This window comes from Nocardia sp. NBC_01499 (assembly GCF_045040275.1).
Lineage (GTDB): Bacteria > Actinomycetota > Actinomycetes > Mycobacteriales > Mycobacteriaceae > Nocardia.
Genome location: NZ_CP109426.1, coordinates 4,711,493 through 4,826,835, shown reverse-complemented (window position 1 = coordinate 4,826,835; position 115,343 = coordinate 4,711,493). Strand labels below are relative to the sequence as shown.

The following is a 115,343-nucleotide window of genomic DNA, read 5'->3' as shown; positions in this document are numbered from 1 at the left end:
GCGGGTACGGCGAGCGGCGCGAGCTCGAATTCGATCTGGAACTCTTCGCGGTCGGCGCGGGCGCGAACCCGGAGTGGGCGCAGCCGACCCTGCGCATCGGCCTGACCTCGTTCATCACGCCGGTGCAGGTGTTCGATTACGTGCCAGCCACCGGCGACCTGCTGTTGCGCAAGGAGCAGCCGGTGCTCGGCGGGTACGACGCCAACGAGTATGAGCAGCACCGGGATTGGGCGATCGCCGAGGACGGCACCCGCATTCCGATCTCGCTGGTGTGGAAGAAGGGTCTCACGGTGGACTCGCCGAAGCCCTTGCTGCTCTACGGTTACGGCTCCTACGAGGCGAGCATGGATCCCTCCTTCTCCGTCTCGCGGCTGTCGCTGCTTGATCGCGGCATGGTGTTCGCGGTCGCGCACGTGCGCGGCGGCGGCGAGATGGGTCGCCTCTGGTACGAGCACGGCAAGACGCTCACCAAGAAGAACACCTTCACCGATTTCGTCTCGTGCGCACGGCATTTGATCGATACCGGCAAGACCGTGGCGGATCGGCTGATCGCCGACGGTGGTAGCGCGGGTGGCCTGCTGATGGGCGCGGTGGCGAACCTGGCCCCGGAGCTGTTCACGGGCATTCTGGCGAATGTTCCGTTCGTCGATCCGCTCACCTCGATCCTTGATCCGTCGCTGCCGCTGACCGTCATCGAATGGGACGAGTGGGGTAACCCGTTGGCGGACAAGGACGTCTACGACTACATGAAGTCCTACGCCCCCTACGAGAACGTCGAGGCCAAGGACTACCCGGCCATTCTGGCCATCACCAGCCTCAACGACACCCGTGTGCTGTATGTCGAACCCGCCAAGTGGGTCGCGAAACTCCGCGCCACCAAGACCGGCGACGCGCAGCTGCTGCTGAAGACCGAGATGAGCGCGGGCCATGGCGGCGTCAGCGGTCGGTATGAGAAGTGGAAGGAAGTCGCCTTCGAGTACGCCTGGGTGCTGGATCGGGTGGGTCTGGCCGACGCATAGTCCGGTGACGGGAGGCCGGTTCCGTGCACCGGCCCCTTCCTCCTGCGTCGCCTACCGCATCGGGATTTCGGGCGAGAACGTGTGTCACGGTGTTCGTCGCCCGGTCATCCCACCTGCACGCCAAGTACATCTGCCCCTGGCACCGTATATTCATGAACGCTGAGCTGGTCGTATCCGTTTCTGGGATCAGGGACACCACTCGGGACGCGGCGATCGAGTTCGCCGCCGAGATGGATCAGCGCGGGGTGCCGCTGTCACTGCTCGTGGCGCCCCGATTGAAGGGCAAATACAAGCTGGTCGAGGATCCCGCGACGCAGGCGTGGTTGCGCGGCCGCCGGGCCCGCGGCGACGCGATCGTGCTGCACGGCTACGACCAGGCGGCGACCAAGCGCCGCAGGGCCGAATTCGCCACGCTGCCAAGGCATGAGGCGCGACTGCGGCTCACCGCGGCGGACCGGGTGATGGAGCGGGTCGAGTTGCGCACCCGGCTGTTCGCCGCGCCGCGCTGGGACGTCTCCGCCGGTGCCATCGAGGCGCTGCCCGACGTCGGCTTCCGGGTCGCACTCGGCCTCACCTCGATCCTCGACCTGGAACGCAATGTGGCACAGAAGGTTCGGGTGTACGGCATCGGCGAGGGCTTCCGCGCCGAACCGTGGTGGTGCCGGGCCCTGGTGATGGGTGCGGCACGGACCGCGCGCCGCGGCGGCATGCTGCGCCTCGCGGTATCGGCCGCACAGCTGGAACGTTCCGGCCCGCGCCAGGCCATGCTCGACGCCGTCGACCTTGCCCTGTTCCACGGCGCTACCGGCGCCGTCTACCGCTGGGAGCCGCCCGCCATCGCGCGGGCCGCCTGAAAAAGACGCCGCGGCGTGGTGTGGTCGGGCATCGCGGCTCCGTGGTTATCGGTAACGCCGAGCGTGCCGATCGGCGCCGCCGCTCGTAAATGGCGTAAATCGGGCGGCGGCGCTCCAGGTCGCACAGGCGCGATCAAGCAGGATCGATCTTCTTGTTCGGTACCGCCGCCGTCGCGGTGTGCGTGAAGCCGCCGGCCTCCTGCCGGGTGAGCGGGGTCGAAAACGGATGCTGCGCCAGCTGTTTCACGCACCGCTCGAAGTCGGCCAGCAGTAGCTCGGCCATATCGACGGTGAAGCCGTGCCGGATCACCGCGCGCATGATCGTCTCGTCCTCCCGGTCCGCGGGCAGCGGATAAGCCGCGATCAGCCAGCCCCTGCTGCGCAAGCGATCCGACAGGTCGTACAGGTTGAATCCGGGATCACCGGTCAGCCGCCACGCCACCGCGGTGATGCCACGGTGCGGATCGCCGTCGTGCAGCATCTCGAATATCCCGAACTCGCGCAGGCCCGTCGCCAGCCGCCCGGCCGCGCGGTAGATGGCCGACTGCACGCGGGTGTATCCGATGTGACCGAGCCGAATGAACTCGTAGTACTGCGTGATCGCCTGCCCGCCCGGCCGCGAGAAGTTGAGGTTGAAGGTGCCGACGCTGCCGCCGAGGTAGTCGACGTCGAAGATCAGCTCGGCGGGCAGGTCGGCCGCCTCGCGCCAGATCGCCCAGCCGACGCCGAGCGGCGCGAGCCCCGTCTTGTGGCCGGAGGCGTTGATCGACTTCACCCGAGGCAGCCGGAAATCCCATACCAGCTCGGGCGCGGTGAACGGGGCGAGGAAGCCGCCGCTTGCCGCGTCGACGTGGATCGGGATATCCAAGCCGCTTGTTTCCTGCAGCTGGTCGAGGGTGCTGCTGATTCCGGCGACGTCCTCGAAGAGTCCGGTGAAGGTCTGCCCGAATGTCGCGACCACCATGATGGTTCGCTCGTCGCAGTAGGCGGCCACGTCGTCCGGGTGCATGGTCAGTCGGTCGCCGCGCAGCGGAATCTGACGGATCTCGACGTCGAAGTAGCGCGCGAACTTCTCCCAGCACACCTGGACCGGCCCGCACACGAAATTGGGTGTGCCGGTGCCGCCGCGCTGCCGCCAGCGGAACTTGGCCGCCAGCCCACCGAGCATCGCGGCCTCGCTCGATCCGGTGGTCGAGGTGCCCTGCGTCGCGGCCGGATCGGGGCAGTGCCACAGGTCGGCGATCATCCGGACGCAGCGGCGCTCCAACTCGGCGGTCTGCGGGTATTCGTCCTTGTCGACGACGTTCTTGTCCAGCGACTCGATCATCACCTTGCGGGCCTGCTCGTCCACCCAGGTGCTGCAGAAGGTGGCCAGATTCATCCGGGAGACGCCGTCGAGCATGAGTTCGTCGTGCACGATCTCATAGGCGACCTCGGCGAACAGGCCGTGCTGCGGGAAACCGGCTTTGGGGGCGGCCCGGCTCATGCCAGGCATGGCGAACAGGTCGTCGGAGTCTGCGCTGTGTGACATCGGATGGCCTCCGGAGAGTCGGCTCGCGTGCTGGTACCGAACTGCGGTCACCCAACACAATCACACGTGGCCGGTCGAGTAGTCGATGCCGTCGCCGGAAGTCGGGCGACACGGACTGCTCGGTCGACTACATTTCAACCTTTGTACCGGTCGGTTCGTGTCAGAGTGGGGGCAGCGGCGCTGTCGGCCGCCGCGGCCCGGACCGTCTCGGCATCCGGGGCGCGACACGGAGCGCGACGACACGAAGAAGTGAGGCGCTGGCAATGACCGACGATTCCCGCACCGCCGAGCTGCGCGCGAAGGTAGCCGCGCTCATGCCGCAGGCGAAAACCGATCTGACGCAGCTTGTTTCGTTCAAGTCGGTGGCCGATCCGCGCCAGTTCCCGCCGGAGGAATGCGACCGCGCCGCGCACTGGGTCGCCGACGCCTTTGTCGCGGCGGGGCTGACCAGGGTCGGGCTGCACGAAACGCCGGACGGCAGCAAGGCCGTCATCGCCGCCCGGCCCGCGCCGCCCGGTGCGCCGACGGTGCTGCTGTACTGCCACTACGACGTGCAGCCGCCGCTGGACAGCGCGGCATGGCGCACTCCGGTCTGGGAACTGACCGAGAAGAACGGCCGCTGGTACGGCCGAGGCAGCGCTGACTGCAAGGGCAATATCGTGATGCACCTGACCGCGTTGCGCGCGCTTGGTCCCGACCTGCCGCTCGGCGTCATGCTGGTCGCCGAGGGTTCCGAGGAGCAGGGCACCGGCGGGCTGGAGCGTTTCGTCGAGGCCAACCCCGACCTGTTGCGGGCCGACGCGATCCTGATCGGCGACTGCGGAAACTTCGCCGCGGGCGTTCCGACGCTGACGGAAACGTTGCGCGGCAGCGTGAATGTTGTCATTACCGTCCGAACTCTCACCGGCCCTTTGCATTCCGGCATGTTCGGCGGACCGGCACCGGACGCGCTCGCCGCGCTGATCCACGTGCTCGCCACGCTGCGCGACGAGCACGGCAACACCACGGTGGCCGGTCTGCCGAATGATCAGCGCTGGTCCGGCGTGCAGTACCCGGAGGATCAGTTCCGCATCGACGCCGGCGTGCTGCGCGGGGTCGAGCTGGTCGGTGACGGCACCATCGCCGACATGCTCTGGGCGCGACCGGCTTTGACGGTGCTCGGGATCGACGCCCCGCCGGTCGTCGGCTCGGCCGGTGCCATCCAGCCGTCGGCGCGCGCCAGGCTCAATCTGCGCATCCCGCCCGGCACCGACCCGGATCAGGCGCACAAGGCGCTCGTCGCGCACCTCGAGGCGAACACCCCGTGGAACGCCGAACTCACCATCGAACTCGAGGGCAGCGGCGCGCCGTTCCGCTCCGGCAACGGCGGCCCGGCCCGCGAGGCGATGGAGGCGGCGCTGGCGGCCTCCTACGGCCGCGCCGCAACCACGCAGGGGCAGGGCGGATCGATCCCGCTGTGCAACGTCTTCGCCGACACCTACCCGGAGGCCGAGATCATGCTGATCGGGGTCGAGGAGCCGACGTGTCTGATCCACGCGCCCAACGAGAGCGTCGACCCGTCCGAAATCGAGCACATGGCACTGGCCGAGGCGCTGTTCCTGCTGAACTACGCCGACCAGCCCGGGTAGCCGCGAGCTAGAACTCGCGCTGGTCCTCCGGCTCCACCACGGTGAATTCGGTGTCGGCAGGACCCATTTCGGCCAACCTGCCGAAGTAGATGCCCTGTGCCGCCTGCTCGATGATGCCGTAGTGGATGGGCAGCGCGGTGCGCGGCGCGACCGCGCGCAGGTAGTCGACGGCCTCGCTGAGCTTCATCCACGGCGCGGCCGCCGGGAGTGCGAGCACGCCGACCGGCACCGGCGGCACCCACAGCGAGTCACCGGGATGCACGAGCTGGGCCGGATCGTCCGGGGTGCCAAGCTGGAACACGGTGTTGTCGACGACCGGAATCTCCGGGTGGATCACCGCGTGCCTGCCGCCGCCCCCGGTGATCCGCAGGTCGCCGAGCTCGAGCACGTTGCCTGCGTGCACCGCCTCCCACCGTTCGCCGCGCTGGTGCGCGGTCTGCGGATCGGAAAGCAGCCGGGCGCCGGGATTGGCGTCGACCAGTGCCTCGATCCGGTTCGGATCGATGTGGTCCGGATGCTGATGGGTGATCGCGATGACGTCCAGATCGGTGAGCCCCTCGAAGCCGTGCGAGAAGGTGCCCGGATCGAACAGCACCTTCTTTCCGTGTAGCTCGACGAGCAGACAGGAGTGGCCGAAGTGAGCTATGCGCATCCCGCCATGCTATTGCCCGATCGGGAGCAGGGCACCCGCGGCGATTTTGGCCGACCCCGAGGATGCCGCGGGCAGCAACCACAACTACGCTGCTCAGGTAACCCCCCACCACCACATGAGGAGCAACGCGTGGCACGAGTCGTGGTCGAGGTGATGCCGAAGGCAGAGATCCTGGACCCCCAGGGACAAGCCATCGTCGGTGCGCTCCCGCGCCTGGGATTCGAGGGCATCTCGGATGTACGGCAGGGCAAGCGATTCGAACTCGACGTCGATGACAACGTCGGGGACGCCGAGCTCGAACAGATCGCGGAATCGCTGCTGTGCAACACCGTGATCGAGGAGTGGAAAGTAACCCGGCTGTCATGAGCGCACGCATCGGAGTCATCACGTTTCCGGGCACGCTCGACGATGTCGACGCGGCCAGGGCGGTACGCCTGGCCGGTGCCGAGGCGGTCAGCCTCTGGCATGCCGACGCCGATCTGAAGCAGGTCGACGCGGTCATCGTGCCCGGCGGCTTCTCCTACGGTGACTACCTGCGCGCCGGTGCCATCGCCCGGTTCGCGCCGGTGATGGGCGAGGTCGTGCGCGCCGCGAAGACCGGCCTGCCGGTGCTCGGCATCTGCAACGGCTTCCAGGTGCTGTGCGAGGCCGGACTGCTGCCAGGCGCGCTGACCCGCAACGACGGGCTGCACTTCATCTGCCGCGACGAGTGGCTCCGGGTGGAATCGGCGTCGACCGTGTGGACCTCGCGCTACGAGGCCGGTGCCCAGATCCTGATCCCGCTGAAGTCCGGCGAGGGCCGCTTCCAGGCCTCGACCGCCGTGCTCGATGAGCTGGAGGGTGAGGGCCGGGTGGTCTTCCGCTACGCGGGCGATAACCCGAACGGCTCGCAGCGCGGCATCGCAGGCATCGCCTCGGCCGACGGCCGCATTGTCGGCCTGATGCCGCACCCCGAACATGCGACCGAGGCACTGACCGGCCCGAGCGACGACGGCCTAGGCCTGTTCTTGTCGGTGCTCGACACCCTGGTCTCCGCCTGATCGATCGATCGGGCGATTCGCAACCACGACAGCGCGAGTTTTGCGAACACGCGGCGCCGCAGGCGCCGCAAATTAGACAGAGCTCAGGTGATTCTGGCGACGATGTCGAAGACGACGCCGTTCGCGCGGGCGATATAGCCGTGCTGGATGGCCTGGTTGCCTTGAAAGGCGCGTTGCCCGCCCGGCGTCTCCAGCAGTACGCCGTGGTCGATCGCGCCCAGCACGTCGGGTACCCGCAGAGAACCCACCGCGTGCGCGAGCCCGGCGAGGGTGTGAATGGCCTCGTAGGTCATATTGCTGAAACTGGTCAGCGCGGGCGCGAACTCGCCGTGCAGCTTGCGATAGCGGTCGACCCGGTCCCGCCCGTCCGGTGTGCGCTGGTCGATGAAGAAGCTGGACGCGACATAGAAGTTGTGGTTGGCCCCCGCACCGCCTGCCAGTAACACGTTCTCGTCGGCGGCGGGGCTGATCCGCAGCTGCTCGGCGGCGCGTCCGGTCGCGGCGAACTGCCGATTGAACCGGGACACATCCGCGCCGACCATCAGGATCACCACGCCGTCGGCCTGGTCCAGTGCCGGGTCGGCGAGGAAGTCGCCGAAATCGGGTGCGCCGAGCGGCACGAACTGTTCGAGCACGACGTCACCGGGGTCGGCCAGGCTGTTGCGGATCGCCTTGGCCGACTCACGCGGCCAGATGTAGTCGTTGCCGATGATGGCCCATCGGCGCACGCCGTGCTCGCGCGCGAGCCAGCGCAGGGCGGGCAGCGTCTGCCCCGCCGGGTGCTCGCCGAGCATCAGCACACCGGGTAGCTCGTCCGGCAGCCCCTCGTGCCCGGTGGCGAATAAATAGGGCACCCGGCTGGCGGTTGCCTTGGCCACCACCCGCCGCACCGCTGAGGTGTGCCAGCCGGTGATCGCGTCCACCATGCCGGTGGCGAGTAGCGCGGAAACCTCGCTCGCCACCTCGTGCGGCGGCCGCCCTCCATCGATATTCGTAGTACGAATTTCGCGCCCGAGAATTCCTGTGCCCCGGTTGATTTCGTCCACCGCAAGGGAAATCGCCGCGTCGCAGGAGGGGGCCACGATACCGCCAGGTCCCTGCATCGGGACTATGTTCAGGATCTCGATTGTGCCCTCTGGGCTCTCGCCGAACGCTGGCATTCGGTACTCTTCTTCTCGTTAGAGCGAAATTCATGGCAGGCAGGAATAACAATGACGACCATTGTAAGCGGATATTCGACGCTGCATGGTGCGCTGCGTGCCGCGGAACGCGGTTGGCTGCGTCACTTGGACGCCGCACTGTGTGCCAGGCAGCTAACACCCGACCAGTGGTCGATGTTGTCGAATCTCTCCAGTGAGACCGGCATCACCATGAGCGAGCTCGCGGCCAGGTCGCAGCTTGCGCCGTCCTCGGCGACCAGGCACGCGGACTACCTGGCCGAGCGTGGTCTGATCTTCCGGCTTGCGGCGCAGGACGACCGTCGGCGGATCCTGATCGGGCTGAGCCGACTCGGTGCGGAACTGGTCGCGTCGGTGCGAGCCGAGGAGTCGCGGGCGGAACAGGAACTGCGGTCCCGGATCGGCGCGCGCCGCTATGCCGAACTGATGCGATTACTGGAACTGGTTTCCGCGAACCCCGAGTAGCGCTGTCGCCGGACGAATGTCCCGAAAGTCCGATCCGGCCGTGCCGGCCCCGATCGGCGGCACAGTCGTTAATTCTGCGTGGAATTGATTGACCGCGAACGATTCGCTGAATCAGAAGCGCAAATCTTTCTGATTGTGCGTTCTCGGCGCTCGGAGTCCATGTGATTGCGGTGTTCGGTTGGCGCAACGAGGTGTCGTTCGCGTCTCTCGCTGCGCGCTGCGGAGACCTTTTGCCGACTATTGGACTATCTGTTCTCCTGTGCTTTTGCGCGTGACGCGTAGAAGGTGGTATGGGGGATTGTGCGGTGGGGTCGTGTTCGATGGATTTGCTTGCGCCGGTTGGGCATTCGGCTGGCCGGACGATCGTCCAATTCGATTATTGAGCATTGGCGTCCAATTAAATTCGCCGCCCACAAGGGGGGTGTGTCGGCGAATTTCCCGACACGCCGGGTCGGTTCGAGGTTTGTTCCTTGACAGTTGGCATGATCACGATCGCTAAGTCATCCATGGATCGACCTACTATCAGGAGGAACAATGCTGCTGCCCGTGGTTGGAAGTATGGCCGGTGCCGCTGTTGCCGCGCTGACCGTCATTCTCGGCATCATCATCGCGGTCGTCTAACTTTCCAACCGACCGAGTTCGTCAAACGCCTCCGATGTGAGGCAATGTCGGCTACTTTCTGATATGTCGAGGAAGTCGACAGTCTGAAATCGGCGGTGACATACCGTCACCGATCGACCAAATGGGTTCGACCTACTATCAGGAGGAACAATGCTGCTCCCCGTCGTTGGAAGTATGGCCGGTGCCGCTGTTGCCGCTCTGACCGTGATTCTCGGCATCATCATCGCGGTCGTCTAGCTTTCCGAGCTGACCGAGATCACGAAGCCGTCTCCTGAGCGAGGCGGTCTCGGCTGATTTTCTTATCGGCCGTGGATGTTCTACAGTCTCCAATCGGCAGTTGGCGTCATCGCTACTGCACGATCACATCGATCCACCGACAAACAGGAGAAAAAATGCTGCTCCCCGGTGTTGGTAGTTTCCTCGGTGCTGCTGTCGCGGCCCTCGGCGTGATTCTGGCGATCATCATCGCCGCCGTCTAGTCAGCTGCTCTTCAGCTAACTGAGTTCGTGAAATGCCGCCTCTAGAGGCAAACCTCGGCTTCTTTCTCGCGGCCGAGGCAGCTCGACACTCTGATCAGTGAGCTCGACCGACAAACAGGAGGAACTGTGCTTCTGCCCGGTGTTGGTAGTTTTCTTGGTGCCGCCGTTGCGGCCCTCGGCGTGATTCTCGCAATCATCCTCGCCGTCGTTTAGCTAGAAACTGTCCGGCCAGCTGAGATCGAGATCGTGTCGGACGCCCTGCACAGTAGGCGTCCAACGTGCAGTCTCCGAGCAGGCCGAGATCGTGAACGCCTCCGCAGTGAGGCAGTTCGACATTCACATGCCAAATCGGCAATGACCGCTGCGCATCGCAGCGCAGCGGATCAATCCCTAAACAGGAGGAACAAAGAATGCTGCTCCCCGGTGTTGGTAGTTTTCTCGGTGCTGCCGTTGCGGCCCTCGGCGTGATTCTGGCGATCATCGTCGCGGTCGTCTAGTTTTTCCCCCGCCCGGCTGGGCCCCTGCCTAGCCGGACAGATCGAGATCGTGCCGGACGCACTGCAGGCGTCCGGCACGATCTCGTTTTCGGGTATAGGTCGTGCGTTGAATAGGTAACCGCGCCCGCGTGACTCTCGATGTCGTAGCTCAGAGCACCCGGCGGCGCCTGCCCGCACGAAACGGTCGCGGATCTATCGCGCCACTCGACTACTCCGAATGCGTGCCACCACCGCCGGAGTTCCTTACCCACGCTTTCGGACGCCTGCTGTCCCAGTGCACAGCCTTGTCGCACAGTCTGGTTGTCCCGCACGGCAACTCGCACCCGTAAACGCAAGGAGGACCGGGCGGCCCGTATACAGGCCGTACCCGGTCCTCCTGGACCGTCTTGAAACCGTCTAGACGTGTTAGGCGGGCAGGCCCATGCCGTGCGCGAGCACCGGCCAGGACGACTTGAGCTCGTCCTGCCAGTAGCCCCACGAATGCGTACCCGAATCACGCAGCGCGTAGGTGGCGGGGATGCCCAGCTCGGTCAGCTTGGCCTGCAGATTCTGCGCGCAGTGGTAGGTGGCTGCCTCGATCATGCCGCCGATGAGGATCTGGTTGGCCAGCCCGCTCACGCCGGGCTGGGCGTGCGGGCCGTCCAAGGTGTCGTAACGACCCGGCAGGCCGTTGCCAGAGGAGATGTACAGCTCCGTGCCGCGCAGCCCCTCGGCGTGCAGATACGGATCGTTGGCGAGCCAATCGGGCGATCCCGTCGGCCCCCACATGTTTTCGTGGTTGGCATTGCCGTATCCGTCGACCACGAATTTCACGAAGCGCGAACCGAGCGGGTCGCTGGTCTGGGCGCAGCCGCTATAGGCCGCGGCGGCTTTGTAGAGACCCGGCTTGGCGATGGGCAGCGCGAGCACGGTGGTTGCCGAGGTGGAGATGCCCGCGATGGAATTCAGGCCATTGGTGCCGAGCGCCGCGTCGATGATGGGCGGCAGTTCCTCGGTCAGGTAGGTCTTCCACTTGTTGCGCCCGAGTACCGGGTCATCCTTGATCCAGTCGGTGTAATAACTGAACATGCCACCGATCGGCAGCACCAGGTTGACGTTCTTGTCCGCCATGAACTGGCGGGCGTCGCTTTGCGCCTGCCACGAGGCGATGTCGATCCCGCCGCCCGCACCGCTCAGCAGATACAGGGCCGGCCTCGGCACCGAAGTATCGGCGGGCCGCTGGATCTCGACCGGAAAAGTCTTATCCATTGCGGCGGAATAAACCTGAAGTCGGATATTGCGATCGTCGATGGACTCCGTGTCGGTTATCCGGGAGCCGTCCGGCGAACTTGCCGTGGAAGTCACGAGTTTCGCATCGGCGGCCGGATCGGCCGAAGCCGGCGGCACACCCAGTGTTGTCAAAGCGCAGGCGATCAGTCCGGACGCCGCGAGGGTGGCTACGGAACGTGATCTGCGGGAGTTGTGCGCTTCTGCGTTTACGCTCCAATTCATAGGACAAGCTTTTAGCACGTCGCTACACCTGTTCGTGCGGCGACACGATGTAGTGTCCGAATTACGTAGAATGGCTTACGAACTGGTCAGTTGTTATGCGTCGGGTTAGGGTTCCCGCCATGGGGCGCAACGATGTTCGACGCGCCAACCATCTTCGACCGGTCCGCGTCGAGATATTCCGTGCGATTCGCCCATGTCCGGCAGGTAAATGACGCTCGGCCAATCCGGCGTAAACGTGCGCTGACCGGACTGGGTAGCTGACCCACCGAATTCCTTGGGTACCATCACCGCCGGGGTATTCAGCCCCGAACATCCGATCGAGCTCTCCGAAGGGTGAATTCATGAAGATGCTCAACCCGCGATACGCCTTGGCCACTCTCGCCATCAGCGGGATCGCCGCAGGTGCTTCGTTGTTCGGCACGGGAATTGCCAGCGCGGATATGATCGACGATCTGAGCCCGCTGCTCGGATCCACCTGCTCGTTCAAGCAAATCGACGCCGCAATGCACGTCTCGGCGCCCGATATGGCCGCGCGCCTCGACTCTTCGCCGGTCCAGAAGGGCGTGCTGGAAATGGCATACAACGTGCCGATGGAGACGCGAACCAAGGCGTTCCAGGAATTCTCCGCGCAGAAGCAGAAGAACGGCATGGAGACCGCGCTCGCCGCCAGCCCCGAGCTTGGCCAGCGGATGGGCGACGTAGCCAAGACCTGCGCGAACTTCAACGTCTAGTCCGTCCCCGCGAGGGGACTATCGGGTAGCAGCGCGACTTAGCAACTAGCGCGACTTAGCGGATAGTAGGTGGGCAGGTCGGCGTTCACGCCTGGCGAGAACGCCACCGGCCCTGCCTTGATCAGCATTTCCGGTACCCAAGATCACCGGACCCTAGGATCGCAGGCATGCCCGTTTCCACCACCGCCGCCACCGCCCCCGGGTTGTGCGCGTTCATCGATGAGTCACCCTCGCCCTTCCACGTCGTTCGGACGGCGGCCCGCGAACTGGACGCGAACGGCTTCACCCGCCTCGACGAAGCCGCGCCGTGGCCGTCGGACGGCCCGAGCAAGCACTACGTGGTGCGCGGCGGCTCGCTGATCGCGTGGGCGAGCGCGGATGCCGCGGGGGTGACACCGTTCCGGGTGGTCGGCGCGCACACCGACAGCCCGAACCTGCGCGTCAAACAGCATCCCGATCTGGCCTCGGCCGGATGGCAGCTGGTCGGCCTCGAGCCCTACGGCGGTGCGTTGCTCAATTCCTGGCTCGATCGCGAGCTCGGCATCTCAGGTCGGCTCAGCGTGCGCGACGGAGACGCGGTGCGCGAGCGGCTTGTTCGCATCGACGAGCCGATCCTGCGCGTTCCCCAGCTGGCCATTCACCTGTCCGAGGACCGCAAGGGCGTCACGCTGGATCCGCAGCGGCACGTCAACGCGGTGTGGGGCGTCGGCCGCGAGCCGAGGTCGTTCCTGGCGTTCGTCGCCGAGCACGCGGGGGTCGACCCGGCCACGCTGCTCGGCTGGGAGCTGATGACGCACGATCTGGCGCCGAGCCGGATCATCGGCCGCGACCAGGATCTGGTCAGTGCGCCGAGGCTGGACAACCAGGGCACCTGCTACGCGGGCCTGCGGGCCTTTCTCGCCGCGTCCGAGGAGCCGGGCGCGGCCATTCCGGTGTTCGCCACCTTCGACCACGAGGAGGTCGGCAGCCAGTCCGATCGCGGTGCCCAGTCCGATCTGCTGCCGACGGTGCTGGAGCGGATCGTGCTGTCGCGCGGCGGCGACCGGTCCGAATTCTTTGCCGCCGTTGCCGGTTCGGTCTGTGCCTCCGGTGATATGGCGCACGCGACGCACCCGAACTACGCCGAGCGGCACGAGCCCGCGCACCGGATCCAGGTGAACGGCGGACCGGTGCTCAAGGTCAACCAGAATCTGCGTTACGCCACCGACGCCGTCGGCGCCGGCGCGTTCGCGCTGGCCTGCGCGCAGGCGGGAGTTCCGTTGCAGCGCTATGTCCATCGCGCGGATCTGCCGTGCGGATCGACCATCGGTCCGATGACGGCCGCTGGCACCGGCATGACGACGGTCGACGTCGGCGCGGCCCAGCTCGCCATGCATTCGGCGCGCGAAATGATGGGCGCCGCCGATGTCGCGGCCTACGCCGCGGCGCTGGCCGCTTTCCTCACACCGGCCGTCACCGGGCGATAGGTCGCCACCGCGATGACGAACACGGCGAGGGTGGCGAGGACGTAACTGCTGCCGATGAGCTGCTGCCACCAGGCCCAGCCGAGTTCCTTGTCCTCGGAGTGCGGCAGCAGCCACTGCGGCCCGATGATGAACATGACGGTGAGCACGCCGACGGAGCCGAGGAACAGCGGGCCGCGCCGGCCGCGCACGATCGCGTCCGCCGTCACCACCAGCGCGGGCGCGATCCAGACCCAGTGGTGTGACCAGGAGATCGGCGAAACCAGCAGCACCACCGCGGCATTCACCATCAGCGCGGCAACGGTCGCGCCCGCCTCGATCAGCCTGCGCATCCAGACTGCGGCCAGCGCGACCGCCACCAGCGACAGCGCGATCCACAGCGCGGTGGCCACCGAGTCGGCGAGGCCGAGCCGGAACACCATGCCCTTGATCGACTGGTTGCCCGCGAAGTACGGCGGCCCGATCCGGCCGGTATCGGCGAGCGTATGGAACCAGTACTCGGCCGAATCACTCGGGAACAGCAGGAAACCGAGGCCGACCGCCGCGATCGCCGAGACGACCAGCGTGCCCGCCGCCTTCCAGTCCTTGCGCAGCAGGAAGTACAGCAGGTACCCGCCGGGAATCAGCTTCACCGACACCGCGATGCCGATCAGCATGCCGCGCGGCCAGAATGGCTTGCGCACCAGGCAGTCCAGCGTGATCGCGGCCATCAGGACCAGGTTGATCTGGCCGAAGCCGAAGGTCTGGCGCAGCGGTTCGAAGGTCTGCAGCAGCGCCACCGCGCCGATGACGATCGTCAGCGCGGTGGTCTTGGACAGCTCGGGCCGGATGCGCGCGAGCACCACCCACAGCGTGGCGCCCAGGCTCGCCAGCGAGGTGACCAGCACCAGCACCTCGGCCACCGGCAACGGAATCAGTGCGAGCGGCGCGAAGAACAGCGCGGCGAGCGGGGGATAGGTGAACGGCAGCCCGATTCCGGCGACCGGCGGCATCGGCCCATATAGCTCGCCGTTGTCGAGCCAGACCCTGGCGCCGTTGCGATAGACCTGCAGATCGATGTATCCGGACCACCAGTGCACCAGCAGCGACAGGACCGCCGACGCGGCGAACAGCCCGACCGCGATCAGCAGCCAGCGCCGCTGTTCCCGCGACAGTGGGACGCGCGCGGCGCTGGTCGGTTCGGCGGACGCGGCGCCGCTGCAGTTTTTCGAGGCAACCGGCTCAGCGGAATCCGCAACCCCCGATCGTTCGTTCACGGGCCAAGAGTATCTGTGACCGGTGGTGTGACCCGCGTCGGCGCGCACGGTGCCGGTCGCGTCCTGTGACCTGGCGCACAGGAATCCGGCGAACCGGGCGGGATGCCTATGCGGCCCGGTGCCCAGCGATGGTCACGGCTAAACTTCCAGGCAATTCCCCAGCTTCGCGCACCCGGCCCGAGTTAAGGACCCCTGACATGTTCGGGTCGAGCGCGGAGCAGGTAGCGCAGCGTAACCACGCAGCGCGCCCGATCATGTCGAAAGGACGCTGTACCCCGTGACTTCGCAGGTCGACACCGTCAGCGCAGCCGCAGCAACTCCCGACGTGCCGCAACCCTATAAAGAGCTGGGTCTGAAGGACGACGAGTACGCCCGCATCAAGGAGATCCTCGGCCGTCGGCCGACCGACGCCGAACTGGCGATGTACTCGGTGATGTGGAGCGAGCACTGCTCCTACAAGTCGTCGAAGGTGCACCTGCGCTACTTCGGCCAGACCACCACCGAGGAGATGCGCTCCTCGATGCTCGCTGGCATCGGGGAGAACGCGGGCGTCGTCGACGTCGGCGACGGCTGGGCCGTCACCTTCAAGGTGGAGAGCCACAACCACCCGTCCTACGTCGAGCCGTATCAGGGCGCGGCGACCGGCGTCGGCGGCATCGTGCGCGACATCATGGCGATGGGCGCCAGGCCGATCGCGGTGATGGATCAGCTGCGCTTCGGCGCAGCGGACGCGGCCGACACCAGGCGCGTGGTCGACGGTGTGGTGCGCGGCGTCGGCGGTTACGGCAACTCGCTCGGCCTGCCGAACATCGGCGGCGAGACCGTGTTCGACCCGTCCTATCAGGGCAATCCGCTGGTGAACGCGCTGTGTGCCGGTGTCATGCGGGTCGAGGACCTGCACCTGGCCTTCGCCTCCGGCACCGGTAACAAGATCATTCTGTTCGGCGCGCGCACCGGCCTGGACGGCATCGGCGGCGTCTCCGTGCTCGCCTCGGACACCTTCTCCGGCGACGAGTCGGGCACCGGCCGCAAGAAGCTGCCGAGCGTGCAGGTCGGCGACCCGTTCACCGAGAAGGTGCTCATCGAGTGCTGCCTCGAGCTGTACGCGGCCAAGCTGGTTGTCGGCATCCAGGACCTCGGCGGCGCCGGGTTGTCCTGCGCCACTTCCGAACTCGCGGCCGCTGGTGACGGTGGCATGCACATCGACCTTGACCAGGTGCCGATGCGCGCGACCGGCATGTCCCCGGCCGAGGTGCTCTCCAGCGAATCGCAGGAGCGCATGTGCGCGGTGGTCACCCCGGAGAACGTGGACGCGTTCATGGCGGTGTGCCGCAAGTGGGACACCCTGGCCACGGTGATCGGCGAGGTCACCGACGGTGACCGCCTCGTCATCACCTGGCACGGCGAGACCGTTGTCGACGTGCCGCCGCGCACCGTCGCGCACGAAGGCCCGGTCTACGAGCGCCCGGTGCGGCGTCCCGACGAGCAGGACGCACTGATCGCTGACAGCACCGACAAGCTGACCCGCCCGAAGACCGGCGACGAACTGCGCGCGACGCTGCTGCGGATGCTGGCCAGCCCGCAGCTGTGCAGCCGCAAGTGGATCACCGAGCAGTACGACCGCTACGTGCGCGGCAACACGGTGCTCGCCGAGCACGCCGACGCGGGCGTCATCCGGATCGACGAGGAGACCGGGCTCGGCATCGCGCTGGCCACCGACGCGTCCGGCCGCTACACCAAGCTTGACCCGTACACCGGCGCGCAGCTCGCGCTGGCCGAGGCCTACCGCAATGTGGCAACCACCGGCGCCACCCCGAAGGCCGTCACCAACTGCCTCAACTTCGGTTCGCCCGAGGATCCCGGCGTGATGTGGCAGTTCCAGCAGGCCGTCCGCGGTCTCGCGGACGGCTGTGTGGCGCTTGGCATTCCGGTCACCGGCGGCAACGTCAGCTTCTACAACCAGACCGGTCAGACGGCCATTCTGCCGACCCCCGTTGTCGGCGTGCTCGGCGTCATCGACGACGTGCACCGGCGCATCCCGACCGGGCTCGGCCTCGAGCCGGGGGAGACGCTGATCCTGCTCGGCGACACCCGCGACGAATTCGGCGGCTCGATCTGGTCCCAGGTCGTGCACGACCACCTCGGCGGCGTGCCGCCGGTGGTCGACTTCGCGCGCGAGCAGCTGCTCGCCGAGGTGCTCACCGCGGGTTCGCGCGACGGCATGATCAGTGCCGCGCACGACCTTTCGGAGGGCGGGCTGATCCAGACCGTCGTCGAGGCCGCGCTGGCGGGCGAAACCGGTTGCCGCGTCCTGCTTCCCGAGGGCGCCGACCCGTTCGTGACGCTGTTCTCCGAATCGGCGGGCCGCGTGCTCGTCGCGGTGCCGCGCTCGGAGGAGACCAGGTTCACCAAGATGTGCACCGCCCGCGAATTGCCGTGGGTGCGCATCGGTGTGGTCGACCAGGGCACGGATTCGGTTGAGGTACAAGGGCAGTTCACCGTCCCCATGGACGAGCTGCGTGCCGCGCACGAAGGCACGCTGCCGAAGTTGTTCGGGGCAAGCGCGATCTGATGGCGACTGAGGCTGAAGCGGTCTCAGTGCGTCTGGCCGGTGGTGCCGGCGACATCGTCGGCACCGTCGAGCGTTTCTTCCGCCCGAACTACGTCGGGGTTGTCGTTGCCACGCTGTTCTTCTCGTTGTCGCTGACTCCCTCGCTGCTGCCGAGGGATTGGCTGTTCGAGGGGCTCATCGGCGGGGTCAACGCGGCCATCGGCTACGGCGTCGGCTGTCTGCTGGAGTGGGCGTTCCGCGGCTGGGTCCGGCCGCGGCTACCCGCTTCCGTGACAAGGGTTTTCGTCGGCCTGCCCCCGTGGGTACCCGGGGTGATCAAGGCGGTCACGGTGGTCGCCTGCGTGGTGGTCGCGATCGTGATGCTGGTGCAATCGGCGCGGTGGCAGCGCGAGATCACCGAGCTGATGGGCATGACCGACACCACGACCACCGGCTTCCTGCGCACCGGTGCGTTGAGTGTCGTCGTGATCGCGCTGGTGATCGGGGTGTTCCGCGCCGTCCGATGGCTGGTCAGGTGGGTTGCGGGTGAGCTGACCGAGTGGGTGCACATCCCTGGCAAGTTCGCGCTGCCCATCGGCTTCCTGATCGTCACCATCGTCGCCGTGACGCTGTTCAACGGCGTGCTGGCCAAAGGCTTTTTCGCGGTGGCGAATTCGGCGTTCAGCGTGCGCAACAGCCACACCTCGGCCAATGCCACGCAGCCGCAACTGCCGGAACGGTCAGGCAGCCCGAACTCGCTGGCGAAGTGGGAGACGCTCGGCTCGGAGGGCCGCTGGTTCGTCTCCTACGTGCCGACCGCCGCCGACATCACCAGGGTCACCGGCAAACCCGCGCGCGAGCCGATCCGGGTGTACACCGGTCTGCAATCGGCGAACGGCCCGGAGGCACAGGCCGAGCTGGCCGCCGCCGAACTCGAGCGCACCGGCGCCTTCGACCGCAAAGCCCTGGTCGTGGTGACCACGACGGGCACCGGCTGGGTCGACTCGACCAGCGCCGAATCCGTCGAGATGATGTACGGCGGCGACACCGCGATCGTCGCCACCCAGTATTCGTATCTGCCAAGCGTGCTGTCGTTCCTTTCGGACAAGGCGAAGGCGACGCGGATGGGAAAGCTGGTGTTCGACAAGGTGTATGAGCACTGGTCGGCGCGTCCGGCGCAGGCGCGGCCGAAGCTGCTCGTCTACGGCGAGAGCCTCGGCTCGCAAGGCTCGGAGGGCGCGTTCAACGGCCTGTCCGACCTGCGCACCAAGGCCGACGGGGTGCTGTGGGTCGGGCCGCCCAACTCGAACCGGCTGTGGGGCGAATTCGTCGCCCGCCGCGATCCCGGCTCACCCGAGGTGCTGCCGACCTACGCGGACGGACTGGTGGTGCGCTTCGCCGACGGACGGGGCGATCTCTGGCAGCCGTCGAGCACCTGGCTCACGCCGCGCATCGCCTATCTGCAGCACGCGTCCGATCCGGTGGTCTGGTGGTCGCCGGATCTGCTGTTCACCGAACCGGATTGGCTACGCGAGCCGCGCGGATCCGATGTGTCGCCGACCATGGCGTGGTATCCGATCGTCACGTTCTGGCAGGTCGCCGCCGACCTGCCGAACGCGCAGGGCGTCACCGACGGGCACGGCCATCGCTACGGCACGCTGGTGCTCGATGCCTGGGCCGCGCTCGCCGAACCGCCGGACTGGTCGGCGGATCTGTCGGATCGGATCCGAAACTACTTGGAACAGTCCGCGGTTCGGGAGCGCTCGCTCAAGTAGGTAACGCGAGCGGCTTTTCCAACCGTGCCCGATCGATGCGACCGGGTACGGTCGTGGCCTCGTGCCGGTCGACTATGTGATCTGTGTCGGCGCCACCGCGTGGCGGCGCGGGCAAGCGCCCGCCGACGGTACCTGCCCGCCATACTGTTCGAGTGATGATCGCTAAGGACCCGCCGCCAGCGCCTGACCTGCGCACGCGCTGAGTTCTCGTGCTCGAGACCGCCTCAACCCTGACGAAGCTGCGTGTGCGCGGCATCGTCGTCGTGCGGCGCGCGGAAGACATCATCGATCTGAACTATGTCGGGCTCGTCGTTGCGACGGTGTTCTTCGCGCTGTCCGTGACGCCCTCGCTGCTGCCGCGTGACTGGCTGTTCCAGGGACTGATCAGCGGGATCAACGCCGCACTCGGTTACGGCGTCGGCTGTGTGCTCGAGTGGTTGTTCCGGCTCTGGGTGCGGCCGCGGCTGACGAAGATTCCGCCGCCGCCAACCTGGGTGCGCTACGCGGTGAAGTCCGCGATCCTGATCACCGCCGCGCTCAGTGCGGCACTGATGCTCGTCCAGTCGGCGCGCTGGCAACGCGAGATCACCGCGTTGATGGGGATGGCGGGCACCACGACGCCCGCCTACCTGCGCACCGGGTTACTGAGTCTGGCAGTCGGCATGGCGGTCGTCGCGGTGTATCGGACGGTGCGTGAGACGATCCGATTCCTGGCGCGCGTGCTCAACACGTGGGTGCGGGTGCCGCGCGAATTGGCGCCTGCCGCAGGGTTTTTGGTGCTCGTCATCCTGGCGGTGACCATCTTCAACGGTGTCGCCTCGCGTGCCTTCTTCGCCGTCGCGAACTCGGCGTTCAGCGTGCGCAACGACCACACCTCGGAGAACGCGATCCAGCCGGTGCAGGCCGAACGCTCCGGCAGCCCGGCCTCGCTGGCGAAATGGGAAACCCTCGGCTACGAGGGACGCTGGTTCGTCTCGCACGGGCCGACCGCCAGCAAGATCAGCGAGGTGACCGGTAAGCCGGCCCGCGAGCCGATCCGCGCCTACGTCGGCCTGGAATCGGCCGCGCCCGAACAGGATCCGGCGGAATTGGCCGCCGCTGAGCTGGAGCGCACCGGCGCGTTCGACCGGAAGGTGCTCGTCGTGGTGACCACCACCGGCACCGGCTGGGTGAATGCCGAGGCGGCCGGCGCGATCGAGTACATGTACGGCGGCGACAGCGCGATCGTCGCCTCGCAGTATTCGTATCTGCCCAGTGTGCTGTCGTTCCTCGCCGACCGCGGCAAGGCGATGACCGCGGGGCGGGCGATGTTCGACGCGATCTACCGGCACTGGAGCGCGCGGCCACGGGATCAGCGGCCGAAGCTGCTCGTCTACGGGGAGAGCCTCGGCTCGCAGGGCTCCGAGGCCGCCTTCGACGGGCTTGCCGACCTGCGCACGAAGGTGGACGGCGCGCTGTGGGTCGGTCCGCCGAACTCGAATCGACTGTGGGAGCAGTTCGTTTCGCGGCGTGACCCAGGCTCGCGGGAGATCGAGCCGGTGTACGCCGACGGGCTGGTCGTGCGATTCGCCTCGGACAGTGCCGATCTCGCGCGGCCGTCCACCGAGTGGCGGCCGCCGCGGATCGCCTACCTGCAGCACGCGTCGGACCCGATCGTCTGGTGGTCGACGGATCTCATCTTCTCCCAACCGGATTGGCTGTCCGAGCCGCGCGGCGCGGACGTGTCCTCGCAGATGCGCTGGTGGCCGTTCGTCACCTTCTGGCAGGTGGCCGCCGATCTCACCAACGCGCAGGGTGTCACCGATGGACATGGGCACCGCTACGGCAGTCTCGTGCTCGACGGCTGGGCGGCCATTGCGGCACCGCCGGATTGGACTGCGGCGTTGTCCGACCGGATCAGGACCGAGATCGAGGCGGCCGAGGATTTCGAGCGGAAGATCAAGTGAGTAGAGTTGCGGAAACCGTTGCTGCCATTGGTATTCCGTTGGCATGGAGTAACTGGGCGCTACCGGCACTCGGGCTCGGTATCCGCGGCAGGACCGTCGCCAATGCGGGCTTCGCTACCGGCTTCGCCACCGTCTGCCATGCGACGCCGAATTGGTTCTCCGCGAAGGGGTTTCGGTACGGCATCGTCGCCGCCTCGCTCGTTGCCACCGGTTACGGTGTGGCCCTGACGATTCCGTCGGTGCGGAGAGGGTTGTCCGAGTTCGAGGGTCGCGCGCCGGAGGTATCGCCCGCCGAGTGGATCGCGGTGCACATCCCGATCAGCACGGTCTACAGCGAAGAGATGATCTTCCGTGCTGCGCTGGACCCGTTGCTGGACAACGCATTCGGGTCCCGTGCCGGATCAGTGCTCGGTGCGCTGACATTCGGCCTCTGGCATGTTCACCCGGCTCGTGCCGCGGGTGACAGCGTTCCGGCCTCGATCGCTGCCACGGCCGCGGGCGGGGTCGCGCTCGGCTGGCTGCGGCGGCGGACCGGTAGCGTCACCGCCCCGGCCCTGCTCCATCTCGCCATCAATGCGGGTGGCGCTCTCGCGCCTCGTATCGCCCGGCTGATCGGGACTCCCCGTACATAGACCGCGCTTGGTCCGCAGATATGTCCGCGGTAGCTCCATTTTCTAGTAGTGCCGCGCCCGGCTTCGTCGATCTGACGTTCTGAGACCCCCTCCTATCAGGCAAAACAGCGAAGTACGCCATGCGCACTTGCGCACAACGTTCCACTATGCGTACATTGTTCGCAGCAGGAGAACGGCGTACGCGCCGAGGATTCGGATCAGGAGAAGAACATGTCGAACAACGTGAGCTGGAGCGCCAAGGGTGACTGGAAGGTCCAGGGCGACTGGGGTACCACCGATTCCACCGGCCGGAAGTTCTCGCCCGCGCACTGGCAGCAGCGGCTCGACGAGCTCCGCGTCGCCAACCACGTGCCAGGCGCCTCGCTGGCCATCCTGGTCGACGGCAAGGTGTACGAAATCGCCAGCGGCGTCCTGCATCGCGGCACCGGCGTCGAGGTCACCACCGACTCGGTGTTCCTGTGCGGCTCGATCGCCAAGACCTACACCGCCACGATGATCATGCGGCTGGTCGACCAGGGCAAGCTCGATCTCGACGCGCCCGTCGTCGACGTGCTGCCCGAGTTCGCGACGCCGGACGAGCAGGCGACCAAGGAGATCACCGTCCGGCAGCTGCTCAGCCACACCGGCGGCGTGACCAACGACTTCAACTTCGACGGCGGCCGCGGCGATAACTGCCTGGCCGAATACGTCAGGGCCGCACGGGAAGTCGCGCTGGACTGCAAGCCGGGCACGGCGATGTCCTACGGCGGCCTCGGCTACATGGTGCTCGGCCGCGTCATCGAGGTGCTGACCGGCCAGACCTGGGACCAGGCCGTGCAGGACCTGCTCGCCACGCCGCTCGGCCTCGACCACCTGGTGACGCTGCCGGAGCAGGCGCTGAAGTTCCGCACCGCGATGAGCCACCTCGGTGCGCCGGGGCAGTACCCGGATCCGGCGCCGGAGTGGGATCTCATGCCGCGCTCCGTCGCACCCGCTGGCCGGGTCATCACCTCGGCCGGCGACATGGTCCGGTTCGCCCGCATGCACCTCGACGGTGGTCGCGCCGCCGACGGAACCACCGTGCTCTCGACCGAAGCCGTTGCGGCGATGCAGAATTGGGAGGTCGACGTGCCCGACCGCTGGAGCGTCAGCGCGGACGGCTGGGGCCTCGGCTGGACCCTCTACGACTGGAACGGCATCAGGGGCTTCGGCCACGACGGCGCCGCGATCGGCCAGTACGCCTACCTGCGGGCCATCCCCGAGGCCGGGGTCGCCGTCGCCCTGCTCACCAATGGCGGTGGCGCGCGCCAGCTGTACGCCGCGCTGTTCCGCGAACTGCTCGCCGAGCTCGCCGGGGTACAGATGCCCGATCCCTTCGGGCCAACCGATCCGCCGGTCCAGGTGGCCATCGATCCGTTCGTCGGCACCTACCGCCGCGCGGGCGTCGTGATCACGGTCAGCAAGCGCGACGACGGCTCCGCGCACATGCTGTACGAATTCGTCGACGAGATGAAGGACATGTCGCCGCCGCTGAGCATGGACCTCACCCCGGTCTCGGCAACGGTTTTCGCCGCCTCCGGCGCGGGGCCGTCGTTCAGCGAGGACTACATGCCCGTCGTGTTCGCCACCCTCACCGACGGCACCGAAGCCTGCTACGTCGGCATGCGCGCCACGCCGAAGGATGCCGCGACCGCCAACTGAACAACGAAAGCCACAGGGCCGGGCCACAACCCGGCCTTTCGGCATGCGCGCAGGCACCGTCCGCGCGATCGAGGCTACGGCCGAACTGATCGCCCGACGACCCGTCGCGGGTCCGATCGGAGTTGTCGGCCGAACGCGCGGCGGCGTGCGTCAAGGCCTGCCCGAAGCCGGTAACCTCGGCCAGGTGGCGCGACAATCGGTGAGTCCGGCCGAGCTGCGGTCGGCGGTGGATGCGGTGAGTGAGTGGCTGCGCGACGGGTCGGTGGACGCGCCGGCGCGCACCGAACTCGCGGCGGCGGTGCGCACGACCGCGCGCACCCTCGCGGCCTCGGCCCCCGGGCATTCGGTGGAGGTACGGGTGCCCCCGTTCGTCGCGGTGCAGTGCATCGAGGGTCCGCGGCACACCAGAGGCACCCCGCCCAACGTCGTCGAAACCGATCCGCGCACCTGGCTGCTGCTGGCCACCGGCCTGCTCGACTTCGCGAGCGCACTCGACTCCGGCGCCCTCACCGCCTCCGGCAGCCGCGCCGCCGAAGTCGCGCACTGGCTCCCGATCGCGCGCCCGGCCGAAGACTGAGCCGGCGCCCGCCCGATCGCGTGGCGGTTGCCGAAATCGAAACCGGAACCGGACCGTCCGTTATGAAGCGGAGGTCAGCTGTTCAGACGGCGGACAACCGGGGGGACGAGGATGGGTCTCGAGCGGATTTTCGGCTACCGCTCGAGCCTTGGGGGCCGACATGGACGATATCGACGGACAGCACAAGTACACGATGCGGATCAGTCGACTCACCATCGACAAACTCGGTATCCGCCTCTACGACCGCGTATCCGCGGTCCTCGCCGAACTGATCGCCAACTCCTACGACGCCGACGCCACCACGGTGGAGGTGACGCTGCCCTGGGGCGTGATGCTGGCGGGCACCTTGCACGCGGCCGAACACGAACCGTATCGAATTGTGGTGCGGGACAACGGCCATGGCATGACAGCAGCCGAGATCAACGAACACTACCTTCGGGTCGGTTCGGATCGCCGGATGCGGGTCGGCTCCGACCTGTCCCGGCGGCTGGAGCGACCGGTCATGGGGCGCAAGGGCATCGGCAAACTCGCGCCGTTCGGGATCTGCCGCACCATCGAGGTGATCTCGGTGGGCGGCGCGGACAGCGAGCGCACACCGGCGGGCTGGCCGGTGGCGAACATCGTGATGAGCCTCGACGACATGGTGTCCGACACCGAACGCGACTACCACCCACGGCCCGGTCCGCGCGACGGCACCTTCGGCACCGTGCGCGGTACCACCGTGATCCTGCGCGACTTCCTGCGCAAGCGAGTCGGCACCGGCCCCGAACTCAGCCGCCAGCTCGCCGCCCGGTTCGGGCTCGAGCGCAGCGACTGGCAGGTGCAGGTGCACAACAGCATCGCCGAACGCGGTGTGCCGCAACGGTTCGTGCTGCGCGATCTGCCCATCGAACTGCTTGCCGAGACCAGGATCGAGGTGGCCAAGCGCCCGGTCCGGTTCGGCGACAGCTTCCTGCCGGTCACCGGCTGGGCCGCCTACTCCAAGCAGCCCTATCGGGACGACGCGATGGCGGGCGTGCGGATCTACGCGCGCGGCAAACTGGTCGCGCAGACCCGCGACTTCGGCATCACCGAAGGCTTCACCGGGGAATACAAGCTGCGCTCCTACCTGGTCGGCGCGGTGCATGTGGACTGGCTCGACGACGAGGAGGATCTGGTCCGCTCCGACCGTCAGGACATCATGTGGAATTCCGAACGCGGCGAGGCGCTTTCGGTATGGGGACGCAACCTGGTTCGCGAACTCGGCAGGCTCGGTGAGCATTCGGTGAAGCGCAGGGTGTGGGAGGAATTCGTGGCGAAGTCCGGTATCCATGCGACCCTGCAGGCGATCGCGCCGCAGGACCGGATGTTCCGCAAGTCGGTGATGGACGCGGCACGAATCCTGGTGAACAACAAGGACCGTGCCGCGCTGGAGGACAAGGCCCACATCGACAGCATTGTGCGGCTTGCCCTTTCGCTCGGCCCGCAGCGCAGCCTGCTCGAGACGCTGAAAGAGGTCGCCGAGGACACCGACAATCAGCTCGATGTGGTTGTCGCGCTGTTCGAAACGGCCAGGGTCGCCGAGGTCTACTCGCTCGGCCAGATCGCCTCCGAACGCGTCGCGGTGGTGCACCGGCTGCAGACCCTGATCGATGACCGGCACTCGCTGGAGCGACCGTTCCAGGAGCTGATCGAGCGGGCACCGTGGCTGCTCGCGCCGGAGTGGACCCCGCTCGGCATGAACGAATCGCTGAAGCGGGTTCGGGCCAGCTTCGAGCGGTGGTACCGGCAGAAGTTCGGCGCCACCCTGCTCACCACCGCGATCGGCAGCGAGAAGCGCGAACCGGATTTCGTGCTGCTGCACGACGCGGGAGAGTTGTGGATCGTCGAGATCAAGCGGATGGACTATCACCTCACCGACGAGGAGTACAACCGCGCGATCAACTATCTGTACTCGCTCGACACCTTCCTGAACGAAAACCCGCGCATCGGTGAGCAATTCCCGCGGCGCAGGCTCACCTTCATCGTTGATCACGTCGACCGGCTGCGCCCGACCTCGCTGTCCTCGTTGGCCAGCGACCGCCGCGTCGACCGGCGCACCTGGCGCGAGCTGCTCGACGCCACCCTGCGCGCGCACCGCGACTTCCTCGATCGCGTCTACGCCATGCGCGTCGGCGAACAGTCGGAGGCCGAAGTCAGCACCGGGTGAGCATCAGGCCGCGACGCGGTTGCCGCGGTGCAGGCCCTTGCGGTCGTAGAAGCGGGTGATGATCGCGCCGAAGGCCAGGCCGATCGCGAGGCCGAGCACGGCCATCCAGACGCCGCGGCTGAGACCGGCCTCGAAGCTGGCGTCGAAGTAGAGGATGGCGCGGATGCCGAGGAACACCTGGTGCATCGGTTCGAAGGAGGCCAGCCAGCCGAAGTACTGCGGGGTTGCCTCGATCGGGACGGTGCCGCCGGAGGAGGGCAGGCCGAGAATGATGAACAGGATCAGGTTCACCAGCAGGCCCGCGGAGCCGATGGCGGCGAGGCTGGACAGGCCGGTGACGCCGACGGCGATGATGGCGAGCGCGCTGTAGAGGAACAGGGCAAGCGGATGATCGATCGGCATATCCAGGATCTTGCCGACGATCAGGAAGACCGCCGAGACGATATTCGCGGTCACCACCAGCACACCCCACTTGATCAGCAGGGTGCGGAAGCGGGAGATCGGCGTCGGCGGGTAATGCACGAACCACGGCCCGTATTCGGTCGGGATGAAGCCGAGTTGGGCGTCGATCATCGTGTGGATCACCATCGCGCCGACCACACCGGCGAGCAGCAACAGCAGCGCGTAGAAGAACGCGCTCAGTCCTTGCCCGGTGCCATCGGGCAGCGGGTGATACTGCTGGACAACGACTTTCACCGGATCGGCGAGCGCGACCCGGGCCGCGCCGGACAGCTCGGGTGCGGGCGGCGCGCCGGGTTGCGGTTTCAGCTGCTCGGTCACCTGATCGGTGAGCTGCTTGCCGACCTGCTTGTTCACCTCGGTCAGCGCCTGATTACCGACCCTGAGCACGATCTGGGTGCCGAACGCGCCGGTGCGCGGATTGGTCTGCATGGTGATGATCGGGCGTTCCATGTCGCCGGGAATCACGCTGCCGACGCCGAGGATGCCGAGGCGCTTACTGAAATCGCCGGGTATGACGATCGTGCCGTAGACCTCGCCGGACTTCATCTGCTGCTCGGCCTCGCTGATGCTGATCACCCGCAGGTCGACCTTGTCCGACGGCACGCCCTTCGCCAGCGCGTCGGTGATCTGGTTACCGAAATTCACCTGCTGCTGACGATCCGCCGTTTTGATGACATCGCCCACATCTTGGTTCACCAGCGCGATGGGGAAATCGTGCAGATTCTTCTCCGGATCGACGACGTAATCCAGATACATGATGCCGAGCAGCGCCGTCAGCAGCGTGAGCACCGCGATCGGGAAAAGCACCATTCGAGCCCATGGCCTGCGCTGCGGCGACGTCGCGCCGGTGGTCGATCCCGCTCCGCTGCCTGAATCCGCGCTGTCGGTAGTCGTCACGGCTGGCACCGTAACAGCTGCCGACGCCGGAATACCGGCTCGTGCGCCGCGCCGATTGCTGCTCGTATGCGGTGGCGGTGATCGCGATCGAGGATTCACCCGTAGACTGAACCTTGCCCCCAGCCCGCCCGAACAGGGAGCAAACGGTGACCAAGGCCGAACTGCCGGTTGACGCTATTTCCGCCACCCCCGATCAGGTCGAGAACGAGCCGCGCGAAGAGTGCGGCGTGTTCGGAGTCTGGGCGCCGAGCGAGGACGTGGCGAAGCTCACGTACTACGGCTTGTACGCGCTGCAACACCGCGGGCAGGAGGCGGCGGGCATCGCGGTATCCGACGGTTCGCAGATCTTGGTCTTCAAGGATCTCGGTCTGGTCAGTCAGGTATTCGACGAACAGACCCTCGCGGCCATGCCGGGCCACATCGCGATCGGACACTGCCGCTACTCCACCACCGGCGGCGTGACCTGGGAAAATGCCCAGCCGATCTTCCGAACCACCTCGGTCGGTTCCGGACTTGCGTTGGGCCACAACGGCAATCTGGTCAATACTGCTGAATTGGCAAGCCGCGCAAGGGAACTCGGACTCATCGGCGCGACGGTGGCCAACGGCCGCCCGCAGCCGATCGCCGCGACCTCCGACTCCGATGTGATGACCGCGCTGCTTGCGCACGCCTCCGCCGACTCCAGCATCGAGCAGGCGGCGATGAAGCTGCTTCCGACGCTGCAGGGCGCGTTCTGCCTGACCTTCATGGACGAGCACACGCTCTACGCCGCCCGTGATCCGCACGGTGTCCGCCCGCTGTGCCTCGGCAGGCTGGACCGTGGCTGGGTTGTTGCCAGCGAAACCGCCGCACTCGACATCGTCGGCGCCGCGTTCGTCCGCGAGATCGAGCCGGGCGAACTGCTGGCGATCGACGCCGACGGTGTGCGTTCGATGCGCTTCGCCAATCCCGAGCCCAAGGGCTGTGTCTTCGAGTTCGTCTACCTGGCCAGGCCGGACAGCACCATCTCCGGCCGCTCGGTGCACGCGACCAGGGTCGAGATCGGGCGGCTGCTCGCCAAGGAGCATCCGGTCGACGCGGACCTGGTGATCCCGGTGCCCGAATCCGGCACCCCGGCCGCCGTCGGCTACGCGCAGGGATCCGGCGTGCCCTATGGCCAGGGCCTGATGAAGAACGCCTACGTCGGGCGCACCTTCATCCAGCCGAGCCAGACCATTCGCCAGCTCGGCATCCGACTCAAGCTCAACCCGCTGCGCGAGGTCATCCGAGGCAAGCGGCTCATCGTGGTCGACGATTCGATCGTGCGCGGCAACACCCAGCGCGCGCTGATCCGCATGCTGCGCGAGGCCGGTGCGCTGGAGATCCACGTCCGGATCGCGTCGCCGCCGGTGAAGTGGCCGTGCTTCTACGGCATCGACTTCGCCTCGCCCGCCGAGCTGATCGCCAACGGTTCCGGGGCCGAAGGCAGCTTCGACGAGATGGTGGAGGGCGTGCGCCGCTCGATCGGCGCCGACACCCTCGGCTACATCTCCACCGAGGGCATGATCGCCGCCACCGAGCAGCCGCGCTCGCGGCTGTGCTGCGCCTGCTTCGACGGCACCTATCCGATCGCGCTGCCGACCGAGGCTGCCATCGGCAAGAACGTGCTCGAGGGCATGCTCACCGGGCAGTCGGAGGCGCTGCTGTTGGGCGAGAACGCGAATGCGAGTGCGCTGAGCCGTCCTTGAGCCGCGCTTGTCCGACCCGCGCACCGCGCTGTCGACCCTTGGCGTTGGCGCCGTTCTTGATTGGGCCGTGATTCGTCGGCCGTGCGTCGAGTGCCGGTAACCGCGACACATCGCCGTCTCGATTTCGAGCGGATTCTTTTCATTGATGAACACCATCCATCGCGCTGAGTCGCGTCCGAAACACGCCCATGCGCACGGCGGGTCGGGTACGCGCGTCGCGGCTATCAATCGGTTTTTGTCCATTGGCGTGCCATGGCGTCCTCGCGACACGCCAGACGACGATCCGGTGCGTTCCTGGACATTCGTCCGGTGATCTGGCCCCTTCGGTGCACTATATGCAACGCGGGCTAACACCCCGGCAATTTTTTCTGTGAAAACGCAATGTGCCGGAAATGGTTCGTGGGTACGGTGCCCGTCAGATCGGAAGTTCATTGTGTCCGCACCTGTCCTGTGACCCAGGACAGCTCGGTGCGGCGCTCGAGAAGTGGGGCCCTGATGTTGGTTTCTAGAACACCTGGGGGCCGGACCCGGACGCGAACCATCGCGGCCGTCGGCCTGGCGACGCTGGTTGCGTCTGCCTTGGCCGGCTGCGGTTCCGGCCGGACCGGTGATGCTGGTGGCGGTGGTGGCTTGGTGGCCGGCACTACAGACAAAATCTTCTCGCTCGACCCGGCAGCCGCCTATGACAACGGCTCCCTGGTCGCGGAAACGCAGTTCTACCAGTACGTGCTGAATTCCGCACCCGGCGACACGGCGCCGAAGCCGGATGCCGCGGAGAAGTGCGATTTCACCTCCCCCACGGTGTACAGCTGCACCATGAAGGCTGGCCTGAAGTTCGCCAATGGCAATCCGTTGACGGCGAAGAGCGTCAAGTTCTCGTTCGACCGGATGCTCAAGATCAATGACCCGAACGGTCCCGCTTCGCTGCTCGGCAACCTCGAGAAGACCGATGCGCCGGATGACCGCACCGTCAACTTCACCCTGAAGGTCGCCAACGACCAGACCTTCCCCTCGATCCTGCCGACCCAGGCGGGTCCGATCGTCGACGAGAAGGTCTACGCGCCCGACAAGGTGATGGCCGACGAGGACGTGGTGAAGAACAAGGGCTACTCCGGCCCGTACACCATCGCGAGCTACGACAAGAACAAGCTGGTCGAGTACCAGGCGAACCCGGACTACAACGGCGTCCTCGGCACCCCGAAGACCAAGACGGTGTCGACGAAGTACTACGCGACCACCGACAACATGAAGCTCGACCTGCAGAACGGGTCGCTCGACGTCGGCTACCGGTCCTTCACGCCGACCGATATCGACTCGCTGCGTGGTGACAGCAAGGTCGCCGTGCACGAGGGCCCCGGTGGCGAACTGCGCTACATCGTGTTCAACCTGAACACCATGCCGGGCGGCACGCCGGAGCAGAAGCTGGCCGTGCGCAAGGCCGTCGCGTCCACCGTGGACCGCGCCGCACTGGCCGAGGGCGTCTACAAGGGCACCTACACGCCCGCGTATTCGTCTGTGCCGCAAGGTGTGCTGAGCGCGGTGGAGCCCTACAAGGACATCTACGGCGCGGGCCCGAGCAAGGACAAGGCGGCGAAGTTCCTCACCGACGCCGGTGTCGCGACGCCGGTCGAGCTGAACCTGCAGTACAACCCGGACCACTACGGTTCGAGCAGCTCCGAGGAATACGCGGCGATCAAGTCGCAGCTCGAGGCAAGCGGCCTGTTCCGGGTCAATCTGCAGTCCACCGAATGGGTGAGCTACCAGCGTGAACGCGCTCGCGACTCCTACCCGCTCTACCAACTGGGTTGGTTCCCGGACTTTCCGGATCCGGACAACTACCTGACCCCGTTCTTCGCGCCGAACAACTTCCTGCAGTCGCACTTCGAGAACCCGGGCATCACGGCACAGCTGCTCGCCGAGACCACGACCACCGACAAGGACAAGCGACTGCAGATCCTGCAGGGCGTGCAGCGTGACCTGGCGCAGAACTTCGTGCCGATGCTTCCGCTGTTGTCCGGCAAGCAGATCGCCGTCTCCGGCAAGAACGTGCAGGGCGTTGAACAGACACTTGACGCGTCCTTCAAGTTCCGTTACACGGTGCTGAGCAAGTGACATCTGGCGAAGCCGGGCCCGGGACGATAGCTGCTCCAGAAACGAAGCCAGCGCCGGCCCGGGCCCGGCGCTTCGGCGTGCCACAACGAAGGAAGGGCGGGAGCGACTCTCGCCAGCTCGCGTTGCTGCGCTACTTGGGCGTGCGACTGCTGCTGATCCCGGTGACCGCGTGGATTCTGGCCACCGTCGTGTTCTTCCTGATGCGGGTGGCCGGCGATCCGATCAGCGCGGCCATGGGTGGGCGAATGACCCAGGAGCAGATCGAGATTCGCAAAGCGGCGGCCGGGCTCAATCGCCCGATCCTGTCGCAGTACTGGGACTACATCTCCGGCCTGCTGCGCGGGGATTTCGGCACCTCGCAGGACAACCGGCAGATCAGCGATGTGATCACCACCTATGGTGCGGCATCGGCGGAGCTGATGTTCTGGGCGCTGCTCGTGGCGTTCATCGTCGGCATTCCGCTGGGCAGATACGCTGCGACGCACCGCGATTCGCTGTCCGACACCGGCCTGCGGTTGTTCGCGATCCTGGCCTACGCGGCACCGGTGTTCTTCGTCGGTCTGCTGCTCAAGCTGGTCTTCGCGGTGAAGCTCGGCTGGCTGCCGGTGGCGGGCCGGGCGAGCACCAATGTCGAACTGGCGCTGCAGCATGTGTCCCCGAAGACCAACGTCATGTTGATCGACGGGTTCCTCTACGGCGACACGGATTACATCATCGACGTGCTGAAACACGCTGTGCTGCCGGCGATCGCGCTTGGTCTGCTCACCGCGGGAATCTTCCTGCGGCTGGTGCGGATCAACCTGATCCAGACGCTGCGTTCGGACTACGTCGATGCCGCGCGGGCGCGTGGCCTCTCGCAACGGGTGGTCACCGGACGACACGCGTTCCGCAACGCGATGATTCCGATCGTCACCGTGATGGGCATGCAGATCGCCATGATGCTCGGCGGCGCGGTGCTCACCGAGACCACCTTCGAGTGGAAGGGCCTCGGTTATCAGCTCGCGCAGTACCTTTCGGCGCGTGACTTCGTCGCGGTGCAGGGCATTGTCGCGTTCATCGCGATCTTCGTCGCGGTGATGAGCTTCCTGGTGGATGCCCTTGTGGCACTGATTGATCCGAGGGTGAGGTTCTGATGACCGCACCGGAATTGTTGAACGAGCCCGTGATCGTGCCGCCGGTGCCGCCGTCGGTCCGGCGCGGCATACCCGGCCTTCGGTTGTTCTCGATGACCGCCGGATTGCAGCGCGCGACACTGATATTCGGTTTGGCACTGGTCGCGGTCTTCGCGCTCGCCGCGATCTTCGCACCGCTGATCGCGCCCTACGGTTTCGCGCAAAGCGCTGCCGACGGCGTCGATTTCGTGCGCCAGCAGGCACCGTCGGCGCAGCACTGGTTCGGTACCTCGGTGCGCGGCGAGGACGTGTTCTCCCGGGTGATCTGGGGTGCGCGCACCGCGCTGTTCGTCATCGTGATCTCGCTGGTGCTCTCGCTGTTCGTCGGTGTGCCGCTCGGACTGCTGTCCGGCTATCTCGGCCGCTGGTTCGACCGGGTGCTCGTGTTGTTCATGGACGCGATGTACGCCTTCCCGACGCTGTTGCTCGCGATCGTGGTGTCCATCGTGGTCGCGGGCGGGCGGTCGACCAGTCTCGGCGGCGTGCTGTCCGCGGCGGTGGCGATCACGGCGGTCTTTGTGCCGCAGTACTTCCGGGTGGTGCGCAACGCGACCGTCTCGGTGAAGAACGAGCCATACGTGGACGCCGCCAGGGTCACCGGTGCGTCCACCGGACGAATTCTGTTCCGGCACATCTTCGCCAACGTCACGCAGTCGCTGCCGGTGATTGTCACGCTCAACGGGTCCGAGGCCATCCTCACCCTCGCGGGGCTCGGCTTCCTCGGGTTCGGCATCGAGCCGACCCAGGCCGCCGAGTGGGGCTATGACCTGAACAAGGCGTTGTCCGATGTCTCCAACGGCATCTGGTGGACCGGTATCTTCCCCGGTTTCGCCATCGTGCTCGTTGTGCTCGGCATGACGCTGGTCGGGGAGAGCCTCAACGAGGTGCTCAACCCGGTGCTGCGTACCCGCCGCGCGGTCTCGGCCGCGCCGGGCGACGGGATCACCGTCGAGGGCGCCGACTCGAACGAAATCGACAGTGCCGACGTCGATCTGGTCAAGGACGGGAAGGAGACATCATGAGTAAGACATCAGCGGTTGCCGACGGTCGCCAACCGGCGCTGTCCATCGAATCCCTGTCGGTCACCTTCGCCACCGACGCCGGGCCGGTCTACGCGGTCACCGACGTCTCCTACGAGGTGTTCCCCGGCGAGGTGCTCGCCATCGTCGGGGAGTCCGGGTCGGGCAAGTCGGTCAGTTCGCGCACCGCGATGGGCCTGCTTCCGTTGACCGCGCGGGTGCGCGGTCTGGTCACCCTCGGCACCGAGGCCATCACCTCGATGAACGAGCGGCAGCTCACGGCGCTGCGCGGTGGCGCGATCTCGATGGTGTTCCAGGAGCCAGGCCTCGCGCTCGACCCGCTGTTCACCGTCGGCTTCCAGATCGGCGAGGCGCTGCGCGCGCATTCGCAGATGAGCAAGAAGGACGCGAAGGCGCGCGCGATCGAACTGCTGCGCATGGTCGGCCTGCCCGAGCCGGAGCATCGGGTGAACTACTACCCGCACCAGCTCTCCGGTGGGCAGAAGCAGCGCGTGGTGATCGCCATCGCCATCGCCTGCGAGCCGAAGGTGATCATCGCCGACGAGCCGACCACCGCACTCGATGTGACGGTGCAGGCGGAGATCCTCGAGCTGCTGCGTGATCTGCGCGACCGGATCGGCAGCGCCATCGTGTTGATCACACACAACATGGGCGTTGTCGCCGACCTGGCCGACCGCGTCGTGGTGATGCGCAACGGCAAGGTGGTCGAGCAGGCTCCGGTGGACGAGCTGTTCGCCAGTCCCAAGGAGGATTACACCAGGGCGTTGCTCGCGGCCGTGCCACACCTCGGCACCGAGCAACTGGCGCACGGTCCGGCCGAAGAGGTGGCCTCGACCGCCGAGCCGGTGCTCGAGGTGTGCGATCTGGTGGTGGAATTCCCCGGCTCGCTGGGCCGGCCGCCGTTCCGCGCGGTCGACGATGTGAATCTGCGCATCGGGCCCGGCGAAACCCTCGGCCTGGTCGGCGAGTCCGGCTCGGGCAAGTCGACTATCGGCCGCTGTGTCGCCGCGTTGCAACGCCCGACCTCGGGCCTGGTGAAGATCCGCGGGCAGGACATCGCCGGCATGTCCGGGCGCAAGCTGCGCCCGATCCGGCGGCGCTTCGGATTCGTGTTCCAGGACCCGGCCAGCTCGCTGAATCCGCGGCTCACCGTCGGCGAGTGCGTCGCCGAGCCGCTGCTCGTGCACAAGATGGGCAGCTCCGCGGAGATCAAGGCGCGGGTGCGCAAACTGCTCGACGATGTGCAACTGCCCGCTGGCACCGAGCGCCGGTATCCGCACGAGCTGTCGGGTGGTCAGCGCCAGCGCGCGAGCCTGGCCAGGGCCCTGGTCCTGGATCCGGATCTGCTCGTCGCCGACGAGCCGACCAGCGCGCTCGATGTCTCGGTGCAGGCGGCCGTGCTGGAGCTGTTCGGGCAGCTGCAGCGCGAATGCGGCTGGGCCTGCCTGTTCATCAGCCACGATCTCGCGGTGGTCGACCAGCTGGCCGACCGGATCGTGGTGCTGCGCAATGGCGCGGTCGTCGAGCAGGGCGATCGAGATCGCATCCTGCGCGCGCCGACCGAGCAGTACACGCAGCGTCTGGTGGCCGCGGTGCCGGTGCCAGACCCGGTGGAGCAGCGCCGACGCCGGGCGGAGACCGCGGCGTTGTTCGCGACTCAGGTCGGATGACGCGACAAGTGATTTCGTAAGTACGTGGGTAACTCGTCGGGTACGCCCAGAACTCGACGAGTTACCCAACTGGTAGCCCGGTTGTCAAGTCCCGCGGCACTTCACGACCGGCAAAAGGCGCGGAGAGGCGGGAAGGCGCCAATACCGGTGCAAGCTCGTTATCGGGTTCCGGTAGCGTGAGCAGGCATCTATCCGCCGATTCGGTTTGGAGCTCTCCCCGAAAATGACTGAACAGACCCCCAGTGGTGCTGCCTCTTACGCCGCGGCAGGCGTGGATATCGAGGCAGGTGACCGCGCAGTCGAGTTGTTCGGGCCATTGGCGAAGAAGGCGAGCCGCCCAGAGGTCCAGGGCGGCCTCGGTGGGTTCGCCGGGCTGTTCGCGCTGAAGGGCGGCTACCGCGAACCGCTACTGGCCGCGTCCACCGACGGGGTCGGCACCAAGATCGCGGTCGCGCAGGCGATGGACAAGCACGACACCGTCGGCCTCGACCTGGTCGCGATGGTCGTCGACGACCTCGTCGTGTGTGGTGCCGAGCCGCTGTTCCTGCAGGATTACATCGCCATCGGCAAGGTTGTCCCGGAGAAGGTCGCCGAGCTGGTCTCCGGCATCGCCGAGGGCTGTGTGCGGGCGGGCTGCGCGCTGCTCGGCGGCGAGACCGCCGAGCATCCCGGCCTGATGGACCCGGACGACTACGACCTGTCCGCGACCGGCGTCGGCGTGGTCGAGGCCGACGCGGTGCTCGGACCGGACCGGGTGCGTCCCGGTGACGTGGTGATCGCGATGGGCTCCTCCGGCCTGCACTCCAACGGCTACAGCCTGGCGCGCAAGGTGCTGCTCGATATCGACCGCATGTCGCTTACCGGGCACATCGAGGAGTTCGGCCGCACGCTCGGCGAGGAGCTGCTCGAGCCGACCCGGATCTACGCCAAGGACTGCCTCGCGCTGATCGCCGAGACCGATGTGCGCACCTTCGCGCACGTCACCGGCGGTGGACTGGCCGCCAACCTGGGTCGGGTGCTGCCCGCGGGCATGGTGGCCGAGCTGGATCGCGGCACGTGGAACCCGGCGCCGGTGTTCAAGATGATCGCGCAGCGCGGCCGGGTCGAGCGGGTCGAGATGGAGAAGACGTTCAACATGGGCGTCGGCATGGTCGCCATCGTCGCGCCCGAGGACGTGGACCGCGCGCTGGCGGTGCTCACCGCCAGGCACATCGAGTGCTGGACCCTCGGCACCGTGAAGAAGTCCAAGGATGCCGACGCCCTGCGTGCGGTCCTGGTCGGCGAGCACCCGCGGTTCTGAGCTAGTACAAACCTGACCCCAACGGCCCGAGTTTCGCTCAGGCCGTTCGTGGTCTGTCTCGCGTCCGGGTGGCCGCAGCGCATGCGACGAGGTCGCTGGTTGTGGCCGCTCGGAGAGCGAGGCCTACCCGTCGCCCGACCGCCACCTCGCATCGAATCGCGCACACCCGTCGGCCGCGAACACGCGCGGCAGGTCAGACGCGGTATCCGAACACAAACCAGCGTCCCGCATCGCTCAGATGCGGGACGCTGGTGTGTTGTAAGCCTTTTCGGCGTTATCCGTCAACGCGCGGCAACGCGAGAAAGAGGAGGCACGCTGACCTCCCCTTTCGAACGTTGCTCCGAGTCAGCGGCGCCAGTCGTCGTAGTCGTCCTCTTCAAATTGTGTTGAGGACTTGTCCGCGTCGTGCTCATCGGACAGCACACCACTCCGTTGGGAGTGGGGGCTTCCCGAAAGCTCGCGCTGAAGGCTCGCGAAATCGCTCGGCGGGCTGCTGTACTTCAGCTCGCGTGCGACTTTGGTCTGCTTTGCCTTAGCCCGGCCACGGCCCATGGCTGACCCCCTCGCGTCACTGCGGGGCGGCCTGGGGTTTGGTTGGCGGCCCCGTTCGAATTAATACTCTTCCTGACAGACACTTTAGCGTGTGTCCGGCCGTCCCGCTTCCAGGAGTGGGTGAACAGGCTCCGAAGTGGTTCCGTTTGCCCGGTTGTCGCCCTCGGTCCGGTCGGTCAGAGCACCCCGGGGATCGCCCGAATCACGCCGACGCGGGCGCCGCCGCCGAGCACCGCCGGGGCGGCGAGCGCGGTGTGCGCGTCGGTCCAGTCGACGCCGATTCGGCGCAAAATAGCCAGCGTCAGGGGGATTCGAGCCCGGTCGCTACCGTCCTCGATCTTGTACGCGAACGCCGTTCCGTCCGGCAGCGCACCCGCGTGCACACCGTCCGCGCCGATCTTGCAGACCAGTCCAGGGGTGGCCTGCATGGTCAGCAGATCGGGTGCGTTGGTGCCGGAAATCACTCGCGGATGGGCGCGGATGGCGTCGGCGACGCGTCGCTCCGGCGCGTCGGAATCGGCGGTCGCCATCGTCGCGAACACCCGGGCGAGGTTGACCAGCGACACCGGAATGATCGGCAGGCCACAGCCATCGATGCCGAGATCGGTCTCGGGCTCACCGGTCAGGTCGGCGACGGTCGCGATGATCGCCTGCTGCAGCGGATGCGCCTCGTCGAGATAGCCCTCGGTCGGCCAGCCGTTGATCGCGCAGGTGGCCAACATCGCGGCATGCTTGCCCGAACAGTTCATGTAGATGCGGCGAGGTTCGTGCGAACCCGAAAGCACGGCCGCGCGCGCCTTGTCGTCGACCGGCAGATCCGGCGGGCATTCGAGGGACTTCTCGTCGAAGCCGAAGCGGTCGAGCAGTCGGCGCACCAGGGCGACATGGTCGGGTTCGCCGTAGTGCGAGGCGGTCGTGATGGCCAGCTCGGCGTCGTCGAGCGGCTCGAACCCGTGGCGCAGCAAGGTGATCGCCTGCATGGGCTTGTTGGTCGAGCGGGGGAAGATCGGCAGATGCACCTCGCCGAGGGTGAGCGTCGGCTCGCCCGCCGGATCGAGGATGACGGCCGAGCCGCGGTGCACGCACTCGCGGAAGCCGGAGCGGACTACTTCGACCAGTTCCACACTCACAGTTGCGCTCCCATATCGAGTTCGGCGCCACGTCGGGTGGCCGGATGTGTTGGTTCGTCGGCTCGCTGCTGTGCCGCCCGGTTCGCGTTGGCATGCCTGCGGGCGTGGCGGTCGATCTGCCTGCGCGCGTCGTCGGAGAGGGTCGGCTCGGCGGCGAGCAGCCTGGACAGCAGGTCGGGGTCGTCGCCGGTGAACAGGTCGCGGACGGTGATGCCGTGATCAGGGACGTGCACCACCGACACCGGGTCGCCAACGCCGATCGTGCCCTCGGTCAGCACGCGCAGATATGCGCCGGTGTCGCCTTGCCTGGTGAATCGCTTGACCCACTGCGCCTCCCCGGCCCAGTGCTGAAAGGTGGCGCACGGCACCCGCGGCGCGCTCACCTCGAGCAGGGTGTCGCCGATGGCCCAGCGGGCGCCGAGCACCGAGTCGCTGACGTCGAGGCCGCTGATGCGCAGGTTCTCGCCGAACCAGCCGGCGGGCAACTCCCGATCCAGTTCGCGGCCCCAGCGTTGGGCGTCCTCGTCGGCGTAGGCGTAGACGGCCTGGTGCACGCCGCCGTGGTTCGTGGTGTCGCACACGTGATCCCCGTCGAGACCGAGCGCGCGCACCGGTACCCGGCCCGGCATCGGGCGCTTGTCGATCGCGGTGGTGCCGACCCGGCCCGGCACGTCGCGCTCGGCGTGCACTACACACACGGCCAATACCTGGCCGGAATCATCGGTTCGCATCGGAGTCACTCCTCTCCTGGGGTAGTCGGGCAGCGGCGAGAGCCGGAAATCGGGTGCCTGTCTCGATCGGCTGTTGCCCAGCGCTCGGCCCGGGGCTTGTGCCCCTTGGGTATTCGATGGTCATGGGCGCGCGTCAGCGTCCGCGGAGCCGATCGACGGCGAGCCTGCCCGCCTGCGGTGCGTCGTCCGACGGCACCGAATCCGGGTCGATGGCGGCGGCGGCCGGTCCGGCCGTCAGCGCGGTATCGGCCGGGACGGTGCGTTTGATCAGCGCGAGCGCGATCGGGCCGAGTTCGTAGTGGTCGATGACGGTGCCGAGGCGGCCGATCGCGCGTCCGCCCGCGGTGATGTCGTCGCCGATCGAGGGGCGCTCGTCGGCCGAACCGTCCAGGTGCAACAGCACCAGGTGCCGCGGCGGCTTGCCGAGGTTGTGCACCCGCGCCACGGTTTCCTGGCCGCGGTAGCAGCCCTTGTCCAGATGCACGGCCCCGTATTCGGCGATCCCGCCGATCCAGCGGGCCTCGTGCGGGATGGTGCGCTCGTCGGTGTCGAGGCCGATCCGCGGGCGCACGGCGGCGACCCGCAGTGCCTCGAACGTCCACATGCCAGCGGGTTCGGCACCGGCGTCGGTCAGGCGGGTCCACCAGTCGGCGAGTTGGTCGCGGGGGACGAGCAGATCGAAGGAGTCGGCGGTCGGCCACGGCATCCGGCGCAGGAAACCGCCGCCGGGCAGAGCCACGGCCGCGTAGGTGCCAGGCAGGTCCGCGACGCCGATGGCCGCGATCACCTCGGCCGCCTTCGGTCCGAGCAGGCTCAGCACCGCGTGATCGGACTCGGTGGGCTGCGCGTCGGCCCAGAAGACCATCTTTCGCAGGAAGTCGAGCAGTGCCGGTCCGCGATCGCCCTCGGTGTCGATCCAGACCGTGCTGTCCAGCTCGGTGAGCACGAAGTGGTTCAGCACCCGGCCGTTGAGATCGAGGTCGAGGTTCTCCGCCGACTGCCCGTCGCTCAGGGCGGCGATGTGCTGGCTGCTGATGGTGTGCAGCCAGGTCAGCCGCTCGGCGCCGGTGATCCGCAGAACGAAACGGTGCGAGCGATCGATGATCGCCGCGCGCTGCACGGCGGCCCGCTGTTCACCGAGCGGATCACCGTAGTGCCACGCGACGGCGGCATCGGGGGAACCCGGCGCTCCCGCGACGGCTCCCGAAACAGCGAGGATAGGGCTGGGCGCAACGACCACGGACACATTTCCACTGTAGGCGGGGTTGGCGTCTGCTGTCCGAACCGGGGCTACAAGGAGCGCTTGCGGGCCGCGAATGCGCGAGGCCGCTGGGAGCGCTTGCGGGCCGCGAATGCGCGAGGCCGCAGGAGACGTTTGTAACGTCGTGTGTGAGGCGTACGAGTGAACCTGAAGCGGCAGGTTGTAAAAGATGCCGCGAAGTCTGCCGTGACCTAGGCGAGACATTGCAACACCGCCTAGTCTCGACGCATGGTAGATCGGGTTCTTGTCTCACTCGACGGCGCGGTCCGGGACGCGGACGCGCCGTTGTTGTATGCGGACGATATCGGCGTATTGCGTGGCGACGGTATTTTCGAAACGGTGCTGGTGCGCGCGGGTAACGCGTGCGCGATCGAATTTCATCTAGGCAGGCTGCGCCGCTCAGCGCAGGCGCTCGAGCTGCCCGAGCCCGAGATCGGGCGCTGGCGGGAGACGGTCGAGCGGGCCGCCAAGGAGTGGGGAACCGACCGCGAGGGCGTGATGCGGCTGGTGCTCACCCGTGGGCGCGACAGCGAGCTATCGGGGGTGGCCGAGAAGGTGACCAGCGGCGACCTCGCGGCGGCCGTTCCGGTGCCCACCGCGTATGTGCTCGTGCTTCCGGTGCCGGATCGGGTGCAGAAGGCGCGCACCGAGGGTGTCTCGGTGATGACCCTGTCCCGTGGCATCTCGATCGACCTCGCGCAGGCCGCGCCGTGGCAGTTGCTCGGCGCGAAGACGCTGTCCTATGCGTCCAACATGGCGGCGCTGCGGTTCGCCGCCCGGATGGGCGCCGACGACGTGATCTTCACCAGCACCGAGAACCGGGTGCTGGAAGGTCCGCGCTCGTCGGTGGTGATCGCGCGGGACAAGCAGCTGATCACCCCGCCCGCGAAGAACGGTGTGCTGCCGGGTGTCACCCAGCGCGCGCTGTTCGTCGAGGCGGAGAAGGCGGGGTGGGAGTGTATTTACAAGTCGCTGTTCACCGCCGATCTGCTCACCTGTGACAGCGTGTGGATGATGTCGAGCGTCTCGCTCGCGGCGCGGGTGAATTCGTTGGATGGGCTGCGGATGTCGGCACCGGACAACGCGCAGGAGATCATCGACCTGGTTGATCGCGGTGTCGAGCGAGCGGGTGCCATCGGCGATTGGTGAAGGCTCCCAGGGCGACCGGTGACTGCCCGCACCGGGCGCTGAGGGGAGTCCGTACGGCGTGATGTGCGTCCTACTCGCGTTGCCGCACGGCGACCCGAGCTTGGAAAACCGCTGCTGAAGGCCGAAAGTCCCGGTGTGTCGTGGCCTACGACTCACTTTTTCTTGGGTGCCTCCGACGTACTATTACTACGTTATGTCGTAGACGACGAGGAGGCCGCGTTGAATGCCCTGGACATCTCCCGATGGCAATTCGGCATCACGACGGTCTACCACTTTCTGTTGGTGCCGCTGACTATTGGACTCGCGCCGCTGGTCGCCGCCATGCAGACCGCGTGGGTGATCACCGGCAAGGATCATTGGCTTCGGCTGACCAAGTTCTTCGGCAAGCTGTTCCTGATCAACTTCGCGCTCGGCGTCGCCACCGGCATCGTGCAGGAGTTCCAGTTCGGGATGAACTGGAGCGAGTACTCCCGCTTCGTCGGTGACGTGTTCGGTGCGCCGCTCGCGCTGGAGGGCCTTGTCGCCTTCTTTATGGAGTCGACCTTCCTCGGGCTGTGGATCTTCGGCTGGTCCCGATTGCCGAAACTCGCGCACCTCGCGGCGATCTGGATGGTGGCGATCGGCGTGAACGCGTCGGCGTACTTCATCGTGGCCGCGAACTCGTTCATGCAGCATCCGGTCGGGGCGCGGTTCAATCCGGAGACCGGACGGGCCGAACTCGACAGCATCGTCGCGGTGCTCACGAACAACACACTGCTGGCGGCCTTTCCACACGTCGTCGCCGGATCCTTCGTTACCGCAGGCACTTTCGTCGCTGGCATCGCCGGCTGGTGGATGGTGCGCAAGGCGCGCAGCGGCGACGCCTCCCAGCTGGCCGAGGCGCGCACCATGTGGCGCCCCGCCGCGCTGGTCGGCATCTGGGTGATGCTGCTGTCGCTGGCCGGGTTGTTCTTCACCGGCGATACCCAGGGCAAGCTGATGTTCGAGCAGCAGCCGATGAAGATGGCCTCGGCGGAATCGTTGTGCCACACCGAAACCGACCCCGATTTCTCCATTCTGACGGTCGGCACGCACAACAACTGCGACAGCGTCACGCACGTGCTCGAGGTGCCAGGCGTGCTGCCCTACCTGGCCAAGGGCAAGTTCAGCGATGTCACCCTGCCCGGCGTGATCGACCTGCAGAAGGAATACAACGCGAAGTACGGCGTCGGCGACTACCGGCCGAATCTGTTCGTCACCTACTGGTCGTTCCGCGCGATGATCGGCCTCGCGGCGGGCTCGGGCCTGCTCGCGCTCGCCGGGCTGTGGCTCACCCGCCGCGGCCGGGTGCCGAACCAGCGCTGGTTCTCCTGGCTCAGCCTGATCATGATCCCGACGCCGTTCCTGGCCAACAGCGCGGGCTGGGTGTTCACCGAAATGGGCCGCCAGCCTTGGGTTGTCGCGCCGAACCCGACCGGCGATCTGAACCTGCGGCTGATGGTGCAGCAGGGTGTCTCGAACCATTCGGCCGGTGTCGTGCTGTTCTCGCTGATCGTCTTCACGCTGCTGTACGGCTCGTTGGCGGTGGTGTGGTTCTACCTGATGCGGCGCTATGTGATGCACGGACCGGATCCGGCGGCGGTCGCCGATGCGCAGGACGGCAGTGCCGGTCCCGGTAGCCATCGCGCCGAAGAGCCTGCCGTCGAACAACTTTCGTTCGCCTACTAGGAGCCGACGATGAGTCTGCAAGAGTTCTGGTTCGTGCTGATCGGAGTGCTGTTCACCGGTTACTTCGTGCTGGAGGGCTTCGACTTCGGGGTCGGCATGCTGATGCCGATTCTCGGCCGTGGCTCCGACACGCGAAGGCGGGTGGTGCTCAACACGATCGGGCCCGTGTGGGACGGCAACGAGGTCTGGGTGATCACCGCGGGCGGCGCCATGTTCGCGGCCTTCCCGGAGTGGTACGCCAGCATGTTCTCCGGTTTCTATCTGGCGCTGCTGTTGTTGCTCGTCGCGCTGATCCTGCGCATCTGCGCCATCGAATATCGCGGCAAGATCAACGATCCGCGCTGGCGGGCCCGCTGTGATCTCGGCATCGGAATCGGTTCCTGGATACCGGCACTCGCCTGGGGCTGGGTCTTCGCCAATATCGTGCGCGGGGTGCCGCTGAACGAGAAGAAGCAGTTCGCCGGTTCGGTGTGGGATCTGCTCGGCCCGTACTCGCTGCTCGGCGGGTTGACCACGGCGCTGCTGTTCGCGTTGCACGGCGCGGTGTTCCTCGGGCTGAAGACCGGCGGCGAGGTGCGCGACGACGCGCAGCGCACGGCCAAGCTGCTGCTGGTGCCGACCGTGGTGGTCGTCGGCGGCTTCGGCTTCTGGACCCAGCTGGCCTACGGCACCGGCTGGACGTGGATTCCGTTGGCGCTCGCGGTGATCGGGCTGGTCGCCGCCGCGGTCGCGGTGTTCGCCGACCGCGACGGCTGGGCGTTCACCGGCACCACCGTCACGGTGGCGGCGGCGACCACGCTGCTGTTCGGGTCGTTGTTCCCGAATGTGTTGCCCTCCACCATCGATACCGCGTTCAACCTGACCATCCACAACGCGTCGTCCACCCCGTACACGCTGCGGGTGATGAGCTGGGCGGCGGTGCTCGTCACCCCGGTCGTGCTGGTCTACCAGGGCTGGACGTACTGGGTGTTCCGCAAGCGGATCACCGTCGACCAGATCCCCGCGCCTGTCGGGTTGCCGCTGGGACCCGTGCAGGACTGATCCGACCCGTGAAGGACTGAGCCATGGCCCGCCCGCCCGTCGACCCGCGCCTCTGGCGGTATGCCCGCTCGGCCCGCCGCTACCTGGCGCTGAGTGTCGCACTGTCCGTGCTGATCACCGGATCGATCGTGGTCGCGGCGGTCATGCTGGCCCGTGTGCTGGCCGGGGTCGTCACCGACCCCGGTCGGCGCACGCTCGGCGGGTGGACGACCGAACTGCTGGTGCTCGCGCTCGCCATCGCCTGCCGGGTGCTCGCCACCTGGCTGCAAGCGCGGCTCGCGCATCGGGCCGGGGCGGACGTGGTCGCGGAGCTGGAAACCGCCGTGCTCACCGCGGGCGCTCGGCTATCGCCGCGTGAACTCGACACTCGCAGAACCGAACTCGCGGTCGTGGTCGGCACGGGGCTGTCCGGGTTGCGCGGGTATCTGATCGGATACGTTCCGGCCCTGCTACTCGCGGTTCTCGTCCCGCCGATCGTGTTGGCGGTCATCGCGATCCACGATCCGGTCTCTGGCCTCATCGTGGTGGTCACGTTGCCGCTGATTCCGGTCTTCATGATCCTGATCGGCCTGTTGACCCAGGGGCGTGCGGAGGCCACGCTGGCCGCGACAACGCGGCTCTCGGATCAACTGCTCGACCTGTTCGCGGGGATGCCGACGCTGCGGGCGCTCGGGCGGGAGCGGGGCGGATCGGTTGTCGCGGAACGAAATACCCCGGGGAGTTCGGCTCCGGGCGTGGCCGATTCGTCGGAAACACGCCCCGCCACCATGGCAGCTCGAGTGCGCGACCTCGGGGATGCGTTGCGGCAGCGGACCATGCGTGCACTGCGGGTCGCGTTCCTTTCCTCGATGGTGCTGGAGATGCTCGCGACACTGAGCGTGGCGCTGGTCGCGGTGTCCATCGGATTGCGGCTGGTGTTCGGCGAGATGAGCCTGTACGCGGGCCTGGTTGCCCTCGTGCTCGCCCCCGAGGTGTATCTGCCACTGCGGATGGTGGGGGAGCGGTTTCATGCCGCACAGGACGGAATGGCGGCCGCGGACAAGGCTTTCGCGGTTCTCGAATCGGCGGCGGGAACAACCGATACCGGCGGCGCGGCGGTAACGGATTTCGCCGGGGTTGTCGAATTACGCGACCTGTCCGTCCGCACGCGCAACGGCTTCGCGCCAGACGGGTTGTCGGCACAGCTTCGGCCCGGTGCCGTCACCGTGCTCGCCGGGCCGAACGGCAGCGGGAAATCGACGGCGGTGCAGGCGATCCTTGGTTTGCTCGAGCCGGATCGCGGCACGGTGACCATCGACGGTATCGATGTGCGCGAGCTGGATCAGGACGAATGGTGGGCCCACGTGGCGTGGCTGCCTCAGCGTCCCGTGCTGGTGCCCGGCACGCTGCGGGAGAACCTCGAACTGTTCGGCGCGAAGGCAGGGGCTCCGGTCGCGCACGGACCGGCCCGCGTCGTCGACGACCTCGAAGCCGCCTGTGTCGCTACCGGATTCGACGCCGTGCTGAACGAACTGCCCGACCGATGGGACACCGTGGTCGGCCCCGGCGGCGTCGGACTCTCCCTTGGCCAGCGCCAGCGCCTCGCACTCACCAGGGTCCTGGCGGCCGACCGGCCGATCTTGCTCCTCGACGAGCCGACCGCCCACCTCGACCCCGACAGCGAAGCCGCGGTCCTCGCGGCCCTGCGACAGCGCGCCCGAGACGGCGCGACCGTGGTCGTGATCGGCCACCGCCCAACAGTTCTCGCCGCGGGCGACCACGTGGTCCAGGTGCGTGCGGCCGCCGATGATCTGGTGGGAGCCTGATGATCGTGACAGCGGAGGAGCTGATGGAAGTCTCGGACGATCATGGCGCGGTGCGGCGATGAGCGCGGCGGACAGCGGTTCGACGCTGCGCGGTGATCTGCGCCGAATGTGGCGGCTGCTGGAACTGTCCCGGTGGCGCGTCGCGGTGGCCGTCGCATGGGGTGTGCTCGCACTCGGCAGCGGCCTCGGACTGGCGGCGCTCGCCGCGTGGTTGATCGCTCGGGCGTGGCAGATGCCGCCGGTGCTGGATCTGAGCATCGCGGTGGTGACCGTTCGGGCACTGGGGATTTCGCGGGGCCTGGCCAGGTATCTGGAACGGCTCGCCACCCATGATGTCGCGCTGCGGGCGATGGCGACGGCGCGCACCACGGTCTATCGAACGCTCGCCGGGTCCGACTTCTGGTTGCGCAGGCCGTCGGATCAGCGGTCGGCCGTCACCGGCGTTGGCCGGGCCGGGCCGCTGCGGCGTGGTGATCTGCTCGTCCGAATCGGTAGCGACATAGACGATCTCGGGGCTGTCGTGGTGCGGGTGTTCGTCCCCGTTGCGGTCGCCCTGGTGCTGTCCGCGATCGCGATCGGCCTGCTCGCCACGATTTCGGTGGCCGCGGCCGCGATTTTGGCCGGGGCACTTGCGCTTTCGGGTGTGCTCGCCCCCTGGCTGTCGGCAACGGCGGCGCGCGAGGCCGAACGGGCCGTGCGCGTGGACCGGGCGGAGTTCACCGCGCAGGCACTCACAGTGCTCGAGCACGCGGCGGAACTGCGCGTCGCGGGTCGACTCGACGCGGCACTCGGCGCTGCCACCAAGGCATCTCGGCGCGCGGTTGCGGCGGAGGACGCGGCGGCCGCACGCAGCGCGTGGTCGGCGGCGGCCACCCCGCTCTCGATCGGTGCGAGCGTGCTGGGGGCCTTGCTGATCGGCATCACCCGCTATGGCCCGTCGGGTGGCGCACCAGGTGCGATGACGCCCATGGCGCTCACCGTGCTTGTGTTGCTTCCGCTCTCGGCATTCGAGGCCGTCGGTCCGCTCCCCGCCGCGGCGCAGTCGCTGACCACGGCCCGCGCGGCCCTGCATCGTTTGACCCGGCTCGACGGTGCCAGCGCTGTGCACGACGATGCGCTGGAAGGTCATCTGTCGCAACAACTTCCAGAGCTGCCACGGGGACGCCGGATCGCCGTGGTCGGGCCGAGCGGTGCCGGAAAGACCACGCTGCTGATGAGGTGGGCGGGCCTGTTCGACACACCTCGAACCGGTGTCATGTTCTTCGCCGAGGATGCTCACCTCTTCGGTACCTCGGTGCTGGAGAACCTTCGCGTCGCACGTGGCGACCTCACCGAGGACGAGGCCGAAACTGCCTTGCGCACAGTAGGTCTCGGCGACTGGCTGGACTCCCTGTCGAAGGGGGTGCACACCGACCTGGTCGGTGGCGCGGCCGCCGTCTCCGGCGGTCAACGCCGCCGCATCCTGCTCGCCCGGGCACTCGTATCACCGGCGCGAGTGTTGCTGCTCGACGAACCGACCGAGCATCTCGAGGCCGAGGCAGGCGCCGAGCTGCTTCGCGACTTGCTCGATGCCGACAGCGGATTGGTCGAACCCGATCGAACTGTGGTGGTCGTCACACATCAACTTCCGCCGGACAATCGGGCCGGCGTCATCGTACGAGTCGACGCATCGTCGCAGGTAAAGGTCGATTTCGTGGACCGGGGAGTCCCCACTTCCGCCCACCGAGAAATTCCGTTGCCGACCCGCTGACTCCTCGCTAAATTCGTCAGTACACAAGGAAGGAGGTGGTTCGACGAATGTATGTTCAAAGGACTCGTGAGGTGGCTGCGCGCTAGCGCCACCGCTGCAGGTGATTCGCCGCGCGAGCGCTAGCGAATTCCACGCAGTCACCCGGCCCCCGAGCCCCCGTTTGAGTCCGAACGGGACCCGTGCACTAACCAGCACCGGTAAGGCTCGGGGGCTGCCCGCCTCTCCGGGTATTCAGGCCAGACTCAGGTGCCGTGGCGGTTGCGTTGGCGACCGGCGGTGATGTGGTGGGTCGAGTTAGCCGGTACCCGCCGAGTTACCCATGTCCTTGCGAAATCAGAAGTCGCCTCAGCAGAGATCTTGAATCCACCTGCTCAGTAGGCGATGCCCCGCGCAGGACCCGCTAGCCGATGTAGCGCTGGAGGCGGGCCGAGAGGCGGGGTTCGAGGGGGCCGTCAGCTACCACTCGCTCCTCGACGTAAGCCAAGTCGCCGCCCTCGACGATGCCGTAGAGGCGCTTCGCGCCGCCGACGACGATGCCGGACTGGCTGCGGATGACAACGTCGGTGGCGAGTTCCCAGGAGGACTGGGTGAGCGCCTGGCCGTAGAAGAGTTCGACGATGCCGGTGCTGTGCGTGAGCAGCAGCTCGATGACCTCGTCGTTGCCGTCGATGCCGACCCGCCAGAAGCCGCTCTCGCGCAGATCGGGCCCGGCGTACTCGCCCTTGGCGTCGAGCACCCAGGAGCGGGACTCCCAGGACAGGTAGTCGCCGCCGTCGTGCGCGACGATGATCTGCTGACCGAACCGGTAGTCACCGCGCTCGGGATTGTGGCCCTCGCCCTCGCCGCGCCACACGCCGACCATCGGCAGCAGCGCGAGCATGGAGGAACTCAGATCCGGCCCGAGACGCAGATTCGCGGTGTCGACGGGCAGCGGCAGATCGGGCAGCACCGGAATGTTGCGGGCGCCCGTCGCCTTCGCCCGCTCGACGGCCTCGGACACGGCTTGATCGCCGCTGCGGCGACCAGCCGAATCGGCCGAGCCGTTGCCGTTCAGTTGTTCACTCGCTTGCTCGGCCGGATTAGAACCCTCGCTAGCGAGATCACTCATGATTCGGTGAACAGCCGGTAGAAGACGTACAGGCCGAACCAGCCGATGAGGATGGCAACGGCCACCAGCAGAATCTCGAAGAAGACGACCACATTTGGAGTCTAACGACAACTGCGCCCTCGTACGCAAACGACCCCGGTGCTTCCCGTCATAGTTAGGGAAGTACCGGGGTCGTTAGCTGCGTGAGGTCTGCTTACTTGGCGACCGCGACATCCACGGGGTGGATGCCGGCGCCTTCCGGACGAACCTCGGCCGAGCCGTTACCGGCCGAGGAGAGCGCCCGCAACGTCCAGGCACCCGGCGCCGCGAAGAAGCGGAAGTCGCCGGTGCCCGAGGCGACGACCTCGGCGGTGAAATCACCGTTGCCGTCGAGCAGACGCACGAACGCGCCGCCGACCGGCTGGCCGTCGGTGCTCAGGACACGGCCGGTGATGACCGTCTCCTTCTCCACGTCGACGCCCGCCGGAATGGCCTGACCCTGGGTAGGTGCTGCACACATGTTGATTACGCTCCCAACTCGATCGGTGCACCGACGAGGGAGCCGTATTCGGTCCAGCTCCCGTCGTAGTTCTTGACATTGCTGTGGCCGAGCAGTTCCTGGAGCACGAACCAGGTGTGCGAGGAGCGCTCGCCGATCCGGCAGTAGGCGATGGTTTCCTTCTCGCCGTCCAAGCCGGCTTCTTGGTAGATCTCGGTGAGCTCGGAGTCGGACTTGAAGGTGCCGTCCTCGTTCGCGGCCTTGCTCCACGGCACGTTGATCGCGGTGGGGATGTGGCCGGGACGCTGGCTCTGTTCCTGCGGCAGGTGCGCGGGGGCCAGGATCTTGCCGGAGAACTCGTCGGGCGAGCGGACGTCGACCAGGTTCTTGGTGCCGATGGCGGCGATGACCTCGTCGCGGAACGCGCGGATGGTCACGTCGGGGGCGGCGGCCTTGTACTGGGTGGCCGGGCGGCTGACGCCGTCGGTGGACAGCGGGCGGCCGTCGAGCTCCCACTTCTTACGTCCGCCGTCGAGCAGCTTGACGTTGTTGTGGCCGTACAGCTTGAAGTACCAGTAGGCGTACGCGGCGAACCAGTTGTTGTTGCCGCCGTACAGGACTACCTCGTCGTCGTTCGCGATGCCGCGCGCCGAGAGCAGGTCGGAGAACTGCTCCTGGTTCACGAAGTCACGACGAACCTGATCCTGCAGGTCCTTCTTCCAGTCGAGCCGGACGGCGCCCTCGATGTGGCCACCGTCGTAGGCGGAGGTGTCCTCGTCGACCTCGACGAAGACGATGCCGGGGGCGTTGAGGTTCTCTTCGGCCCAGTCCACGGAGACCAGGACATCGGAGCGAGCCATGTTGTTCCTTTCAGAGATGACTTGCGGATCAGTTCGGTGCCGGGGACCCGGCGGTGTGAGCGTCAGGCCCGGAGGCGGTAGCTTGCGTAACCACGGAGGGGCCGTGAACACCGCCAGTCGGAGCAGCAGTCCGGCGGAAACGGGCTACCAGTGGATAGATCTGGCAGCCCAGGCAAATCCCGAACGCCGCGTTCAAGAACGCGGCGAACAGGGCAAAGCCGGCGAAGACCGCGCCGACAACTGTGGAGCCGAGCGCGAAGCCCAGCAGGCTGACCACGGCGAAGGCCAAGCCGAGCAGCTGCGCGAACTTCAGCGGCGGCACGGGTTCGGTCTCGGTGGTCGGTGCGACGCGCGGCGCGACGAATGTCGCGTAGATCCGGCCGTACGGATGCTTGCGCGGACCGTAGGCGGCGCCGATCGCGAAGACGACGGCTTGGATGGCGATGAGCACCGCGGCGGCGACGGGCGAGAAGATGGCGGCGATCAACACCAGGACGAGGACGGCGGTGGTGATCCACGCGGCGAAGCGCGGGCCACGAACATCTACCTGTCCGTTGGCAATTGGCCGATTCTGCGAAGTATTACCGATTTCGGTGGACATTGTGCGTACTCCTGCGCTGGATGCGACTGATGGCTGGAAAATTGCCAGTTCGCCGGGGGATCAACGAGATCACTCGCACGGCGAACAGAGGTCGGCGTCAGGAATTTCTGAGAAAGCCGACCGCTCAGCGGCACAGGCAGCAACAACCACCGAGGCGGCACAGGTCAACCGTGCGGCGTCGGGTGAGCATCAGCTCGTGGTTGTAAAGCACGAATGCAGTTTACCTAATCGGGAGGGAGAAATGGACCCCGGGTTGATCACAGGTGCCCATGGATCGTGTCAAGGCGGCTAAGCGGCGATGGTCAGCGGCTCGAGCGCGGAGCGCAGATCGGTCACCTTCGGCACGCCGGAGATCCGAAAGCGTTCGCGGCCTTCACTATCGAAGACGAACGTGGTCGGCAACGAGAGCACGTTCAGTTCTTTGGCGAGCACCGGCTCGGCGTCGATGTCGACCTCGATGTCCAGCGGCGGCTGCGGCGACTCGGCCAGCTGTCCGGTGACATCGGCGACGACGCGGCGCACCGCGGCACAGGGTCCGCACCAGTCGGCGGAGAAATGCAGCACCGCGGGACCCGCTCCGGTCACTCCCACGGATGCGAGCAGATCGGCACGGGCCGATCCGGTTTCATCGATAGAGCGCTTGCGAGTCGCGGATGCGCGAGGCCGCACGCCGGCGGCGCGGACCTTGCCGTCGCGGCGGCGCACCGCGACGCCCACCGCGAGCGCGGCGAGCAACATCACTGCCAGAATTGTGATTTCGATCATGGTTGCTGCAATCGGTCGAGGTCGATCGTCACGTTCACGCCTTTGCCCTGTACTACGATCCACCCGCCCTGCGCGCTCACCTTGGTGGGGTGGACACCGAACGGCAATTCCTTGATGTCGATAGTACGGGTGAATCGCGCGAGCACGCCGGGGCGAGTGGCCGCGGGGATGGCCTCCTCCGGGATGGTCTTGTCGTTGCCCGCCTGCGGGCAGAAGCCGGTCGCGACGACTTTCACCTGGTCACCGTCGAGGGACAGATCGGCCTGTACGAAGACCTTGTCGGTGCCGTATTGAGCGCTCGACAATTCCGGCAGGCTGCCGAACAGGCACAGCGGCTCGTCCTCGGTCGAGGTCATCCCCGACCCGCCGGATCCGCCCGTGCCGTCGGACTTGTCCCGCTGCGGCGGGCCCTTCACCTGCAGATCGGGGATGCTGAACAGCCTGCCGAGCTCGGTCGGCCCGATCCGCAGCGAACTGTCGACCTGCTCGGCGGGCACGTTGCGCAGGCTGCCGTCGACCAGATTGTGCAGCGGTATCCGCACGCCGGTCAGATTCGCCTCGAATTCGTATTCCCCCGGCGTATGCGGGAGGTTGCCGCTCGCCTTGATCCAGACGTCGTCGTAGCGGCCGCCCATTGCCTGACCGAGGAACGAAACCCCGCGGATGGCCACCGCGGGATCGGCGGGTAGATCGGCGCCCCCGCGTAACGCGCGCGAGACCCGGTATTCCGAATAGGCCGCGACGCTGAAATCAATGACCACTGCCAGTCCCGCGAGAATCAGCAGCCCGATGATGAGCTTGCGCATTGCTGAACCTTATAGAGCGCTTGCGAGTCGCGGATGCGCGAGGCCGCATCGGCAGCGGGCGCGACGGTGCATTTCTGGTATCAGACATATCACTCGCCGGGACTCGTCCACCCGGATGGCGAGGTCATCGGGGTTGACGCGCTAATCTTGCATCCGAATTACCTGTGATTCAGCGACGTGGCCCCCGGCAGTGCGGCTGTTGTCCTCGGAGCTACTAGATGGGAGGAGAGCTTGTGGAGCTGCTCCTGCTGACCTCCGACCCCAACCCTGATGCGGTGTTGCCCTCATTGTCGCTGCTGGCGCACAACGTGCGTCCCGCGCCGACCGAGGTCTCATCGCTGCTGGAGGCGGGCACCGCGGACGTCGCACTGGTCGACGCGCGCACCGACCTGGCCGCCGCGCGCGGGCTGTGCCGCCTGCTCGGCAGCACCGGGTCGTCGGTGCCGGTGGTCGCCGTGCTCACCGAGGGTGGCCTGGTCGCGGTGAACGCGGACTGGGGACTCGACGACATCCTGCTGCCCGGCACCGGCCCGGCCGAGCTGGACGCCAGGCTGCGACTACTTGTCGGCCGCAATGGCGGCGTGGCGAGCCCGGAGAACTCGGGCAAGATCACCCTCGGCGAATTGGTGATCGACGAGGGCACCTACACCGCGCGTCTGCGTGGGCGCCCGCTCGACCTGACCTACAAGGAATTCGAGCTGCTCAAGTACCTCGCACAGCACGCCGGCCGGGTGTTCACCAGGGCCCAGCTGCTGCAAGAGGTGTGGGGTTACGACTTCTTCGGTGGCACCCGCACGGTCGACGTGCACGTCCGGCGGCTGCGCGCCAAGCTCGGCACCGAGTACGAATCGCTCATCGGCACCGTGCGCAATGTCGGCTACAAGGCGGTGCGGCCGTCGCGGACCGCGGCCAAGGGCGAGCCGGTCGCTTTCTCGGAGGACGAGCCGGAGGGCACCGACGACGCGCCGCTCGCTCCGGTCAACGGCTCCGTGCAGTGATTTCGGTGGGCCCGCCGCCCAATCCGAAACACCGTCGCGTCATTATGTGTTCGCGCGGTGTTCAGCACACCGGCCGCAGTGTTCGAAACGCTGGGCGCGGTGCTCGAAACGCCGCGCCGACATCGCGTACCGGTCTTGTCCGTGCGCGAAATGCTGGGCTACGCAATGACGTTGTCCGGGTAGGGATCCCACTCGGGATGCCGCGGAGCGCGAGGAATGGAGCCCGATGAACGGCGTGGCAACACAGTGGAGCGAGCGGCTGGCATCGAACGCGGCCGCTGACGTCCGGCAACTACTCGAACGCGCGGCAGGCGCCGACGGTGTCGCCCCCGTTTCCGAGCAGGCGGTCCTGTCGCTGAGCGCGGGCGATGACCCCGCGGTGCGGCACCTGATCGCCGTGCGCGACGAGGTGATCACCGGCTACGCGAATCTCGTTCCGGCACACGGCGAACACCCGGCGATGGCCGAGATCGCGGTCGATCCGCCCGCGCGCGGGCAGGGTATCGGCACCGAGTTGGTCTCGGCCGCGCTCGCCGAGGGCGGTCCTGGCACCCGGATCTGGGCGCACGGAAATCTGCCGGCGGCCAAGGCCGTCGCCGGGCGGCTCGGCCTGGCCACCGCGCGCGAGCTCTGGCAGATGCGACGCCCGCTGGCTACACCTGAGCTACCGGAAATCGCGGCGCGCGGCCGGGTGACCATCCGGACCTACGCCGGCCCCTCCGACGACGCCGAATTGTTGCGGGTGAACAACGCCGCCTTCGACTGGCATCCGGAGCAGGGCGGCTGGACCGAACGCGACCTCAAGGCGCGCCGCGCCGAGCCGTGGTTCGACCCGAAGGGTCTGTTCCTCGCGACCGACACCGCCGAGCCGAGCCGCGTGCTCGGATTCCATTGGACCAAGGTGCATTACGACGAGAACCCGGCGGTCGGTGAGGTCTACGTGGTAGGCATCGACCCCGCCGCGCAGGGCCGCGGACTCGGTCGTCTGCTGACCCTGGTCGGCCTGCATTATCTGCGTGATCGTGACCTCGGCGAAGTACTTCTCTACACCGAGGCCGACAACACCGCGGCCGTGCACACCTACACCCGGCTCGGGTTCGCTCCCGCGCACATCGATGTCGCCTATTCGGCGGCCTCAGCTGAATAGCAGGTGCCCCGTCGGGGGTGTCTGAGTAAAACTGCGGCTAATGTCACACATAACGCACCAATCGCGCTTGGCTGTTCACCCGCCGTTCACTCAGGTCGGTCCAACTGTCAACCACGTGACTTTACGTTGATTGGTGGGCAGCCCACGGCTGCCTGGTGCGCAAGTTCCCCGCGAACAGCACCACATCACCCGTCCGGGCCGGTGAGGGACCGGGCGAGTTGGACGCCTTTGTCGGAGGAATAGTGAATCTCAAGCGCAGCAGCGCCCTCGTTGGTGTGCTGGCCGTTGGTGCCATGTCGCTCGCCGCCTGTGGCAGCGACGACAACACCAGCACCAGCAGCAACGGCGGCACCACTGCCAAGTCGGACATCGCCTGCGGTGGCAAGAAGGCGCTCAAGTCGAGCGGCTCCTCCGCGCAGAAGAACGCGATGGACCGCTTCGTCGCGGCCTACGAGGCCAACTGCGACGGCAACACCCTGAACTACACCTCGAGCGGTTCCGGGGCGGGTGTCAACGAATTCGTCGGCAACCAGACCGATTTCGGTGGTTCCGACTCGCCGCTGAGCGCGTCGAAGGGCGAGACCGCCAAGGCGCAGGACCGCTGCGGTTCGCCCGCGTGGAACCTGCCGACCGTGTTCGGCCCGATCGCCATCACCTACAACATCGACGGCGTCAGCGACCTGGTGCTCGACGGCCCGACCGCCGCCAAGGTGTTCAACGGCGCCATCACCACCTGGGACGCCCCGGAGATCAAGGCGCTCAACCCGAGCGCGAAGCTCCCCTCCGACAAGATCGCGGTGATCTTCCGCAGCGACGAGTCGGGCACCACCGACAACTTCCAGCTCTACCTGGACGCGGCGTCCGACGGCGCCTGGGGCAAGGGTGCGGGCAAGGCGTTCGTCGGCGGCATCGGTGAGGGTGCGAAGGGCAACGAGGGCACCTCGGCCGCCATCAAGAGCACCAAGAACGCGATCACCTACAACGAGTGGTCGTTCGCGAAGTCGCAGAACCTGGCCATCGCCCAGATCGTCACCTCGGCGAGCAAGGACCCGGTCAAGCTGACCGCAGACTCCGCGGGCAAGGCCATCGACGGCGTGAAGGTCAAGGGTGACGGCAACGACCTGGTGCTCGACACCAGCACGTTCTACAAGCCGACCGTGGCGGGTGCCTACCCGATCATGCTGGCCACCTACGAGATCGTCTGCTCGAAGTACAGCGACGCGGACACCGCCAAGGCGGTCAAGGCGTTCCTGACCTCGGCGACCACCAACGGCCAGAAGGGTCTCGACGAGGCCGGGTACATCCCGATCCCGGACAAGTTCAAGACGCGTCTGACCACCGCGATCAACGCCATCTCCTGATCGCACAGTAGTTAGTAATGACCGTGCACCCTGAGGTGACCGCCGCGGGCTCGTCGGATTCGACGGGCCCGCGGGCGGCCGGAGACATTGCCCCCATGTCGAGTGATCCGAGCACCGAGCCGGCCAAAAAGGCTCGCCCCGCCCAGAGCAATCGGGCCGAGACCATCTTCCGGTCTCTTGCCACCGCTTCGGGCGCGACCATCGTCGCCGCCATCGCGCTGATCGCGCTGTTCCTGCTGATCCGCGCGGTGCCCTCGGTTCTCGCGAACGACGCGAACTTCCTCACCAGCACCGAATTCAGCACCTCCAACGCCGACCACCTACGGTTCGGCATTCGTGACCTGTTCATGGTCACGGTGCTGAGCGCGGTGTTCGCGCTGGTGATCGCGGTGCCGATCGGTGTCGGTATCGCGCTGTTCCTGACCCACTATTCGCCGAAGACCTTGGCGCGGCCGTTCGCGATGCTCGTCGATCTGCTCGCCGCGGTGCCGTCGATCGTGTTCGGCCTGTGGGGTGTGCTGGTACTCGCGCCGAAGTTGGAACCGGTGCAACGGTTCTTGAACGAGAAGCTCGGCTGGTTCTTCCTGTTCTCGGACGGCAACGTGACCATCTCGGGTGGCGGCACCATCTTCACCGCGGGTGTCGTGCTCGCCGTGATGATCCTGCCGATCATCACCTCGGTCTCCCGCGAGGTCTTCAACCTCACCCCCGCCGCGCACATCGAGGCCGCGCACGCGCTCGGCGCAACGAAGTGGGAAATGGTCAGGATGACCGTGCTGCCCTACGGCCGCAGCGGTGTGATCGCCGGTTCGATGCTCGGCCTCGGCCGCGCGCTCGGTGAAACCATCGCGGTCCTCGTCGTGCTGCACACCTCGGCGAAGGCGGGCGGCTGGTCGCTGTTCGACGGCGGCTACACCTTCGCCTCCAGGATCGCGGCCTCGGCCTCGGAGTTCAGCTCACCGCTGCCGACCGGCGCCTACATCGCGGCAGGCTTCGTGTTGTTCGCGCTGACCTTCGTCGTCAACGCGCTTGCGCGGCTCGCCGCGGGCGGAAGGGTGAACGGGTGATGACAACGACAACGCTCGACAAGCCGATCAAGGCGCCGACGTTCCGTGACGTCAGCACCAGCCGCAAGATCCGCAACAACCTCGCGACCGGCCTGGTCTGGCTGTGCTTCGCGGTCGCGCTGATCCCGCTCGCCTGGGTGCTCATCATGGTGGTGAGCAAGGGCTTCGAATCCGTTGCCTCCCTTGACTGGTGGCAGAAGTCGCAGAAGGGCATCCTGCCCGATCAGTCCGGCGGCGGTGTGTACCACGCCATCTACGGCACCATCGTGCAGTCGGCCGTCGCCGCGGTGATCGCGGTGCCGCTCGGCATCATGGCCGCCGTCTACCTGGTCGAATACGGACGCGGCTGGCTGGCCAAGACAACAACGTTCATGGTGGACATCCTCGCGGGTGTGCCGTCCATCGTCGCGGCGCTGTTCATCTTCGCGCTGTGGATCGCCACCTTCGGCGCGCCGCAGAGCGCGTTCGCGGTGTCGCTGGCGCTGGTGCTGCTGATGCTGCCGGTGGTGGTGCGCAGCACCGAGGAAATGCTGAAGCTGGTTCCGGACGAACTGCGCGAGGCGTCCTACGCGCTCGGCATCCCGAAGTGGAAGACCATCGCGCGGATCGTGGTGCCGACCGCGATGCCCGGCATGATCAGCGGCATCCTGCTCGCCGTCGCCAGGGTGATGGGTGAGACCGCGCCGGTGCTCGTGCTCGTCGGCTACAGCAAGTCGATCAACACCAATCTCTTCGACGGCAACATGGCCTCGCTGCCGCTGCTGATCTACCAGGAGCTGGCCAACCCGGAGCCCGCGGGCCGGGCCAGGGTGTGGGGTGCGGCACTGACGCTGATCCTGCTCATCGCGCTGCTGTACGCGGCGGCCGCGGTCGTCAACAAGCTGCTCACGCGGAATCGATAGGAAACTCAGATGGCCAAGCGGATCGACGTCAAAGACCTGAACATCTTCTACGCGAAATTCCACGCGGTCGCCGACGTGGACCTGACCGTGCTGCCGCGCAGTGTCACCGCCTTCATCGGCCCGTCGGGTTGCGGTAAGTCCACCGTGCTCCGCTCGCTCAACCGCATGCACGAGGTGACCCCGAACGCCCGCGTCGAGGGTGCGGTGCTGCTGGACGGCGAGGACATCTACGGCTCGCAGGTCGACCCGGTCGGCGTGCGCCGCACCATCGGCATGGTGTTCCAGCGCCCGAACCCGTTCCCCACCATGTCGATTCGTGACAACGTGGTGGCCGGGCTGAAGCTGCAGGGCGTGCGAAGCAAGAAGGAGCTCGACGAGGTCGCCGAGCGCTCGCTGCGCGGCGCCAACCTCTGGAACGAGGTGAAGGACCGGCTGGACAAGCCGGGCGGCGGCCTGTCCGGCGGTCAGCAGCAGCGGCTGTGCATCGCCCGCGCGATCGCGGTCTCCCCGGACGTGCTGCTGATGGACGAGCCCTGTTCGGCCCTCGACCCGATCTCAACGCTGGCGATCGAGGACCTGATCACCGAGCTGAAGAAGGAATTCACCATCGTCATCGTCACCCACAACATGCAGCAGGCCGCGCGCGTGAGTGACCAGACCGGCTTCTTCAACCTGGAGGCGCAGGGCAAGCCGGGTCGGTTGATCGAGATCGACGACACCGAGAAGATCTTCTCCAACCCCGGCCAGAAGGCGACGGAAGACTACATCTCCGGTCGCTTCGGTTAAACGACGAGCGAAAAGGCCCGCACCTCAAGGGTGCGGGCCTTTTTACGTTTCGATGATGCTGTGCCACAGCTGATTTCGTGAGCGGCAGGGACGCGCTGGTCCGTACCCCCGCGAAATCAGTTGCGGCGGTTACTCAGGACTCAGCGTCGGGGTCTGGCGGCAATACTCCGGTGACCAGGAAGATAACGCGACGGCCGATCTCGACGGCGTGGTCGGCGAAGCGCTCGTAGTAGCGGCCGAGCAGGGTGACGTCGACGGCGGCGGCGACGCCGTACTTCCAGTCGCGGTCCATCAGCAGCGTGAACAGGTGACGGTGCAGGTCGTCCATCGCCTCGTCGTCCTCGTTGAGCTGCGCGGCGCGCTCCGGGTCACGAGTCTCGAGCACCTCTTTGGCTCCGGCGCCCATGTTGACCGCGATGCGGCCCATCTCGGCGAAGTAGCCGTTGACCGCCTCGGGCAGCGCGTGGTTGGGGTGGCGCCGCCGGGCCACCTTGGCCACGTGCAGCGCGAGCGCGCCCATCCGGTTGACGTCGGCGACGATCTGGATCGCGCTCACCACCTGCCGCAGGTCGCCCGCGACCGGCGCCTGCAGCGCGAGCAGCGCGAACGCCCGTTCCTCGGCGTCCTGGATCAGCTCGGCGATCCGATCGGACTCGGTGATCACCTGCTCCGCCAGGGCGAGGTCGGCCTGGAGCAGTGACTGGGTTGCCCGGTCCATGGCCGACCCGGCCAGACCGGCCATCTCGCCCAACAGTTGGGCGAGATCGGCCATTTGCTCGTTGTAGATGACACGCATGAAACCAGACATTAGTTCCCGGCGCTGACCAAGTCACGAACACAGGGTGAATGACCGGTGCTTAACGTTAGCGCCGGTGTTGCCGCAGGTGAGGTCCTGCCTACTTACAGGTCTCGTCGGCGGCGTTGACGTGCTCCAGATCGGACGGCAGGGTGACCGGCGTCGCAGGGGCCATCGCGGGCATGTTCGAGATCGGATCACCGACCGGTGTCGGCGCCTTCACCGTGCCGGTGAAATCGCCGCCGATGACGACCTCGACGATGCCGCCGAGATCGTTCGCCGACTCCATCAGCGCGCCGGGGATCGAGCTGGCCACCGTCGCCGCCGCGGCCTCCTGGCCCGGCCCGTAGCGGACCTTGGAGGTGACCTCGTTGCCGCCGGAGTAGTTGCCGATATTGAAGATCCCGAAGCCCTGGTTGCCGAGCTTGGTCGCGGCCCGCTGGGCCAGACCCGAGGTGCCGGAGCCATTGGAGACCAGCAGCGACACCGTGCTCGGATCGACCGAGGTCAGCTTGGGCGGGGTGGGCGGCGCCGACGGGATGGAGCCGGGGGCCGGGGTCACCTTCTTCTCGCCGGGCAGCGGCTGGTCGTCGCGGATCGCCTTGAAGATCGCCTTGATGTCCTGCTCGCGCGGGATCTCGTTGCCGTACGAGGTGGTGCCCGCGGTGGGGATGGTCAGGAAGGTGACGGTGCCGGCGTCCAGTTTCTGCAGCGAGCGGCCGAGCGTGAGCAGGTCCGCGGGCTGGACCTTGTCGACCCAGGTGTGTTTGGTGAATTCGCCGATGAAGCTGTTCAGCTTGCCCGGATCGAAGAGCACCTTGCTCGACAGCGCGCCGCGCAACAACGAGGCCATGAAGCGTTGCTGCCGGTTGATCCGGTCGTAGTCGCTGCGTTCCTCGCCGTAGACATGCCTGGCGCGCACATAATTCAGCGCGGTCGCGCCGTTGATCATCTGCTTGCCCGGGTTCTCCAGCACGGTCCCGAGGATCTCGTCGTTGATCGGCTTCGGCGCGCACACCTCGACGCCGCCGATCGTGTCGACCATCGCCTCGAAGCCCGCGAAATCGACCGCGATGAAGTGGTTGATCGCGCTGCCCGTCATCCGCTGAATCGTGGTGAACAGGCACTTGGGCCCGCCGAGCGCGTAGACGGCATTGAGCTTGTCGCCGATCGCCGAGGGGAAGGTCTCGCTGGTGTATTGGACCTTGTCGTTGTCCCAGCCATTGCACTGCGGCCTGGTGACGTCGAGATCGCGGGGGAACGAGACGACAACCACGCGCGAACGGTTCTTCGGGATGTTGACCAGCATCACGGTGTCCGCGCGGGAACCCTCGGCATCGTCCTGTGTGCCGGCGCCGAGCTGACTGTTCACGCCCGCGCGGGTATCGGTGCCGACGAGTAGATAGTTCTCGTCACCCAGCTGGGCATCGGAGTCGACGACGTCATCGGAGTTGTCGGCGATCGCGGAGATCTGGGTGAAGCTGTTGCCGGTTGACCGCAGATAGCTCCAGCCGCCACCGGTGGTGAGCAGGCAGAGCACCGCGAACATCGTCAGGGCGCTGCGGCCGGCCAGGCGTAGCCGCTTGTTGCGGCGCTGCTTGCTTGCGGCCAGGCGGGACAGTGGCGCGGCGCCGACGGATTTCGGTTGTGCGGCACCGTCTTCGTCGCTGGTCGGCCAGTCGGTCTTCTTGCGCTTGGCGCGGGTGGTCTCGACCAGCGGGGGCAGGATGTCGGTGACCTCTTCGGCCGTTTCCTGCTTCGCGCGCGCCAGTGGGGTGGCTTTACCGAGGTCCTCGGCTGGGGCGCGCCGGTTGGGGGTCCGCGCGGCGGGTGTGCCACTGATGTCCTGGACGACCGCTGAACCGGCCGTGCGTGGCGGCGGACCGTCGGCGGAGCGCCGGGGTGGCTGTTCGGTCGGGTGCCCGGGCGCCGGTTGGCGTCGAGCGGGCGGATCGCCTTGGCGGCGAGCTGCCGGATCTGCTTGGCGTGGCGGTTCGGCTTGGCGGCGAGCTGCCGGGTCTGCTTGGCGCGGGGGTTCGGCTTGGCGGCGAGCTGCCGGGTCCGGTTGGCGTGGCGGTTCGGCTTGGCGGCGGCCTGCCGGGTCTGCTTGGCGCGGCGGTTCGCCTTGGCGGCGGGCCGCCGGGTCCGGTTGGCGCGGCGGGTCACCTTGGCGGCGTGGTGGATCCGTAGGGCGGCGCTGGGTTGGCTCTGCGGGGCGCGGGTCGGATCCCGCGGGTTCACCGCGGCGGCCTCGGCTCGGCGCGGCACCGGTCTCCGGTGTGGCCGCGGCTCGCCGTCCCCGGCGGCCGGAGCGCTCGTTGTCGACCTTCTGAACCAGATCCTGCACGGTCAGCGGTGCGGAGCCCGCGTCGGCGGTGGCATCGGTATGACGAGAGCGCCGAGACGTCCGGGAGCCGTCTCGCTCGGTGTTGTCCTCCGTGGGATAGCGCTCCCACGGGGCGCGATCTCCGGGCCGTGGCGAACGCCCGTGCCGATCGTCACCCACCAACGAACCTCGCTTTTCGTCTACGTCGCCACCTCGGGCCGTACTCGACCGGCATGACCGATTCCGCAATGATAACGATTCCGCCACGGTGAGCCACCCGAGTGTGAAATCGAATTGGCCACAGTGTCGTTTGGATACCCGATTCGCGATCGCTTCGCCTGGGTATCGGCTGCCCGTTATCGCCCGGTTTGTCAGCCGCCGCTGTGCATTACGTCAGCGCCGTGCGGGACGGACGGGTCCTGCGGGTCGTCGAGCCAACCGTGCGGCAGCGCGACTTTCCCTGGGGAGCCTTGTCTTCCGCGCGGACCTTCGGCGTCCTTCGGGAACGGAGCGGTCGGATCAAGCTGTCCGACAAGGTCTTCCAGCTCGGTGAGCCTGGACACCGTCGCGAACGAGCGCCGCAGATCGGCGCCGACCGGGAAGCCCATCAGGTACCAGGCCATGTGCTTGCGTAGGTCGCGCATGGCCTTGTCCTCGCCGAGGTGCTCGGACAGCAGCGCGGCGTGCCGGTACAGCACCTCGCCGACCCGGCCAAGGTTCGGCGGTTCCGGCAGCGCCTCGCCGCGCAGCGCCGCCTGGAGTTCGGCGAACAGCCACGGGCGGCCGAGGCAGCCGCGGCCGACCACGACGCCGTCGCAGCCGGTTTCGTCCATCATCCTGACCGCGTCGGCGGCCGAGAAGATATCGCCGTTGCCGAGCACCGGAATGGTGCTGACGGCCTCCTTGAGCCGGGCGATGGCCGACCAGTCGGCCTGGCCGGAGTAGCGCTGGGCGGCGGTCCGCGCATGCAGCGCGACCGCTTGCGCCCCTTCGGCTTCCGCGATGCGTCCGGCGTCGAGGTAGGTCAGGTGTTCGTCGTCGATGCCGATCCGGAACTTGACCGTCACCGGGATGCCAGCCGGTTCGGCGGCGCGCACCATGGTGCGCACGATCTGGGTGAACAACGCCCGCTTGTACGGCAGCGCGGCACCGCCGCCGAGCCGGGTGACCTTGGGCACCGGGCAGCCGAAGTTCGTGTCGATGTGATCGGCCCAACCCTCGCCGGCGATGATCCGCACCGCTTCGCCGAGGGTGGCCGGGTCGACGCCGTAGAGCTGCATCGAGCGCGGCGATTCGTCCGCGTCGAACGACATCATCTCGAGGGTCTTCTCGTTGCGCTCGACCACCGCACGCGCGGTGATCATCTCGCAGACATAGATAGAGGTGGGGCTACCGAATTCGCGGCACAGCTTACGAAACGCCAGATTCGTGATGCCCGCCATCGGCGCGAGCACCACCGCCGGATCGACCGGATACGGCCCGATCCGCAGCGCGCTCGTCGCCCCGGTAGTCATCGTCACGCCGTCCAGTGTCTCATTTCCGCACGTAAGGGGCCTGTGCGGGCCTAGAACGGCTGGTGAGCCGTGACGATGGCCGCTGGGCGGAACGGCCGCGGCGGCGTCAGCGGGCGCTGAATATGGCATACCTCACACGGCCACGCTCGCCGACGAGCGGATCCGCGCGTCGGCGAGCGCGTCGAGTCAGCCGAGGTCCGGCAGCCGGTCGGCCAGATCGGCCAGCTGCCACGGGCCGTCGGTTTCGATGGTCTTGGTGGCGGTCCATCCGTTGAGGGCGGAGATCGCACCGCCCTGGACCGCGAAGACCTTGCCGGTGATCGGGCACTTCTCCTGGGCGAGGTAGGCGACGATGGGTGCGATGTTTTCCGGGGCAAAGGCATCGAACTCGCCCGCCGGGACCTCCTCGGCGAACATGGCGCCCATGCCGGGGGTCGCCAGGGTCAGCCGGGTGCGGGCGACGGGGGCAATGGCGTTGGCGCGCACGCCGTATCGCTCCAGTTCGAGCGCGGCGACCTGGGTGAGCGCGGCGATGCCGGCCTTGGCCGCGCCGTAGTTCGCTTGACCGGGATTGGGCATGAAGGTGCCCGACGCGGAGGCGGTATTGATCACCGACGCCGCGACCTGCTGCCCGGCCTTCGACCGCTCCTTCCAGTACGCGGCGGCATGGTGCAGCACCGCGAAATGGCCCTTGAGGTGCACCGCGATCACCGCGTCCCACTGCGCCTCGTCCATCGCGGCGATGAACGCGTCGCGCAGGATGCCCGCGTTGTTGACCAGGATGTCCAGCCCGCCGAAGGCGGTGATCGCCTGCTCGACAAGGGCTTTCGCGCCCGCCCAGTCGGCGATGTTCGCGCCGTCGGCGACCGCGCGCCCGCCCGCCGCGACGATCTCGTCGACCACCTGCTGCGCGGGCCCGGCGTCGGCGCCGACGCCTTCGTTGTTGCCGCCGAGGTCGTTGACCACTACGGCGGCGCCTTCGGCGGCGAGCAGCAGCGCGTGTGCCCGGCCGATGCCTCGGCCTGCGCCGGTGACGATGGCGACGCGTCCGTCCAGCGAACCCATGATGTTCCTTTCGATGCGGAGTACGCGGTCAGGCGAGCAGACCGGCGAGGTTGGTGAGGGAGGCGTCGAGTTCCTTGGTCGAGGCGCGCTCGATCGCGCCGCCGATCGCGCCGACCATCATCTGGCTGATGAACTCCGCGTCGATGGTGACCAGAGAAGCGTTGTCGCCCTTGGTATCCACCGTGAGCGTGAAGCTGATCTGCGCGCCGGCCAGGCCGACGCCGGAGAACTTCGTCGAGTTGGGGGCGTCGTAGGCGTCGACGGTGAAGGTGATGGTGTTCGCCATCCCCATGATGGTGAGCACCTCGGTCATGGTCGCCCCGGTGGACAGCTGCGCGGGCGGCAGCTCCTTCCACTTGGTGTGCACCGTCAGCCACTCCTCGAAGCGGTTCGGGTCGGACAGCACCGCCCACACCTTCTCCTGCGCGGCCGGAAACTCCTTGGAAACCTTGGCCTGTGCCATGGTGGTTCTCCTCTACTTCGGTAAAGCGATTGGCGTGGCGCCGAATTCAGCGATCGGCCGGACGGTAGGCGGTGACGATCGCGGCACCGCCGAGGCCGATGTTGTGCGCGAGTGCGACTTTCGCGTCGGCGACCTGGCGCGCGTCGGCCTCGCCGCGCAACTGCCAGGTCAGCTCGGCGCACTGGGCCAGGCCGGTGGCGCCGAGCGGGTGTCCCTTGGAGATCAGGCCGCCGGACGGGTTGACCACCCAGCGCCCGCCGTAGGTGGTGTCCTCGGCGTCGACCAGCTTGTGTCCCTCGCCCTCGCCGCACAGGCCGAGCGCCTCGTAGGTGAGCAGCTCGTTGGGGGAGAAGCAGTCGTGCAGCTCGATCACGTCGAGGTCGTCGGGTCCGATGTCGGCCTGCTCGTACACCTTTCGGGCCGCCGCGGCGCTCATGTCGACGCCGACCAGCGAGCGTGCCGTCTTGGTGGCGAAGCTGGATTCGAGGTCGGTCACCAGTGCCTGGCCGACGATTTCCACGGCCCGGTCGCCGAGATCGTGCTCGTCGACGAAGCGCTCACTGGCCAGCACCGCGGCACCCGAACCGTCCGAGGTCGGCGAGCATTGCAGCCGGGTGAGGCCGAGCGGCTCGTAAACCATTTTGGCGCCGGTGATCTCGTCGAACGTGTACACGTCCCGGAACTGCGCGTACGGATTGTTCGCCGAATGCCGGTGGTTCTTCTCGGCGATCTTGGCGAAATGCGCACGGGTGGAGCCGTATTGCTCCATGTGCTCGACCCCCGCCGCGCCGAACATCCAGGGCGCCACCGGCATCGCGAACTCGCGCAGCTCGGCCAGCGCCTCGATGTGGCGCAGCAGCGGCTGCTCCCGATCGGTGTAACCCGCCGCCAGCGAACCGGACTGCATCTTCTCGAAGCCGAGCGCCATGGCGCAGTCGGCGAGCCCGCCGCGAATCGCCCTGGCCGCCAGGTACAGCGCCGAGGACCCGGTGGAGCAGTTGTTGTTCACGTTGACCACCGGCAGCCCGGTCAGCCCGAGCTCGTAGATGGCGCGCTGCCCGCTGGTCGAATCGCCGTAGACGTAACCGACATACGCCTCCTGTACCTGGTCGTAGCGGATGCCAGCGTCGGCAAGTGCCTTGCTGCCCGACTCCTGCGCCATGGCCGGGTAGTCCCAGCACTCGCGGCGGCCCGGCTTCTCGAACTTCGTCATGCCGACACCGATGACGAAAACCCTGTTGCTCATATCGTTTCCTTGTCGAATGCGGGCTCGAACTCCGCGAGCCCGTCCTGGATGACGAATTGGTCACTGTCGGACCAGGTTTCGAAGGCGTAGCGATCGCGCCCGTCCTTACGGCCGATCGCCCACCCCGCGGTGGTGATGGTCTGCTCCGGGAAGGCGGGCGAACTCAACCGCACCGCAAGCCTTTTCAGCCTGGCCGGGTCGTCCGGGCTGATCCGGGTGATCAGCGCGTGCGAGAGGAACGCGATGGTGCACAGGCCGTGGATGATGATGCCGGGCAGCCCCATCGCCTTGGCGAACTCGTCGACGAGGTGGATCGGCATCGGGTCGGCCGCGGCTCTGGCGTAGCGGAAGGTCTGGTCCGCGTCGAAGGTCTGCGCCGCGAGGAAGTCCGGCTCGCTGGCACGCATGTTCTCGTCGAAGGAGTGTGCCGGGCTCGGTTCGCCGCGAGCGCCGTCGAATCGGCCGCCGCGGAAGAAGCCGACGAAGTACTGCTCGTTGACCAGGTCGCCGCCGCCGACGCTGTAGGTCTCGATGTGCGAGGTGACGACGACACCCGAGGATTTGCCCTCGATGCCGATCGGCCGGGCCCGCACCTGCAGCGTCTCGCCGGGTTTGATCGGCCGGTGGAACCGGAAGTCGTGCTCGCCGTGCAGAATTCGCAGCATCAGCTCGTCGGGCACCACGGACATCGCGGCATCGGCCATCATCACCATGATCGGCACCACCGCGAAAACCGGTGGCGCGTAAACCCCTTCGAGATGGTGTTCGAGCGGATCATTGGTCGCGGCGGCATAGGCGATCGTGCGCTCCCGGTCCACCTCGAACGTGTCCCGCGCGCCCCAGTTGCCCAACCGCTCCAGGTTGAACGTCGTCCCATCGGTCACTGCTGCCTCACCCCGTCGTTGCCCATACCGCAACGCTAGGAATCGGCGGCCGCGGCCGGGATGACCGCGCTGCGCACGTTCGGTGACCGCCGCGCTCACCGCATCCGGCCTGGTAGGTTCGCCTCGGTGAGGAGGTTGAGGTGACGGCGAGGACGGTGCCGATCGATTTCGTGCGCTCCGCCGTCGCCACCGCCGAGCGGCAAGGCGTCGACATCGAACAGCTGCTCGGCAGCGTCGGGGTCGCACCCGAGCTGCTCGCCCAGGATCGGGCGCGGGTGACGGTCGATCAGGTGGCCACGACCATGCGTCAACTCTGGCGGATCACCGACGACGAACTGTTCGGCCTCGGCCCGGCGCCCGTGCCGCGCGGCTCGATCCGGCTGGTCGGCTTCGGCCTGATCGGCTGCCGCGATCTCGGCTCGGCGATCGCGCGGTTCGGCGAATACCAGCGACTGCTGCCCGGCTTGCCACCGATGGCGGTGACCACCGACGGCGCGCGCACCCGCTGCACCCTCGACACCAGCGTGCTCGCCGCGGGCGAGGAACTGCTCACCGTCTTCCTGCTCGCGGCGATACACCGGATGATCTCCTGGGGCATCGGTCGCCGAGTTCCCTTGCGCCAGGTCGAGTTTCCGTATCCGCGGCCACGCAATATCGCCGACTACGACCTCGTCTTCGGTGCCCCGCTCGTCTTCGAGGCCGTCACCGCGGCCCTCACCTTCGACAGCGAGCTACTGAGTGCGCCGCTCACCAGGACCGAGGAAGATCTCATCGACTGGGCCCGCAATGCCCCCATCGACGTGCTGTCCCGGCGCGATTACGGCACCTCACTGGCCGAACAGGTGCGCAAGATCCTCGTACGCGGCCTGCGCGGTGGCCGGGGCACGGCGGCCGACGGGGTTGGTGAGCACTGGCCCACCGCCGATGAGGTGGCCAAGCGGCTGGCCATGAGCCCGCAGACGGTGCGCCGCAAGCTCGGCGAGGAGGGCACCTCGATCACCCAGATCCGCGAGGACATCCTGCGCGACGCGGCGGTGGCCAGCCTGGTGCGCGGCGACGAGACGGTCGAGGCGCTCTCGGCCCGGCTCGGTTTCTCCGAACCGAGCGCCTTCCGGCGCGCGTTTCGCCGCTGGACCGGTAGTCCGCCCGGTTCCTACCGTGGTTCCCGGCCAGTCACGGGTTGAATCTTCCTGCGCGACAGTATGTTCGCCGCAGGCAAACGCTCCGTCTTCCCTGGCCGATGGGTCAAGTCGCGGTATCGGGTTCCTACTGGCCGCGCAGGCGACGGTGGTACTTCTCTCGGATCACCGGGTCGGGCTGCGCGTAAGCCGTTGTCGCCCCGGTGAATCGCGCGACAACGAGCTGCGCCCGATACGGCAGCAGCTGCGCCGACTTGATGATCGCGGCCAGCCTGCGCGGCACCGTCACGATCGGCGTGCCCTTGACCACCGTTCGCACGATCGCCTGCGCCACATCCTCTGGGTCCACCGTCGTCATCGGCTCGATCCAGCTCGGCATGTTCGCACCGGCCGACAGTTCGGTGCGCACGATGCCAGGCAGCACCATGGAGACCAGCACGCCGTGTTCCTTCAGCTCCAGATGCAGCGCCGAGGTGAACCCGATCACCGCGTGCTTGGTCGCGCAGTAGGTGGCCAGCCCCGGAAAGCCTTGCGTCCCAGCCAAGGACGCGATGTTGATGAGGTGCCCGCTGCCGCGCGCCAGGAAACGCTTGGTGGCCAGCCGTGATCCGGTGATCACCCCGCGCAGGTTGATGTCGACGATCCGATCGGTCATCGCCTCGTCCTCGTCCGCGAACAGCCCGGTCGGCATGATGCCCGCGTTGTTGACGAGCACATCCAAAGGCCCCAGCGCGGTTTCGAGTTGATCGAGGAACGCGGCGAACGATTCGCGATCGGTGACGTTCAGCGGCAGGCCGACGATCTTGGCGTCCGGGTCCGCGCCGAGCTCCACCGCCGTCTTGGCGACCAGCTCCACATCGATGTCCCCGATCGCGACCGTGGCGCCCGCCCCGAGAAACGCCTCGGCCGTGGCCCGGCCGATACCGCGGGCCCCGCCGGTGATCGCGACGACCTTCCCGGTGAGCGGCCCCTCGCCATTCGGTGCACTGGTCATAGTGTCGGCCTTCCTATTTCGTGATTCGATCGATCACGCACCGGTCGTCGGTCACCCGGTCGACCGGTGCGGCGCGATATCCCCAGTGTCGGCGTTGACCGAGGGATCTTCGGCGAATTCGGCAATCACGAAGCGGCGCGGCGGAACTGATGCGCTCACAGTCCGCGCGCGATGATCTCCTTCATGATCTCGTTGGTGCCGCCGTAAATCTTCTGGATCCGCGAATCGGTGAAGATCCGCGCGATCGGATACTCGGCCATGTATCCGTAGCCGCCGAACAGCTGCAGGCAGCGGTCGGCCAGGATGTTCTGCTGCTCGGACAGCCACAGCTTGGCCTTGGCCGCGGTGGAGATGTCCAGATCGCCGGTGACGTGCTTCTCGACGCAGTCGTCGAGGAAACTCCAGCCGACGGTCACCGCTGTATCGCATTCGGCGAGGGTGAATTTCGTGTTCTGGAACGCGAAAAGCGGCTTGCCGAAAGCGGATCGCTGCTTGGTGTAGTCCAGCGTCAGCTCGACCGTCTTCTCCATCGTCGCCATCGCGGTGACGGCGATGATCAGCCGTTCCTGCGCGAGCTGCTGCATCAGCTGGATGAAGCCCATGTTCTCGGCCTCGCCGATCAGGTTCGAGCGCGGCACCCGCACCTCGTCGAAGAACAGCTCACAGGTGTCCTGCCCGTGCTGGCCGATCTTGTGCAGATTGCGCCCGCGCCGGAAGCCGTCCCTGCTCGTCTCGACCGCGACGAGCGAGAGACCGCTCGCGCCGCCCTGCTCGTTGGTCTTGGCGACCACAAGCACCAGGTCGGCCAGGAAACCGTTGGAAATGAACGTCTTCGCGCCATTGACGACGTACTCGTCACCCTGCACGGTCGCGGTGGTGCGGATCGCCTGCAGGTCCGATCCGGTGCCAGGCTCGGTCATCGCGATCGCCGCGACCATCTCCCCGGACGCCAGCTTCGGCAGCCAGGTCTTCTTCTGCTCGTCGGTGCCGTACCCGGCGATGTAGTGCGCGATGATCGTGCTGTGCACCGGCCCGCCGAAGCTGGGTGCCATCGCGCGCACCTGCTCGATGGCGATCACCGCGTCATGCCGGAAGTCACCGCCCCCGCCGCCGAACTCCTCCGGCACGCTCGGGCACAGCAGGCCGAGTTCGCCTGCGCGCAACCACACTTCGCGGTCGATATGCTGCTGCTGGGCCCAGCGCTCCTCGTGCGGCGCGCATTCCTTGCCGAAGAACTCGCGCGACAGCTCGGCCAGCGCGTCCATCTCCGCATCCATCCACCGTGAGCGGTGCCTTGCCATGTTCGCCCGTCCCTTCGCACACCGACGCCGTCGTCGTGCCCTCACCGTAGGAACTCCCTGGTCGGGTGGGTAGGACCGAGCCGCCCGAATCCGATGACCGCAGCGCTCTCGCTTAGCCTGAATCCGAACCAACACCCATCGGAGAGGTCGAATGGCAGAACCGATCGAAGACGCCGAAACGGAGACCGACGACAACAGCACCGACGCCGCGCCGGCGCCGGCGGACAGCACGGAAACGAAATCCGGCAAAGCGTCCGACAAGCCGAAGGACGAACGTCCGGGAACGGTATCGATTCGGGTATCGACGGTGCTGCTAACCGCGGCGATCGCCGCGCTGGTGGTGGCGGTCTGCGTGCTCGCCGGGTTTCTCTGGTCGGCTCGCGGCGATATCGCCGACCGAAACACCAAGGCGGCCGACGAGCAGAAGGCCGAGCGGATATCGACCGATTACGCGGTCGGTGCCGCGACACTGAACTACCAGGACATCAATGGGTGGGTGAACCGGCTCAAGTCGAATACCACCCCGCAGTTGGCGAACAAGTACGACGCGGTCGGCAGCAAGCTCGAACAGATTCTGGTTCCGTTGAAGTGGACATCGACGGCGACGCCGGTTACCGCGAAGGTCGTTTCCGAGCAGGGCAGTGTCTACAAGGTGAATGTGTTCGTGAACGTCAGCAGTACGACCGCGCAGAATCCGGAAGGTGTGCAGACCGTCGCGACCTACAACGTCACGATGGATAAGAACGCCGACTGGAAGATCACCGATGTCGGTGGAATCGACGGCGCGCTCCCTGGGAAGTAACCAGGGCCATTGCGGTAAGCGCAACGTTTGACGGTTTATTGCGTCGAAGCCAATCTTCGACGCAATAAACCTTCGAAGTACGGAATAGTCGGGCCCGGTGTTAGCCGGACATGCGCGAGCCGCCGCCCGGTAATCCGGACGGCGGCTCGATGTCTACCCAGGGGGCGAGCTCAGCTCGCGTTGCTGCTTGCCATCTGGCGTTCGGCCTTGGCGGCCTCGCGGGCGAGCATGCGGTCGCGCTGTTCCTCGAACTTCAGCACGTCCTTGCCGAGCTTGTCGAGGTACGTGGCGAGCCGCTCGCGGCAGGCCTCGCCGCGGGCGGTGAAGTCCTCGCGCTCGAAGATGCTCCACTTCTTGAGCACCGGCTGGACCACTTCTTCCATGTGCTGGCGCAGGTCGTAGATGCCGTGCTTGGCCATGAGCACGCCGTTGCGGCGGAAGTTGGGCATACCGGCGCCCGGCATCTGGAAGTTCTCCAGGATCAGCGTGATGGCCTCGATCGCCTGGTCCGGGGACAGGTCCAGCGCGGCGGCGCACATGTTGCGGTAGAAGATCATGTGCAGGTTCTCGTCCGCGGCGACGCGCTGGAGCATGCGGTCGGCGATCGGGTCGTCACAGACCTTGCCGGTGTTGCGGTGGCTGACTCGGGTGGCCAGTTCCTGGAAGGTCACGTACGCGACGGAGTGCAGGAAGCCCGCGTCGGCCTCGGTCGGCGACGCGAAGCCGTTGGTCATGTGGATCATCCTGGCCTCTTCGAGGGCGACCGGATCCACACCGCGGGTGACTACCAGGTAGTCCCGCATCACGATGCCGTGCCGGTTCTCCTCGGCGGTCCAGCGGCCGACCCAGGTGCCCCACGCGCCGTCCTGGGAGAAGTTCTCGGCGATCTCGCGGTGGTAGGAGGGGAGGTTGTCCTCGGTCAGCAGGTTGGTGACCATGGCGGCCTTCGCGACCTCGCTCAGCCGGGACTGCTCAGGATCCCAGTCGATGCCCCCGAGTGCGGCGAAATTGCGGCCTTCATCCCACGGGACGTAGTCGTGCGGATGCCATTCCTTTGCCATGGAGAAGTGCCGGTTGACGTTTTCTGCGGCAACCGGCTCCAACTCCGTAAGAAGCTCGAGTTGAGTCAGATCCCTTGCCATGAGTAACCCTTCAGTCTGTGCGTCCGGTCGTGCAGGTCATCCCCCCAAGGTAGACCGATCCGTGCGGCCATACCTTACGGCACCGTAGGTGTGATGCGAAGCGCATCCAAATGCCTGTTGATACCCCGTGATGCACGTCATACGCCGTCGTTGGCGTTCGGCGACCACTATCGAGTGTATGGCTTCGGCCCGCAGCGAGGGGATTATCGCTGCGAGCCGAAGAGTGTTAGCCGCGCGTGCCGCATCGCACAGCGCGCGGCGAATTGCATAAGCTGCCCAGCTCAGCGTTTCCCGCCGAACAGGCCGCCGAGCACGTTCCCCAGGGCGCCACCGGCGTTCTTGGCCAGCGCCTCGCCGATCGCACCGCCGATGCCGCCGCTCTTGCTGCTGCCGCCTAGCAAACCGCCGAGCACATCGCCGATGCCGCCGTTGCCGGACTGCGGCGCGGACTGCGGCGCCGCGTTTCCGCCGCCACCGGTCATCTGCTTGGCCAGGTAGGCGAGCACGATCGGGGCGAGGATGGGCATCAGCTTGGCGATCAGGTCGTTGCCGCCGGTGCCATCGGTCGCGCCGAGCGTACTGATCACGGTGTTCTTCTCGTCGCCGAAGACGTTCTCGACGATCTTCGAGCCGTCCTCGACGTCGACCTTGTCGATGTCGACCTGACCCGCGCCCTCGACGAGGTCGCCATGGTTGTCCAGCGCACCGACGAGGGAGGCCGCGCCTGCTGGCTCGGTCGCGTTCGCCTGCAGCCCGCCGAGCAGAGTGGGCAGTGCGGCTTTGACCGCGTTCGTCGCGGTGCTCTCGTCGACGCCGAGCTTCGCGGCGATCTGGGCGATGGGTACCTGGGAGAGCAAATCATCGAAGGAAGTCATCAGCTCCGCCTTGTCGAGGGATGACCCGGGATTGCCCGTGTCGCGCTCACAGTAGGGGAATGCCCGGATGGAGTGTGGTCTTTCGCAACCGCGCGCCGAGGCGCGTTCTCAGTATGGACCTCGCGCCGCGGACCCCGACAGTCCTGCTGAAACGCGACCACCGTGGGGAAACGCGACAGCCGGGCGGAATCGCGATGGTCGGCGCTGAAACGAGAGCGGGCGCCCGGTAGGACCGGGCGCCCGATGAGTGCCCCCAGTAGGGCTCGAACCTACGACCTGCGGATTAAAAGTCCGTAGCTCTACCAACTGAGCTATAGGGGCGCGGTGGGCCAGTGTAGTGGGCGCGGCGCGATGGCCCAAATGGGGGAGTGGCGTGCGCCGCCGGTTAGGTGTGCCTCGGAGCGCGACGGTCGGCGAGTAGTGGCAATCTGACGCCGAGACTTGTTGTGGCGCCTAGTAACGCGGGATGTGTGGCGCACGATCCAGCCGGTAAACATTTGGTACCCAACTTTGTTCATTGCGCCGAGAATTGGCTACGATCCAATCATGTTGGCTAGCAATGTCTTTGGATTTGCGGGGGGTGAGGGGCCTGAGCGCGGGTTGGGTGAGCGGGCAGGCCGCTGGCGATGGCCGGTGTTCCGGTCGGCCGGTCTCCTCGGGTGAACGTTGCTGGGACGCTGTCGAATTGGGGGAACGGGCACGGAGGGAAGCTTGGTTGCGCGATGTTTGCTGTAACAGTAAACCGGGCCGGTCAGTTACCTGACTCGTCGGTTTGCCGCGTGTCGGATGGGGTTTCCGGGTACGGTGACGACTTGATGAATTCCGCAAGAATCGGCTACTCGTCCGGCGATTCGGAATTCGGCTTATCGTTGATGTGCCCGAACGTGTCGCGAGCGGTCCGGCCGATCGTGGCTTCCCTGAAGACAACGCCGCAGGAGGCAGATCCGAGACGAAGAAATACCCGGGTGCGCACCCCCTGCGGCGCACCCGGGCAGGAAAACTATACCAGCTGGTGTGTTTCAGGTTTTTCGCAAGTTTTCGTACCGAAAGTTTGAAACTGGGCGAAAACCCGGTTTGAAGTATTGATAAAACTCATAACTTCGCGCCAAGGGCCCGTTCCTTTGGGGGTGGCTGTTTGGCGGCGAGTAGGCTTCGGAGGCGTTTCGAGCATGGCACGGCAGCAAGAGCGGGCCCGCCGGACACGTGCGGCGATTATCAGGTCCGCCGCCGTTGAGTTCGGGAAGAGCGGCTATGCCGCTGCATCGCTCAACCGCATATTGGAAGGGTCGCGTGCCACCAAGGGCGCCATGTACTTCCATTTCGATTCCAAGGAAGATCTCGCGCGCGCCGTACTGGAGACGGCGGTCGAACGCTATCGCGCATCGGCCGAGCGTTGGCTCGGTCGAACAGATCTCGGACCACTGGACGTCATGCACGGCATGATCGACGAGATGGCATTACGGCTCGAACACGACATCATCGTGCAGGCCGAATACCGGTTGATCATCGAGCCCGACTTCTATCGGGACGTGCAAACCGGCGGTGGCCGGATTCTGGGGCGCGCCACCCGCGCGCTCACGGTCCGCGCCATCGACCAAGGGCAACTGCGCGCCGACGCGGACGCCGACCGGTTCACCCGCACGCTGACCGCCGCGCTGGCCGGCCAGCGCTACATGGTCGACGCGCAGGGCACCAGCATCGATCTGCGTGCCCGCTTCCAGGAAGCACTCGAGGTGATCATCGAATCCATGTCCACTCCCGAGTGGATCGAGAAGTTCCGCAACGACGGCTGGCGCGCGCACGCCCGCCTCGAAGAGCTCAGTTTGGGACTCTGATCAGCCGATTTGGGAATCGAGTCCGGTCTGTCATAAGCTAACCGGGCTCCCAACGGACAGCCGTTGAAGCCGGTTCCGGAGAAATCCGGAGACGAGCCCCCTTCGTCTAGCGGCCTAGGACGCCGCCCTTTCAAGGCGGTAGCGCGGGTTCGAATCCCGTAGGGGGTACGGTCTTCGGACCGTTAGAAGTATGCAAGGCCCTGTGGCGCAGTTGGTTAGCGCGCCGCCCTGTCACGGCGGAGGTCGCGGGTTCGAGTCCCGTCAGGGTCGCAAGTGAGGCGCCGGAGCAATCCGGCGTTTCGCGTATGGCATTCAACTCGGGTGCCTGCGGCCAGGTAGCTCAGTTGGTACGAGCGTCCGCCTGAAAAGCGGAAGGTCGCCGGTTCGATCCCGGCCCTGGCCACTCCACTCGTAGGTGAGCCCTGCACGCGGAAGGCGCGTGCGGGGCTCGTTTCGTTCGTGTCTTGTGGGGGTGCAACCCCCACGCCCCGCTCGGCGGGGCTTCGCCCCCCGAACCCCCCGATCGTGGTCGCGTTGGGGTGGTGGGCTGCGGATTCGGGCTATGCCCACTCGGGCTATGCCCACTCGGTGAGATTTGCTTCCGGCCCTCCCTGGGTGTCGTTGTGGCGGGTGCGTGGTTGGCTGCGGGTTCGGGCTTTATCTGCTCGGTGAGGTTGCTCTCACGATCGCGGGTGGGGTCGTCTCTAGTGGGTGGCTGTGGGCTCGGTGTGTGCCCGTTCGGTGAGTTTCGTTCCTAGCTGTTGGCCCGTGCTGGGCCAATCGGCTCGGCTTTATATGCCTTGACAGTTATATAACTGGAGTGGAAACTAGGTGAGTGACCACGGCTAGTGTTTTTCAGGTTTTGGGTGAGCCGAGCAGGTTGGCGATCCTGGAGGTTTTGCGGGAGGGGGAGCAGCCGGTGGGGGAGTTGGTTGGGCGGTTGGGGATCAGCCAGCCTGCGGTTTCCAAGCATCTTCGGGTGTTGAAGGAGGCGGGGCTGGTGGACGTTCGGGTGGATGCGCAGCGGCGGGTGTATCGGATTCGGACGGAACCGCTTGTGGGGTTGGACGATTGGCTGGCGCCTTACCGCCGGTTGTGGGACACGCATCTCGACCTACTGGAAGAGCATCTCGAGCGACGGAGGCAGGAATGAGTCAGGCAGAGCTTCGTAACGATGGGGCGCGACCGGCGGTGCGGCTGGAGCGGGAGTTGGCGGATCCGCCCGCGGTGGTGTGGCGGGCGATCACCGAGCGGGAACAGTTGCGCGCGTGGTTTCCGTGTGACGTGGAGGTGGCGGGTGGTGTGTGGGAGGTTGGGGCGACTATCACGTTCGACTTCGGGGCTGAGATGAGCGAAATGACGCTCACGGGGGAGGTATTCGCCGCCGATGAGCCCAAGCTCCTGGTCTTCAGCTGGGGCGAGGAGCGGTTGCGTTTCGAACTGACGCCGCAGGGGAGCGGAACCCACCTCGTCCTGATCGATGAACTGGCCCCGGACGCCGCGGCCCGCAACGCCGCCGGTTGGGACGGCTGCCTCGACCGCCTCGCCGGGCTGGAACCCGGCAACTGGCAATCCCGCTTCGACGCCTACGCCGCCACCTTCGAACCCGTCCTCGGCCCCCAATCCGGCCCTCCCACCACCTGATCCACGGCGAACGGGACATGGTGGCGGAAAAGTGCGAGTAGAGCCGCCGTCATGTCCCGTTCGCCGTTCGGGGTGGTGCTGGCGCCGACGGCGGTGCCGTGTCTGGCGGGGCCTGGCGTGCCACTCTGGGCGCCACCCCGCCGGTGATCTTGGAAATGGGGATGTGGGGGCGGGGGTGGTGGAATGCTGGGGGGTATGGCTGAGCGCTGGTATTACTGCTTGAAGCACAAGCGGGCCGAGAAGGGGCGGCAGTGCTGGTTTCAGGATCGGATGGGGCCGTATCCGGACCAGGCGACCGCGGAACGGGCATTGGACATCGTCAAGGCGCGCAATGCGCAGGCCGACGCGGGGGACGCGGAGTGACGCGATGGTGACCGCAGGCGGGTAGTCCGGTGTGCGGCAAGTGATCTGGTAGCGACGGTGGGCGCGGTGGTCGGCATCGGGCGGAAAACGCGCGGTGAAAGTGAACTTGTGGCACGTACGGGTGTGCGCGCGATACGGGCGGCCAAGTAGATCCACTCAGGCCTGGTTCAGACCTATCAAGTACGGTTTCTCAGAAATCAAACGAATGCTCTGTGGTCCTGACGTGGGCTGCGAGCTGGACCAGGATCAGCAGGGAGGGCGACCCTTGAGGGTTACCGTTGTTGTGCCGACCTACAACGAGCGGGAGAATCTGCCGGTTGCGGTGGAGCGGCTGACCGCGCTGCCGGTGCCCGACCTGCATGTGCTCGTGGTCGACGACAGTTCGCCGGACGGGACCGGTGAGGTCGCCGACAAGCTGGCCGCGGAGCTGCCGAACGTGGTCGGCGTGCTGCACCGAACCGAGAAGGACGGGCTCGGGCGGGCCTACATCGCGGGGATCACCCGGGCGCTGGACGAAGGCGCCGACGTGGTCATCCAGATGGACGCCGACCTGTCGCACCCGGCCGAGGTGATTCCGGCCATGCTGGAGAAGCTGACGACCACCGACGCCGGTGTCGTGCTCGGCTCGCGCTACGTGCCAGGCGGCTCCACCGCCGACGAATGGAAGTGGCACCGCAAGGCACTGTCCGCGTGGGCCAACTTCTACGTGAACCTGATCCTGCGGCTCGGCGTGAAAGACGCCACCGCCGGATTCAAGGCGTGGAAGGCGGACACGCTGCGCGCCATCGACGTCGCCTCGATCCGCAGCAACGGATACTCGTTCCAGGTCGAGATGAACTACCGGACGGTCAAGAAGGGCATCGAGATCGCCGAGGTGCCGATCCGCTTCGAGGAGCGCACCCTCGGTGCCTCCAAGATGAGTCTGAAGGTGCAGCTGGAGTCGGCGCTGATGCCGTGGAAGCTGCTCTTCGGCCGCTCGGTCTAGTAAAGACATCCACAGGGCCCCGCATCCGCAACGGATGTGGGGCCCTGCGTCGTTCGCGGGTTCAGCTGTCGGACAATCCACGGCGCATCGCTTCCAGGCCGACGATGAGCACCGGTGCCAGCACCACGTGCATGACGGACAGCGTGACGGTGGTCGTGGTGTCGAAGGCCGCGGCAACGGTCAGGCCGATGGTCGCCACGGCGAGCACGCCGCCGACGATCTGGGCGACCCGCAGCACGCCGACCCACCGGTAGGAGATCAGCGCGGCCAGCGTCAGGCCGATGAGCAGCGGCAGCGCGGACGAGAGGATCACCGTGCCCGCCCCGACCTGTGTGGTGACACCCTTGTCGACTACCTCGAACGAGCCGCCCGCCGCCTCGCCGAGCAACCAGACGACCAGATTGACGACGACAGAAACCGCGACGCTGGCGATGATCGCGATCGGGCGGTTGACGGCCGGGATCCGCAGCGTGGGTGCAGCGGTTCGCGTGATGGTCATGATGTTCTCCCTCATCCGGAGCTGTGTGCTCGGTACTGAGAACAATCCTGAAACCTGAACAAATGTTCAGGTCAATTCGACGCGGCTGTGGGCTGCCTCACCCGGCAGATGACCGCCGCAACGGAATTCGTTGCGGCAAGCGGACGTTCGCGCGGATCAGTCCGGCTTCGGCCAGTTCAGCAACGTGTCCAGGTACAGCTGACGGACTCCCGCCACCTTGTCGTCCATATCGTTCGGATCCCAGGCGCTGACGTCGATGGGGTCCAGAATCGCGACGTCTACGGTGCCGGGGCGGGCGACCATCGAGTTGCGCCAACAGATTTCGCCCGCATTGCGGATCACGATGGGGATGATCGGCACGCCGGCCTGGATGGCGATGTGGAACGCGCCCTTCTTGAACGGCGCGACATCCGGTGTGTAGGAGCGGGTGCCCTCGGGGGCGACGGCGATGGACAGCCCGCCGCGCAGCGTGTCGACCACCGGGGCGAGCGCGGCCTTGGCCTTGTCGGTGCTGGACCGATCGATGAAGGTGACGCCGACGAAGCGCATCAGCGGGCCGAAGATCGGGTTGCGGGTCAGCTCCTTCTTGCCGATGCCGGTGACCCCGCCGCCGAGCACCTCGGGGACGATGATGATGTCGAACTGGCTCTGGTGGTTGAACAGGAAGACCGCGGGCCTCGGTGCGTGCGCGTTCTTCGCGCCGGTCACCCGCAGGTGCACGCCCGCGATGCGCAAGGTGTTGCCTGCCGCGTGTTCCAACAGCGCGTCGGCCATCTGCTGACGGTCTTTGGTCGGCGATTTGGCCGCGACACCGTAGAACGCGCCGCCGAGCAGTCCGGCGAATCCTGCTGTGGTGCGGGCATAGTCGGCCGGGCGCGCGGCCAGGCGCGGTCGGAAGCGTAGCGTCGGCCAATCACGTTCCGCGGCAACCGTGCTGAGTTGCTCGTCGGGGTTGACCGCCACCGGGTGGCCGACCAGGGACAGCAGCGGCAGATCGGCGGTGCTGTCGGCGTAGGCATAGCTGTGCGCGAGATCCATGCTGTCGGCGGCGAATTCGCGGACGGCCTCGGCCTTGCCGTTGCGCCACAGCGTCTTTCCATCCGCATAGCCGGTGAGGATGCCGTCCTGAGTCGCCATCGGGGTGTAGAGAACGTGCTCGATGCCGAGCGCGGCCGCTGCGGGCGCCACCTGAAAACGGGTCAGCGAGCTGGTCAGCACCACCGTGTGCCCGGCCGCCTGATGTGTTCGGATCAGTTGCCACGCTTCGGGATACAGATGCCCGTAGACGGTGCGCCGGAACAGCCGCTCGCCGAGCGCATCCAGCTCCTCCTCCGGTTTGCCAGCGACCGCACCGGCGAGCTGGCTCAGCAACCTGCCGTACTCGCCGTCGGTGGTGCCATTGCGGATGCCGCGCAGCAGGACATCCTCGGTGCTACGACGGCGGAACAGCCGACGGAACAACCCTTGGCGCGGAAACCCGTCGACGACGGTGCCGCCGAAATCGAAGATCGCGGCGACCCGCGCGCCCTGCGGCCCGGAGCGGATCGCGGCGACCGCGGCGTCGAGATCGGCACTCACCGCGTCTCCCTGTTGGACGGATCGAGCGCCGCCGCCTGGGAGATGCGGGCGCCGATGGTGCGCAGCCGATCCGCGAATTCCACTCGGCGCTCGGTCAATTCCGCCCTGCGCTTGGCCGAATCATGGGACACCCCTTCGAGCAGGCCGTAGTTGTCGGCGAGTTTCAGTGCGCTGGTGAACAATTCGGTGGAGACCGATTCGGGGCTGTGCAGCCGCTGCTGCAGCATCATCTGCTTACCGACCGCCACGCAGTCGGCGATGAACTGCTTGCGGTCGAGTTCGGTCTCGGGGGCGCGGGCGGCCAGCCGCTCGGCCACCACCAGTTGCGCGTCGAAGAACGAGCGAAGTACCCGGTGCGCCATCATGAATCCGGACCCGGTGAGCTTGGCCATCACCTCGGCACCGAGGGTGTTGTCGCGGGTGTGGCTGTGCCACTCGGGGTCGAGCAGCAGCATCTCGGCCGTCATCTGCTCGGCGAACTCGGCCCGCTCGGGGAAGAAGAACTCGAACTTCAACAGGTCGCGCAGCCGGAACGCCTCGTCCCACCCGGTGCTCAGCTGATCGGCGCCGTCGCTGTCGAGCGCGGCAAGGATGGACAGCTCGAGAATGGCGCGGTTGACGAACCAGTGCACCGCGCTGTTGCGGTAGAACGCGGCCTCGAGGTGCGCGCCCGCCTCGATCGAGTACACCGGCTCCAGCCCGCCGCGATAGACCGTCACCACCTTCGCCAGCGAGAGTTGTTCCAGCACAACGGCAAGACCCTGATCGTCGCGCAATGCGGCCAGCTCGCCGTGCGGCAGCTGTCGCTTCTCGATATAGCCGAGCACCGGGGCGAGCACCGTGCGCACCTCGCCGAGGGTGAGGGCGCGCTCGTGCACGCCGAGCAGCGCGAGGGTGACCAGCGCGTTGACCGTCACCGGGGTGACCGCGTTGATGCCGACGGCGATCTCGAACGCCAACCGCTGCACGGCTTTTCGCTCCAGCTCGGCGACCTCGGGTGCGTCGGGCGCGCCCTGCCCGGTCTCGGTGAGCCCGGCGGGCGCTGGCTCGGTGCGGTGCAGCGGGATGGTCAGCGGCGGTGTGGTGAGCGGATCGCCGTGCGCCGTGAGCCGATCGCGCGCCGAAAGTGGTTCGCCGAAGCGCACATACACGTGCCCGGCCGAATGCTGTTGGCTGCGTACATAACGCGCGAGCCAGGCCAGCCCCTCCGGCTTCTTCTTGCCGCCGACCTGCTCGGTGGAGATGGCGCCGAGTTCGTTGAGCCGCTCGTAGGTGATCGACACCGGAACCAGCATGACGTCCTCGACCCGGTCCGCACGCACCGCCGCCGCAAGGTAATTCAGCAGTCCGTAGCGCGGCGGGCGCAGCTTGCCGGTGCGGGAACGGCCACCCTCGAAGTACCACTCCAGGTTGAATCGCTTGGCGAGCAGATAGGCGAAGTACTCCTCGACCACCGCCTTGTACACCTCGTCGTCGCCGAAACTGCGCCGGATGAACACGGTTCCGGTGCGCCGGGCGATCGGGCCCATCGGCCAGAAGCTGAGGTTCGCGCCACCGATCACATGATTCGGCGGAAAGTCATTGCGGGCCAGCACATCACCGAGCACGAACGCGTCGACATAGGAGCGGTGCGAGGGCAGGAACACCAGCGGGAAGCGGCGGTTGAGATCGCGCAGCCCGGCCAGCCCGGAATCGTCGGAGTCGACCTTCCACGTCGACGCGTGGATCGGACGCATCGCCTGGGTGAACAGGTCGGAGACCAATCTGCTTTGCGCGGCGACGAGTTCGTTCAACGCCTTCTCCGCGCGGCGATACACCTCGTGCGGGCTCGCGCCGATCTGGTCGGCGATGAGCTCGAGCCTGCGCACGAAGTCGGGGGAGTCGAGGATCTCCTCGGCCACCAGCCTCGGCACCTTGTATCGGTCGCCGATGATGGTCCGTTCGGCCCGCTCCAGCGCCACCACCGCGGCGCGCACGATGGCGCGGGCGAACGGCTCGGCCGTGCCCTTGGTGACCAGCGCGGCCGCTTCCGGGTTGTTCGTGCGCAACGCGCTGAGCAGCGCGGGCTGCCCGGTCAAGATCACGTGCCGGTTCGGCTGGTCGGCGAGCTTGCGCTGTGCGAGCCGATTCGGCTTGCGCGGGTTGGTCAGCAACGCCATGTCCGCGAAGGTGATCCGGCGGACGCCGTCGCGCTCCGGCGGCCGCCAGAGCACGCGCACCGGCACCACCAGCGGATCGTCGTGGCGGCCGACCAGCCGGGTGGCGACGGCGCCCGCGTCCAGATCCAATTGGGTGATCGGGGCGTCGGTGCCGAATTCCTTGGTGATCCCGCCCTCGGCCAACCAGGTTCCGATGAGTTCGCGCTCCACCCCGGACGTCGCGTCGACCAGCGCCACCACCGATCCCGGTGCCGACGCTCGCTCGATGTCCGCGGGCGATCCGCCACGGTGCTCGATCATGACCTGGTTTCCCTCCGACTGACGATCTCCCCATTGAAGCCCCTGAGGGCGATTCCGCGCAGGCACTCGGGCCCGCAAGTTGAACGCGCGGCGATGATCCCGCGTTCCGTTCGCTGGCGAATTACGCTGCGCATATGGATTGGGCCCTACGCGCGTGCGGTTGGCACGGCCACTACACCTACGCACCGGACGAGTCGGACCTGGCCGACCGGCTGCGCGTCGACACCGTGGCCGGGGTGGCCTGGCGCTGCCTGCGCTGCGGCACCTTCGTGCCAGGCGATCCGGTCAGCTCCGGTCCGGCAGACCACGCGCCCGAGGTGCCGCGCGGGCGGCTGCTGCGTGATCGCTGGCTGATGCGGGCCTTGGCGATCGAGCGGGTGGTGCGCGGGTTGGTGCTGCTCATCGCGGCGTTCGCGGTGCTGAAGTTCCGTGGGTCGCGGGAGACGATGCGGGCCGCCTTCGACCGGGATCTGCCGCTGCTGCGCCCGCTGGCCGACCAGCTCGGCTGGGATATCGACCGATCGAAGATCGTGCACCTGATCGATCAGGCGTTCTCGCTGTCGAATACGACGCTGGTGTGGGTGGCCGCCGGCGTGTTCGTGTACGCGGGGCTGCAGGCGATCGAGGCGCTCGGTCTGTGGCTGATGAAGCGCTGGGGCGAGTACTTCGCCGTCGTCGCGACGAGTCTGTTTCTGCCGCTGGAGATCTACGAGTTGACCGAGAAGGTGACCGCGCTCAAGATCGGCGCGCTGCTGATCAACATCGCCGCGGTGGTGTGGCTGCTCTACTCGAAGCGGCTGTTCGGGCTGCGCGGTGGTGCCGCCGCGTATCACGCCGAACACAGCGCGGAGAGTTTGCTGAGCGTCGAGCGTTCGGCACTGTCCGTCCCGGGGAAGTGACCGCGCGACGGGCGGTCGTTGTGTCTGCGAGCACAGCCGCAAGCTAATCAGGTAATGCTAACCTTACCTCCACAGTGACGCCGGCTAGAGCTTTGGAGGATCGTTGTCGACCACGGACGAACGCTTGCGGGTGGAGTATGTGACCGATCCGGCGGCAGCGATGTCCCGGCTGGCGGGGGCCGAGCGCTTCGGCGAGTACGTGATGTACGAGCGGCCGGGCGAGTGGGTGTTCGCGGCCGATCCGATCGGCGGCATCGAACTCGATGTCGAGCGGCTGCGGGTCAGCTGGGCTGGGCAGACCACAACCACGAAGTGGACGGGCCGCCCGGCGGGTGTCGTCGATCGGGCGCTCGCCGCGCTGCCGCTCGACGGCCGGAATGCCTACGGCTGGATCGGATTCGAGTTCTGCGCGTGGGCCTACGACGCGACCGCGCACCTCGACCCGCGAACCACGCTGGTGCAGTTGATGATTCCGCGCATCGAGGTGCGGATCGGCGCGTTCGGCATCCGGGTGTCCGGCGCGACCCCCGCGGAGACCGGCGACATCCACGATCTGATCACCGAATCGCAGGAAACCGAACTGCCGCAGCCGCATCCGGCGGATGTCCGGCTCGACCCGACCGGCTACGCGGGCCGGGTGGCCGAGGCGGTCGACGAGATCAAGGCGGACCGCTACCAGAAGGTCATCCTGTCGCGGAAGGTCGATCTGCCGTTCGTGGTCGACATGCCAGCGACCTACCGGCTGGGGCGCGCGCACAACACGCCGGCGCGGTCGTTCCTGCTTCGGCTCGGCGGGCTCGAGGCGGCCGGATTCAGCCCGGAGCTCGTCGCCTCCGTCGACGACGACCGCATGGTGACCACCGAACCGGTCGCGGGCACACGTGCCTTCGGGCGTGGCGCCGACATCGACGCCGCGGCCCGCGCCGACCTGCTCAGAGACCCCAAAGAGATCGTGGAGCACGCGATTTCGGTGCAGACCTCGTTCGCGGAGATGGCCTCGGTGGCCGATCCGGGCACCGTCGCGGTCTCCGACTTCATGGCGGTGCGCGAGCGGGGCAGCGTGCAGCATCTGTCCTCCACCGTGTGCGGCAGGCTGGCCGCCGAACGGTCGAGCTGGGAGGCGCTCGAGGTGCTGTTCCCCTCGGTCACCGCGTCCGGCATTCCCAAGCGCGCTGGCATCGATTCGGTGTTCCGGCTCGATCATGACCCGCGCGGGTTGTATTCCGGTGCGGTGGTGACGGTTTCGCCGACCGGTGCGCTGGAGGCGACCCTGGTGCTGCGCGCGATCTATCAGACCACCGAGGGTGCCTGGTTGCGCGCGGGTGCTGGCATCGTCGCGCAGTCGCGTCCGGAACGGGAATTCGAGGAGACCTGCGAAAAGCTCGGCAGCATCGCGCCTTACGTGGTGCAGGCGCAGTAGGGCCTGAGCCGTCGGGCAGCGCATCGAAAGGTGCGCTGCCCGTTGTCGTTTCGTGGTCAGGCCGATCCATCCTCGGTGCGCAGCGCCTTCTTGTCGATCTTTCCGACGGCCGTGATCGGCAGACTTGCCGCGCGGCGCAGCACATCGGGGAGTTTGTACGTCGCCAAGCCTCGGGCCGCGAGGAAGGTCTTGATCTCGGCCAGGGTCGGCATCTCGCCGTCGACAACCAGTACGGCGCAGACCTTTTCACCGAGGTCCGCGTCGGGTAGCCCGACGGCGGCGGCGTGCCGGACGATCGGGTGCGCGAGCAGATGTTCCTCGAGTTCGTCGCACGAGATGTTCTCGCCACCGCGGTTGATGACGTCCTTGATCCGCCCGGAGACCACGAGGTGCCCGCTGGGCAGACGGCGCACCAGATCGCCGCTGCGGTAATAGCCGTCGGGGGTGAAGGCGCGGGCGTTGTGTTCGGGAGCGCGGTAATAGCCGCGAATGGTGTAGGGGCCCTTGGTGAGCAGTTCGCCTTCCGCGCCCGGTGCGACGTCATTGCCGTCCGCGTCGACGATCCGGATCTCGTCGGCGGGCGACAGCGCCCGGCCCTGCGTGGCGTGCAGTAGTTCCGCGTCGTCGTCGAGCCGGGTGAAGTTGAGCAGACCCTCGGCCATGCCGAACACCTGCTGCACGGTGGCACCGAGCGCGGGCATCACCTCGCGGGCATTGACCTCGGCCAGCCTGGCGCCGCCGACCTGGAGCAACCGCAGTGAACTCAGGTCGGCCGCCTCCCATTCGGTTGCGGCACACCACAGCTGGGCCAGCGGCGGGACAACGGCGGTGGCCGTGACCCGATGCCGTTCGATGGCGGCGAAGGCGCTCTCCGGGCTCGGGTCGGTGACGAAGGCGACCGCGCCGCCGACGCTCATGGTGCCGAGGATGCCCGGGCAGGCCAGCGGGAAGTTGTGCGCGGCAGGCAAAGTCGCGAGGTAGACGTCGTCCTCGGTGAGCGCGCACACCTCGGCGCTCGCGGTGGCGTTGTAGACATAGTCGTCGTGCGTGCGGGCGATCAGCTTCGGCAGGCCCGTAGTGCCGCCGGAGACCAGCATCAGCGCGATATCGTTCGGGTCGATCTTTGGGAGTGAATCACCCTCGCGCGGGACCGTATTCAAGTCGATGCCGAATCCGGGTTCGCCGAGCACCAGCACGTGCCGCAGCGACGGCACTGCCGCCTGCACGGTCGTTGCCAGGTCCCGATAGTCGAAATCGCCGATCCGGTCGACGATTATGTAGGCGACGGCGTCGGAAAGCGCCGCCAGATGCTCGATTTCGGCCCGCCGATGCGCGGGCAGGGTCAGCACCGGAATGCTCCCGGCCCGCAGCGACCCGAACAGCACGGTCAGGAACTCCGGCACATTCGGCAGCTGCACCACCACTCGGTCGCCGGGCGCGATGCCGAGCGCGAGCAGCCCGTGCGCCATCCGATCGGCCTCCGCGTCCAGCCACGCATAACTACGCGGGCCCTCGGTATCGAGCAGTGCGGGCCGGTGCGGATGCCGACGGGCGGTCTCCCGCAGTAGATCGCCAAGCCCGCGCCCGGTCCAATACCCCGCCGCCCGATAGGCCTCGCCGACCTCGGTGGGGAAGGGCACATAACCATCGCGATGCGGGGTGGATATCGAAGTCACGGTCTGCCTCACAGCCGATCCGGGTCCGGCCCGGACGAAGATAGGTAAGGCAACCCTATCTCAATGCGATAGGCTGCATCGAGCAGTCTCGATCCGCCGGATATGGCGGCGACCAAGGAGTGACAGGGCCAGATGGAGCCAGCACAGCGACCGGGGGACGGGGCGGACAATAAGGAGAGCGCGGCGAGGGGGCCGGTGATCGCCCGTGCCGATATTCGCGCCGCGATCGCCGATCATCTCGACGTTCCCGCCGACTCGATCGACGACGACGCCGACCTCATCCAGCTCGGCCTCGACTCCATCCGCACCATGAAACTGGCCGGTCGATGGCGCAAGCGCGGGGTCGACGTGAACTTCGCCCAGCTCGCGGCGGCGCCGACCGTCGCGCAATGGGCACGCCTGCTAGGTGCCGACGCCGTCGGAGTCGCCGAAATCCAGCCCGCCCCTGCGGAATCCGACGACGAGTCCGCTCCCTTCCCGCTGGCGACAATGCAGCACGCGTATTGGATCGGCCGCTCCGACGAGCAGGACCTCGGCGGGGTCGCAGCCCACCTCTACGTCGAATTCGACGGTGCCGCAGTAGATCCCGAACGACTCGCGCGCGCCGTCGATGATCTCGTCGCCGCACATCCGATGCTGCGCACCAGGTTTCTGCCGAACGGCACCCAGCAGACCATGCCCGCACCAGTACACCCCGTCTTCTCAGTGGTCGACCTGCGCGGACATGCCGGCGACGCGGCCGAGGCGGAACTGATCCACCTGCGCGACACCAAAACCCACCAGCGGCTGGCCATCGAGGACGGCCAGGTCCTCGATGTGACGCTGAGCCTGCTGGCCGAGGACCGAACCAGGTTGCACCTCGATGTCGACATGCTGGCCGGTGACGCGATGAGCTACCGCGTGCTGATCGGCGACCTCGCCGAGCTGTATCAGGGCGCGACGCTGCCGGCTCAGGACTACAGCTATCGGCGCTACCGCACCCAGCGCAGCACGGACACCGCCGCGCGGGAGCGGGACCGGCAATGGTGGCAGCGGCGGCTGCCCGAACTACCCGGAGCACCGGAGCTGCCGACGATCCCGGTCAGCGAACGCACCGACCCACATCGCACCGTCCGATACGACCACTGGCTCGCCCCGGCGGCGAAAGAGCGCCTGCTCGCCGCGGCGCATGCCCGCGGCATCACCCCCGCGATAGCGCTGGCCGCGGTATTCGCCGAGACCATCGGCGGCTGGTCGGCGCAGAGCCGGTTCCTGCTGAATGTGCCGCTGTTCCAACGGGAACCGGTGCACCCCGAGGTGGATCGGGTGATCGGCGATTTCACGTCATCGATCATGCTCGAGGTGGATGTCAGCGCGGATGTGACGGTCGCCGAGCGGGCCAAGGCGCTACAGCGTTCGATGCACGAAAGTGGTGCGCACACCGCCTATTCGGGCCTGGAGGTGTTGCGTGATCTCGGGCGGCAGCGTGGTGAGCCGGTGCTCGCGCCGATCGTCTACACCAGCGCGCTCAACCTGGGCGAGCTGTTCGCCGCGTCGGTGATCGAGACCTTCGGCGAGCCGGTCTGGATCATCTCGCAGGGCCCGCAGGTGCTGCTTGACGCCCAGGTCACCGAGGTGCGCGGCGGACTGCTGCTCAACTGGGATGTCCGGGAATCGGCGTTCCCCGCCGGGATGATCGACGCGATGTTCACCAGCTATACCCACGCGGTCGACAGGCTCGGCGCGGGCGCGGCCGGTTGGGGTGCCGAAGCCGCTGTGCGACTGCCGGTTTCGCAGGCGTCAGTGCGCGCCGCGGTGAACGCGACGGACGGGCCGGTGAGCGGCCGGGTGCTGCACGAGGGCTTCTTCGAGCATGCCGCGACCACGCCCGATGCCATCGCGGTCGGATGGGGGTCCGATGGCGGCTTGACCTATCGCGAGCTGGCGACGCAGGCACTCGCCGTGGCAGGTGCGTTGCGGGACAATGGGGTTCGCCCCGGACAGACGGTGGCGGTCCAGCTACCCAAGGGGCCGGACCAGATCCTGGCCGTGCTCGGCGTGCTCGCGGCCGGTGCCGTCTACGTGCCGATCGGCTTCGACCAGCCGATCGGGCGGCGCGCGGAGATCCTGCGCACCGGCGATGTGGTCGCGGCGCTCACCGTCGACGGCGCGGACCTGGGCCGCGCCGAGGTCGCCTGCCTGCCGCTCGCCGCAGCGCGCAACCATCTGAATCCGCTGGCGGAACCCATATTTCCCGATCAGGACGCGATCGCCTACGTGCTGTTCACCTCCGGTTCCACCGGTGTGCCGAAGGGCGTCGACGTGCCGCACAGCGGCGCGATGAACACCATCGACGCGGTGAACGCCTGGTTCGAGGTCGGTGCGGGCGACCGGGTACTCGGACTGTCCGCGTTGGAGTTCGACGCCTCGGTTTACGACATGTTCGGCATGTTCTCCGTCGGCGGCGCCGTGATCGCCCTGGACGCGCAGCAGCGCGCGGAGGCCACCACCTGGGTGGAACTGATTCGCCACCACCGGGTTTCGATCCTCAACTGCGTGCCGAGCATGCTGGACATGATCCTCGAGGTCGGCGGCGACCAGCTGGGTGATTCGCTGCGCGCGGTGACCCTCGGCGGCGACTGGGTCGGCGCCGACCTGGCGCGCAGGCTCGCCCGCCAGGTGCCTGGCTGCCGCTTCGCCGGACTCGGCGGCGCGACCGAAACCTCCATCCACAACACCATCTGCGAGGTCGCCGACCCGCCCGAGCATTGGGCGACAGTGCCTTTCGGTGTTCCGCTGCGCAACGTGCGGTGCCGGATCGTCAACGCGGCCGGTCGCGACTGCCCCGACTGGGTGCCCGGCGAGCTCTGGGTCGGCGGCGCGAACGTCGCCGCTGGCTACCGCAACGACCCCGCGCGGACCGCCGAACGCTTCGTCGAGCACAACGACCTCCGCTGGTACCGAACCGGTGACATGGCCAGGTACTGGCCGGACGGCACCATCGAATTCCTCGGCCGCGCCGACCATCAGGTGCAGATCCGCGGTTACCGGGTGGAACTCGGCGAGGTGGAGAGCGGGCTGCGCGCGGCACCCGGTGTCCGGCACGCGGTTGCCGCGGTTGTCGGTGCGACGGCGCCGAAACTCGTTGCCGCCGTCGCCGGCTCGACCGGCAGTATCGAGGAGATCATCTCGGCCGTTTCGGACCTGTTGCCCGCCTACATGATTCCGACTCGCATCGAGATACTCGACCGAATGCCGCTGACCGATAACGGAAAACTGGATCGTCGCGCCGTGCTCGCGCTGCTCGAACCGGCCGCCGGCGAGGCGCTGAACGCGGACCCGAGCGACCCGCTGGAGGCCGCGCTGGCCGCGATCGTCGCGGAAGTACTCGGCGAGCACCGAATCGGCGTGCACGACGATTTCTTCGCCGCCGGTGGCGATTCGGTACTGGCGACCACGGCCATCGCGCGGGTACGCGAATGGCTCGACGTCGACCACGCGCTGGTCGCGGACCTCCTGATCGGCCGCACGGTAGCCGGTCTCGCACAGCGGCTTTCGGCCAGGGAAAGCGAGCGCGGCACACCCGACCGGTTGTCCGGTGTCGCGACGCTCTATCTGGAGGTCGCGGCGATGAGCGACGACGAGGTGTTGGCCAAGGTGTGACGTAACGTCTCGGTTTAGAATCCCGGCATGAGCAGGTGGGATACCTCGACGATGCCCGATCAGACGGGCCGCACGTTCATTGTGACCGGCGCGAACAGCGGGCTTGGGTCGGCCACCGTGCGTGCGCTGGCGGGGGCGGGGGCACAGGTCGTACTCGCCTGTCGGAACGTGGCTAAGGCCGAGCAGGTCGCCGCGCCGTTCGGTGACCGCGCGGTGGTGCGGAAGCTGGATCTCGCGGACCTGGCGTCGGTGCGTGCGTTCGCCGAGGCGGCGGAACCGGCGGACGTGCTGATCAACAACGCCGGCGTGATGGCGCTGCCGGAACTGCGGACCGCCGACGGCTTCGAAATGCAGGTCGGCACAAACTATCTCGGGCACTTCGCGCTGACCGGACTACTGCTGGACAAGATTTCGGAGCGGATCGTCACGGTCGCCAGCGTGGCACACGTCATCGGCAAGATCGATCTGGACGATCTCAACTGGGAGCGGCGCAAGTACCAGCGCTGGCCCGCCTACGGGCAGGCGAAGCTGGCCAACCTGATGTTCGCCTACGAGCTGCACCGCAGGCTGACGGCGACGGGTTCGCCGAAGATCTCGGTCGCCGCCCACCCGGGTTACGCCGCGACCGAGCTGATGTCGCACACCGAGTCGATCCAGGACGCGGTGATGTGGCTCGGCAACCGGCTGCTCGCGCAAAGCGCCGAGATGGGCGCGCTGCCAACGCTTTACGCCGCGACCGCGCAGGTCGAGCCGGGCCACTACTACGGGCCGGCCAGCTGGGGCGGCTTCCGTGGCTACCCCGGCGTCTCGGGTTCGTCGAAGGCGTCGCGGGACGAGGACGTCGCGCGCGGGCTGTGGGAGCTGTCGGAGAAGCTGACCGGCGTCACCTACTTCCATAGCTGACAAGCATTGCCCGCGCCTGGGGAAGTAGGCCGTGCACACGTCGCGCCCTGAGCTGCGACGATGAATCGGAATGCCGAGTGATCCAAGTCACCACCACCTTCGATGTCACACCTCACCACGCTGTGTCGTCCTCTCTATGAAGACGCAGCACAACCACGAAGGAAGGCACATCATGGACCCCCGCATCAACCTCTTCGCCAACCCCGTCGGCGCCAGCTTCACCAAGCGACTCACCATGGCGTCCAAGGTGATCAACGATTCCACCCTGCCCGCCGCCACCCACGAGCTGGTCAAGATCCGCGCCAGCCAGATCAACGGCTGCGGCTACTGCACCGACATGCACACCAAAGACGCCGCGCACAACGGCGAGACCTCGGTGCGGCTCAACCTGGTCGCCGCCTGGCACGAGGCCACCGTCTTCACCGAGCCCGAGCGGGCCGCGCTCGCGCTGACCGAGGAGGCCACCCGGATCGGTGACGGCCGCGGCGTCAGCGACGCGGTGTGGCAGCAGGTGCGCAAGCACTACGACGACGACCAGATCGCCGCCCTGATCGCGTCCATCGCGATGATCAACGCCTGGAACCGGATGAACGTCATCGCCCGCACTCCGGCGGGCGACTACCAGCCCGGCCAGTGGGGCTGAAATCGCCTCGGCATCAGCGAACCGAACGGTCAGGCCGGATGACCGACCTGACCTTCGGCGCGCACCGGGACATGCCGAAATACCCGTGCTGTGGCATGCGGCACGGTCGATTCGCCCCTCGGTAGCTGCCTGGTACAGTCGCTGACGTGCAGCGCTTCTATTTCTGGTTTAGCAAGCCGGCCCCGGGTGGGCAGGTCTGCGGCAACCACATGCGCTGACGACATTCCACCCCGAGCCGGAAGACCGGCTCGACGGGGTTTCGCGTCCGTGGGTCGGCCGAAGAAAAGGAACCCACATGACCACCGCTGTTGACGTCGATCCACGGCATTCCGATCTGGACGACCAACGCACTTTGAGCGTCAGCCCGTTGCGATCGCCCGCCGAGGTACGCCGGGTACACCAGATCACCGACGCCCTCGCCGACACCGTTCGCCGCGGCCGCGCGGCCACCGTCGACGTGCTGAACGGCGTGGACGACCGCCTGATGGTGATCGTCGGCCCGTGCTCGGTGCACGACCCCGCCGCCGCCCTCGACTACGCCCGCCGCCTCGCCGACAAGTCCGCCGAGCTGGACGACCGGCTGCATGTGGTGATGCGGGTGTACTTCGAGAAGCCGCGCACCACCCTCGGCTGGAAGGGGCTGATCAACGATCCGCACCTGGACGGCTCCTTCGACGTCAACACCGGCCTCGGCTTCGGCCGCAAGCTGCTCGCCGACATCACCGGTCTCGGCTTGCCGGTGGCGTGCGAGTTCCTCGACCCGATCACCCCGCAGTACATCGCGGACCTGGTCTCCTACGGCGCGATCGGCGCACGCACGGCGGCAAGCCAGGTGCATCGCCAGCTGAGCAGCGCGCTGTCCATGCCGGTCGGCATCAAGAACGGCACCGACGGTGACGTGCAGGTTGCCGTCGACGGTGTGCGCGCCGCCGCGGCAAGCCACGTGTTCCCCGGCACCGACCTGGACGGGCGCGCCGCGCTGATCCGCACCACCGGCAATCCCGACTGCCACGTCATCCTGCGCGGCGGCACCTCCGGCACGAACTACGACGCGGTATCGGTCGCCGCGGCGGGCACGCTGTTGGCGAAGGCCGGGCTGCCGGAGCGGCTCGTTGTCGATGCCAGCCACGGCAACAGCAACAAGGACCACAACAAGCAGGTCGATGTGGTCACCGACATCACGGGCCGATTGGCCGAGGGCGAACGCGGTGTGGTCGGTGTGATGCTGGAGAGCTTCCTCGTCGCCGGTCGGCAGGATCTCACCCTCGGCCACGCCGACGAGCTCACCTACGGCCAGTCCATCACCGACGCCTGCCTCGATTGGGACACCACCGCCGCGCAGCTCGACCGGCTCGCCGATTCGGTCAAGCGTCGCCGTAATCTCTGACCGCCGTACGGGTTTCAGCTTCCCGCCGCAGTGATCTTGGCGGGCAGCTGAGGACCCGCCCGGCGAGATCACCGGAAATCTGCGCGGGCGGCGCAGGATCCGCGCGGCGAGATCATCGGACCAGCGACCTTCAAGTGGACCGAGACGCGCTCGCGCCGGTCGGCGAGGATCGACAGCGTGATCGAAATGGCGGCAGTTCTCGGAGTGGCGGCCGTGGCGTTGGGGCTGGTCCTGACGCCGGGCCCGAACATGATGTACCTGGTTTCCCGGACCGTGTCGCAGGGGCGGCGCGCCGGGCTGGTGTCGCTCGGCGGTGTGGCGGCGGGGTTCGGGGTGTATCTGATCGCGGCGGCGGTGGGGATCACCGCGGTGTTCGCGGTGGTGCCAGGGTTGTATCTTGCGGTGAAGCTGGCCGGTGCGGTGTATCTGCTGTGGTTGGCCTGGCAGGCGTTACGACCCGGCGGGACTTCGGTATTCGAGCCGACGGTGTTGCCCGCGGATCCGCCGCGGCGGTTGTTCACGATGGGGTTCCTCACGAACCTGCTGAATCCGAAGATCGCGATCCTGTACATGGCGCTGATTCCGCAGTTCGTGGTGCCCGCCAACGGGCAGGTCTGGTTGCAGAGCCTGTGCCTCGGCTCGGTGCAGATCGCGGTCGGGTTGACGGTGGACGCGCTGATCGTGCTCGGTGCGGCAGGCATCTCGACGTTCCTGACCGGCCGACCGCTCTGGCTGCGCGTCCAGCGCTACTTCATGGGCACCATGCTCGGCACCATCGCGGTCCTGGTCGCCACCGACAGCGCCCGCCCGACCCCGGCCTGACGAGGTAACCGCTCAGGCCTGTTCGGCGCGCCCGCGCGGCGACGGCTCAGCGCGCGCCCGCGCGGAGTCGGCGCACGCCCTCGTCCAGGGTCTCGTCGCGCTTGCAGAAGGTGAAGCGCACCAGGTGGCTCCATGCCGCGGCATCGTCGGCGAAGACGCTGACCGGGACCGCGGCGACGCCGAGCCGCTTGGGCAGTTCCCGGCAGAAGGCGAGGCCGTCGGTCGCGCCGAGCGGGGTGATGTCGCCGCACACGAAGTACCCGCCCGGACTCGACTGCACCGCCAGTCCCGTCTCGGCCAGCGCGGCGGCGAGCCGAAGTCGTTTCTCGGACAAGGTATCCCGCAAGCCGGCGACCCAGTCGAGCTCGTGGTTCAGCGCGTGCGCGACCGCAGGCTGGAACGGGCCACCCGCGACGAAGGTCAGGAACTGTTTGGCGGCGAGCACGCCGTCGATCAGGTTGGCCGGACCGCACGCCCAGCCGGTTTTCCAGCCGGTGACGCTGAATGTCTTTGCCGCACTGGACACCACGACGGTGCGCTCGGCCATGCCCGGTAGCGTGGCCAGGCTGATGTGCTCGGTGCCGTCGTAGACGAGGTGCTCGTATACCTCGTCGGTGAGCACCAGAATGTCGTGCTCGCAGGCGATTTCGGCGATCGCCTGCAGATCGGCGCGGCCGAGCACGGTGCCGGTCGGGTTGTGCGGGGAATTGACGACCAGCATCCTGGTCGCCGGCGTGATCGCGGCGCGCAGGCTGTCCAGGTCGAGCACGAAGCGATCGCCGTCGGCGACCAGCCGAGCGGTACGCCGCTGCGCGCCGGCCAAAGCGACTGCGGCGGCGTAAGAGTCGTAATAAGGCTCGATCAACACGACCTCAGAGCCCGGCTCGACCAAGCCGAGGATGGCGGCGCTGATCGCCTCGGTTGCCCCGACGGTCACCAGCACCTGGGTGTCGGGGTCATAGTGGGTGCCGTAGCGGCGGGCCCGGTCGTCGGCGATGGCGCGGCGCAGCACCGGCATACCGCGCCCCGGCGGGTACTGATTCAGGCCGTCGGCGATGGCCTGCCTGGCGACCTCGAGCATGCCAGCGGGGCCGTCGGTGTCGGGGAATCCTTGGCCTAAGTTGACCGCGTCGAACCGGACGGCGAGCTCGGTCATCTCCGCGAAGATCGTGGAGGCGAACGGACGCAGGCGGGCAACGGTGGCGGGTTGCGGAGGCATATTCGGAGACTAGTCGAGCATGCTCGGGCTAGCTCGGCCGTGTGCTACCTCACAAGCCCGCCGCGCCGCGCCTCTCGACACCGGATCAGGGCCTCGATTCCGCAGCGGGCAACCCCGGTGCCACCGGCAACTCGGCTACACCCGCTGCCGGGCCTGCCGGGCTCAGCCAAGTCGAATGCCGGTCAGCTTGGCTGGATTCGCGAGATCATAAGTGCCCCAGACCAGTCCGTCGCGGATGGTGAAACCCATTACCCGGGGCGGATGTCCGTAACCGGCGGTGACCACCAGGCCCAATTGTCCATTGACCGAGGCGAATTCGTAGGCGTACGCGGGGTCGACGTCGGTGCCGTCCAAGCCGTATTTGCGCACCAGCCCCAGATAGAAGCGGGCGATCCGGTCCGCGCCGCGCAGCACGTTCACGGTGGTGGACGTGGTGCCGTCGGCATCGCCGATCACCACCGAATCCGGGTGCAGCGCAGCGGTAACCGCGCCGACGTCATCGGAGCGCAGCGCGGTCAGGAAGCGCTGCACCGCGACCTCGTGTTCGGCGTCCGACACCGGCGGCGGCGTGTCCGCCACGGCATTGCGCGCGCGGACCGCGAGCTGCCGTGCGGCCTCGACCGAGACGTCGAGGATCTCCGCGATTTCATCGAACGGCACCGAAAGCCCGTCGTGCAGTACGAAAGCCACCCGTTGCGGCGGGGTCAGGCTGTCGAGCACCACCATGGCCGCGAGCCGGTATTCCTGCTTGCGGACCACCGTCTCCAGCGGATCTGGCGTGCTCGACGGTGTGCGACCGGTCACCACCGGCTCCGGCAGCCATTGCCCCACATAGGTTTCCCGGCGCAGCGCGGCACTTCGCAAGCGGTCCAGGCAGATTCGGCTCACCACGGTCGTCAACCAGGCGCGCGGGTCGTCGATTTCGGATTGGTGCGCGCCGGCCAGGCGCAGCCAGCTCTCCTGCACCGCGTCCTCGGCGTCGCCGACGCTGCCCGTCAGCCGATACGCGACCGAGAGCAGATGCGCTCGATGTGATTCGAACAATCCGGCAAGCAGAGCGGCAACCATCAGGGAGATTCTACGATCTCCCGGCGGGCCGGTTTACCTCGGTGCCGCCGATCGAACGCGCGGCAAACGGGATGATCCGGCCGGGCGATTCGTGACAACATGACTCGATGGACGCACACGCGCTGTCGAACGGAACGGTCTGGCTGTCTATCCCCACCGCGGCGGACATCGACGCGATCACCGAGTGTTGCCAGCATCCGTCCATCGGCGAGTGGGTGACCATTCCGGTGCCCTACACCCGCGACAACGCGCAGACCTTCGTCGACGACATCGTCCGCCCCGGCTGGGCGGGCCACAGCCCGACCTGGGCGCTGCGCCTGCACGAGGGCGGCCCCGTCGTCGGCATGATCGGCCTCGGCGAACGCGACGCCTCCGCCGCCGAGATCGGCTACTGGCTGGCCCCGAGCGAACGCTCCCGCGGCCTGATGACCCAGGCGGTAAATCTGGTCTGCGAGTACGGCTTCCGCCCCACCGGCCTGGCCCTGCGACGCATCAGCTGGCGCGCCTTCGTCGGCAACTATCCCTCCGCCGCCGTGGCCCGCCGCGCGGGCTTCCAGTACGAAGGCCTATCCCGCCAAGGCAGTCTGCAACGTGGCCGCCGTCGCGACCACTGGCTGGCCGCCCGCCTGCCCACCGATCCGCCCGGCCCCGCCGCCGGCTGGCCCGCCGAGTTCGACCGGATCCTCGAATCGACCCCAGAACCTCGCTGAGCAGATCCCTCGCCGAGCGGTGATCGGCGTGGTCAGGGGACCGGCCGTGCCGGGGTGTCGGTGGTCTCAGGGACAATGGTGCGGAATCGATGCGAGGAGGGGCTGTGACGGACGGTCCGCTGATTGTGCAGAGCGATAAGACGCTGCTGTTGGAGGTCGACCACGAGCTGGCCGATGCGGCGCGGCAGGCGATCGCGCCGTTCGCCGAGTTGGAGCGGGCGCCCGAGCACGTGCACACCTACCGGGTGACCCCGCTGGCGCTGTGGAACGCGCGGGCGGCCGGGCACGACGCCGAGCAGGTGGTCGACGCGCTGGTCAGCTTCTCCCGGTACGCGGTGCCGCAGCCGCTGCTGGTCGACATCGTCGACACGATGGCGCGGTACGGCCGGTTACAGCTGGTCAAGCATCCGGCGCACGGGCTGGTGCTGGTCAGCCTGGACCGGGCGGTGCTGGAGGAGGTGCTGCGGCACAAGAAGCTGGCACCGATGTTCGGCGCAAGGCTCGACGACGACACCGTCGTGGTGCACGGTTCCGAGCGCGGCCGGATCAAGCAGATGCTGCTGAAGATCGGCTGGCCCGCCGAGGACCTGGCCGGCTACGTCGACGGCGAGGCGCATCCGATCGAGCTGGACTACACCGACGACAAGTGGCACCTGCGCGACTATCAGCAGATGGCCGCCGACTCGTTCTGGGCCGGCGGGTCCGGTGTCGTCGTGCTGCCGTGTGGCGCGGGCAAGACGATGGTCGGCGCCGCCGCGATGGCCAAGGCCAAGGCGACCACGTTGATCCTGGTCACCAACACCGTCGCGGGCCGGCAGTGGCGTCGCGAGCTGCTGGCGCGCACCTCGCTGACCGAGGAGGAGATCGGCGAGTACTCCGGCGAGCGCAAGGAGATCCGCCCGGTCACCATCGCGACCTACCAGGTGATCACCCGCCGCACCAAGGGCGAATACAAGCACCTCGAGCTGTTCGACAGCCGCGACTGGGGCCTGGTCATCTACGACGAGGTGCACCTGCTGCCAGCGCCGGTCTTCCGGATGACCGCCGACCTGCAGTCGCGCCGCCGCCTCGGCCTCACCGCGACCCTGGTCCGCGAGGACGGTCGCGAGGGCGACGTGTTCTCGCTGATCGGCCCGAAGCGCTACGACGCGCCGTGGAAGGACATCGAGGCGCAGGGCTGGATCGCGCCCGCCGAGTGCATCGAGGTGCGGGTGACGCTCACCGATGCCGAGCGGATGTCCTACGCGACCGCCGAGCCAGAGGAACGCTACAAGCTGTGCTCGACCGCGCGCACGAAAATCCCGGTGGTGCAGTCGATCCTGGCCAAGCACGCCGACGCGCCGACCCTGGTGATCGGCGCCTACCTCGATCAGCTCGACGAGTTGGGTGCCGCGTTGAACGCCCCGATAATCCAGGGATCGACGAAAACCAAAGAGCGCGAAGAACTCTTCGAGGCGTTCCGGCAGGGCGAGATTCCGGTGCTTGTGGTGAGCAAGGTGGCGAACTTCTCCATCGATCTGCCGGAAGCGTCGGTCGCGGTGCAGGTTTCGGGCACCTTCGGCTCCCGTCAGGAGGAGGCGCAGCGCCTCGGGCGGCTGCTTCGGCCGAAACATGATGGCGGCCAGGCCCACTTCTACTCGGTGGTGGCCCGGGACACCCTTGACGCGGAATATGCCGCACATCGCCAGCGTTTTCTGGCCGAACAGGGGTATGCCTACCGCATCATGGACGCCGACGACCTGCTCGGTCCGCCCATCGGATAAGTGGAGGAACCTTCTCCACAAACTGTGCTAGGAATAGGGACGTGCGACGCTTCGAATTCCCGGTCGACCGCAAGCATGCCCGCGCGGTCAACGAAGTCTTCGCCGACCAGCGTCGACTGCGCATCATGGCGATTGCCGCCGCGATCATCGCGACGGCGGGCGCGGCGTATCTGATCTACCTCGACCACCCGTGGGCCTACCTGCTCACCATCGCGTTCATCCTCGGCGCGGTGGTGTCGCTGTGGGTGGCCTTCTGGACCGCGCGGCACGCCAGCATCGACAAGCTCTACACCGACGGTGAGCTGGTGCCCGCGGTGGTCTCGGAGACCTATCCGGCCAGCGTGGTGCTGCTCGCCCTGGTCGACGTGGCCAAGCCTGGCGCCTCCGATTCGCGCTACGCGCTGGTGATCCGGCGGGTCCGCGCGCTGCCTGGCCACGCGATGGCGGAGGGGGAGCGGGTGCCCTCGGTCGCGGTGCGCACCGACCGGGCGCCGCGGCAGGTCGGCGAGCGCTGGCAGTCGGTCAGTGCCATGCCGATCGCGTGGGGTACCACCGACGGCGCCGTCATCGAGCGCGCCCGCGCCGCCATCAGCGACACCGAATGGCGTTTGCTCACCGACAATCTCGCGCTCACCGACAAGGTCCGGCGCGCGCCCGCCAAGCGCCTGCTGCTCGATCCGCACCAGCTGCCCGACGATCTCGGCTCCTGAGTCCTCTTGCGATCTCGCCTTTTCGAGTCGCGCCGCCACCTAGAATCCGAAGATGATCATCGCCCCCGGCGAGTCGGCGGCACTGACCGGAAGCGCCGACCGAACCGTCTAACATTCAGCGAGGTCGGTACGGCCGTACCGAAAGCTCGTTGGCAAAAAAGGGGTGGTTGTCGAATGAGGTTGTCCGGCTGGATGTGTGCCGCTGTGGTCGGCGCGCTCGTCAGTGCCGCCGCGCCCGCCGCCGCCGATCCGCCCCCGGACCCGTTCACCGGCTCGTCCGGGCTCGGCGACCCGTACTACCCGGAGGACGGCAACGGCGGCTACGACGCCACCCACTACGACGTCACCATCGACTACGACCCGCCGAGTCATCAGCTCACCGGGAAGACCCGGATCGACGCCGTCTCCACCCAGGCGCTGCGCGCGTTCAACCTCGACTTCGCCGGGCCGGAGGTGCGCACGGTGTCGGTGAACAACATGCCCGCCGCGTTCAACCGCAATGGTGAGCACGAACTCACCGTGACGCCGATGCTGCCATTGCTGCCGGGCCTGCCGTTCACGGTGACCGTGGATTACGCGGGCATCGCGGCAAATACCGAGGGCAATGGCTGGACGTACGCGCCGAGTGGTGGCGCGTTCGCGGCGGGCGAGCCGCATTCCGCGACGAGCTGGTTCCCGCTCAACGACACCCCGTTGGACAAAGCCACCTTCGCGCTGCACGCGACCGTTCCCGCGGAATGGGAGGTCGTCTCCAACGGTCTTCGCACCCAGGACGCGGTGCAGGGGGAGCGGCGCACCGTCAGCTGGGAGGCGCATCAGCCGGTGGTCGGCTATCTGACCACCATCGCGATCGACAAGTTCAACTTCCTGGATCAGCAGCGTGCCAACGGCACCCCGCTGATCAGTGCCTTCGCCCCGCAGGCGGAACGGAACCGGGAGACCGAGCAGCGCCTGCCGGAGATCCTCGACTTCCTCGAAAACCTCTACGGCCCTTACCCGTTCGAGTCCTCCGGCGGCATCTACGTGGACGCCGACATCATGTTCTCGCTGGAAACCCAGACCCGCCCGATCTACGCGCCGTGGACCGACCTGCCGACCGTCGTGCACGAGATCACCCACCAGTGGTGGGGCGATTCGGTATCGGTGCGCCACTGGTCCGATGTCTGCCTGAACGAATGCTTCGCCAGCTACTCCGCCGACTACCTGTGGCCGGAGCAGAAGGAAAGCAAGGACGTCGACGCGGAATACCGGGAGACGATCCGGAAGTATCAGGGCAACAGCGATTTCTGGCAGGTCCCGCTGGAAAACCCCGGCGCCGGAAACGAATTCACCTCCGTCTACTACCGAGGCCCGCTGTTCCTGCACGCGCTGCGCAGGCAGCTCGGTGACGACGTGTTCTTCGCGGCGGTACGGGAATTCAACGCGGGCCACGCGTATGGGAACGCGTCCATGCCGGATTTCCGCACGTTCATCCAGTCCAAGTCGCCGACGAATCTGACCGATTTCTTCGACGCCTGGCTCAACCAGACCACTCCACCCCCGGACGAGTACCTCTACCCCGGCAGTCTGCGGGGCTGATTCCACCGAGGCGAGTCATATGGTCGCTAAACGATCTCCGACAGCGACCATATGACTCGCCTCGACTTCTTGTGGTGTGGCCTTCTCGGCCGAGTGCTCGTGGCGGGGCTATTCGCCGTCGATGCGCTCGCGTGCGCGTTCCACCCATCGTTCGGCTCGGTCGAGTTGCTTTTGGGCCGAACGTAATTGGTCCTGGGCCGCGCGTTCGGCTGTGCGGCTGAATTGGCGCTCCTGTTCGGCCTGGGCGAGTGCCTCTTTCAGCTCGGCGATCCGGGAGTCGATGTCGCTCAGCTGATCTGCCGCGCCCTCGGCGTCCTCGTGCGCTGAATCCCTTGCCGCACGGGCGGATTCGAGTTCTTCCAAGGCTTCGTCCAGCTCGCGGCGCGGGTTTTCGTCCGTCGTGTCGGGTTCGGGTGCCTCGTCTCCGACGGCGACCAAGCCGGGATCTGCGGGGCCGAATCCGTCGTAGGTCGCGGCGGTGGCCAAGGTCCCCGAATGCACCTGCTCGGCGACGTCCGGATCGGCAAGCGCCGCGTTCAACGTCTGCCCGACCTCGCGCAACACGCCCTCGTTCACCGGGCGCTCGTGCGCGGCGGCCAGCGCGCCCGCCTTCTTGGCCAGTGCGTTGACGGCTTGCTGCCGCTGCGCAGTGAGGGTGCGCAGCTCGGCGCCGGACAGTTTCCGCTGCGCCGAGCGCAGTGCCGCACCCAGTTGCAGCAGCGCTGCCACGTCCTCGGGCGCCTCGCGGGCCAGCAGGTTCACCGTCCACGCGGTGACCGTTGGTTTGCGTAGTTTGCCGATGGCGGCCGCGAGTTCTTTGTCGCCCGCTTCCTTGGCCTGTTCGACCTTGGCCGTGCGTGTGGCGACGAACTCGCTCGGCGCGAGTCCGTACAAGTCGCGGGCAACATCGTCCAGCGTCATACTGGCCAAGCGTAACGACTCGGTCTGTCGAAGCGAAAGAACCCACGTATTGGACGAATGTCCACGTTTTGGGTAATACGCGAAAGGCATTGCTAGTGAATAGCTTTGGATTCCAACTGCTCGGCCGTCTGCTCCCGAGCATCCTCGGGTACGCCCTGCTCGGTATGTGGAGCACCTGGTAGTCCGCAAGACCAACGCAGTCGGAAATCACCCGTAGCGCCGATGCGACCCGCGTCCGGGTATCCTCACCGCGTTCGCGAGCGGCGTGAATGTGTTCGGTGAGAGAGGTTTTCAGGTGAAGTTTCCAGGAGCGCGGCTGCTGGCACGCGTGGTGCTTGCCCTCGTCGCGGTGGCGGCGGTGATCGTCACGGTGGTCGGCTGCTCGTCGGCCAAGGATGACAGCAAGTCCGGAACAGGCGCGGGCAAGGTCGGTGACTGCGTCATCAAGGGCGCCTCGGCCGATGCCAAGGCCGAGCCGGTCGATTGCTCGTCGGAGAAGGCGGTCTACAAGATCGCGCAGAGCTCGGACAAGAAGATCGACTGTGCGACGGACTACACCCCGTACCAGGCGGGCAGCACCTTCCTGTGTCTTGCGCCCAACTTCAAGCAGGGCAGCTGCTACAGCGAAAGCACCACCGCCGGATTCACGAACGTGGATTGCGGTGCCACCGGGGCCAGTTTCAAGGTGGTCAAACGGATCGACGGCGACGCCGACGAGCTGCTGTGCGGGGCCGACGCGGACAGCTTCCGCCTCATCTCCGAGGCCCCGAAGATCACCTTCTGCCTCGCCAAGCCCAAGGCTTGATCATTCGAGCAGGGCGACCGACGCGATCCGGTGCAAGGTGAAGTGCCGGACCGCGCCTGTCACCGGGTCGAGCGCGTCGAGCTGACCGTTGCCGACCTTGAGCGGTTCCACCACGCGCTGCGTCGCGACGCCGGACGCGTCGACGTAGCCGATATTCACCGACCGCCGCACCCGCGCCGCCAGTTGCAGCAGGGCCAGGGTGGCCGCGGTATTGGTGCGGGTGCCGTCCATCCGCACCGACTGTCCGGACCGGGCGCTGGTGGCGCGTTCGGCCGCGCGTAGCTCGGTGACGAGCAGTTCCAGCTGTTCGGTGCTCGGCGGCGTCGGCCGCCACGGCGGCCTGGCATTGGGCCGGGCCGAGATCCGGGCGCCGCGCTGGCGCAGATCGACGATGATGCCCGCCGAATCCTCACCCGCCGGTGCGAAACCGGCCGCGCGCAGCTGCTCGAGCACCTCGCCGAGCGGCGCCTGGGCGATCGCCACCGTCGGCGCGATGGCCCGCAGCGCGAGCGTCGCGGCGACCGGTGCGGCGAGCACCTGGGCGAGCAGCGCCGGGTCGTCACTGCGCAGGAACGACTGCGCCATCCCGACGCGCAGCTGCCCGTGGCGCCGGGCGACGTCATCGATCAGATAGGTCAGCGCCTGCGGAATCGGCGTCCGCGAGTGCTTGGTGAACAGCGCGTGCAGCTCGGCCGCGGTGAGCCCGCCGTCGAGCGCGCGCCGCACCGATGTCTCGCTGATCCGGTAAACCGTTGCGGCACCGGCGGATTCGACATCGGCGACCAGTTCGACCCGCTGCTGTAGTTCCGCGGTGAGCGGGCCGGGGGCGATCACCGTCAGGTCCGCCTGGACCAGCACGTGATCGACCGGCGCCGGCAGCGCCGCCTCCATCGCGGCCTCGGCATCGGCGGCGCTGGTCGGCGTGCCGTGCAGCAGCGCGCGGGCCGGTGAGCCGAGCGCGCCGCGGCCGACGAAGCCGAGCGACGCGGCCTCGGCGAGCGTCTGCTCCACCGCCTCTAAACGAAAGTGCCTGCGCCAGCGCGGTTGTCGCCAGGCGAGCACGCGGCCGATATCGGCGGGTGTGAGCGCGCTGCCGGACGGATATTCGGCGAGCAGGCCAAGGATGGCGTGCCGGTCGCGTGGCGCGTGCGGGGAGCGCAGCTCCAGTGAGAGGGCGGCCAGGGGTTTGTCATTGGCGTCGCGCAGGCCGATCATCCATGGCATCCGGTCCAATTCGAGCCATGCGATGGCAAGGGCGGCCCAGCGCCTGGCGAGCGGCGCCTCGAGCCAGGCGTCGATCGCGGGGGTCGGTGCCCAGAAGTCGTCGGTCGAATCGACCTCCGGCGGTGGGTCCGGCAAACCCTTTTCGATCAGTCTCGCGGCGGCCAGCAGTTCGACCAGCAAACCAGCTCTCGGCTCGTCGATGCCGGTCTGCTTGGCGATGCGGCGCAGCTCGCGCACACCGAGGCCGCCCGCGCGCAAGGCGGGTGCTGGCGCCTGGCCGAGGCTGTCCAGGATGGCGGTGCAGTGCCGAAGTAGCTCACCCACTTCGCCAGCGGCGACGGCGTTCACGTCGGCGGAGGTCTGTTTCTTCGGCTTCGGTGTGGGCGGGGTCAGCGCGTGCGGGTGCGTCACGGGCTCGTTGCGCAACACCTGACCGACGGTGACGGGCAGCTCGACTGTCTCGTCGTCGATCCGGTTCAACAGCCTGCGGGCAAGTAGCTGTTGGACCGGGCGGTCGGCGGGGGTGCCCGGTGCGGCGTCCCTGGTGCGTCCGCGCGGGCCCGTGCTGGCCAGTTTGTCGAGCAGCGCGCGTGCGGCCGAGGTGAGTTCGGGCAGTGCGTCGCGCACCTCGGGCTCGGTGAGCGAGTCGGGGATCTCGGTGGTGCTGCCGATCGGCCAGGGCAGCGCCTCGACCGCGGCGGTGATCAGATGCAGCCCATCGTCGCTGGTCCAGACCAGTGCGCGGGCGGTCAATCGCTCGATCGCGGCGTCGATCGCCGGAGCCGGCACGCGTTCGCTCAGCTGCACGTGCAACTGGTCACGGGTCAGCGGGGCGCCGTTGCTCTCGGTACGCGTTACCCCGTGCACCGCAAGGGTTTCCAGGATCGCGAAATCGAGGGTGTCCAGGTCATCGGTGGCACGCAGCACGGAGGCGCGCTGCTCGGCCCTGGCGGCCAGCACGGCCATCGACGAGGGCAGCGGCACAGCCAGATCAGGCCGGAGTTCGAGCAGTGTGACCAGCTGGGCATCACTACGTGCACCGAGCCACCCGGCTAAGGAGGTCGCGGGCTCCCCCGCCTCTCCGCGCCTTTTGCCGGTCGTGGGTGCGTCGGGCCTGCCGCTGCGGGCCGGCGGTTGGGCCTCTGGCTTGGTTTCGGGCGTGCCCGACGAGTTACCCATGTGCTCCCGAGATCAGTCGTTGCGTCTCAATCCGATCCTTCAGCCTAATAGAAGCAGGACACCCACCGCCGTGTGGAGACAGGGCCATCCATAGGCAGCGGCAAAGTTGCTCGATCGGCTACGCATGCCACAATGAGTTCGTGGTGAACAAATCGAAGAAACCTTATGTCGACAACGGCTGGCCGAAGGTCGCCGACGGCGACCATGCGGTCACCGAACTCTCGTCGACCCGTTCCGGTGGGCTCTCGCCGTACGGTGAGGACACCGAGTTTCCGGTCCCGGCAGATCAGCTGCCTTATATGCACCCGAACACGGTGATCAACCGCTGATTTCCGGACGGAAAGTCCGAAGATACGAATAAGGCCCCGCATCCGAGGATGCGGGGCCTTATTCGTGGTTGATCAGTTGGGCAGAAGGCCCTTGTTCGCCTCGTAGAAGTTCACGATGGCGGGATCGAGCTTGGTGTTGCTCGCCTTGGCGGCGTTGAAGAAGTCGAAGGCTTCCTTGGGCACCTGGACGCCCTGGCCCTGAACGACCTCGAGCGCGCGGTCGACGGCCGTGAAGACCTGCTGGGTGCCGTCCGGCGCGGCCTGGGCGGCCTGCGGCGCGGGTGCTGGGTTCCAGCGCGGGGATTCGTTGGTGGCGGGGGCGGAGCGCTGGGTCGGCGCGCTGCTCAGGCCGAGGTGGGAGGAGCAGCTCGGCCAGGCGCCCCAGCCCTGGGAGGCGAGCACCTTCTCGGCGACAGTGATCTGCTGCTCGCGGGTGGCCTGGTTGGCGCTGGCCGCGTACTGGCCGCCGCCGTGGGCCTGCCAGGTGCTCGGGGAGAACTGTAATCCGCCTTGGAAACCGTTGCCGGTGTTGATGCCCCAGTTACCGCCGGCCTCACACTGTGCGAGGCGATCCCAGTCGGAGTCGGGTGCCGCGCTGGCGTTGCCAGCGAGGGCCACACCTGCGGTCCCCATGATCGCACCGGTCACGGCAACTTTGGCAACCGTGCGCCCGGTGGAGCTTGGCTTGCGATGGCGTCCACTCATATCGGGTTCGTCTTCCTCTCGACGCACCTACGAGGTCATCGGTATGGGCTGGACTGAGAGGTCGTCATGCCCGCCCTCGCCCCTACGTTTCCGTCGGGTTTCCGGTGCCCGCGGGGCGAGGTTCGGTGCGGCGGGCCGGTGTGTGCCGGTTGTCCCGGCTCGCTAAGAACGGTACGACGATCGCCGGGAAAAATCACCATTTGGTAACCGGCGTGTACGAGCGGGTCTCGGTGCGGTCTCGGCGCGGAGGTCGGCCCTTCTTTGCAGCTAGACGCGGTGCGCTCAGACCAGTGCCCGTCCGTCACCGGCCCGTGACCTCTCCGTTATGTGACGAGGATCACAACCAGGATTTGGTAACGACAGACTCGGGTAACCCGTTCGCAGCGCATCGGTGACCTTTTGGTCAGATCGACGCGTCTCGCAGGTCGAATCAGCGCAACCGTCAGGTCGATTCCGTGTGCTCAGCGCGATGACCAGGCCACATCAACGCGACCGCCGGGTCGGTCAACGCGAGCGCCTACCCGAACGCAACGCGAAGACGATCGCGATCAGGAACCCGAGCGGTGCCAGCAGCGCGGCGAAGTAGAGCCACAGCCCCGGCGATCCGTCGGAAAGCACCGGGATCAGAAAGATCGCGATGATCGCCAGCAATCCCAGCGCGAACAGGCCGAGCGCGAGCTGTAGCAACCAGTCACCCGGCCTGCGCTGCCCGCCCCCGGTCGACGAGGGATCGGCGTCGTGCGGCGGTGGTGGAGCGGAAGGGTTCGTCACCGCACGACCGTAAAACTGATGTGCTCGCGTTATAGGCACCGGGGTAGACTCGTAGGCAAGCGCGTCCCGCATCACTGCTGGGCGCGTTCTTTTCGCAAACAGATAGCGGACCTGTGCGCGGCGTTGTGCCGCAGCGGGTTCCGTGTACAGATGTGCTCGGGCCGGTGGGGTTCGAGTTTTTCGATGATGAACGGGTGAGCGCAGTGCCGACCGGCAGGGTGAAGTGGTACGACGTCGAAAAGGGCTTCGGCTTCCTTTCCCAGGACGAGGGTGAGGACGTCTATGTCCGTTCGTCCGCGTTGCCCGACGGCGTCGAGGGGCTCAAGCCGGGACAACGCGTCGAATTCGGCATGGCCGCGGGCCGCCGTGGTCCGCAGGCGCTGAGCCTGAAGCTGCTCGAGGCTCCGCCGTCGGTTCGGCAGGGCCAGGAGCGCCAGGAACGCGAGCGGGTCCGTAAGGAGCCTGTCGCGCGCAAGCACACGCCGGACGAACTGCACGGGATGGTCGAGGACATGATCACCCTGCTCGAGGCGACGGTGCAGCCGGACCTGCGCAAGGGTCGATACCCCGATCGCAAGACCGCGCAGCGCATTTCAGAGGTCGTCCGCGCCGTCGCGCGCGAACTCGACCACTGAGCTATTGGCCGCGTGGCCGCGGCGTGTCCGCGGCCCCCGGCTGTGCAGGGATCTCCGCTAGTCGGTCGTATGCCCTCAGGCTGCGGTGCTGATCGACCAGGCCGCGTGCGGCAGGTAGAACTCCTTGCCGGTGTCCTTGTCCCTGGCCAGGATCGGCAGCTGCAACTCGACACCGACCAGCCGCAGGTCCGGTTCCGGATGTGAGTCGATGGTCACGGCGAGCGCGTCCTTCGGAAAGTCGGTGTGGCTGATCACCCGGTCGATCCGGTCGCCATTGGGCAGCGCGTAGACCAGCTGCGCCAGCCACGGCGCGTCCGCGATCTTCTTCGGGAACGACAGCTGCAACGGGTAGTCCTTTGGCACGTCGAGCTGCATGGTCTGCCCGTAGCGGCAGTCCTCCATCTGCACCGAGCAATACACATACGGCGTGACATTCACCGTCTTGCCGTGGGCGTAGGCGGTGATCACCGGATCGTGCTCGTCCGCGTTGCGCACCAGCACGACGAGGACACCGGCGAACGCGACGGTGAATACGAGTAGTGCGGCGACGACCAGCGCGCCGATCGTGCGCGGGCTGAGCTTGCTCACTGGCTTGGATCTCCTATTCCTCGTTGGATACGGGTCGTCTCGTTGCCACTCGGCCCTGGCCGACGATATGCGTTCGAAGTCTGTGGCATCGGCCGGGTGGTCGGGACTTCCTGTTCCGCGTGTTGCGGACGATTACCGCCGAGGCCGGGCAGCAGCGAATGGCCGCGGAAGCTGACGAAGGTCTGCGCCAGGCCGATCACGAGTATCGCGGTGATGACCGCGAAGCCCTTCCAGTAGTCGGTCGGCAGCAGCACGCCCGCCGCGCCGCCGACCACCCAGCTGAGCTGCAGCACGGTCTCCGAGCGGCCGAAACCGGACGCGATCGACTCGGGCGGCAGATCGTCCTGGATCGAGGCGTCCAGCGACACCTTGGCCAGCGCGCTCGTGCCGGACGCGACCAGTGCGGCTATCGCCGCGCCGAGCAGATTGTTGGTGAACGTCGCGAACAGCGCGACCAACGCGCAGGCCGCGGTGCAGCCGAGCACGATCAGCGTCGGCTTGCCGAGCTTGAGCCGGGCGCCGGTCGCGTTGCCGGTGAAGTTGCCGAGCGCCGCCGCGGCGCCGACCACGCCTAGCATCGCGGCCTGCTGGGCCGGGCGGTGCTCGGTGGCCTTGGCGACGAACGCGACATAGAAGGTGAGGAACCCGGTGAGCACCCGGATGGCGCTGTTGCCCCACAGCGAGGTGACCACCGAGCGGCCGAGTGGCTGCCTGCGTTTGCGCGGCGGCGTCGCGGATTCCTTCTCCGGCGAAAGGGCCTCGGTGGGCGCGTGATAGCTCAGCGTCGCGGGCACTTCGCCCTCGGTGACCTCCACCCAGGACGGGATCCGCAGGCTGAGATACGTTCCGGCACAGGCGATCAGCGTCGCGAAGATCAGCGCGCCGTTGGAGCCCGCGATCGCGGCGCTGAGCGCGGCGATCGCGCCTGCGCCGATGGTGCCGCCGACCAAGCCGAACACGGTGAGCCGAGAGTTGGTGCGCACCAGGTCGATATCCGGCGGCAGCACCCGAGGCGTCACCGCGCTCTTGAGCACCGAGAACGATTTACTGCCGATCAGCATGCACAGCGCGAGCGGATACAGTGCCCAACTGTCGAATTCGAGAACGAGCACCACCGCGACCACCGCGCGTAACGCGAACGAGGTGGCCAGCGCCACCCGGCGTCCGTGCTGCAGCCGGTCGAGCATCGGGCCGATCAGCGGGGCGATCACCGCGAACGGGGCGATCGTGATCAGCAGGTACAGCGCGACTTTCGTTTTGCTCTCCGCGGTGGCGCTCGCGAAGAACAGGGTGTTGGCCAGCGCGACGGCGACCGCGGCGTCGAGGGCGAAGTTCGCCATCGTCGCGTAGGTCAGCGCGGTGAGGCCGGACTTGTCGGCGCCGTCCGCCTTCGCCGCGCGCTGGAAGGTGGCGATGCCCTTTTCGGTCAGCTGGCGGCCGCGCATGGCGGCGACGCGGGTGACCGTGAGTTTGCGCGGAACACGTTGGGTGCCGAGTGGAGTGGGGGATTCCCCAGCGGCCGCGATTTCCGGCTGCTCGGGCAGTGGCACGGTGGGTGGCGGAGCGGAGTGCTCCGGCTCGGGGTGGCGCGGTGGCTCGAAGTGGCGTGGCGGTTCCGGGCGATGCGGGAAGACGTGACGCGGGGCATTGGGTGCCGGGTCGGGCGTTTCGTGGCGCTCGGTCGGCGGGTCCGGCTGCCGCCTGCCGCGGTCAGGGTCCAACGGCGGCAATGGCTTGCGGCTCGACGGCGCGTTGGGTGGCGGATATCGGTCGAAACCGGGGTGCCGTTCGATCGGCGGATACTCCTCGCCGTCCCACCGATCACGGTCGGGACCGGAAGGTTCGCGGGGAGTAGTCACATCATCAATTCTGTCGTACTTCTGTGCTGGGCGTTCACTCGCTCTCGAAGGTGTCGGCGGAAGGTGACGTTCATCGCGTCGTGGACGGCGTGGCATGTCGCAGGACTTCCCCGCACAGCGAATCGCATGCGAACCGGTGTGCGGGAAGTCACGGCGTTCCGGCGGGTACGAAGCGGACCTCGAAGGTGGTCGGCCAGTTCTTACCGGCCAGCAGGAACCGGTCGGTGCCGGGAATCTGGGCGATCCCGTTGAGCGTGTCCTCACCCGTCGGGATGATGGTGCGCGGCAGCAGGCCGCTCGCGTTGATCATCGCGAGTACCTCGCCGGTGTCGGGATCGATGCGCAGGATGTGGTCGCTCGGCCAGTCGTTGGCATACACCGAACCGTCCTCGGCGCAATCGAGTTCATTGAGTCGCGCGCTCTGGTGGCTGGTGAGCCGGATCGAGCCGGTCGGCGCGAAGGTGACCGGATCGCGGAAGGTGAGCGTGTCGGTGCCGTCGCTCATCACCAGTTTGCCCTTGCGGGTGCACAGGCCCCAGCCCTCGCCGTCGTAGGACACGCGACGGACTTCGGCCAGGGTGCGCGGGTCCCTGGCGAAGGCCGTGTGGTCCTGCCAGGTCAGCTGCCACAGGATGTCACCGGCCAGGGTCAGCCCCTCACCGAAGTACGGCGCGGGTAGATCGACCCGCGCCAATTCCGCGCCGGTATCGCGGTTCGTCGCCCGCACGCTCGACGCGCCCGACAGCCCGGTGCCTTCGTAGAGCACATCGCCATCGATTTCCAGACCCTGCGTGAACGCGTGGGGATCATGCGACCGGGTGGCCACGACCTCGACATTCATCGCGGGCGACGCATCTTGGGCCGCCCCACATCCACTGAAGATGACCAGACCGACCAGCACACCGATGGCCAACGTCCGCCGATTGCGTTTCATACGGCAAAATGTAGGCCGTGAGCGCAGTTTCTGTTTCTGAGTCCGGTGTCAGGCCGATTCTGGCCGATGCCGTCGATCTGGCCCGCCGTGCGCTCCTGGAGTTGGAACCAGCCGGTGTCGGGGCGCATCTCGGCGTGGCTACCGAGGACGACAGCGCGGCAACCCACCGCTTCGAGGCCACGCTGCCCGGCTATCGCGGCTGGCAGTGGGCGGTCGTGGTGGCGGCCCCACCCGAGGCCGACTATGCGACGGTGAGCGAATCGGCGCTGCTGCCGGGGCCGGACGCCCTGGTCGCGCCCGATTTCGTGCCATGGGACCAGCGAATAAGGCCCGGTGATCTGGCACCGGGCGACCTGCTCGCCCCGCCGCCGAACGACCCGCGCCTGGTGCCCGGCTACGTCGCCAACGGTGACCCGGCTGTCGACGAGGTCGCGTTGGAGATCGGCCTCGGCCGCACCCAGGTGCTGAGCCTCGAGGGTCGCGAAGAGGCCGCCGAACGCTGGCACACCGAATTCGGTCCCGACACCGACATGGCCAAGGCAGCACCGTCCACCTGCGGCCTGTGCGGCTTCTACCTCCCGCTCGCCGGTTCACTGCGCGCGGCCTTCGGTGTCTGCGGCAACGCCATGGGCGCCGACGGTCACGTCGTGCACGCCGCCTACGGCTGCGGCGCCCACTCCGACACCGTGGCACCCACCGGCGGCGGTTCGCCGCTGTACGAGGCGTTCGATGACGCGGCTGTGGAGATGATCCCGACCGAAGCGCTCGTCGCACCGGTCGAGGAAGCTCCTGCGCCTGATGTCGAGTCCGCAAGGGCAACTGTCGCTGATGCCGAGTCGGCTGTTGATGCGGCAGGAGCAGGGCCGAGCGTCGATGCCGAATCGGTCGATGCTGCGGCGGCGCCGGTTGAGGTAGCTCTTGCGGCCGATGTCGAGTCCGCGGATGCGACTGTCGCTGGTGCCGAGTCGGCTGTTGATGCGGCAGAGGTAGTGCCCAGTGCCGCGGCGGATGCGGCAGCTGTGCTGGATGCCGAGTCTGTATCGAACGCGGGAACCCCCGTCGCCGAGGCCGGATCAGCCGACGCGTCGGCTGAAGCCGCGCCGAATGCGCTTGTCGCGGAGGGGGAATCGGCTGTACCGGATGCCGACGTTACCCACGCGGACGTCGCGACCATTGCTGAGACCGGATCGGCTGATGCGGCAGCTGTCGCGGATGCAGATGCCGCGCCGACTGCGGAAGCGTCGGGCGTCGTCGAATCGGCTGCGGGTGTCGCCGATGCGCCGAGTGTGGTGGCCGAGTTCAACAGTGTGTCTGCGGATGGCGCGGTCGTTTCGGACTCCGGGCTGACCGCGGATGTGCGAGTCGGTGACGAAGGTGGTGCTGCCGCTGTGGGCGCCGGGTCTGTTGCGGACGGTGACGCGGTGACGGATGTCGAGCCAAGCGTCGAGGTTGCGGCGGAGCCGAGCGTGGAAGAGGGCGTTCTCGCCGATAGTGGTGACTCCGTTGTTGCGCCGAGTGCGGAGGTGCAAGGTGGCGACGAAAGTGGTTCTGTCGCTGCGGGTACCGAGTCTGCATCGGTCGATGCGGTCGATGCCGAAGCCGATGCGGTGACTCAGGACGACGTTGTCGCCGACCGTGGCGCCGAAGCCGAAGCCGAAGCCGAAGCCGAAGCGGATGCTGCGCAGGCGTCTTCAGGTGACGAGCGGGTCGTCGATGGTGAGGCCGATGGCCGGGCGGTCGAGTCATCGCCGCAGAGCTGACCGAGACGGCCGATCCGTTCGGCACCTCGGCGTTGCGGGCGGGAGTTCTTGCCGCATGGCGTGATTCGCCGACCCGGTTGCGTGAAGACGCGGCGACCGAGGCGGATCTGGTGCGTGCGGGTTACCGCGACCGGTTGCTGACCGAGCTGGCCCAGAACGCGGCGGATGCCGCCGCCAAGGCCGGTGTTCCGGGTCGGTTGGTGGTCCGGCTCGACGACGGCAAGCTGCGTATCGCCAATACCGGTGCGCCGCTTGACCTCTCCGGCGTGCACGCGCTCACCGCGCTGCGAGCGTCCGGGAAATCCGACGTCACGGCCGTCGGTCGGTTCGGTGTCGGCTTCACCGCGGTGCTGTCGGTCAGCGATGAGATCGACCTGCGTTCGACCACCGGCTCGCTGCTGTTCTCTCGCGAGCTGACGTGGGATGCCCTGCGGCAGCAAAACATCCATATCCCCGACAGCTCGCCGGACGACGCGGCCGATGGTTTCGCGCCACCCGTGTTGCGGATGGCCTGGTCTATCGAGACCGCACCGGCTGACGGTTTCGATACCGAAGTCGTGCTGCGGCTGCGCCAGGACGTTGATGCCGACGCACTGCTCGCCGGTATGCACGCGGAAGCCATCGACCTGCTGCTGGAACTGCCAGCGCTGCAGAGCATCACGATCGAAACGGCGGAATTCACCAGCACTACCGCCGATCTCGGCAACAACTTGCAAGAGATCCGTGTCGACGGCCCCGACGACATGCACCGGTCCTGGTGGCAGTACCGCGCACCGCGTGCCCGCTGGCTCCTCCCGCTCCGCAACGGCAGGCCGACCGCCGCCGCCCAGGATGTGCTGCGCGCACCGACCCGCGCCGACGAGGAACTGTCCCTCCCTGCCCTGCTGATCGCCGATATCGCCATGCAGCCGGACCGCCGCCGCCTGCTCCCCGGCGCCCGCCTCGCCGAACTAGCCACCGGCTACGCGGATTTCGCCCGCGCCCTGCCGCCCCGCGACCGCCTCGTCCTGGTCCCCACCCCCGCCTTCGCCCGCAGCGAGGCCGACGGCCTGCTCCGCGAAGCCCTCATCCGAGAACTCCAGACGCACCCCTGGCTCCCAATCGTCGCCACACACCCCGTAACCGCCGACGCGGGCAATCAAGCGCCTGAGGACTTCGCTGAGAGCCTGTACGACCCAGCGCCGCACGACGGCTCGCCCAGCGCCGCAGAAACCGCGCCGGGCGCCGGGGAAACCGCACCGACCGCCGGTGTGGTCGACGTCGCCGTGCCGACTCGGGCGAGTGCGCTCACCGGGCTGACCGAGGAATTGGCGCGGCTGCTCGATGATGTGGTCGGGCCGTTGGTGATTCCGGAGTTGTCGAGGCCAGGGCAGGCCGAGGCGCTCGGTGTGCTCGATGTGCATCGGCTTGGGTTGGCACGGCTCGCGGAGTTGTCGAGCGGGCTGGAGCGGGCGCCGCGGTGGTGGTATTCGCTGTACGACGCGCTGGAGCCGTTTGTAGTGGATCCGCTTGCCGCCGAAGAGCTTGGCGCGCTTGCGGTTCCGCTGGCCGACGGGCGGCTGGTCACCGGGCCGCGTACGGCGGTGCTCGACGACCAGCTCGAGGTCGCGATCCCGGTGCATTGGGCCAGGCTGGTCCATCCCGAGGCCGCGCATCCGTTGCTGGCCAGGCTTGGCGCGCGTTCGGCGACCGCCGAAGATCTGTTGAGCGAACCGGATTTACGCGCCGAGCTCGAGGATCACCCGGACGACCCGGACACCGTCGACGCGGTGCTCCGCTTGGCCGCGTACGCCGATCCGGCAGCGCTGCCGTCCTGGCTCGCCCTGATCGAATTGCCCGACGCAGACGGCGAATTGCGGCCCGCCGACGAGCTGCTGCTGCCGGACGCACCGCTGCGCGAACTGCTGGTCGAGGATTCGCCGTTCAGCGCGATCGATGCCGCCATGGTGGAACGCTTTGGCGCGCAAGCATTACGGGCCGTCGGCGTCGGCTGGGATTTCAGCGTTGTCGTCGAGGCCGACCCGACCGGTCCGGATCACGATCTGGACGACGAGGACCGCTGGTGGTCGACGCTGTCGGAGGATCCGCCGGAGCTGACGGCGATCCGCGATCTCGACCTGATAGACGATGCCGCGTGGCCGGAGGCGTTGTGGCAGCTGGCTTCCGCGCCGCGCACCCGCCGGCTGCTCACCGACCGCGACGGTTACACCGCGTGGTGGTTGCGCACCAACGCGCGCATTGATGGCATGCCCCTCGGCCTGCTCCGCCATCCCACGGACACCGAATTCGCGGACCTACTGCCGACATTCACGGTGCCCGGTCTCGCGGACGACGCCACCGCGATGCGCGCGATACTCGCCGATTCCGCGGTGATCACCCCCGAATTGGCAACGGCCCTACTCGACGCGCTCGCCGATCCGTCGAAAACACCCACCCCCGAGGTGGTTTCGCGAACGCACGCGAGGTTGGCCGCCGCCGTCGCCGCGGAGCATCTCGATCTTACCGACCTCGACCTGCCCGACCGGGTGCGCGCCCTGTCCGGTGCCGTCGTGGATCCGGCGCAAGCCCTTGTCCTTGACCAACCCTGGTTCGGCTTCGCCCTGCCGCCGGATCGCTTGGTGGTCGGCGATGTCGACGCCGCGCC

Annotated in this window: 95 protein-coding genes, 4 tRNA genes and 1 pseudogene (2 of these 100 running past the window's edge); 59 read left to right on the top strand and 41 right to left on the bottom strand. The window is 67.3% G+C overall.

The genetic code is table 11. The features are described from left to right. Both OG203_RS21970 and OG203_RS21965 read left to right on the top strand, forming a co-directional pair. A protein-coding gene (locus OG203_RS21970; RefSeq protein WP_405167484.1) for a S9 family peptidase crosses the window boundary here: on the top strand, positions 1-1,019 show its 3' portion. Its footprint begins 1,156 nt before the window's first position; the window shows 1,019 of its 2,175 coding nt (coding positions 1,157-2,175); its start codon lies beyond the left edge, outside the window; its stop codon occupies positions 1,017-1,019. A 152-nt stretch (positions 1,020-1,171) separates the two neighbouring features. After that, positions 1,172-1,873 carry a DUF2334 domain-containing protein gene (locus OG203_RS21965; RefSeq protein ID WP_405167483.1) on the top strand — a complete coding sequence of 234 codons (702 nt, stop codon included), beginning with the start codon at positions 1,172-1,174 and terminating at the stop codon, positions 1,871-1,873. A 133-nt stretch (positions 1,874-2,006) separates the two neighbouring features. Here the strand turns inward: OG203_RS21965 and OG203_RS21960 are convergent, their stop codons facing one another. Next, on the bottom strand, positions 2,007-3,404 hold the full coding sequence (locus OG203_RS21960; protein WP_405167482.1) for a glutamate decarboxylase: 1,398 nt from the start codon (positions 3,402-3,404) through the stop codon (positions 2,007-2,009). A 263-nt stretch (positions 3,405-3,667) separates the two neighbouring features. Here OG203_RS21960 and OG203_RS21955 point away from each other — a divergent pair, with 263 nt between their 5' ends. Continuing rightward, positions 3,668-5,032, top strand: a complete 1,365-nt coding sequence (locus tag OG203_RS21955; protein WP_405167481.1) for a dipeptidase — start codon at positions 3,668-3,670, stop codon at positions 5,030-5,032. Positions 5,033-5,039: 7 nt separating this feature from the next. Here the strand turns inward: OG203_RS21955 and OG203_RS21950 are convergent, their stop codons facing one another. Then, positions 5,040-5,684, bottom strand: coding sequence for an MBL fold metallo-hydrolase (locus OG203_RS21950; protein WP_405167480.1), 645 nt, complete (start codon positions 5,682-5,684; stop codon positions 5,040-5,042). A 129-nt stretch (positions 5,685-5,813) separates the two neighbouring features. On the opposite strand from OG203_RS21950, the gene purS reads away from it, so the two are divergent. Together purS and purQ are read left to right on the top strand one after the other, a co-directional pair. Continuing rightward, positions 5,814-6,050, top strand: coding sequence for a phosphoribosylformylglycinamidine synthase subunit PurS (gene purS, locus OG203_RS21945; RefSeq protein WP_135234609.1), 237 nt, complete (start codon positions 5,814-5,816; stop codon positions 6,048-6,050). Continuing rightward, positions 6,047-6,724, top strand: a complete 678-nt coding sequence (gene purQ / locus OG203_RS21940; protein ID WP_405167479.1) for a phosphoribosylformylglycinamidine synthase subunit PurQ — start codon at positions 6,047-6,049, stop codon at positions 6,722-6,724. The genes purS and purQ overlap by 4 nt, the downstream gene beginning before the upstream one ends. An 83-nt stretch (positions 6,725-6,807) precedes the next feature. On the opposite strand, the gene OG203_RS21935 is transcribed toward purQ, so the two are convergent. Beyond that, positions 6,808-7,884 (bottom strand): substrate-binding domain-containing protein, encoded by a 1,077-nt coding sequence (locus tag OG203_RS21935; RefSeq protein ID WP_405167478.1) that lies wholly within the window; start codon positions 7,882-7,884, stop codon positions 6,808-6,810. A 51-nt stretch (positions 7,885-7,935) separates the two neighbouring features. Here OG203_RS21935 and OG203_RS21930 point away from each other — a divergent pair, with 51 nt between their 5' ends. Together OG203_RS21930 and OG203_RS21925 are read left to right on the top strand one after the other, a co-directional pair. After that, the gene (locus OG203_RS21930) at positions 7,936-8,367 is read left to right on the top strand and encodes a MarR family winged helix-turn-helix transcriptional regulator (RefSeq protein ID WP_405167477.1); all 432 of its coding nucleotides are present in this window, start codon (positions 7,936-7,938) and stop codon (positions 8,365-8,367) included. Between the two features lie 929 nt (positions 8,368-9,296). Continuing rightward, on the top strand, positions 9,297-9,467 hold the full coding sequence (locus OG203_RS21925; RefSeq protein ID WP_405167476.1) for a hypothetical protein: 171 nt from the start codon (positions 9,297-9,299) through the stop codon (positions 9,465-9,467). 902 nt (positions 9,468-10,369) lie between these two features. Here the strand turns inward: OG203_RS21925 and OG203_RS21920 are convergent. Next, positions 10,370-11,365, bottom strand: coding sequence for an alpha/beta hydrolase (locus OG203_RS21920; protein ID WP_405167945.1), 996 nt, complete (start codon positions 11,363-11,365; stop codon positions 10,370-10,372). Between the two features lie 431 nt (positions 11,366-11,796). Between OG203_RS21920 and OG203_RS21915 the strand changes: the two genes are divergently transcribed. Continuing rightward, complete coding sequence (locus tag OG203_RS21915; RefSeq protein ID WP_405167475.1) at positions 11,797-12,186, top strand: hemophore-related protein; 390 nt, start codon at positions 11,797-11,799, stop codon at positions 12,184-12,186. A 167-nt stretch (positions 12,187-12,353) separates the two neighbouring features. Continuing rightward, a complete protein-coding gene (locus tag OG203_RS21910) occupies positions 12,354-13,652 on the top strand; it encodes a M18 family aminopeptidase (protein WP_405167474.1) in 1,299 nt (432 codons plus the stop codon). Here OG203_RS21910 and OG203_RS21905 read toward each other — a convergent pair. Further along, positions 13,601-14,905, bottom strand: coding sequence for a glycosyltransferase 87 family protein (locus OG203_RS21905; RefSeq protein WP_405167473.1), 1,305 nt, complete (start codon positions 14,903-14,905; stop codon positions 13,601-13,603). The two genes, OG203_RS21910 and OG203_RS21905, sit on opposite strands and share 52 nt — an antisense overlap. 277 nt (positions 14,906-15,182) lie before the next feature. Between OG203_RS21905 and purL the strand changes: the two genes are divergently transcribed. The 7 genes from purL (at position 15,183) to OG203_RS21870 (ending at position 26,254) form a co-directional block, all read left to right on the top strand. Next, the gene (gene purL / locus OG203_RS21900; RefSeq protein WP_405167472.1) at positions 15,183-17,477 is read left to right on the top strand and encodes a phosphoribosylformylglycinamidine synthase subunit PurL; all 2,295 of its coding nucleotides are present in this window, start codon (positions 15,183-15,185) and stop codon (positions 17,475-17,477) included. After that, complete coding sequence (locus OG203_RS21895; RefSeq protein ID WP_405167471.1) at positions 17,477-19,231, top strand: alpha/beta hydrolase; 1,755 nt, start codon at positions 17,477-17,479, stop codon at positions 19,229-19,231. Before purL ends, OG203_RS21895 begins: the two co-directional genes overlap by 1 nt. Before the next feature lie 209 nt (positions 19,232-19,440). Then, positions 19,441-21,177, top strand: a complete 1,737-nt coding sequence (locus tag OG203_RS21890; RefSeq protein ID WP_405167470.1) for an alpha/beta hydrolase — start codon at positions 19,441-19,443, stop codon at positions 21,175-21,177. Then, positions 21,174-21,809, top strand: a complete 636-nt coding sequence (locus OG203_RS21885) for a CPBP family intramembrane glutamic endopeptidase (RefSeq protein WP_405167469.1) — start codon at positions 21,174-21,176, stop codon at positions 21,807-21,809. The genes OG203_RS21890 and OG203_RS21885 overlap by 4 nt, the downstream gene beginning before the upstream one ends. Before the next feature lie 210 nt (positions 21,810-22,019). Further along, a complete protein-coding gene (locus OG203_RS21880) occupies positions 22,020-23,489 on the top strand; it encodes a serine hydrolase domain-containing protein (RefSeq protein ID WP_405167468.1) in 1,470 nt (489 codons plus the stop codon). Between the two features lie 184 nt (positions 23,490-23,673). Next, positions 23,674-24,066, top strand: coding sequence for a sterol carrier family protein (locus OG203_RS21875; protein WP_405167944.1), 393 nt, complete (start codon positions 23,674-23,676; stop codon positions 24,064-24,066). Between the two features lie 160 nt (positions 24,067-24,226). Then, positions 24,227-26,254 carry an ATP-binding protein gene (locus tag OG203_RS21870; RefSeq protein WP_405167467.1) on the top strand — a complete coding sequence of 676 codons (2,028 nt, stop codon included), beginning with the start codon at positions 24,227-24,229 and terminating at the stop codon, positions 26,252-26,254. Between the two features lie 3 nt (positions 26,255-26,257). Here the strand turns inward: OG203_RS21870 and OG203_RS21865 are convergent, their stop codons facing one another. Then, positions 26,258-27,526: a YhgE/Pip domain-containing protein gene (locus OG203_RS21865; protein WP_405167943.1), complete on the bottom strand. Its 1,269-nt coding sequence runs from the start codon at positions 27,524-27,526 to the stop codon at positions 26,258-26,260. A 233-nt stretch (positions 27,527-27,759) separates the two neighbouring features. On the opposite strand from OG203_RS21865, the gene purF reads away from it, so the two are divergent. The 6 genes from purF (at position 27,760) to purM (ending at position 36,634) form a co-directional block, all read left to right on the top strand. Then, complete coding sequence (purF, locus tag OG203_RS21860) at positions 27,760-29,340, top strand: amidophosphoribosyltransferase (protein WP_405167466.1); 1,581 nt, start codon at positions 27,760-27,762, stop codon at positions 29,338-29,340. Between the two features lie 495 nt (positions 29,341-29,835). Further along, positions 29,836-31,452, top strand: a complete 1,617-nt coding sequence (locus tag OG203_RS21855; RefSeq protein ID WP_405167465.1) for an ABC transporter substrate-binding protein — start codon at positions 29,836-29,838, stop codon at positions 31,450-31,452. A 122-nt stretch (positions 31,453-31,574) separates the two neighbouring features. Continuing rightward, a complete protein-coding gene (locus tag OG203_RS21850; RefSeq protein ID WP_405167942.1) occupies positions 31,575-32,585 on the top strand; it encodes an ABC transporter permease in 1,011 nt (336 codons plus the stop codon). A gap of 92 nt (positions 32,586-32,677) precedes the next feature. Next, the gene (locus OG203_RS21845; protein ID WP_405167941.1) at positions 32,678-33,646 is read left to right on the top strand and encodes an ABC transporter permease; all 969 of its coding nucleotides are present in this window, start codon (positions 32,678-32,680) and stop codon (positions 33,644-33,646) included. Continuing rightward, positions 33,643-35,334: an ABC transporter ATP-binding protein gene (locus OG203_RS21840; protein ID WP_405167464.1), complete on the top strand. Its 1,692-nt coding sequence runs from the start codon at positions 33,643-33,645 to the stop codon at positions 35,332-35,334. The genes OG203_RS21845 and OG203_RS21840 overlap by 4 nt, the downstream gene beginning before the upstream one ends. Before the next feature lie 223 nt (positions 35,335-35,557). Next, a complete protein-coding gene (purM, locus tag OG203_RS21835; RefSeq protein WP_405167463.1) occupies positions 35,558-36,634 on the top strand; it encodes a phosphoribosylformylglycinamidine cyclo-ligase in 1,077 nt (358 codons plus the stop codon). 345 nt (positions 36,635-36,979) lie between these two features. On the opposite strand, the gene OG203_RS21830 is transcribed toward purM, so the two are convergent. The 4 genes from OG203_RS21830 to OG203_RS21815 form a co-directional block, all read right to left on the bottom strand. After that, complete coding sequence (locus OG203_RS21830) at positions 36,980-37,186, bottom strand: DUF3073 domain-containing protein (protein ID WP_357379521.1); 207 nt, start codon at positions 37,184-37,186, stop codon at positions 36,980-36,982. Positions 37,187-37,362: 176 nt separating this feature from the next. Further along, positions 37,363-38,316 (bottom strand): asparaginase, encoded by a 954-nt coding sequence (locus OG203_RS21825; RefSeq protein WP_405167462.1) that lies wholly within the window; start codon positions 38,314-38,316, stop codon positions 37,363-37,365. Continuing rightward, positions 38,313-39,047, bottom strand: coding sequence for an MOSC domain-containing protein (locus tag OG203_RS21820; protein ID WP_405167461.1), 735 nt, complete (start codon positions 39,045-39,047; stop codon positions 38,313-38,315). Before OG203_RS21820 ends, OG203_RS21825 begins: the two co-directional genes overlap by 4 nt. A gap of 133 nt (positions 39,048-39,180) precedes the next feature. Further along, positions 39,181-40,293, bottom strand: coding sequence for a YgfZ/GcvT domain-containing protein (locus OG203_RS21815; RefSeq protein ID WP_405167460.1), 1,113 nt, complete (start codon positions 40,291-40,293; stop codon positions 39,181-39,183). A 243-nt stretch (positions 40,294-40,536) separates the two neighbouring features. Between OG203_RS21815 and OG203_RS21810 the strand changes: the two genes are divergently transcribed. The 5 genes from OG203_RS21810 (at position 40,537) to cydC (ending at position 47,760) form a co-directional block, all read left to right on the top strand. Next, positions 40,537-41,457: an aminodeoxychorismate lyase gene (locus tag OG203_RS21810; RefSeq protein WP_405167459.1), complete on the top strand. Its 921-nt coding sequence runs from the start codon at positions 40,537-40,539 to the stop codon at positions 41,455-41,457. A 219-nt stretch (positions 41,458-41,676) separates the two neighbouring features. Next, entirely contained in the window at positions 41,677-43,164 is a 1,488-nt protein-coding gene (locus tag OG203_RS21805; RefSeq protein ID WP_405167458.1) for a cytochrome ubiquinol oxidase subunit I, read from the top strand. A 9-nt stretch (positions 43,165-43,173) separates the two neighbouring features. Next, positions 43,174-44,205, top strand: coding sequence for a cytochrome d ubiquinol oxidase subunit II (cydB, locus tag OG203_RS21800; RefSeq protein ID WP_405167457.1), 1,032 nt, complete (start codon positions 43,174-43,176; stop codon positions 44,203-44,205). A 23-nt stretch (positions 44,206-44,228) separates the two neighbouring features. Further along, positions 44,229-46,010, top strand: coding sequence for an ABC transporter ATP-binding protein/permease (locus OG203_RS21795; protein WP_405167456.1), 1,782 nt, complete (start codon positions 44,229-44,231; stop codon positions 46,008-46,010). A 58-nt stretch (positions 46,011-46,068) separates the two neighbouring features. Further along, positions 46,069-47,760, top strand: coding sequence for a thiol reductant ABC exporter subunit CydC (cydC, locus tag OG203_RS21790; RefSeq protein ID WP_405167455.1), 1,692 nt, complete (start codon positions 46,069-46,071; stop codon positions 47,758-47,760). A 400-nt stretch (positions 47,761-48,160) separates the two neighbouring features. Here the strand turns inward: cydC and OG203_RS21785 are convergent, their stop codons facing one another. The 6 genes and pseudogenes from OG203_RS21785 to OG203_RS21760 form a co-directional block, all read right to left on the bottom strand. Further along, a complete protein-coding gene (locus OG203_RS21785; RefSeq protein WP_405167454.1) occupies positions 48,161-48,868 on the bottom strand; it encodes an FABP family protein in 708 nt (235 codons plus the stop codon). 193 nt (positions 48,869-49,061) lie between these two features. Further along, positions 49,062-49,367, bottom strand: coding sequence for a DUF1416 domain-containing protein (locus OG203_RS21780; protein ID WP_040730884.1), 306 nt, complete (start codon positions 49,365-49,367; stop codon positions 49,062-49,064). Positions 49,368-49,372: 5 nt separating this feature from the next. Continuing rightward, on the bottom strand, positions 49,373-50,206 hold the full coding sequence (locus tag OG203_RS21775) for a sulfurtransferase (RefSeq protein WP_405167453.1): 834 nt from the start codon (positions 50,204-50,206) through the stop codon (positions 49,373-49,375). 118 nt (positions 50,207-50,324) lie between these two features. Beyond that, positions 50,325-50,807 (bottom strand): annotated as a pseudogene (locus tag OG203_RS21770) (DUF4395 domain-containing protein); the annotation flags it as partial. Positions 50,808-51,095: 288 nt separating this feature from the next. Further along, the gene (locus OG203_RS21765) at positions 51,096-51,572 is read right to left on the bottom strand and encodes a thioredoxin family protein (protein ID WP_405167452.1); all 477 of its coding nucleotides are present in this window, start codon (positions 51,570-51,572) and stop codon (positions 51,096-51,098) included. Then, positions 51,569-52,378, bottom strand: a complete 810-nt coding sequence (locus tag OG203_RS21760) for a DUF2993 domain-containing protein (protein ID WP_405167451.1) — start codon at positions 52,376-52,378, stop codon at positions 51,569-51,571. The genes OG203_RS21765 and OG203_RS21760 overlap by 4 nt, the downstream gene beginning before the upstream one ends. A 233-nt stretch (positions 52,379-52,611) precedes the next feature. On the opposite strand from OG203_RS21760, the gene OG203_RS21755 reads away from it, so the two are divergent. The 6 genes from OG203_RS21755 (at position 52,612) to pstB (ending at position 58,639) form a co-directional block, all read left to right on the top strand. Next, a complete protein-coding gene (locus OG203_RS21755; RefSeq protein WP_405167450.1) occupies positions 52,612-53,376 on the top strand; it encodes a winged-helix domain-containing protein in 765 nt (254 codons plus the stop codon). A 226-nt stretch (positions 53,377-53,602) separates the two neighbouring features. Next, complete coding sequence (mshD, locus tag OG203_RS21750; RefSeq protein ID WP_405167449.1) at positions 53,603-54,523, top strand: mycothiol synthase; 921 nt, start codon at positions 53,603-53,605, stop codon at positions 54,521-54,523. Positions 54,524-54,765: 242 nt separating this feature from the next. Next, positions 54,766-55,884: a phosphate ABC transporter substrate-binding protein PstS gene (pstS, locus tag OG203_RS21745; protein ID WP_405167448.1), complete on the top strand. Its 1,119-nt coding sequence runs from the start codon at positions 54,766-54,768 to the stop codon at positions 55,882-55,884. 95 nt (positions 55,885-55,979) lie between these two features. Continuing rightward, positions 55,980-56,951, top strand: coding sequence for a phosphate ABC transporter permease subunit PstC (gene pstC / locus OG203_RS21740; RefSeq protein WP_405167940.1), 972 nt, complete (start codon positions 55,980-55,982; stop codon positions 56,949-56,951). After that, positions 56,951-57,853, top strand: coding sequence for a phosphate ABC transporter permease PstA (gene pstA, locus OG203_RS21735; RefSeq protein ID WP_405167447.1), 903 nt, complete (start codon positions 56,951-56,953; stop codon positions 57,851-57,853). The genes pstC and pstA overlap by 1 nt, the downstream gene beginning before the upstream one ends. 9 nt (positions 57,854-57,862) lie before the next feature. After that, on the top strand, positions 57,863-58,639 hold the full coding sequence (pstB, locus tag OG203_RS21730) for a phosphate ABC transporter ATP-binding protein PstB (RefSeq protein WP_379282160.1): 777 nt from the start codon (positions 57,863-57,865) through the stop codon (positions 58,637-58,639). A gap of 133 nt (positions 58,640-58,772) precedes the next feature. On the opposite strand, the gene phoU is transcribed toward pstB, so the two are convergent. From phoU to OG203_RS21695, 7 genes are all read right to left on the bottom strand, one after another. Further along, the gene (gene phoU, locus OG203_RS21725; protein ID WP_029901066.1) at positions 58,773-59,435 is read right to left on the bottom strand and encodes a phosphate signaling complex protein PhoU; all 663 of its coding nucleotides are present in this window, start codon (positions 59,433-59,435) and stop codon (positions 58,773-58,775) included. Between the two features lie 100 nt (positions 59,436-59,535). Then, positions 59,536-61,941 carry an LCP family protein gene (locus OG203_RS21720; protein ID WP_405167446.1) on the bottom strand — a complete coding sequence of 802 codons (2,406 nt, stop codon included), beginning with the start codon at positions 61,939-61,941 and terminating at the stop codon, positions 59,536-59,538. 191 nt (positions 61,942-62,132) lie between these two features. Then, complete coding sequence (gene dusB / locus OG203_RS21715) at positions 62,133-63,275, bottom strand: tRNA dihydrouridine synthase DusB (RefSeq protein WP_405167939.1); 1,143 nt, start codon at positions 63,273-63,275, stop codon at positions 62,133-62,135. 186 nt (positions 63,276-63,461) lie between these two features. Next, positions 63,462-64,340: an SDR family oxidoreductase gene (locus OG203_RS21710; protein ID WP_405167445.1), complete on the bottom strand. Its 879-nt coding sequence runs from the start codon at positions 64,338-64,340 to the stop codon at positions 63,462-63,464. A 28-nt stretch (positions 64,341-64,368) separates the two neighbouring features. Next, positions 64,369-64,803, bottom strand: coding sequence for an SRPBCC family protein (locus tag OG203_RS21705; protein ID WP_405167444.1), 435 nt, complete (start codon positions 64,801-64,803; stop codon positions 64,369-64,371). Positions 64,804-64,849: 46 nt separating this feature from the next. Further along, positions 64,850-66,049, bottom strand: a complete 1,200-nt coding sequence (locus tag OG203_RS21700) for a lipid-transfer protein (protein WP_405167443.1) — start codon at positions 66,047-66,049, stop codon at positions 64,850-64,852. Then, positions 66,046-66,933 (bottom strand): MaoC/PaaZ C-terminal domain-containing protein, encoded by an 888-nt coding sequence (locus OG203_RS21695; RefSeq protein ID WP_405167442.1) that lies wholly within the window; start codon positions 66,931-66,933, stop codon positions 66,046-66,048. Before OG203_RS21695 ends, OG203_RS21700 begins: the two co-directional genes overlap by 4 nt. 140 nt (positions 66,934-67,073) lie before the next feature. Here OG203_RS21695 and OG203_RS21690 point away from each other — a divergent pair, with 140 nt between their 5' ends. After that, the gene (locus OG203_RS21690; protein WP_405167441.1) at positions 67,074-68,117 is read left to right on the top strand and encodes an AraC family transcriptional regulator; all 1,044 of its coding nucleotides are present in this window, start codon (positions 67,074-67,076) and stop codon (positions 68,115-68,117) included. 82 nt (positions 68,118-68,199) lie between these two features. Here the strand turns inward: OG203_RS21690 and OG203_RS21685 are convergent, their stop codons facing one another. Continuing rightward, positions 68,200-69,066, bottom strand: coding sequence for an SDR family oxidoreductase (locus OG203_RS21685; protein ID WP_405167440.1), 867 nt, complete (start codon positions 69,064-69,066; stop codon positions 68,200-68,202). A 155-nt stretch (positions 69,067-69,221) separates the two neighbouring features. After that, entirely contained in the window at positions 69,222-70,367 is a 1,146-nt protein-coding gene (locus OG203_RS21680) for an acyl-CoA dehydrogenase family protein (protein ID WP_405167439.1), read from the bottom strand. Between the two features lie 151 nt (positions 70,368-70,518). On the opposite strand from OG203_RS21680, the gene OG203_RS21675 reads away from it, so the two are divergent. Further along, positions 70,519-71,169, top strand: coding sequence for a hypothetical protein (locus tag OG203_RS21675; protein WP_405167438.1), 651 nt, complete (start codon positions 70,519-70,521; stop codon positions 71,167-71,169). A 170-nt stretch (positions 71,170-71,339) separates the two neighbouring features. Here OG203_RS21675 and OG203_RS21670 read toward each other — a convergent pair whose 3' ends face one another. The 3 genes from OG203_RS21670 to OG203_RS21660 all read right to left on the bottom strand — a co-directional run bounded on the left by OG203_RS21670 (position 71,340) and on the right by OG203_RS21660 (position 73,507). Beyond that, positions 71,340-72,311 carry an acyl-ACP desaturase gene (locus OG203_RS21670; RefSeq protein ID WP_405167437.1) on the bottom strand — a complete coding sequence of 324 codons (972 nt, stop codon included), beginning with the start codon at positions 72,309-72,311 and terminating at the stop codon, positions 71,340-71,342. Between the two features lie 281 nt (positions 72,312-72,592). Beyond that, positions 72,593-73,186, bottom strand: a complete 594-nt coding sequence (locus tag OG203_RS21665) for a DUF937 domain-containing protein (protein WP_405167436.1) — start codon at positions 73,184-73,186, stop codon at positions 72,593-72,595. 248 nt (positions 73,187-73,434) lie between these two features. Continuing rightward, positions 73,435-73,507: transfer RNA gene (locus OG203_RS21660), tRNA-Lys, on the bottom strand. Between the two features lie 848 nt (positions 73,508-74,355). Here OG203_RS21660 and OG203_RS21655 point away from each other — a divergent pair. The 8 genes from OG203_RS21655 (at position 74,356) to OG203_RS21620 (ending at position 78,013) form a co-directional block, all read left to right on the top strand. Further along, on the top strand, positions 74,356-75,021 hold the full coding sequence (locus OG203_RS21655; RefSeq protein ID WP_405167435.1) for a TetR family transcriptional regulator: 666 nt from the start codon (positions 74,356-74,358) through the stop codon (positions 75,019-75,021). Positions 75,022-75,116: 95 nt separating this feature from the next. Then, positions 75,117-75,189 (top strand) — tRNA-Glu (locus OG203_RS21650). Between the two features lie 28 nt (positions 75,190-75,217). Further along, positions 75,218-75,291, top strand: a tRNA-Asp gene (locus OG203_RS21645). Positions 75,292-75,350: 59 nt separating this feature from the next. Continuing rightward, positions 75,351-75,424: transfer RNA gene (locus OG203_RS21640), tRNA-Phe, on the top strand. Between the two features lie 432 nt (positions 75,425-75,856). Continuing rightward, a complete protein-coding gene (locus OG203_RS21635) occupies positions 75,857-76,174 on the top strand; it encodes an ArsR/SmtB family transcription factor (protein WP_405167434.1) in 318 nt (105 codons plus the stop codon). After that, positions 76,171-76,665: an SRPBCC domain-containing protein gene (locus OG203_RS21630; protein WP_405167433.1), complete on the top strand. Its 495-nt coding sequence runs from the start codon at positions 76,171-76,173 to the stop codon at positions 76,663-76,665. Before OG203_RS21635 ends, OG203_RS21630 begins: the two co-directional genes overlap by 4 nt. Positions 76,666-76,860: 195 nt before the next feature. After that, positions 76,861-77,028, top strand: a complete 168-nt coding sequence (locus tag OG203_RS21625; protein ID WP_405167432.1) for a hypothetical protein — start codon at positions 76,861-76,863, stop codon at positions 77,026-77,028. A 283-nt stretch (positions 77,029-77,311) separates the two neighbouring features. Further along, the gene (locus OG203_RS21620; protein ID WP_378723044.1) at positions 77,312-78,013 is read left to right on the top strand and encodes a polyprenol monophosphomannose synthase; all 702 of its coding nucleotides are present in this window, start codon (positions 77,312-77,314) and stop codon (positions 78,011-78,013) included. 61 nt (positions 78,014-78,074) lie between these two features. Here the strand turns inward: OG203_RS21620 and OG203_RS21615 are convergent, their stop codons facing one another. The 3 genes from OG203_RS21615 to OG203_RS21605 form a co-directional block, all read right to left on the bottom strand. Continuing rightward, the gene (locus OG203_RS21615) at positions 78,075-78,512 is read right to left on the bottom strand and encodes a DUF6069 family protein (protein WP_405167431.1); all 438 of its coding nucleotides are present in this window, start codon (positions 78,510-78,512) and stop codon (positions 78,075-78,077) included. Positions 78,513-78,668: 156 nt separating this feature from the next. Then, a complete protein-coding gene (locus tag OG203_RS21610; RefSeq protein WP_405167430.1) occupies positions 78,669-80,090 on the bottom strand; it encodes an HAD-IB family hydrolase in 1,422 nt (473 codons plus the stop codon). After that, a complete protein-coding gene (locus OG203_RS21605; protein ID WP_405167429.1) occupies positions 80,087-82,549 on the bottom strand; it encodes a glycerol-3-phosphate 1-O-acyltransferase in 2,463 nt (820 codons plus the stop codon). The genes OG203_RS21610 and OG203_RS21605 overlap by 4 nt, the downstream gene beginning before the upstream one ends. 134 nt (positions 82,550-82,683) lie before the next feature. On the opposite strand from OG203_RS21605, the gene OG203_RS21600 reads away from it, so the two are divergent. Both OG203_RS21600 and OG203_RS21595 read left to right on the top strand, forming a co-directional pair. Next, on the top strand, positions 82,684-83,448 hold the full coding sequence (locus tag OG203_RS21600; RefSeq protein ID WP_405167428.1) for a DUF2127 domain-containing protein: 765 nt from the start codon (positions 82,684-82,686) through the stop codon (positions 83,446-83,448). 103 nt (positions 83,449-83,551) lie between these two features. Then, positions 83,552-84,868: a salicylate synthase gene (locus tag OG203_RS21595; protein WP_405167427.1), complete on the top strand. Its 1,317-nt coding sequence runs from the start codon at positions 83,552-83,554 to the stop codon at positions 84,866-84,868. Between the two features lie 56 nt (positions 84,869-84,924). On the opposite strand, the gene OG203_RS21590 is transcribed toward OG203_RS21595, so the two are convergent. Beyond that, on the bottom strand, positions 84,925-86,544 hold the full coding sequence (locus OG203_RS21590) for a (2,3-dihydroxybenzoyl)adenylate synthase (RefSeq protein ID WP_405167426.1): 1,620 nt from the start codon (positions 86,542-86,544) through the stop codon (positions 84,925-84,927). A 132-nt stretch (positions 86,545-86,676) separates the two neighbouring features. On the opposite strand from OG203_RS21590, the gene OG203_RS21585 reads away from it, so the two are divergent. The 5 genes from OG203_RS21585 to OG203_RS21565 all read left to right on the top strand — a co-directional run bounded on the left by OG203_RS21585 (position 86,677) and on the right by OG203_RS21565 (position 93,941). After that, complete coding sequence (locus tag OG203_RS21585) at positions 86,677-90,186, top strand: amino acid adenylation domain-containing protein (RefSeq protein WP_405167425.1); 3,510 nt, start codon at positions 86,677-86,679, stop codon at positions 90,184-90,186. 27 nt (positions 90,187-90,213) lie between these two features. After that, positions 90,214-91,089 (top strand): oxidoreductase, encoded by an 876-nt coding sequence (locus tag OG203_RS21580; protein ID WP_405167424.1) that lies wholly within the window; start codon positions 90,214-90,216, stop codon positions 91,087-91,089. Between the two features lie 172 nt (positions 91,090-91,261). Beyond that, the gene (locus OG203_RS21575) at positions 91,262-91,732 is read left to right on the top strand and encodes a carboxymuconolactone decarboxylase family protein (RefSeq protein ID WP_405167423.1); all 471 of its coding nucleotides are present in this window, start codon (positions 91,262-91,264) and stop codon (positions 91,730-91,732) included. A 295-nt stretch (positions 91,733-92,027) separates the two neighbouring features. Next, positions 92,028-93,119 carry a 3-deoxy-7-phosphoheptulonate synthase gene (locus OG203_RS21570; protein WP_405167422.1) on the top strand — a complete coding sequence of 364 codons (1,092 nt, stop codon included), beginning with the start codon at positions 92,028-92,030 and terminating at the stop codon, positions 93,117-93,119. A gap of 177 nt (positions 93,120-93,296) precedes the next feature. Next, positions 93,297-93,941 (top strand): LysE family translocator, encoded by a 645-nt coding sequence (locus OG203_RS21565; protein ID WP_405167421.1) that lies wholly within the window; start codon positions 93,297-93,299, stop codon positions 93,939-93,941. A 46-nt stretch (positions 93,942-93,987) separates the two neighbouring features. Here the strand turns inward: OG203_RS21565 and OG203_RS21560 are convergent, their stop codons facing one another. Together OG203_RS21560 and OG203_RS21555 are read right to left on the bottom strand one after the other, a co-directional pair. Next, a complete protein-coding gene (locus OG203_RS21560; protein ID WP_405167420.1) occupies positions 93,988-95,160 on the bottom strand; it encodes a pyridoxal phosphate-dependent aminotransferase in 1,173 nt (390 codons plus the stop codon). A 162-nt stretch (positions 95,161-95,322) separates the two neighbouring features. After that, positions 95,323-96,228: a sigma-70 family RNA polymerase sigma factor gene (locus OG203_RS21555; RefSeq protein WP_405167419.1), complete on the bottom strand. Its 906-nt coding sequence runs from the start codon at positions 96,226-96,228 to the stop codon at positions 95,323-95,325. 107 nt (positions 96,229-96,335) lie between these two features. On the opposite strand from OG203_RS21555, the gene OG203_RS21550 reads away from it, so the two are divergent. From OG203_RS21550 to OG203_RS21535, 4 genes are all read left to right on the top strand, one after another. Further along, the gene (locus OG203_RS21550; protein WP_405167418.1) at positions 96,336-96,938 is read left to right on the top strand and encodes a GNAT family N-acetyltransferase; all 603 of its coding nucleotides are present in this window, start codon (positions 96,336-96,338) and stop codon (positions 96,936-96,938) included. A 104-nt stretch (positions 96,939-97,042) separates the two neighbouring features. Then, complete coding sequence (locus OG203_RS21545) at positions 97,043-98,701, top strand: DNA repair helicase XPB (RefSeq protein ID WP_405167417.1); 1,659 nt, start codon at positions 97,043-97,045, stop codon at positions 98,699-98,701. Between the two features lie 41 nt (positions 98,702-98,742). Then, positions 98,743-99,411, top strand: coding sequence for a DUF3239 domain-containing protein (locus OG203_RS21540; RefSeq protein ID WP_405167416.1), 669 nt, complete (start codon positions 98,743-98,745; stop codon positions 99,409-99,411). Positions 99,412-99,585: 174 nt separating this feature from the next. Continuing rightward, the gene (locus OG203_RS21535) at positions 99,586-100,989 is read left to right on the top strand and encodes a M1 family metallopeptidase (protein ID WP_405167415.1); all 1,404 of its coding nucleotides are present in this window, start codon (positions 99,586-99,588) and stop codon (positions 100,987-100,989) included. A gap of 108 nt (positions 100,990-101,097) precedes the next feature. Here the strand turns inward: OG203_RS21535 and OG203_RS21530 are convergent, their stop codons facing one another. Beyond that, positions 101,098-101,910 carry a hypothetical protein gene (locus OG203_RS21530; protein WP_405167414.1) on the bottom strand — a complete coding sequence of 271 codons (813 nt, stop codon included), beginning with the start codon at positions 101,908-101,910 and terminating at the stop codon, positions 101,098-101,100. 295 nt (positions 101,911-102,205) lie between these two features. Between OG203_RS21530 and OG203_RS21525 the strand changes: the two genes are divergently transcribed. Continuing rightward, positions 102,206-102,715: a hypothetical protein gene (locus OG203_RS21525; protein ID WP_405167413.1), complete on the top strand. Its 510-nt coding sequence runs from the start codon at positions 102,206-102,208 to the stop codon at positions 102,713-102,715. On the opposite strand, the gene OG203_RS21520 is transcribed toward OG203_RS21525, so the two are convergent. Further along, positions 102,716-105,118 (bottom strand): helicase-associated domain-containing protein, encoded by a 2,403-nt coding sequence (locus OG203_RS21520; protein ID WP_405167412.1) that lies wholly within the window; start codon positions 105,116-105,118, stop codon positions 102,716-102,718. Positions 105,119-105,258: 140 nt separating this feature from the next. Here OG203_RS21520 and OG203_RS21515 point away from each other — a divergent pair, with 140 nt between their 5' ends. Further along, the gene (locus OG203_RS21515; protein ID WP_014981540.1) at positions 105,259-105,447 is read left to right on the top strand and encodes a hypothetical protein; all 189 of its coding nucleotides are present in this window, start codon (positions 105,259-105,261) and stop codon (positions 105,445-105,447) included. A 72-nt stretch (positions 105,448-105,519) separates the two neighbouring features. Here OG203_RS21515 and OG203_RS21510 read toward each other — a convergent pair whose 3' ends face one another. After that, complete coding sequence (locus OG203_RS21510; protein ID WP_405167411.1) at positions 105,520-106,152, bottom strand: resuscitation-promoting factor Rpf1 domain-containing protein; 633 nt, start codon at positions 106,150-106,152, stop codon at positions 105,520-105,522. Between the two features lie 504 nt (positions 106,153-106,656). Further along, positions 106,657-106,923 (bottom strand): hypothetical protein, encoded by a 267-nt coding sequence (locus tag OG203_RS21505; RefSeq protein WP_405167410.1) that lies wholly within the window; start codon positions 106,921-106,923, stop codon positions 106,657-106,659. A 203-nt stretch (positions 106,924-107,126) separates the two neighbouring features. Here OG203_RS21505 and OG203_RS21500 point away from each other — a divergent pair, with 203 nt between their 5' ends. Further along, entirely contained in the window at positions 107,127-107,558 is a 432-nt protein-coding gene (locus OG203_RS21500) for a cold-shock protein (protein WP_191094095.1), read from the top strand. 75 nt (positions 107,559-107,633) lie between these two features. Here the strand turns inward: OG203_RS21500 and OG203_RS21495 are convergent, their stop codons facing one another. The 3 genes from OG203_RS21495 to OG203_RS21485 all read right to left on the bottom strand — a co-directional run bounded on the left by OG203_RS21495 (position 107,634) and on the right by OG203_RS21485 (position 110,939). Then, positions 107,634-108,146, bottom strand: coding sequence for a DUF2771 domain-containing protein (locus OG203_RS21495; RefSeq protein ID WP_405167409.1), 513 nt, complete (start codon positions 108,144-108,146; stop codon positions 107,634-107,636). Further along, entirely contained in the window at positions 108,143-110,005 is a 1,863-nt protein-coding gene (locus OG203_RS21490; RefSeq protein ID WP_405167408.1) for an MFS transporter, read from the bottom strand. The genes OG203_RS21495 and OG203_RS21490 overlap by 4 nt, the downstream gene beginning before the upstream one ends. A 148-nt stretch (positions 110,006-110,153) precedes the next feature. Next, complete coding sequence (locus tag OG203_RS21485; RefSeq protein WP_405167407.1) at positions 110,154-110,939, bottom strand: glutaminyl-peptide cyclotransferase; 786 nt, start codon at positions 110,937-110,939, stop codon at positions 110,154-110,156. A gap of 17 nt (positions 110,940-110,956) precedes the next feature. On the opposite strand from OG203_RS21485, the gene OG203_RS21480 reads away from it, so the two are divergent. Both OG203_RS21480 and OG203_RS21475 read left to right on the top strand, forming a co-directional pair. Continuing rightward, the gene (locus OG203_RS21480; protein ID WP_405167406.1) at positions 110,957-112,699 is read left to right on the top strand and encodes a DUF3027 domain-containing protein; all 1,743 of its coding nucleotides are present in this window, start codon (positions 110,957-110,959) and stop codon (positions 112,697-112,699) included. A 32-nt stretch (positions 112,700-112,731) separates the two neighbouring features. Then, a protein-coding gene (locus tag OG203_RS21475; protein WP_405167405.1) for a sacsin N-terminal ATP-binding-like domain-containing protein crosses the window boundary here: on the top strand, positions 112,732-115,343 show its 5' portion. It continues 256 nt past the right edge of the window; 2,612 of the gene's 2,868 nt are visible here — the first part of the coding sequence; the start codon lies at positions 112,732-112,734; the stop codon falls past the right edge of the window.

Coding starts and splice junctions, on each gene's coding strand:
- OG203_RS21965 (WP_405167483.1), top strand. CDS start 1,172: ATGAACGCTGAGCTGGTCGTATCCGTTTCTGGGATCAGGGACACCACT.
- OG203_RS21960 (WP_405167482.1), bottom strand. CDS start 3,404: ATGTCACACAGCGCAGACTCCGACGACCTGTTCGCCATGCCTGGCATG.
- OG203_RS21955 (WP_405167481.1), top strand. CDS start 3,668: ATGACCGACGATTCCCGCACCGCCGAGCTGCGCGCGAAGGTAGCCGCG.
- OG203_RS21950 (WP_405167480.1), bottom strand. CDS start 5,684: ATGCGCATAGCTCACTTCGGCCACTCCTGTCTGCTCGTCGAGCTACAC.
- purQ (WP_405167479.1), top strand. CDS start 6,047: ATGAGCGCACGCATCGGAGTCATCACGTTTCCGGGCACGCTCGACGAT.
- OG203_RS21935 (WP_405167478.1), bottom strand. CDS start 7,884: ATGCCAGCGTTCGGCGAGAGCCCAGAGGGCACAATCGAGATCCTGAAC.
- OG203_RS21930 (WP_405167477.1), top strand. CDS start 7,936: ATGACGACCATTGTAAGCGGATATTCGACGCTGCATGGTGCGCTGCGT.
- OG203_RS21915 (WP_405167475.1), top strand. CDS start 11,797: ATGAAGATGCTCAACCCGCGATACGCCTTGGCCACTCTCGCCATCAGC.
- OG203_RS21910 (WP_405167474.1), top strand. CDS start 12,354: ATGCCCGTTTCCACCACCGCCGCCACCGCCCCCGGGTTGTGCGCGTTC.
- OG203_RS21895 (WP_405167471.1), top strand. CDS start 17,477: ATGGCGACTGAGGCTGAAGCGGTCTCAGTGCGTCTGGCCGGTGGTGCC.
- OG203_RS21880 (WP_405167468.1), top strand. CDS start 22,020: ATGTCGAACAACGTGAGCTGGAGCGCCAAGGGTGACTGGAAGGTCCAG.
- OG203_RS21870 (WP_405167467.1), top strand. CDS start 24,227: ATGGACGATATCGACGGACAGCACAAGTACACGATGCGGATCAGTCGA.
- OG203_RS21865 (WP_405167943.1), bottom strand. CDS start 27,526: ATGGTGCTTTTCCCGATCGCGGTGCTCACGCTGCTGACGGCGCTGCTC.
- OG203_RS21855 (WP_405167465.1), top strand. CDS start 29,836: ATGTTGGTTTCTAGAACACCTGGGGGCCGGACCCGGACGCGAACCATC.
- OG203_RS21845 (WP_405167941.1), top strand. CDS start 32,678: ATGACCGCCGGATTGCAGCGCGCGACACTGATATTCGGTTTGGCACTG.
- OG203_RS21840 (WP_405167464.1), top strand. CDS start 33,643: ATGAGTAAGACATCAGCGGTTGCCGACGGTCGCCAACCGGCGCTGTCC.
- purM (WP_405167463.1), top strand. CDS start 35,558: ATGACTGAACAGACCCCCAGTGGTGCTGCCTCTTACGCCGCGGCAGGC.
- OG203_RS21830 (WP_357379521.1), bottom strand. CDS start 37,186: ATGGGCCGTGGCCGGGCTAAGGCAAAGCAGACCAAAGTCGCACGCGAG.
- OG203_RS21820 (WP_405167461.1), bottom strand. CDS start 39,047: ATGCGAACCGATGATTCCGGCCAGGTATTGGCCGTGTGTGTAGTGCAC.
- OG203_RS21810 (WP_405167459.1), top strand. CDS start 40,537: ATGGTAGATCGGGTTCTTGTCTCACTCGACGGCGCGGTCCGGGACGCG.
- cydB (WP_405167457.1), top strand. CDS start 43,174: ATGAGTCTGCAAGAGTTCTGGTTCGTGCTGATCGGAGTGCTGTTCACC.
- OG203_RS21795 (WP_405167456.1), top strand. CDS start 44,229: ATGGCCCGCCCGCCCGTCGACCCGCGCCTCTGGCGGTATGCCCGCTCG.
- cydC (WP_405167455.1), top strand. CDS start 46,069: ATGAGCGCGGCGGACAGCGGTTCGACGCTGCGCGGTGATCTGCGCCGA.
- OG203_RS21785 (WP_405167454.1), bottom strand. CDS start 48,868: ATGAGTGATCTCGCTAGCGAGGGTTCTAATCCGGCCGAGCAAGCGAGT.
- OG203_RS21780 (WP_040730884.1), bottom strand. CDS start 49,367: ATGTGTGCAGCACCTACCCAGGGTCAGGCCATTCCGGCGGGCGTCGAC.
- OG203_RS21775 (WP_405167453.1), bottom strand. CDS start 50,206: ATGGCTCGCTCCGATGTCCTGGTCTCCGTGGACTGGGCCGAAGAGAAC.
- OG203_RS21765 (WP_405167452.1), bottom strand. CDS start 51,572: ATGATCGAAATCACAATTCTGGCAGTGATGTTGCTCGCCGCGCTCGCG.
- OG203_RS21760 (WP_405167451.1), bottom strand. CDS start 52,378: ATGCGCAAGCTCATCATCGGGCTGCTGATTCTCGCGGGACTGGCAGTG.
- mshD (WP_405167449.1), top strand. CDS start 53,603: ATGAACGGCGTGGCAACACAGTGGAGCGAGCGGCTGGCATCGAACGCG.
- pstC (WP_405167940.1), top strand. CDS start 55,980: ATGTCGAGTGATCCGAGCACCGAGCCGGCCAAAAAGGCTCGCCCCGCC.
- pstA (WP_405167447.1), top strand. CDS start 56,951: ATGACAACGACAACGCTCGACAAGCCGATCAAGGCGCCGACGTTCCGT.
- pstB (WP_379282160.1), top strand. CDS start 57,863: ATGGCCAAGCGGATCGACGTCAAAGACCTGAACATCTTCTACGCGAAA.
- phoU (WP_029901066.1), bottom strand. CDS start 59,435: ATGCGTGTCATCTACAACGAGCAAATGGCCGATCTCGCCCAACTGTTG.
- dusB (WP_405167939.1), bottom strand. CDS start 63,275: ATGACTACCGGGGCGACGAGCGCGCTGCGGATCGGGCCGTATCCGGTC.
- OG203_RS21710 (WP_405167445.1), bottom strand. CDS start 64,340: ATGGGTTCGCTGGACGGACGCGTCGCCATCGTCACCGGCGCAGGCCGA.
- OG203_RS21705 (WP_405167444.1), bottom strand. CDS start 64,803: ATGGCACAGGCCAAGGTTTCCAAGGAGTTTCCGGCCGCGCAGGAGAAG.
- OG203_RS21700 (WP_405167443.1), bottom strand. CDS start 66,049: ATGAGCAACAGGGTTTTCGTCATCGGTGTCGGCATGACGAAGTTCGAG.
- OG203_RS21685 (WP_405167440.1), bottom strand. CDS start 69,066: ATGACCAGTGCACCGAATGGCGAGGGGCCGCTCACCGGGAAGGTCGTC.
- OG203_RS21680 (WP_405167439.1), bottom strand. CDS start 70,367: ATGGCAAGGCACCGCTCACGGTGGATGGATGCGGAGATGGACGCGCTG.
- OG203_RS21675 (WP_405167438.1), top strand. CDS start 70,519: ATGGCAGAACCGATCGAAGACGCCGAAACGGAGACCGACGACAACAGC.
- OG203_RS21670 (WP_405167437.1), bottom strand. CDS start 72,311: ATGGCAAGGGATCTGACTCAACTCGAGCTTCTTACGGAGTTGGAGCCG.
- OG203_RS21665 (WP_405167436.1), bottom strand. CDS start 73,186: ATGACTTCCTTCGATGATTTGCTCTCCCAGGTACCCATCGCCCAGATC.
- OG203_RS21655 (WP_405167435.1), top strand. CDS start 74,356: ATGGCACGGCAGCAAGAGCGGGCCCGCCGGACACGTGCGGCGATTATC.
- OG203_RS21630 (WP_405167433.1), top strand. CDS start 76,171: ATGAGTCAGGCAGAGCTTCGTAACGATGGGGCGCGACCGGCGGTGCGG.
- OG203_RS21625 (WP_405167432.1), top strand. CDS start 76,861: ATGGCTGAGCGCTGGTATTACTGCTTGAAGCACAAGCGGGCCGAGAAG.
- OG203_RS21615 (WP_405167431.1), bottom strand. CDS start 78,512: ATGACCATCACGCGAACCGCTGCACCCACGCTGCGGATCCCGGCCGTC.
- OG203_RS21605 (WP_405167429.1), bottom strand. CDS start 82,549: ATGATCGAGCACCGTGGCGGATCGCCCGCGGACATCGAGCGAGCGTCG.
- OG203_RS21600 (WP_405167428.1), top strand. CDS start 82,684: ATGGATTGGGCCCTACGCGCGTGCGGTTGGCACGGCCACTACACCTAC.
- OG203_RS21585 (WP_405167425.1), top strand. CDS start 86,677: ATGGAGCCAGCACAGCGACCGGGGGACGGGGCGGACAATAAGGAGAGC.
- OG203_RS21580 (WP_405167424.1), top strand. CDS start 90,214: ATGAGCAGGTGGGATACCTCGACGATGCCCGATCAGACGGGCCGCACG.
- OG203_RS21575 (WP_405167423.1), top strand. CDS start 91,262: ATGGACCCCCGCATCAACCTCTTCGCCAACCCCGTCGGCGCCAGCTTC.
- OG203_RS21570 (WP_405167422.1), top strand. CDS start 92,028: ATGACCACCGCTGTTGACGTCGATCCACGGCATTCCGATCTGGACGAC.
- OG203_RS21560 (WP_405167420.1), bottom strand. CDS start 95,160: ATGCCTCCGCAACCCGCCACCGTTGCCCGCCTGCGTCCGTTCGCCTCC.
- OG203_RS21555 (WP_405167419.1), bottom strand. CDS start 96,228: ATGGTTGCCGCTCTGCTTGCCGGATTGTTCGAATCACATCGAGCGCAT.
- OG203_RS21550 (WP_405167418.1), top strand. CDS start 96,336: ATGGACGCACACGCGCTGTCGAACGGAACGGTCTGGCTGTCTATCCCC.
- OG203_RS21535 (WP_405167415.1), top strand. CDS start 99,586: ATGAGGTTGTCCGGCTGGATGTGTGCCGCTGTGGTCGGCGCGCTCGTC.
- OG203_RS21530 (WP_405167414.1), bottom strand. CDS start 101,910: ATGACGCTGGACGATGTTGCCCGCGACTTGTACGGACTCGCGCCGAGC.
- OG203_RS21520 (WP_405167412.1), bottom strand. CDS start 105,118: ATGGGTAACTCGTCGGGCACGCCCGAAACCAAGCCAGAGGCCCAACCG.
- OG203_RS21510 (WP_405167411.1), bottom strand. CDS start 106,152: ATGAGTGGACGCCATCGCAAGCCAAGCTCCACCGGGCGCACGGTTGCC.
- OG203_RS21485 (WP_405167407.1), bottom strand. CDS start 110,939: ATGAAACGCAATCGGCGGACGTTGGCCATCGGTGTGCTGGTCGGTCTG.